Source organism: Algoriphagus winogradskyi, assembly GCF_900182815.1.
In the GTDB taxonomy this organism is placed as follows: domain Bacteria; phylum Bacteroidota; class Bacteroidia; order Cytophagales; family Cyclobacteriaceae; genus Algoriphagus; species Algoriphagus winogradskyi.
This window is the reverse complement of the sequence record NZ_FXUA01000003.1, coordinates 288,358-403,700: the sequence shown is the minus strand read 5'-3', so window position 1 is coordinate 403,700 and position 115,343 is coordinate 288,358. Positions and strand designations below refer to the sequence as shown.

88 protein-coding genes (2 of these 88 only partly in view) are annotated in these 115,343 nt (G+C 40.3%); 43 read left to right on the top strand and 45 right to left on the bottom strand.

Annotated elements, in window-relative coordinates:
• The 3 genes from QOL76_RS10175 to QOL76_RS10165 all read right to left on the bottom strand — a co-directional run.
• A protein-coding gene (locus QOL76_RS10175; RefSeq protein ID WP_283412851.1) for a tetratricopeptide repeat protein crosses the window boundary here: on the bottom strand, window positions 1-707 show its beginning. Its footprint begins 1,021 nt before the window's first position; the window shows 707 of its 1,728 coding nt (coding positions 1-707); it begins with the start codon at window positions 705-707; its stop codon lies off the left edge, out of view.
• Window positions 708-867: 160 nt separating this feature from the next.
• Window positions 868-2,373, bottom strand: coding sequence for a lipopolysaccharide biosynthesis protein (locus tag QOL76_RS10170; RefSeq protein WP_283412850.1), 1,506 nt, complete (start codon window positions 2,371-2,373; stop codon window positions 868-870).
• Window positions 2,374-2,388: 15 nt separating this feature from the next.
• On the bottom strand, window positions 2,389-3,174 hold the full coding sequence (locus tag QOL76_RS10165) for an enoyl-CoA hydratase/isomerase family protein (RefSeq protein WP_283412849.1): 786 nt from the start codon (window positions 3,172-3,174) through the stop codon (window positions 2,389-2,391).
• A 212-nt stretch (window positions 3,175-3,386) separates the two neighbouring features.
• Between QOL76_RS10165 and QOL76_RS10160 the strand changes: the two genes are divergently transcribed.
• The 3 genes from QOL76_RS10160 (at window position 3,387) to QOL76_RS10150 (ending at window position 7,556) form a co-directional block, all read left to right on the top strand.
• Window positions 3,387-4,838, top strand: coding sequence for an NADP-dependent isocitrate dehydrogenase (locus QOL76_RS10160; RefSeq protein ID WP_283412848.1), 1,452 nt, complete (start codon window positions 3,387-3,389; stop codon window positions 4,836-4,838).
• A 353-nt stretch (window positions 4,839-5,191) separates the two neighbouring features.
• Window positions 5,192-6,481: a glycosyltransferase family 4 protein gene (locus tag QOL76_RS10155; protein ID WP_283412847.1), complete on the top strand. Its 1,290-nt coding sequence runs from the start codon at window positions 5,192-5,194 to the stop codon at window positions 6,479-6,481.
• Window positions 6,462-7,556 carry a DegT/DnrJ/EryC1/StrS family aminotransferase gene (locus tag QOL76_RS10150; protein WP_283412846.1) on the top strand — a complete coding sequence of 365 codons (1,095 nt, stop codon included), beginning with the start codon at window positions 6,462-6,464 and terminating at the stop codon, window positions 7,554-7,556. The genes QOL76_RS10155 and QOL76_RS10150 overlap by 20 nt, the downstream gene beginning before the upstream one ends.
• Before the next feature lie 53 nt (window positions 7,557-7,609).
• Here the strand turns inward: QOL76_RS10150 and QOL76_RS10145 are convergent, their stop codons facing one another.
• Complete coding sequence (locus tag QOL76_RS10145; RefSeq protein ID WP_283412845.1) at window positions 7,610-7,900, bottom strand: hypothetical protein; 291 nt, start codon at window positions 7,898-7,900, stop codon at window positions 7,610-7,612.
• 87 nt (window positions 7,901-7,987) lie between these two features.
• Here QOL76_RS10145 and QOL76_RS10140 point away from each other — a divergent pair, with 87 nt between their 5' ends.
• From QOL76_RS10140 to QOL76_RS10095, 10 genes are all read left to right on the top strand, one after another.
• Window positions 7,988-9,127, top strand: a complete 1,140-nt coding sequence (locus QOL76_RS10140; RefSeq protein ID WP_283412844.1) for a DUF819 family protein — start codon at window positions 7,988-7,990, stop codon at window positions 9,125-9,127.
• 119 nt (window positions 9,128-9,246) lie between these two features.
• Entirely contained in the window at window positions 9,247-9,879 is a 633-nt protein-coding gene (locus QOL76_RS10135) for an RNA polymerase sigma factor (RefSeq protein WP_283412843.1), read from the top strand.
• A gap of 87 nt (window positions 9,880-9,966) precedes the next feature.
• Window positions 9,967-10,986, top strand: coding sequence for a FecR family protein (locus tag QOL76_RS10130; protein WP_283412842.1), 1,020 nt, complete (start codon window positions 9,967-9,969; stop codon window positions 10,984-10,986).
• 33 nt (window positions 10,987-11,019) lie between these two features.
• Entirely contained in the window at window positions 11,020-14,559 is a 3,540-nt protein-coding gene (locus QOL76_RS10125) for a SusC/RagA family TonB-linked outer membrane protein (RefSeq protein ID WP_283412841.1), read from the top strand.
• Window positions 14,560-14,570: 11 nt separating this feature from the next.
• The gene (locus QOL76_RS10120; RefSeq protein ID WP_283412840.1) at window positions 14,571-16,088 is read left to right on the top strand and encodes a SusD/RagB family nutrient-binding outer membrane lipoprotein; all 1,518 of its coding nucleotides are present in this window, start codon (window positions 14,571-14,573) and stop codon (window positions 16,086-16,088) included.
• Window positions 16,089-16,149: 61 nt separating this feature from the next.
• A complete protein-coding gene (locus QOL76_RS10115) occupies window positions 16,150-17,082 on the top strand; it encodes an RraA family protein (protein ID WP_283412839.1) in 933 nt (310 codons plus the stop codon).
• 24 nt (window positions 17,083-17,106) lie between these two features.
• Entirely contained in the window at window positions 17,107-18,381 is a 1,275-nt protein-coding gene (locus QOL76_RS10110) for a mandelate racemase/muconate lactonizing enzyme family protein (protein ID WP_283412838.1), read from the top strand.
• A gap of 98 nt (window positions 18,382-18,479) precedes the next feature.
• Window positions 18,480-19,418 carry an RraA family protein gene (locus QOL76_RS10105; RefSeq protein WP_283413127.1) on the top strand — a complete coding sequence of 313 codons (939 nt, stop codon included), beginning with the start codon at window positions 18,480-18,482 and terminating at the stop codon, window positions 19,416-19,418.
• Window positions 19,419-19,471: 53 nt separating this feature from the next.
• Entirely contained in the window at window positions 19,472-20,956 is a 1,485-nt protein-coding gene (locus QOL76_RS10100) for a mandelate racemase/muconate lactonizing enzyme family protein (protein WP_283412837.1), read from the top strand.
• 94 nt (window positions 20,957-21,050) lie between these two features.
• Window positions 21,051-22,148, top strand: a complete 1,098-nt coding sequence (locus tag QOL76_RS10095) for a bile acid:sodium symporter family protein (protein ID WP_377919217.1) — start codon at window positions 21,051-21,053, stop codon at window positions 22,146-22,148.
• Window positions 22,149-22,152: 4 nt separating this feature from the next.
• Here the strand turns inward: QOL76_RS10095 and QOL76_RS10090 are convergent, their stop codons facing one another.
• From QOL76_RS10090 to QOL76_RS10075, 4 genes are all read right to left on the bottom strand, one after another.
• Complete coding sequence (locus QOL76_RS10090) at window positions 22,153-22,572, bottom strand: nuclear transport factor 2 family protein (protein WP_283412835.1); 420 nt, start codon at window positions 22,570-22,572, stop codon at window positions 22,153-22,155.
• A gap of 116 nt (window positions 22,573-22,688) precedes the next feature.
• Window positions 22,689-23,186: a hypothetical protein gene (locus tag QOL76_RS10085; protein WP_283412834.1), complete on the bottom strand. Its 498-nt coding sequence runs from the start codon at window positions 23,184-23,186 to the stop codon at window positions 22,689-22,691.
• Between the two features lie 68 nt (window positions 23,187-23,254).
• Window positions 23,255-23,551 carry a cupin domain-containing protein gene (locus tag QOL76_RS10080; protein WP_283412833.1) on the bottom strand — a complete coding sequence of 99 codons (297 nt, stop codon included), beginning with the start codon at window positions 23,549-23,551 and terminating at the stop codon, window positions 23,255-23,257.
• Between the two features lie 255 nt (window positions 23,552-23,806).
• Window positions 23,807-24,673 carry a cation diffusion facilitator family transporter gene (locus QOL76_RS10075; RefSeq protein WP_283412832.1) on the bottom strand — a complete coding sequence of 289 codons (867 nt, stop codon included), beginning with the start codon at window positions 24,671-24,673 and terminating at the stop codon, window positions 23,807-23,809.
• A 183-nt stretch (window positions 24,674-24,856) separates the two neighbouring features.
• Here QOL76_RS10075 and QOL76_RS10070 point away from each other — a divergent pair, with 183 nt between their 5' ends.
• Window positions 24,857-26,266, top strand: a complete 1,410-nt coding sequence (locus tag QOL76_RS10070) for a cellulase family glycosylhydrolase (protein WP_283412831.1) — start codon at window positions 24,857-24,859, stop codon at window positions 26,264-26,266.
• Between the two features lie 51 nt (window positions 26,267-26,317).
• Here QOL76_RS10070 and QOL76_RS10065 read toward each other — a convergent pair whose 3' ends face one another.
• The 4 genes from QOL76_RS10065 to QOL76_RS10050 all read right to left on the bottom strand — a co-directional run bounded on the left by QOL76_RS10065 (window position 26,318) and on the right by QOL76_RS10050 (window position 31,665).
• A complete protein-coding gene (locus tag QOL76_RS10065; RefSeq protein ID WP_377919205.1) occupies window positions 26,318-27,553 on the bottom strand; it encodes a multidrug effflux MFS transporter in 1,236 nt (411 codons plus the stop codon).
• 360 nt (window positions 27,554-27,913) lie between these two features.
• Window positions 27,914-29,668: an arylsulfatase gene (locus QOL76_RS10060; protein WP_283412830.1), complete on the bottom strand. Its 1,755-nt coding sequence runs from the start codon at window positions 29,666-29,668 to the stop codon at window positions 27,914-27,916.
• Window positions 29,669-30,064: 396 nt separating this feature from the next.
• A complete protein-coding gene (locus QOL76_RS10055; RefSeq protein ID WP_283412829.1) occupies window positions 30,065-31,198 on the bottom strand; it encodes a DEAD/DEAH box helicase in 1,134 nt (377 codons plus the stop codon).
• 38 nt (window positions 31,199-31,236) lie between these two features.
• On the bottom strand, window positions 31,237-31,665 hold the full coding sequence (locus QOL76_RS10050; protein WP_283412828.1) for a cupin domain-containing protein: 429 nt from the start codon (window positions 31,663-31,665) through the stop codon (window positions 31,237-31,239).
• A gap of 215 nt (window positions 31,666-31,880) precedes the next feature.
• Between QOL76_RS10050 and QOL76_RS10045 the strand changes: the two genes are divergently transcribed.
• From QOL76_RS10045 to QOL76_RS10030, 4 genes are all read left to right on the top strand, one after another.
• Window positions 31,881-34,433 carry a DUF7133 domain-containing protein gene (locus tag QOL76_RS10045; RefSeq protein ID WP_283412827.1) on the top strand — a complete coding sequence of 851 codons (2,553 nt, stop codon included), beginning with the start codon at window positions 31,881-31,883 and terminating at the stop codon, window positions 34,431-34,433.
• A 3-nt stretch (window positions 34,434-34,436) separates the two neighbouring features.
• A complete protein-coding gene (locus QOL76_RS10040) occupies window positions 34,437-35,537 on the top strand; it encodes a sugar phosphate isomerase/epimerase family protein (RefSeq protein ID WP_283412826.1) in 1,101 nt (366 codons plus the stop codon).
• A gap of 68 nt (window positions 35,538-35,605) precedes the next feature.
• Entirely contained in the window at window positions 35,606-36,388 is a 783-nt protein-coding gene (locus QOL76_RS10035; protein ID WP_283412825.1) for an SDR family NAD(P)-dependent oxidoreductase, read from the top strand.
• A gap of 257 nt (window positions 36,389-36,645) precedes the next feature.
• Window positions 36,646-37,188: a DUF6705 family protein gene (locus QOL76_RS10030; RefSeq protein ID WP_283412824.1), complete on the top strand. Its 543-nt coding sequence runs from the start codon at window positions 36,646-36,648 to the stop codon at window positions 37,186-37,188.
• Between the two features lie 544 nt (window positions 37,189-37,732).
• On the opposite strand, the gene QOL76_RS10025 is transcribed toward QOL76_RS10030, so the two are convergent.
• The 3 genes from QOL76_RS10025 to QOL76_RS10015 form a co-directional block, all read right to left on the bottom strand.
• Window positions 37,733-38,266, bottom strand: coding sequence for a dihydrofolate reductase family protein (locus tag QOL76_RS10025; RefSeq protein ID WP_283412823.1), 534 nt, complete (start codon window positions 38,264-38,266; stop codon window positions 37,733-37,735).
• 490 nt (window positions 38,267-38,756) lie between these two features.
• Window positions 38,757-40,439, bottom strand: coding sequence for a DUF2207 domain-containing protein (locus tag QOL76_RS10020; RefSeq protein ID WP_283412822.1), 1,683 nt, complete (start codon window positions 40,437-40,439; stop codon window positions 38,757-38,759).
• A gap of 220 nt (window positions 40,440-40,659) precedes the next feature.
• Entirely contained in the window at window positions 40,660-41,220 is a 561-nt protein-coding gene (locus QOL76_RS10015; RefSeq protein WP_283412821.1) for a LemA family protein, read from the bottom strand.
• A gap of 325 nt (window positions 41,221-41,545) precedes the next feature.
• Here QOL76_RS10015 and katG point away from each other — a divergent pair, with 325 nt between their 5' ends.
• Window positions 41,546-43,810 carry a catalase/peroxidase HPI gene (katG, locus tag QOL76_RS10010; RefSeq protein WP_283412820.1) on the top strand — a complete coding sequence of 755 codons (2,265 nt, stop codon included), beginning with the start codon at window positions 41,546-41,548 and terminating at the stop codon, window positions 43,808-43,810.
• Between the two features lie 472 nt (window positions 43,811-44,282).
• Here the strand turns inward: katG and QOL76_RS10005 are convergent, their stop codons facing one another.
• Window positions 44,283-45,071, bottom strand: coding sequence for a polysaccharide deacetylase family protein (locus QOL76_RS10005; protein ID WP_283412819.1), 789 nt, complete (start codon window positions 45,069-45,071; stop codon window positions 44,283-44,285).
• Window positions 45,072-45,084: 13 nt separating this feature from the next.
• Window positions 45,085-46,416: a GntP family permease gene (locus QOL76_RS10000; RefSeq protein ID WP_283412818.1), complete on the bottom strand. Its 1,332-nt coding sequence runs from the start codon at window positions 46,414-46,416 to the stop codon at window positions 45,085-45,087.
• Window positions 46,417-46,615: 199 nt separating this feature from the next.
• On the opposite strand from QOL76_RS10000, the gene QOL76_RS09995 reads away from it, so the two are divergent.
• Window positions 46,616-48,688, top strand: coding sequence for a beta-N-acetylhexosaminidase (locus QOL76_RS09995; protein ID WP_283412817.1), 2,073 nt, complete (start codon window positions 46,616-46,618; stop codon window positions 48,686-48,688).
• A gap of 228 nt (window positions 48,689-48,916) precedes the next feature.
• Here the strand turns inward: QOL76_RS09995 and QOL76_RS09990 are convergent, their stop codons facing one another.
• The 9 genes from QOL76_RS09990 to QOL76_RS09950 all read right to left on the bottom strand — a co-directional run bounded on the left by QOL76_RS09990 (window position 48,917) and on the right by QOL76_RS09950 (window position 59,522).
• Window positions 48,917-49,393 (bottom strand): acyl-CoA thioesterase, encoded by a 477-nt coding sequence (locus QOL76_RS09990; protein WP_283412816.1) that lies wholly within the window; start codon window positions 49,391-49,393, stop codon window positions 48,917-48,919.
• 109 nt (window positions 49,394-49,502) lie between these two features.
• Entirely contained in the window at window positions 49,503-49,805 is a 303-nt protein-coding gene (locus QOL76_RS09985; protein ID WP_283412815.1) for a DUF1330 domain-containing protein, read from the bottom strand.
• A gap of 46 nt (window positions 49,806-49,851) precedes the next feature.
• A complete protein-coding gene (locus QOL76_RS09980) occupies window positions 49,852-50,496 on the bottom strand; it encodes an MOSC domain-containing protein (RefSeq protein WP_283412814.1) in 645 nt (214 codons plus the stop codon).
• A gap of 163 nt (window positions 50,497-50,659) precedes the next feature.
• Window positions 50,660-51,070 (bottom strand): type II toxin-antitoxin system VapC family toxin, encoded by a 411-nt coding sequence (locus tag QOL76_RS09975; RefSeq protein ID WP_283412813.1) that lies wholly within the window; start codon window positions 51,068-51,070, stop codon window positions 50,660-50,662.
• On the bottom strand, window positions 51,071-51,322 hold the full coding sequence (locus QOL76_RS09970) for a DUF6364 family protein (protein WP_283412812.1): 252 nt from the start codon (window positions 51,320-51,322) through the stop codon (window positions 51,071-51,073).
• Window positions 51,323-51,749: 427 nt separating this feature from the next.
• Window positions 51,750-52,583 (bottom strand): hypothetical protein, encoded by an 834-nt coding sequence (locus QOL76_RS09965; RefSeq protein ID WP_283412811.1) that lies wholly within the window; start codon window positions 52,581-52,583, stop codon window positions 51,750-51,752.
• A gap of 3 nt (window positions 52,584-52,586) precedes the next feature.
• The gene (locus tag QOL76_RS09960; RefSeq protein ID WP_283412810.1) at window positions 52,587-53,537 is read right to left on the bottom strand and encodes a Smr/MutS family protein; all 951 of its coding nucleotides are present in this window, start codon (window positions 53,535-53,537) and stop codon (window positions 52,587-52,589) included.
• Entirely contained in the window at window positions 53,534-54,832 is a 1,299-nt protein-coding gene (locus tag QOL76_RS09955; protein ID WP_283412809.1) for a cryptochrome/photolyase family protein, read from the bottom strand. Before QOL76_RS09955 ends, QOL76_RS09960 begins: the two co-directional genes overlap by 4 nt.
• Before the next feature lie 157 nt (window positions 54,833-54,989).
• On the bottom strand, window positions 54,990-59,522 hold the full coding sequence (locus QOL76_RS09950) for a translocation/assembly module TamB domain-containing protein (RefSeq protein ID WP_283412808.1): 4,533 nt from the start codon (window positions 59,520-59,522) through the stop codon (window positions 54,990-54,992).
• 77 nt (window positions 59,523-59,599) lie between these two features.
• Here QOL76_RS09950 and tsaD point away from each other — a divergent pair, with 77 nt between their 5' ends.
• From tsaD to QOL76_RS09915, 7 genes are all read left to right on the top strand, one after another.
• The gene (gene tsaD, locus QOL76_RS09945; RefSeq protein ID WP_283412807.1) at window positions 59,600-60,613 is read left to right on the top strand and encodes a tRNA (adenosine(37)-N6)-threonylcarbamoyltransferase complex transferase subunit TsaD; all 1,014 of its coding nucleotides are present in this window, start codon (window positions 59,600-59,602) and stop codon (window positions 60,611-60,613) included.
• 2 nt (window positions 60,614-60,615) lie between these two features.
• Window positions 60,616-61,083 (top strand): SsrA-binding protein SmpB, encoded by a 468-nt coding sequence (gene smpB / locus QOL76_RS09940; protein WP_111611733.1) that lies wholly within the window; start codon window positions 60,616-60,618, stop codon window positions 61,081-61,083.
• Window positions 61,046-61,843 (top strand): hypothetical protein, encoded by a 798-nt coding sequence (locus QOL76_RS09935; RefSeq protein ID WP_283412806.1) that lies wholly within the window; start codon window positions 61,046-61,048, stop codon window positions 61,841-61,843. The genes smpB and QOL76_RS09935 overlap by 38 nt, the downstream gene beginning before the upstream one ends.
• Window positions 61,844-61,846: 3 nt before the next feature.
• Complete coding sequence (locus QOL76_RS09930) at window positions 61,847-62,356, top strand: HNH endonuclease (protein ID WP_283412805.1); 510 nt, start codon at window positions 61,847-61,849, stop codon at window positions 62,354-62,356.
• Window positions 62,357-62,432: 76 nt separating this feature from the next.
• Window positions 62,433-62,867, top strand: coding sequence for a lipocalin family protein (locus QOL76_RS09925; RefSeq protein WP_283412804.1), 435 nt, complete (start codon window positions 62,433-62,435; stop codon window positions 62,865-62,867).
• Window positions 62,868-63,349: 482 nt separating this feature from the next.
• Window positions 63,350-63,514: a DUF1328 domain-containing protein gene (locus QOL76_RS09920; RefSeq protein WP_283412803.1), complete on the top strand. Its 165-nt coding sequence runs from the start codon at window positions 63,350-63,352 to the stop codon at window positions 63,512-63,514.
• A gap of 96 nt (window positions 63,515-63,610) precedes the next feature.
• Window positions 63,611-64,327: a DUF502 domain-containing protein gene (locus QOL76_RS09915; RefSeq protein ID WP_283412802.1), complete on the top strand. Its 717-nt coding sequence runs from the start codon at window positions 63,611-63,613 to the stop codon at window positions 64,325-64,327.
• A 15-nt stretch (window positions 64,328-64,342) separates the two neighbouring features.
• On the opposite strand, the gene QOL76_RS09910 is transcribed toward QOL76_RS09915, so the two are convergent.
• From QOL76_RS09910 to QOL76_RS09900, 3 genes are all read right to left on the bottom strand, one after another.
• Window positions 64,343-64,672 (bottom strand): DMT family transporter, encoded by a 330-nt coding sequence (locus QOL76_RS09910; RefSeq protein WP_283412801.1) that lies wholly within the window; start codon window positions 64,670-64,672, stop codon window positions 64,343-64,345.
• 257 nt (window positions 64,673-64,929) lie between these two features.
• Window positions 64,930-65,532: a ribonuclease HII gene (gene rnhB / locus QOL76_RS09905; RefSeq protein ID WP_283412800.1), complete on the bottom strand. Its 603-nt coding sequence runs from the start codon at window positions 65,530-65,532 to the stop codon at window positions 64,930-64,932.
• On the bottom strand, window positions 65,504-68,179 hold the full coding sequence (locus QOL76_RS09900; protein WP_283412799.1) for an MGH1-like glycoside hydrolase domain-containing protein: 2,676 nt from the start codon (window positions 68,177-68,179) through the stop codon (window positions 65,504-65,506). Before QOL76_RS09900 ends, rnhB begins: the two co-directional genes overlap by 29 nt.
• 462 nt (window positions 68,180-68,641) lie before the next feature.
• Here QOL76_RS09900 and QOL76_RS09895 point away from each other — a divergent pair, with 462 nt between their 5' ends.
• Window positions 68,642-69,010 carry a BlaI/MecI/CopY family transcriptional regulator gene (locus QOL76_RS09895; RefSeq protein WP_283412798.1) on the top strand — a complete coding sequence of 123 codons (369 nt, stop codon included), beginning with the start codon at window positions 68,642-68,644 and terminating at the stop codon, window positions 69,008-69,010.
• Complete coding sequence (locus tag QOL76_RS09890; RefSeq protein ID WP_283412797.1) at window positions 69,007-71,439, top strand: M56 family metallopeptidase; 2,433 nt, start codon at window positions 69,007-69,009, stop codon at window positions 71,437-71,439. The genes QOL76_RS09895 and QOL76_RS09890 overlap by 4 nt, the downstream gene beginning before the upstream one ends.
• Window positions 71,440-71,611: 172 nt before the next feature.
• Here the strand turns inward: QOL76_RS09890 and QOL76_RS09885 are convergent, their stop codons facing one another.
• Both QOL76_RS09885 and QOL76_RS09880 read right to left on the bottom strand, forming a co-directional pair.
• The gene (locus tag QOL76_RS09885; protein WP_283412796.1) at window positions 71,612-72,727 is read right to left on the bottom strand and encodes a glycosyltransferase family protein; all 1,116 of its coding nucleotides are present in this window, start codon (window positions 72,725-72,727) and stop codon (window positions 71,612-71,614) included.
• A complete protein-coding gene (locus QOL76_RS09880; protein ID WP_283412795.1) occupies window positions 72,724-73,599 on the bottom strand; it encodes a UDP-2,3-diacylglucosamine diphosphatase in 876 nt (291 codons plus the stop codon). Before QOL76_RS09880 ends, QOL76_RS09885 begins: the two co-directional genes overlap by 4 nt.
• 265 nt (window positions 73,600-73,864) lie before the next feature.
• On the opposite strand from QOL76_RS09880, the gene QOL76_RS09875 reads away from it, so the two are divergent.
• Window positions 73,865-76,342, top strand: coding sequence for a S9 family peptidase (locus QOL76_RS09875; protein WP_283412794.1), 2,478 nt, complete (start codon window positions 73,865-73,867; stop codon window positions 76,340-76,342).
• 225 nt (window positions 76,343-76,567) lie between these two features.
• On the top strand, window positions 76,568-77,218 hold the full coding sequence (locus QOL76_RS09870) for a bifunctional 4-hydroxy-2-oxoglutarate aldolase/2-dehydro-3-deoxy-phosphogluconate aldolase (protein ID WP_283412793.1): 651 nt from the start codon (window positions 76,568-76,570) through the stop codon (window positions 77,216-77,218).
• 224 nt (window positions 77,219-77,442) lie between these two features.
• On the opposite strand, the gene QOL76_RS09865 is transcribed toward QOL76_RS09870, so the two are convergent.
• Both QOL76_RS09865 and QOL76_RS09860 read right to left on the bottom strand, forming a co-directional pair.
• Window positions 77,443-78,309, bottom strand: a complete 867-nt coding sequence (locus QOL76_RS09865; protein ID WP_283412792.1) for an ROK family protein — start codon at window positions 78,307-78,309, stop codon at window positions 77,443-77,445.
• 89 nt (window positions 78,310-78,398) lie between these two features.
• A complete protein-coding gene (locus QOL76_RS09860; RefSeq protein ID WP_283412791.1) occupies window positions 78,399-80,726 on the bottom strand; it encodes a glucosamine-6-phosphate isomerase in 2,328 nt (775 codons plus the stop codon).
• Window positions 80,727-81,039: 313 nt separating this feature from the next.
• On the opposite strand from QOL76_RS09860, the gene QOL76_RS09855 reads away from it, so the two are divergent.
• The 5 genes from QOL76_RS09855 to QOL76_RS09835 all read left to right on the top strand — a co-directional run bounded on the left by QOL76_RS09855 (window position 81,040) and on the right by QOL76_RS09835 (window position 85,170).
• On the top strand, window positions 81,040-81,591 hold the full coding sequence (locus tag QOL76_RS09855) for a gluconokinase (protein WP_283412790.1): 552 nt from the start codon (window positions 81,040-81,042) through the stop codon (window positions 81,589-81,591).
• Between the two features lie 79 nt (window positions 81,592-81,670).
• Window positions 81,671-81,985, top strand: a complete 315-nt coding sequence (locus QOL76_RS09850; protein ID WP_283412789.1) for an amidohydrolase family protein — start codon at window positions 81,671-81,673, stop codon at window positions 81,983-81,985.
• Window positions 81,986-82,093: 108 nt separating this feature from the next.
• Window positions 82,094-83,230, top strand: coding sequence for an aldose epimerase family protein (locus tag QOL76_RS09845; protein ID WP_283412788.1), 1,137 nt, complete (start codon window positions 82,094-82,096; stop codon window positions 83,228-83,230).
• 64 nt (window positions 83,231-83,294) lie between these two features.
• Window positions 83,295-84,428: a YncE family protein gene (locus tag QOL76_RS09840; protein ID WP_283412787.1), complete on the top strand. Its 1,134-nt coding sequence runs from the start codon at window positions 83,295-83,297 to the stop codon at window positions 84,426-84,428.
• Between the two features lie 151 nt (window positions 84,429-84,579).
• Window positions 84,580-85,170 (top strand): DUF4142 domain-containing protein, encoded by a 591-nt coding sequence (locus QOL76_RS09835; RefSeq protein WP_283412786.1) that lies wholly within the window; start codon window positions 84,580-84,582, stop codon window positions 85,168-85,170.
• A gap of 247 nt (window positions 85,171-85,417) precedes the next feature.
• Here QOL76_RS09835 and QOL76_RS09830 read toward each other — a convergent pair whose 3' ends face one another.
• The 5 genes from QOL76_RS09830 to QOL76_RS09810 all read right to left on the bottom strand — a co-directional run bounded on the left by QOL76_RS09830 (window position 85,418) and on the right by QOL76_RS09810 (window position 91,247).
• Window positions 85,418-86,926: a glycoside hydrolase family 3 protein gene (locus QOL76_RS09830; protein WP_283412785.1), complete on the bottom strand. Its 1,509-nt coding sequence runs from the start codon at window positions 86,924-86,926 to the stop codon at window positions 85,418-85,420.
• A gap of 150 nt (window positions 86,927-87,076) precedes the next feature.
• A complete protein-coding gene (locus QOL76_RS09825; protein WP_283412784.1) occupies window positions 87,077-88,342 on the bottom strand; it encodes an MFS transporter in 1,266 nt (421 codons plus the stop codon).
• Complete coding sequence (locus QOL76_RS09820) at window positions 88,339-88,818, bottom strand: GNAT family N-acetyltransferase (protein WP_283412783.1); 480 nt, start codon at window positions 88,816-88,818, stop codon at window positions 88,339-88,341. Before QOL76_RS09820 ends, QOL76_RS09825 begins: the two co-directional genes overlap by 4 nt.
• Before the next feature lie 10 nt (window positions 88,819-88,828).
• The gene (locus QOL76_RS09815) at window positions 88,829-90,463 is read right to left on the bottom strand and encodes a glycoside hydrolase family 10-like protein (protein ID WP_283412782.1); all 1,635 of its coding nucleotides are present in this window, start codon (window positions 90,461-90,463) and stop codon (window positions 88,829-88,831) included.
• Window positions 90,464-90,563: 100 nt separating this feature from the next.
• Window positions 90,564-91,247, bottom strand: coding sequence for a peptidoglycan recognition protein family protein (locus tag QOL76_RS09810; protein ID WP_283412781.1), 684 nt, complete (start codon window positions 91,245-91,247; stop codon window positions 90,564-90,566).
• Window positions 91,248-91,434: 187 nt separating this feature from the next.
• Between QOL76_RS09810 and QOL76_RS09805 the strand changes: the two genes are divergently transcribed.
• Window positions 91,435-92,184, top strand: coding sequence for a DeoR/GlpR family DNA-binding transcription regulator (locus tag QOL76_RS09805; RefSeq protein WP_283412780.1), 750 nt, complete (start codon window positions 91,435-91,437; stop codon window positions 92,182-92,184).
• Between the two features lie 203 nt (window positions 92,185-92,387).
• Here the strand turns inward: QOL76_RS09805 and QOL76_RS09800 are convergent, their stop codons facing one another.
• The 7 genes from QOL76_RS09800 to QOL76_RS09770 form a co-directional block, all read right to left on the bottom strand.
• Entirely contained in the window at window positions 92,388-92,744 is a 357-nt protein-coding gene (locus QOL76_RS09800; protein WP_283412779.1) for a heavy-metal-associated domain-containing protein, read from the bottom strand.
• Between the two features lie 21 nt (window positions 92,745-92,765).
• Entirely contained in the window at window positions 92,766-94,979 is a 2,214-nt protein-coding gene (locus tag QOL76_RS09795) for a TonB-dependent receptor plug domain-containing protein (protein WP_283412778.1), read from the bottom strand.
• Window positions 94,980-95,107: 128 nt separating this feature from the next.
• A complete protein-coding gene (locus QOL76_RS09790) occupies window positions 95,108-95,485 on the bottom strand; it encodes an HYC_CC_PP family protein (RefSeq protein ID WP_417281674.1) in 378 nt (125 codons plus the stop codon).
• 96 nt (window positions 95,486-95,581) lie between these two features.
• Window positions 95,582-96,577 (bottom strand): cytochrome c family protein, encoded by a 996-nt coding sequence (locus tag QOL76_RS09785; protein WP_283412776.1) that lies wholly within the window; start codon window positions 96,575-96,577, stop codon window positions 95,582-95,584.
• 411 nt (window positions 96,578-96,988) lie between these two features.
• Window positions 96,989-99,433, bottom strand: a complete 2,445-nt coding sequence (locus QOL76_RS09780; protein WP_283412775.1) for a zinc-dependent metalloprotease — start codon at window positions 99,431-99,433, stop codon at window positions 96,989-96,991.
• Window positions 99,434-99,550: 117 nt separating this feature from the next.
• Window positions 99,551-100,651 carry a glycoside hydrolase family 43 protein gene (locus QOL76_RS09775; protein WP_283412774.1) on the bottom strand — a complete coding sequence of 367 codons (1,101 nt, stop codon included), beginning with the start codon at window positions 100,649-100,651 and terminating at the stop codon, window positions 99,551-99,553.
• A gap of 164 nt (window positions 100,652-100,815) precedes the next feature.
• A complete protein-coding gene (locus QOL76_RS09770) occupies window positions 100,816-101,139 on the bottom strand; it encodes a LysR substrate-binding domain-containing protein (RefSeq protein WP_283412773.1) in 324 nt (107 codons plus the stop codon).
• Between the two features lie 127 nt (window positions 101,140-101,266).
• On the opposite strand from QOL76_RS09770, the gene QOL76_RS09765 reads away from it, so the two are divergent.
• From QOL76_RS09765 to QOL76_RS09740, 6 genes are all read left to right on the top strand, one after another.
• Window positions 101,267-102,691, top strand: a complete 1,425-nt coding sequence (locus QOL76_RS09765) for a cellulase family glycosylhydrolase (protein ID WP_283412772.1) — start codon at window positions 101,267-101,269, stop codon at window positions 102,689-102,691.
• An 89-nt stretch (window positions 102,692-102,780) separates the two neighbouring features.
• The gene (locus QOL76_RS09760; RefSeq protein ID WP_283412771.1) at window positions 102,781-104,247 is read left to right on the top strand and encodes a hypothetical protein; all 1,467 of its coding nucleotides are present in this window, start codon (window positions 102,781-102,783) and stop codon (window positions 104,245-104,247) included.
• Between the two features lie 182 nt (window positions 104,248-104,429).
• The gene (locus QOL76_RS09755; RefSeq protein ID WP_283412770.1) at window positions 104,430-106,598 is read left to right on the top strand and encodes a beta-xylosidase; all 2,169 of its coding nucleotides are present in this window, start codon (window positions 104,430-104,432) and stop codon (window positions 106,596-106,598) included.
• A 323-nt stretch (window positions 106,599-106,921) separates the two neighbouring features.
• Complete coding sequence (locus tag QOL76_RS09750; RefSeq protein ID WP_283412769.1) at window positions 106,922-111,127, top strand: hybrid sensor histidine kinase/response regulator transcription factor; 4,206 nt, start codon at window positions 106,922-106,924, stop codon at window positions 111,125-111,127.
• A gap of 731 nt (window positions 111,128-111,858) precedes the next feature.
• A complete protein-coding gene (locus tag QOL76_RS09745; RefSeq protein ID WP_283412768.1) occupies window positions 111,859-114,942 on the top strand; it encodes a SusC/RagA family TonB-linked outer membrane protein in 3,084 nt (1,027 codons plus the stop codon).
• A 127-nt stretch (window positions 114,943-115,069) separates the two neighbouring features.
• Window positions 115,070-115,343, top strand: the 5' portion of a protein-coding gene (locus tag QOL76_RS09740; RefSeq protein ID WP_283412767.1) for a RagB/SusD family nutrient uptake outer membrane protein. The gene runs 1,217 nt beyond the window's last position; the window shows 274 of its 1,491 coding nt (coding positions 1-274); its start codon is at window positions 115,070-115,072; its stop codon lies beyond the right edge, outside the window.

Sequence of the window (115,343 nt, the reverse complement as noted above, 5' to 3'; positions counted from 1 at the left end):
TCTTCAAAAACTAAGTCTAATGCCTGATCTACCCGATTATTATTGTATAAAATCTCAATCAAATTCATGACATAGGCAGGGTTACCTGGTCGTGCCTCGACTAATTTTTCACCTTCTTCTATTGCTTTGCCAAGGTTGTTTTTGTTCAAATAGATCCGTTGCTTCTGAACCGTAATTGGCTCCATTACACCATAAAACTCTTCTGCTCGATCCAAAACTATAAGCGCTTTATCCAGCTCTTTTTCGTTGAGATAAATTGAAGCTAAGTCCAAATTGTATTGTTGATTGCTTTCTCCGTCAGCAGTTAATCGCTCTAAAATTTCTGCAGCTTTTAAGGGCTGCTTTAAATTGGTGTAGATCTCAGCAACCATTAAGGAGTAGTACTTATTTTCAGGTGCAAGTTCGGCGGCTCTACTTGCATAAGGCATAGCTTTTTCAGGTTGATTTGCCTTCACTAAGATCTCTGCGATTTTATAGTGAATAGCAGGTGCATCTGGTGAAAACTCCATTGCTTTCTGAAAGTAGAAAAAGGCTTTTTCCAGATCATTAAGCACTAGGTTTTTCTCACCTTCGATAAAATAACGTGTGCCTTGGGATTCATTCAATTGTGCCTTACGCTCTTTTTTGGAGAGCTTTTCTTGCGCAAAACTTGCTGAAGAGCCTAGTGCGACAAGTAGAAGTATGAGGATTGTTCTTTTGAAATTCACGGGAAATAGGGACTGCAGCTTAATTTCACAAACATAATGCCTTTTATGCAATTCGACTTTGTTTGTAAATATTAATGAAATGTGAGAAAGGTCTTTGTGACTTATCGGTTGGTTAACGCGCATGAACCCAAAAATGATCCCAGGATTATAAAAATTAATGTTAATGCTTTTTACTTTTTGGTAAATAAGCCATGATTTGTTCCTTCTCCATGAAAAAGATAAGTCCCATGTAGAGTAAGATCAGGCTGTTTTTCATTAAGAAATTCAGTGCTGGATTCCCAAAATCTAAGTAGAATCCAAGATAACTTATCGTAAAGGAGAGAATTAGGTAAAAAATACCTTTTCCCGTTTGATAGGGGATGGGATAATACTTTTGACCATATATGTAGCAAAGCAAACACATCACAAAATAACAGGAGATCGTGCTGAGCGCTCCGCCCATATAACCCCAAATAGGAACGAAAATGAATATTATGGCCATAGTGAGAATCGCTCCAACCAAAGTGATCCAAAAACTATATTTTGTCTGATCAGTGATCTTGAACCAAATCGAAAGATTGAAATAGATTCCAAGAAGTAAATACCCCATCAATAAGGTGGGTACTATAAAGAGTCCTTCAGCATAATCTGCACCTTTCAGGAAAAATGGTCCTATCCATTCGAGATTTACAGAAATAGCAATCATCAATACGGTGCAAAAAAGGATAAAAGCATGCATCACCTTTGAATAAAGCAACGGAGAATTTTTGTCCTGTGATTGCTTGAAAAAGAATGGTTCAGCAGCGTATTTAAATGCCTGAATTACCAAGTTCATTAAGATTGCAAGCTTGAAATTCGCTCCAAAAACTCCGCCTGCTTCTCGAGCTGAAAGTCCCGCGTAGAAATTTGGAGGAAGTACATATTCAAATAAAAATCTTGAAAATAGCTCATTCGTAACTCCTGCTAATCCCATAAATAGGAGTGGGATAGAATACCCCCACATAGGCTTGATGATGGATTGCTCCAGCTCGAATTTGAAGAAGCCAGCCTTCCACCATACAAATGGAATGATCAATCCATTCGCAAAGAGGTTTGAAAGAAGAATATATTCCACTCCCCAATCTGATCTATAGCCAAGAAATCCTTCTGGAATAATACCATTTGAAATCAGATACGGAAATCCTACGATTAGAAGGAGGTTGAAAAAGATATTCAATAGAATATTGAAGATTTTCGATCCGGCAAAAATCAGCGCTTTGTTTTCCAGACGTAGCTTTGCAAAAGGAATTGCGAGAATGGCGTCAAAAGAAAGTATTAATGCTGTCCATCTAAATAAATACTCCTGACCAGGGTAATCTAATAGTTCAGCTAACCAGGGTGCAAGCAAGTATAGACCTGATCCAAGTAATAAAGTACTGGAGATTAATAAGGACTGAGTGGAATTATAAACTTTGGTTGGATCAAGGTTTTTTCCAGTGGCAAATCTGAAAAATGTAGTCTCCATCCCATAGGTGAACACTATATTCATAAAACCTACCAGTGCATAGATGCTCGTGAACGACCCCATTGCCTCTTTTGTGAGGTATTCGGTGTACACGATGATCATTAAAAAATTAATTGATCGGCCGAGAATGCTGCTTAGGCCATAAACTGCGGTTTGTCCAGCTAGTTTTTTAAAATTACTCATCCAGTGTCAAGGAGCTTATTCTCCTTTGAAATGCGGCTGTCTTTTTTCGAGAAATGCGGACGTTCCTTCTTTGTAGTCTCCGGATTTTACACATCTGGCAAAGCTGTTTGCCTCTGTTTGAAAACCATTTTCATCCGGTACATAAGCAGAATTGACGCAATCGATAATCATACCAATGGCAAGAGGTGCTTTGCTAAGTATTTTGGCTATGATTTCTTCAGCTTTTGCCAGTGCTTCTTCTTTGGTAGGAAGTATGTGATTGACTAGTCCTAAAGCTTTGGCTTCTTCGGCTCCAATCATGTCCCCAGTCATCATGAGTTCGTTGGCTTTTCCTCTTCCAATTAAAATGGTGAGACGCTGCGTACCACCATAACCTGGGATAATTCCAAGATTAACTTCCGGTTGACCGAATTTCGCATTTGCCGTGGCAATTCTCATGTGACAAGCCATAGCTAATTCGCATCCTCCACCTAGGGTATACCCATTGGTTACTGCGATTACAGGCTTGTGACAGTTCTCAATCATACTGAATATTTCTTGTCCATTTTCAGCGAATTTTCTGGCATTTACTTCATTTAGCGAAGCGATTTCGCTGATGTCAGCTCCAGCTACAAACGCTTTTTCGCCTGAGCCGGTGATGATCACTGCTTTGATTTCTTTGGTATCAGATACCTCTTCAAAAATCGACCTTAACTCCTCTAAAGTTTCAAAATTCAGCGCGTTCATTTTGTCTTCTCTGTTGATGGTCAAGTGGAGTACTCCGTTCTTTACATCAGTAAGGATATTTTTGAAATCAGCCATAGTTTATCATTGAGTATAAAACAAATATACAAGCAGGGTAGTCATTCCCAAACTGGGGCATGGGAAAATGCTTAACCTAAGGTAAAGGATTATTACCCCTTTTGTAATTAAAGCCGAGATAATGTGGATTTTGTCCTAGGTCAAAAACCTGCTTCCACATTTTTATTTACTTTTGTTCAAAATCAAATTTTAACTAAATCCACTATATTAATATGTCTTCCAAAAGAAAAATTACAGTTGCCTATGGTGATGGGATAGGTCCCGAAATCATGAAGGCTACACTGGCGATCCTCGAAGCTGCTGGAGCTCAACTTGAATACGATGTTATAGAAATTGGAGAACAGGTTTATCTAAAAGGCATCAGTTCCGGAATGGAACCGAATGCATTCGAATCGCTTAGAGAAACGAAAATTTTCTTGAAGGCACCCATTACCACTCCTCAGGGAGGTGGTTTTAAGTCGCTAAATGTAACCACTAGAACTTCTTTTGGTCTCTATGCGAACGTGAGACCATGTAAAGCTTTTTCCCCATTCATCAAGACACATTTCCCAAAGACAGACTTGGTGATTATTCGTGAAAACGAAGAGGATTTGTATGCAGGAATTGAGCACAGACAGACTCAGGAAGTTTTTCAGTCTTTGAAGCTGATCTCCAAGCCTGGTTCGGAGAAAATTATCCGTTATGCTTTTGAATACGCTAAGAAATACGGTCGCAAAAAAGTGACTTGTATGACGAAAGACAACATCATGAAACTGGCTGATGGTCTTTTCCATAAGACTTTCGATGAGATCGCTAAGGAGTATCCTGATATTCAAAATGATCACAAGATCATCGATATCGGAACAGCCTTGATCGCAGATAGACCTGAGACTTTTGATGTAATCGTTACACTTAACCTTTATGGAGATATTATTTCTGACGTAGCTGCACAGGTGACTGGTTCTGTAGGGCTTGGCGGCTCTGCCAATGTGGGCGAAGAAGTAGCAATGTTTGAAGCTATTCACGGTTCTGCTCCTGATATCACAGGAATGGGAATTGCAAACCCATCAGGCTTGCTAAATGGAGCAATTATGATGTTGGTTCACATCGGTCAGCCAGAGATAGCGGAGAAAATCTCTAATGCTTGGATGAAGACATTGGAAGACGGAATCCATACAGGAGATATTTACCAAGAAGGTCTTTCTACTAAGAAAGTTGGTACTGAGGAGTTTGCAAATGCAGTAATTGAGAGATTAGGACAACTACCGTCTTCTATGGTTCCTGCTGAATTCGATAAGGATACTACCCCGATGAATGTATTTGTTTCACCTGTAGTGAAAGCCAAGAAGGAATTGATTGGTGTGGATGTATTCGTGGATTGGGATGAAGCTGGAAGAGATCCTCAAGTGTTAGGAGAGAAGCTACGTGCTGCCAATGCGGATGGCTTGCAACTGACTTTGATTACGAATAGAGGTATCAAAGTATTCCCAGGTGGGATGAAAGAATCCTTTTGCACAGACCATTGGAGATGTAGATTCCAGACTCCTGAGCAGTCCAGCATTTCTCATGCTCAAATCCGCGAATTACTGAAGCAAGTTGAAGAACTTGGGTTTGACTTTATCAAAACTGAGAATTTATATTCTTTTGACGGCGTAAGAGGTTATTCTCTTGCACAGGGAGAGTAGTAGAATTTGAGATTTGGAATTTAAAATTTCAGATGGAAAGGGAGTGGGGTGACCTGCTCCCTTTTTTTAACCACCGAGGTCGCAGCGAGTAACTCAGAGGAACAGCCTATTAAGACTAAGTTTTGTTCAAGTCTCAAAAGGTGGACTCACAAAAATGAAGTCTTTACTCTTCTAAAAGTGGTGTAGTCAGAGGCTATTTAAAGATTAGGATTTACTAGACTCTAGTCGAGAGACTTTATACAATGAATTACTGAAAACTGTGACTGAGACTTAATATTGCGACTTATTCTTTTCATCATTGTTGATTTTATGGCCAGCTACTTGGTACTTTAGACTTAGGACATAGTACAATTATGAAAAAACGAGTTCTAATCATCACCTATTATTGGCCACCAAGTGGAGGTTCTGGCGTGCAGCGTTGGCTGAAATTCGCTAAATACCTGCCTGAAGCAGGCTGGGAACCTGTGATTTTTACACCTGAAAATCCCGACTTTGACCTGAAAGATGTAAGTCTGGAAAAGGAAATCTCCAAAGATCTGGAGGTAATGAAATTCCCGATTTGGGAACCCTATCAACTTTTGGATAAAATTCGCGGCAAAAAAGAATCACATCCAGGAAGAGTGCTGGAGCAAAAAGAACATGGTTTCATAGAAAAAGCCGCCATCTGGCTTCGTGCTAATTTGATGGTCCCTGATCCTCGGGTTTTCTGGGTGAAGCCTTCGGTAAAATTCTTAACTGAATTGATTGAGAAGGGTCAGTTTCAGGCAATAATTACGACAGGTCCACCGCATTCTATGCATTTGATCGGAAGGGATTTGAAGCGAAAAACAGGAGTTTTCTGGTTGGCTGATTTTAGGGACCCCTGGTCTCAATGGGAGTTTTTGGACAAGCTTCCTATGCAGAACCTTGTGAGAGACAAACACAAGAAGCTGGAGCAGGAGGTATTGAGCGAGGCGGATGTGGTGACCACTATTTCTCCGACCTTTCAGGAGGATTTGAAGCAGCTTTCCACTCGAAAAATTGATTTGCTTACCAATGGTTTTGATCCAGCCGATATGCCAGATGGATTTGCTATAGGAGAGAAAAAAGCTGGAAGTTTACATCTTGTTTATACCGGGATTATTGATTCTATCAGGAATCCTATGCCTTTACTCAAAGCAATGAAGGAAGAGTTTTTGAAAGAAATGGGAGCAGTGAAATTTACTTTTGTGGGGAGGGTGAGCGACCAGGTTCGTAGGGAAATTGCAGCGGATTCCTGGCTTTCTGCGCATGTACATTTTGCTGGCTATGTATCTCATCAAGAGGTTTTTGAATTTTATGCTAAAGCTGATGCGTTGGCTTTGATCCTCACGAATACCAAAAATGCAAAAGGAAATATTCCTGGAAAACTCTTTGAATACATGGCTACGACTTTGCCGGTACTCGCTTTAGGTGATCCTGCTGGAGATTCAGCGAAGATCTTGAAAGAATCTGAAGCGGGGGAGGTTTTTTCGCATTCGGATCATGTTGCTATTCAAGTGAGCTTGAGGAAATTGTATGAGCGCAGCGGGAAACCTGAAGCAGCGACAGCGATTGATCAGTATTCTCGACGAAATTTAAGTATTCAATTAGCCAACTTATTGGATGAAGATCCCCTTTCTTGATCTCAAAAAAATGGACGGAGAGCTGAAAAATGCTTTGAAATCCAAATTTGAAGCAATGCTGGAGAAAGGGATTTTCTCCGGAGGAGAGGAAGTACAGGCTTTCGAATCTAACATTACAAATTACCTCCATTCTCCATTTTCTATCTCATGTGCCAATGGCACAGATGCTTTGGAACTTGCTTTGCGAGCATTAGAAATTGGTGCAGGAGATGAGGTGATCATTCCGGCAATAACTTGGGTTTCTACAGCGGAAGTTGTAGTAATGGTTGGGGCAACTCCAATTTTTTGGGATACAGATGAAAATGGACTTTTGGCTGCAGATTGGGAAGAGGCTATTTCGCCTAAAACCAAAGCGGTGATCCCGGTTCACTTGTATGGAAAGATGGTGGATATGGAAAAGTTGATGAAGAAGGCGAGATATCACAAGCTTTTGGTCATTGAAGATGGCGCTCAGTCCTTTGGTTCTTTTCAACATGGTAAAGCAGCGGGGACTTTTGGTGATGTCGGATGCCTGAGTTTTTATCCTACTAAAAACCTTGGGGCTTTGGGAGAGGCGGGGATGTGCTTATGCAAAGATCAACAAGTGAATGAGCGGTTAAAATTATTATTGAATCATGGGCAGGTGGTTCGTGATAATCATGAAATTGTAGGGAAAAACAGTCGTATTGATTCTATTCAAGCTGGGTTTTTAAATGTGTTTTTTGATCAGTTTCCGTCAAATCAAGCAATCAGAAAAAAGTATGCGAAAATGTATATTGACGGTTTGTCAGTAATCGATGAAATGAAACTTCCATTAGATATTTTGGACGAAGATCATAATGCACATCTTTTAGTGATTCAGACAGATCGAAGAGATGAATTGAAAAATTTCCTTTTACAAAGTGGGATTGGTACGGCAATCCATTATCCGCATATTTTACCGGATATGAAGCCTTTTCGAAGCAAAGGAGAATTTAAAAATTCTCGTAATCTTAGTCAAAGAGGACTTTCCCTACCTCTAAATCCTTGGATGAAGGAAGAGGAAATTGAGTTTGTGATAGCTAAAATCAAGAAGTTTTTCCTGACTGGAGATTAATAACCTACAAGGAAAATGGTCAAGGTTGCAATTTCCATGACCCTTGTTTTTGACTATTGATTAGTGAGTTGTTTTACCAACGCATTCCACCGCCATACATTCTTACATTGATACGCGTCGAAACCCATTTTGAGAGTTGAAAGGGATTGGAAGGCATAAAGTTGGTCAATTTTTAAAAATAGTATGTAGATCCGCTTTAGTGCCTGTATGGAGTTAGCTAAAAAGGATATGATAAACTTGAGAATTGAGGCCGCTTCAGCCTGTCCCGCCACTGTGGGAGTCTTCGGTCTTCCTACTAGATAAGCAAAGAATCTAAGGAGACTGGCATCTTTGCGGATAATCATGAAAAATATAATAGCCGAGAGATATTGCAGCTAGTAATTCAAGAAGCTTTGATAAAGCGATAAGTTAATTTTTACCTAATTTCCCCAATGACTTGGATTCATGACCCTATGTATGTCAGTGGCATGCTATGTATAATTGTGTTACTGTCAGTTTGGCTAGCAAAATTCAAAGGATGGAAGACACTGGGAACTCCTATTTTGGTGATCTTATTTGCTGCTTTGGCAGCTAATGTTGGTATCATTCCAACTGCTGCAACTGGAAATCCTGTTTATAATGGTGTTTTTATATACTTGGCCCCCATGGGGATTTTTATCGCATTGTTGGAAGTTGACCTTAAAAGCCTTAGAAAAGCAGGTGCTACGATGTTGCTAATGTTCAGTTTGGGGGGGCTAGGAACCATCATTGGAGTGCTCGTTGCTTGGTTTTTAGTAAGACCGGCTGAGGCAATTGGACCAATGGCGAATGCTGTGGCGGGAATGTTTACAGGTACCTACATCGGTGGAAGTATTAATTTCAATGCCATAGCACTTAGCTATCATGTAAATGAAAATCCGGATTTGTATGCAGCTACCACTGTAGTGGATAGCCTGATTGGAACAGTTTGGATTATTGCTACACTAATTTTACCCAAATATTTGCAATCCTTTTTTCCCAGAAAAAAACTCTCACCTACAACAGGTGAAACTCAAAAGATCAAGCAAGCAGAGTCTATTAGCATTGCGGGCTTAGCGTCAGTGCTGGGGATTGCATTTTTAGCTATGGCAGTATCAAAGCTTGTGAGTCAGTTTTTTCCTGAAATGCCGGAGATCATTACCTTGACTAGTATAGCTTTGATGTTGGCACAAATACCCTTTGTGAAAAGACTATCCGGGACGCATACCCTCGGTTTTTTTCTCATTTTACTTTTTCTAGCTGCTATCGGGACCCTGTGTGACTTGAGTACACTTTATGGGCTAGGCGACTTGGCCGGCACTCTCTTTCTATTTGTCGGTTTACTTGTACTGGTTCACGGGGCAGTGATCTTTGGAATCGGTGCGCTTTTCAAAGTAGATTGGGATGTGATTGCCGTAGCTTCTCAAGCAAATGTTGGAGGTAATACTACCGCACTTGCTTCAGCAGAGAGTCTCAATCGTCCGGACTTATTAATTCCTGGTGTTTTGGTAGGAAGCCTTGGTAATGCTTTAGGTACCTATGCTGGTTTTTTTATAGCTGGGGTACTTATGTGATTGTAAAATGGCTATTAGTTGGTTTTTTAATCATTTTTCAATACAAAAAGTAAGTTTTTGATATATGATAAAAAACTTATTACCTTGATTCGGAGTTTTACAGAAATAAAATTTCGAATATGAGTAGTCCGGTTAACTTATTTATTTCCAGAAGCCCAAAAACCGACCGAAAAACTCAATCTGACGATAGAGCCTTGTGGCAAAGTGTCAGAAAGGGCAATGACCTCGCTTTTTCTAATCTCTATCAGAGGTTTTCCAACTTGCTTTTTAATTACGGCATGCATTTTTGCTATAACCGTGAGCTGGTTAAAGACTGTGTCCAGGAGCTTTTTACAAACATCTGGAATAGGCGCGAAGGCCTTTCTGAGGTTGACTCTGTTAAATATTACCTTTTTAAATCATTTCGAAATTTACTCATACAGCACATTACACGCGATCGAAAACTTTATTCAGACATGAATGAAGATTGCCAATTAAGTGAATGTGAATCATCCGTCGAAGAAGAGTTGATTTCCCAAGATTATTTGAAGGATAATAAAAGCAAGGTTACTACTGCATTAACTAAAATCTCAAAAAGGCAGCGAGAAATCATTGTTCTCAAATATTTCAATGACCTCAGTTATGCTGAAATATCCAGTATAATGTCTATCACGCCTGCTTCTGCCCATAATCTACTTTCAAAGGCCTTGCAATGCTTGAGAGTTGTGCTCAAAGCACTATTATTTGGCTCATACTTAAACTACCTAGCATAGTTTTTTTTTGTTTTTGAATTTTTAAAAAAAATATGATGAGGTTTTATCACTTCTACACTCTTATAGGTATCAACCAAAAGAGACATAGTGAATCATCAGCTTTCAGATTACTCCAATTTTTCAGTAAATGACTTTGTCATAGACCCATTTTTTAAGGAATGGGTGCTTTATTCTGACCCTATACACGATGAGTTTTGGATGGATTGGAAGGATTCCAATCCATCCAAAACAGAGTTGATTGAGGAAGCGAGAAGGTTGGTTTTGAGTTTGGAGCATTCAAAGATTGAGATGAATCCAAGTGAAATGGTATTGGTGTGGGGCGCCATTCAAAGCGAGGTCAAACAGCCCCCAAAGTTTTCTAAGCCAACTCCAGACAGGAGGTTTTTCTGGTCTTTTGCCTATGCTGTTGCATCTTTTGCATTGGTCTTTCTAGCTTGGTATTGGTATGATTTGCCACAAGAAATCGAATACCAAACAGCATTTGGAGAGACGAAAGAATTCATACTTCCAGATAGTTCCAAGGTGATTTTGAATTCAAATTCCAAACTGACATTTAAAGACAATTGGGAAGGTCAGATGTCTAGAGATGTATGGATCGAGGGTGAGGCATTTTTTAACGTAGTCCACAAAAAAAATCATCAGCCTTTTAAAGTTCTTAGTTCCCAAAACGTGGCTATAGAAGTCTTAGGGACAGAATTTAATGTATATAACCGATCTCAAGAGACGGAGGTAGTATTGACCTCAGGAGCTGTAACGCTAAGTTTCCCTGTTAAGGATAAGGAAGGGAAAATCTTGATGAATCCGGGTGATTTGGTAGAGTTTAAACAGAGTAAGTTTCAACGTAAAAAAGTGAATACATCGCTCTATACCTCCTGGAAAGATAAGGTTCTAAACTTGGATGAAACCAGTTTAGGTGAAATCATCACCATGGCAAAAAATAACTATGGAATTGAGATTGAATTTGAAGATGAGGAAATACTGAAGCAAACAGCATCTGGCTCAATGCCACTAGGTAATGCTGCCAATTTCATGGATCAAATTTCCAGAATCTTCAATATTGAAATAGTAAACGAGAAAAATAAGTACCTGATTAAAAACCCAAAATGAAGTATTCCCCAAATAACCTGAAACCTGTTTACAATGAGAAAGTTTGTACTATTATTATGTATGAGCTATTCGATTTCTTGGTTTGCATCAGCGCAAGTCGAGGGTTTGATAGCTTCGGAAAAGAACCTAGATACCTTTTCGTCTAGGAGTGAAAACAGATACCTTAAAGAGGTACTGACACAGTTCGAGAATAAGTTTAAAGTCTCGATAGCGTATAAGGATGAGCTGGTTCAATCAAAAAGAATCAAATCGTCAAAATCTTCATTTAGTTCTGTAGAAGAGGGATTGAAAGTAATCCTGAGAGAAACAGGACTCAGCTATGAGAAAGCTGGTGAGAATTTTTATGTGATATTCCAAAGCAGATCAAGCCCAACCGCTAAAGGAGCGGATTTGAAGAATATCCTCACATCAACCCAGTCACCCTCTTCAGCAGGCAGAGGGTCCGATTTAAATTCAAGAATTTCAAGAAACTCCATTTCAACAATCGAGAGACGGAGGATAGAAATTACCGGTAGAGTGACTGATGAAAATGGTATGGGTTTTCCCGGTGTTAATATTCTTCTTAAAGGAACCTCCACAGGTACCGTTTCTGGGAACAATGGAAACTATACCATTAATGTAGAAAGCGAAACATCTGTTCTAGTTTTTTCTTTTGTAGGATATCTCAATCAAGAAGAAGTGGTTGGCAATCGGTCTGTAGTCAACATCAGCATGCAAGTGGATGCTAGCGACTTGGAAGAAGTAGTAGTAACTGCCTTGGGAATCGAGAAATCAGCAAAAAGTCTTGGGTATGCTACCTCAACAGTTAAATCTGATGAGTTGACTATTAACAGAACTCCTAACGTTATGAACGCGCTACAAGGCAAAGTAGCGGGTGTAAGTATTTCAGCACTAGGCTCTGGTCCTGGAGGTACGTCTAAAATCCGTATTCGTGGTCAGTCCTCAATATCCGGACAAAATAATCCGCTGATTGTAGTAAATGGTGTCCCTATCGACAATACAAATTTCGGTTCAAATCCCGGGAATAATGCTTCGGATAGTAGTATTGGCGTACGTGGAGGAGGTAACACTTCTGATGGAGGTGATGGATTGTCCAGTATTAACCCAGATGATGTGCAATCTATGACCATCCTCAAAGGAGCTGCAGCTGCTGCCTTGTACGGTTCTCGAGCCAAAGACGGGGTAGTGATGATTACCACCAAAACAAAAAATGATAGTCGCGGCATGGGAGTTACTTATAACCTGAACTATACGAACGAAGCCCCGCTAGATTTCACTGACTACCAATATGAATATGGGCAAGGCGAACAAGGTATTCGGCCTACTACCCCAAACCCAACCTCTGGACAATGGTCTTTCGGAGAGAAATTTGCTCCTGGCATGACCCAAATGCTTTTTGACGGAATTACAGTTCCTTATGAACCAGTAAAAGGCATTATCAATGATTTCTTTCGCAATGGTCAGAATGTGACTAATTCTATTACCCTCGCTACTTCTACCGAAAAGGGTGGAATGAGTTTGTCTTTTTCAGATCTGAATAGTAAGGGTATTGTGCCAAACAATGTTTACAATCGAAAGACTATCAATTTGGGCTTTGCTTATGATTTGAGTCCAAAGTTCAGTTTCCGGGGAAACTTTAATTATTCTCATGAAGAGAATGAAAATCCACCAAACATTGGTCAGCAGGATAATACGATTCCAGTAGCGCTTTACAATATGGCTAACTCCATGCCACTGGATGTCCTTCGTGACAACCGGTATGATGCAAATGGAAACGAGGCGGTTTATTCCAGGTTTAGAAATCGTACCAATCCATATTTCACACTTTCTGATCAGTTTCAGAACATCCGCAGAGATAGGATATTCGGGAATTTAGCAGTTAAATATCAATTTACTGACTGGTTATTTGTCCAAGGTAGAGTTGGTCAGGACTTCTGGACTAGAGACCAGGATTACAACAACTTTCCGACGGGACAAGCGTCGAGGGCACCAGCGCCAGCAGGATTCGTAAATGGAGTGTACACGCAAGAGCAAAGAAGATTCCGTGAGATAAATACAGACTTTTTAATCAATGCGAATAAGGAATTTGGCGACTTCGGAATCAATGCAAATATTGGAGGTAATCATATGCAGAGAAGGTCAGACCTAAATAGTGTACAGGTCACTGACTTCGTGGTTAGAGACCTCTATACCGTTCAAAATGGTAGAGCTAAAGATCCAATATATGATTTGAATGAGCGTGCAGTTAATTCATTGTATGGTTCTGCAGAAGTATCCTATAAGGATATGCTGTTCCTTACAGGTACTATTAGAAACGATTGGTTTTCAACTCTTTCTAGAGAAAATAGGAGCATCCTTTATCCTTCTTTGTCAGCTAGCTGGGTATTCACTGAGAATTTTGCACAAAACAGCTGGTTGAATTTTGGAAAATTAAGAGTAGCATACGCTGAAGTGGGTAGTGATGCTGACGTAGGAGCGTATTCCAATGTGCTATTTTATGGCATAAACAACAACTTGTTTGGAGGTCAGCCAGTAGGAGGGCCTAACGGAACCAATCTTCCAAATCCAAATTTGAGACCAATGCGAATTGGTGAAGCAGAAGTTGGATTTGAGCTGAGAATGTTTCAAGGCAAAGTGAGTTTGGATATGGCAGCTTATAGAAAACTCACTACTGATCAGATTGTAAGCGCTCAGATTTCAGACGCTTCTGGTTTTGTCAATACTTCTATTAACAGTGGTCAAAGTGAAAATAAGGGGATTGAAATGCTCTTAACGATTGTCCCTATTGAGAACAAGAATTTCACTTGGGAATTTTCAGCAAACTCTGCCTACAATAAAACAAAAGTTCTAAGCCTACTGACTGATAATCCCGGTGAACGGATTACTGTCGGAACCCACGTATTCAATGGTGAATTGAGACAAATCGTTGGAATGGAAATGGGACAGGTTGCAGGATTTGGCTACAGAAGGGATGATCAGGGGAGAAAAATCTTTGGAGCAAATGGTCTTCCACTCAGAACCACTGATCTAGTTAATTTCGGAAGTGCGCTACCAAATTGGGTTGGAGGATTTAATAACTCACTCAATTATAAAGGAGTAATGCTTTCTTTCTTGATTGACTACAAGTTGGGCAATATTATGCTTTCGGGTACGAATTTTAACGCTACCAGACATGGTTTACATAAGATGACCTTGGAAGGAAGAGAAGGTGGGGTCGTAGGAGTTGGTGTGAACGAAGCTGGTGAGATAAACACCGCAGTAGCTCCAGTGCAGTCCTACTGGGAAGTGGTTAGATCACAAGCTTTAGTAGAGCCTATAATCTACGATGGAGGATATGTCAAACTTCGGCAAATCACTTTAGGGTATGATTTCACCAAACATTTACCTGAAAACCAACCATTCAAATCAGTGAAGCTGAATTTCGTAGCAAACAACGTATTCATGATAAAGAAATGGGTTGATAATATTGATCCAGAATCATTCGGGTATTCTTCTGATAATTTGGTTGGTATGGAGTCCACTGGTCTTCCTTCTACCAGAGGTTTAGGTTTCAATCTTAACGTCAAATTCTAAGTTTTATACACATGAAAAAGATCTTAAATTATATATTCTTAGCGTCCATTCTGATGTATGCATCAGCATGTGACAATAACTTCGACGAGCTCAATACTAATAAAGTCAGTGCCACAGCTATTGACCCTGCGTTTCAACTGAATGCAGCCATAGTAGGCTGTGCCTATCCCAACGGTACCTTGGTTTATGACATAGGGATTGTTCAGCAGATAATTTCGCCAAATTCAGGTGTCCTTACAGGAGCCAATTATAACCAGGATAATAGAAACTCAACACAGGAACTTTGGCAGCGATACTATCGGGATGTGATTAAGAATACCAAGGATGTGATAAGTCAAGTTCAAGATGATCCGAGCAGAGCTAACCTGCTTAATATGACACGGATTCTTCAGGCATTTGCATTTATGGTTTTGACGGATGACTATGGAAGTATCCCGTATTTCGAAGGCGGAGTAGGCTATTCTCAACAGGTGTTTTTTCCAAAATATGATTCCCAAGAAGTCATTTATGAGGACATAATCAAAGAATTGACTGAGGCTACTGCAGCGTTGAATCTATCCGGAAAAATTGAAAGTGCAGATATTCTGTATGGGGGCGATTTGAATAAATGGAAAAGCTTTGGCAACTCGATATTGTTGAGAGCTGGAATGAGGCTGAGTGCAGTGAATGCAACGAAGGCACAACAGGTAGTTCAGGCAGCATTTCAAGGTGGAGTGATTCTTTCAAATGTAAATAATGCAAAAATTGCCCATGATGCTAACTATTTGAATACGATAGGAAACTTACTTAATTCCACAGAGGCGTCTAATTTTTATTTAACTGCTCCATTTGTGGATTATTTGCGAAGTAAAAATGACCCTCGTCTATCTGCAATAGCAATCACCTATGTAGATGCTAAATCAGGTCCTGAGCAAACAGTAGCCTCAGGGACATATGAAGCTAGTGTGCACGTGGGAATGCCAATGGGAAATGACAATGCGGGAGCTGTAAAAGCAGCTGCGGATTTAGGATTGACCAGCTTTTATGAATTTGCGCAAGCAGATAGAAGAAGACTTGCGAAAAATACAGCACCAACTTTCTTAGTTACAGCTTCCCAAAACTACCTCCTGTTAGCTGAGGCTAGACAGAGGGGGTGGATCAGCTCAGGAGACGTTGAAACGTATTATAACGCAGGAGTAAGAGCTCACATGGAGCAGTTGGGCACGGTAGATGCCGCCTCTTCAATACCACTAGCAGCTGTAGATGCCTATTTGTCAGCAAATCCACTTGATGCTTCAAAAGCAATAGAAATGATCAATACTCAATATTGGGTGTCATCCTTTATGAATGGACCAGAGGCATTTGCCAATTTCCGAAGATCTGGATTCCCTATGCTCACCACCAATCCATTCCCTGGAAAAGAAGTTGATTTTATTAATAGAATTACTTATCCGAATTCTGAGATATCAGTAAACTCTGAAAACGTGCAAGCGGCCATTTCAGCTAGTGGAGCTGATAATCTCGCAACGAAAGTTTGGTGGGATAAATAAGAATAGAACCGAGTTTGGAAAATCCAAACTCGGTTTAATTTGATTTTAGTTATATTCCAAAATGTACAAAACCTATATAACCATATTGTTTCTATTCTTTTTTGGAATAGATTCTTTTGCGCAACAGATTTCCAAAGAGGAAATGCTCTTTCTTACCCAAGAATGGAAAGGAGAAAGATTTGAAGATGGTCGCCCTAAAGTGTCCGATGACCTATTGAGGCGTATGAAAATTGTGACCCATGATGAAGCCTGGGCCGTGATGAAAAATGCAGGCTACAAATATCAATATGCTGAAGGCTGGGAAATGATCAACCCGGATAGCATTATGGTCGGAAGAGCACTTACGGCTACTTTTATGCCGGGTAGACCTGATATCCACGGAGCGATAGATGCCCGCGGAAAAGCCGAAGGAAAGAAAGGACAGAATGTTTGGCCGGTGGATTTACTGGTAAAAGGGGATGTCTATGTCGCCGACCAATTCGGAATCCACGATGGGGGACCTACCATTGGCGATAATGTTGGAAATGCGATTTTTGCCAATTCAGGCAATGGAATCGTTTACAATGGTGCGATCAGAGACATCGCCGGTCTGAAGGAAATCGGTGGTTTTACCTCCTATTACCGAAGCTATCACCCATCACACCATAATCAACCTAGAGATTTGAATACCATGCTGATCGGTATCAATAAACCTACAAAAATCGGCCAAGCTACAGTGATGGCAGGTGATGTAGTATTGGGACGTGACGGTGCAGTGTCATTTATTCCTGCCCATTTAGTAGAGCAGGTGGTAGTTACTTCAGAAGTAGTAAGGTTGAGAGATATGTTTGGCCATGAGCGAATCCGGGAGGGGAAATACACAGCTGGTGATATTGACACTAGATGGTCTGATGACATAGAAAAAGACTTTTCCCAGTGGCTCGAATCCCATATCGATGAATTACCAATAGCTCGAGAACAAATCCAAGAAATTCTAAAAAACAGAACTTGGTAATTATACATACAACCCTTAAAACCTATGAAATCTAAGAATTCAAGAAGATCATTTTTACAAAAAAGTGCTGTTGCTGGTTTGACAGGAGCTGGCTTAATGGGCGGCTTTGGCGGCTTAAATGAAGCTGTAGCAAGGCAAAACCCCCACTCAAATCCCTCAGATCTGAAAATAACAGATGTAAAATGCGGCTATGTACGTGGTGCAGTTTATGTAAAAATATATACTAATCAGGATGTTTGGGGCTGTGGAGAAGCAGTTGATGCGATTCAAGGCACGTATTACATGATCCAGAGGATGGGTAATCAGCTAAAAGGGCAAAATCCATTAAATCCCAATCGTCTGGCAGAACAAATACGTAAGGGAGCATTTTTTGGTGGTGCTCAGTCTGGAGTTTTTGTGGCCGTTCTCACAGCCATTGAGACTGCACTTTGGGATATCACTGGAAAAGTTTTTAACGTTCCCGTTTACCAATTATTGGGAGGCAAATTCAGAGATAAAATCCGGGTCTATTGTGATACAGCCCTATATACATCCACAAATCCTACTCCAAATGATTATGCTTTAGCGGCAAGAAATGCAGTGTCCAAAGGTTATAATGCGGTGAAATTTGATGTGGATGATGCAAGAGATCCAAATAAATATGATCGTTTTAACTGGACTGCAAGCCCCGCTGAAATAGAGAGAATGTACAATGCCATCGCCGCAGTGCGGGAAGAAGTGGGCCCCAACATTGATATCTGTGTGGATATGCACGGACGATATGATGCAATCACTGGGATGAAGATGGCCAAAGCTTACGAGCCGTTAAACCTGATGTTTCTGGAAGAACCAATTCCAGCGGATAATCCAGAAATGTATAAGCACATCACCCAAGAAACAAGTACGCCCATCTGTGCCGGTGAAAATATCTACTTAGCCTACGGTTTTACAAAACTACTTTCTGATGGTGCTTTAAATATCATTATGCCTGATCTGCAAAAAGCGGGTGGACTGGGAGAAGCCCAACGAATAGCAAACTTGGCAAATCTTTATTACGTGCCTTTTTCTCCTCACATGGTTGCCTCTTTTCTAGGAGCGATGGCAAGTTGTCATGTCTGCGCTTCCGTACCCAACTTTCAGATTATGGAATGGCAAATCTATATGGATACAGATGACTTATGGAAAGACATAGTTACCTATGACGGTCCTAGAACAGAAAATAGCTTTATCACACTATCCGAAAAACCTGGAATAGGTGTGGAAATCAATGAGGAAGGTATGAGAAAACATGCCGTTCCTGGAATACCATTCTTCGAATAATCAGCAATTAGGTTTTTTCTTCCCGCTTATCAAGTGAAGAAAAAACCCTAACCCCTATACCAATGAACCCAATTTCAACACCCCAAAGAAAGATCAGGATGTCCATCTTGATTGGCGCTTTTTCATGCTTCTTATTATTGCCAAAAATAGAAGCACAAGCCCAAAACGTTGGCGCTTCCCCTGAATATATCAAAGCCCTTACTGTCGATTGGCAGGGAGAACGCTTTGCAGATGGGAGACCGAAAGTTTCTGATTCTATTTTAGAACGCCTGAAAAAAATCTCCATTGAAGAGGCATGGGGCGTTCTGCGCAGTAAGGGCTACCAAAACCAATATGAAGGTGAGTGGCAAATCATGCTGCCAGATGAAACCATGACAGGGCGGGTGGTGACAGCTCAATACATGCCACTACGTCCTGATCTCGAAAAGCAGGTGAAGGACCAAGGCGTAGGTAAAGAAGGAAGATCTGATAAAGGAGGCACAAACTCCTGGCCTATCGATATTCTTACAAACGGAGATGTTTATGTAGCAGATGGCTATGGGAAAATCGTGGATGGAACGCTGATCGGAGATAATCTCGGAAATGCCATCTATGCCAAATCCCAACGTGGAGTGATCTTCAATGGATCTGTGAGGGATCAGGAAGGACTCTCCGAGATCGAAGGCTTCAATGCCTGGATGAAAGGGCAAGATCCATCTTATATTCAGCAAATGATGCTGACCTCTATCAATGCACCAATTCGAGTTGGACGTGCTACTGTACTTCCAGGTGATGTGGTCTTAGCAAAGAAATATGGGGTGATTTTCATTCCAGCATACTTAGTGGAAGAGCTTGTTTTGACTTCTGAGGTCACTGGATTGCGAGATGAATTTGGCCACCAAAGATTACGAGAAGGTAAATATCTAGCTGGACAGATTGATAGCCAGTGGACAGAAGAGATCAAAAAGGATTTCTTGGATTGGCTAAACAATTATCCAGGAAAGCTTCCGATGACCAAGACTGAGCTGGATAATTACCTTAGAGAACGTAATTACTAATTCTGGATCAGGCTAAAGACAAATTACACAATAACCCAAAAACCCTATTTAAGATGAAAAGCACATTACAACACCTTATTCAAAAGAGTAAGGAGCAGGAGCGGACTTATACAGCCCAACGTCAAGCAGAAATCGATAATCCCTTTACAAAAGATAACAGAAGAGATTTCTTGAAAAAAACTGCCTTAGGCGGGTTAAGTTTGACAGCACTCATGGGACTTAGTATAGAAGATACCATGGCTGAAACGACTAAGAATGTACGTCGGGCGTCAGCTCCTTCAGACTTGAAAATCACGGATCTCCGCTATGCTCATACCAATGTAATGGGGGGAACCGCAATCCTTAGAATCGATACAAACCAAGGGATTTATGGTTTGGGTGAGGTAAGGGATGGGGCTGATCCTAGGTATGCATTGATGCTGAAAAGTAGGATTCTAGGCGAAAACCCCTGCAACGTTGAAAAACTGTTTAAAATCATCAAACAATTCGGTGGGCAATCCCGACAGGCTGGTGGTGTTTGTGGGGTTGAAATGGCACTCTGGGACCTATGTGGCAAAGCTTACAATGTACCGGCCTGGCAACTACTTGGCGGAAGGTATCGTGATTCTGTACGTCTGTATGCCGATACTCCGGAGGCCAAATCTCCTGAAGAGCAGCTGAAGCTCATCAAATACCGAACTGAGGAGCAGGGGTATACTTGGCTGAAAATGGATGTTTCTATTGGAGAAATCATGGATATCCCGGGTTGTATTGTGAATCCAGAGATTTTCAAAATGGGTAAAAGTCAGTGGCAGGGCGGATACATGTCTTATGCCAACACAGCCCATCCATTTACGGGAGTACAGATCACTGAGAAGGGACTGGATGAACTCGCCAAAATCGTAGATCATGTGCGTAGTATGGTGGGTTATGATATTCCTATTTCGACGGACCATTATGGCCATTTTGATTTGAATAACTGCATCAGGCTGGGGCAGGCACTCGATAAATATAGATTGGCTTGGTTAGAAGATATGGTGCCGTGGCAGATGTGGCAGCAGCATAAGACAATCACAGATTCTCTGAATACTCCTACCACCACAGGCGAGGATATTTATTTATTGGAATATTTCAAAGACCTGATAGATAATCATGCCGTGGACATTGTGCATCCTGATTTGGCATCCTCGGGTGGACTTTTGGAAACCAAAAGAATTGCAGATTATGCAGAAGAAAAGGGGATAGGGATGGCCATGCATCAGGCTGGCACTCCAGTTTCCTTTATGGCAAATGTACATTGCGCGGCAGCTACGCAAAATTTTCTGGCACTGGAACATCACTCAGTGGATGTGCCTTGGTGGGAGGATTTGGTTACTATGACCGGCGGAGGCAAAATGATAGACAAAGGTTATGCGCCGGTACCTTTGGAGGCACCGGGCTTAGGAATTGAGCTGAATGAAGAAGTAGTAAAGGCACATTTACATCCATCGGACAGCTCATTTTTTGCACCTACGGATATGTGGAATGAAAAGCGTTCGCACGATAGAATCTATAGTTAAGAACACCTTTTTACTTATTGCCAAAAGACCCGAAGACTTGCTTTATAACTGGTTTTCGGGTCATTTTCAAAAAGCTCTCACCTAAAAATATTTTATTTTGAACCCAAAAATCACCAAAGCTCTTTCTATTCTTAGCGGCTTATTATTGTTAGCAGCAATCGCTATCACGCTCTTTACGGGCATTGCAAAGGCAGGCTTTCTATGGATTGGCTTTTTCTTTATCTGTGCGATAGCATTTTTAGGTATTCCCAAACTTCGTGGATACGCCTACTCCATGATGATCTTCGGATCGGTTGCAATTGCCCTGTATTTTCCACAATACTTCATCGAATACAAAGGTTATAAGTTCAGTGCATCGATTGTCCCGCTGATTCAGATAATTATGTTTGGAATGGGGACTTCCATGAGCATCAAAGACTTTTTGGGTGTGGTCAAAATGCCCAAAGGAGTGCTGATTGGCGTTCTATGCCAATTTTCAATTATGCCTTTCATAGGCTATACACTAGCAAAAACAAGTGGTTTTCCTCCTGAAATAGCTGCCGGGATGATTTTAATCGGTTGTTCTCCAAGTGGTATGGCTTCAAATGTGATGGCATTCCTTGCCAGAGCTAATCTCGCATTATCAATTACTGTTACTTCGGTTACGACTTTATTAGCTCCTTTCGTTACCCCGTTTTTGATGGGCTGGTTAGCTGGCGAATTTGTAGCAATCGATGTTGTCGAAATGATGTTCAGCATTGTGAAAATGGTCATTATCCCAATTGGAGCAGGACTACTCTTTAATTATTTCCTTCGTGGAAAAGCCAAGTGGCTGGATGATCTTATGCCAATAATTTCTATGGCTGCCATAGCGTTGATTTTGGTGGTGATCGTAGCTGCGGGAAGAGACAGTTTGCTGGATATTGGACCTCTTCTAATAATCCTTGTTGTGGTTCATAATCTCTTCGGATATGTGCTTGGCTATTGGGCGAGTAGATTGTTTAGACTCAGCGAAAAAGATTGTAGAACCATTGCAATAGAAGTGGGAATGCAAAATGGAGGTCTTGCCTCTGGTATAGCAAAGGAAATGGGAAAGATCGCCACAGTTGGTCTTGCACCCGCGGTATTTGGGCCTTTTATGAATGTGAGTGGTTCTATACTAGCTTCTTATTGGCATAAAAAGCCGATAGAACCTGAGGAAGAAAATTCTTGATGATTTAAGGCAATTTATATGCCTGTCGGGCCAGTAATTTCCACTGGCCCTTTTCTTTTTGCCAAACTAGAATAACGCCGATTTTTATGGAGTTTGATTTTCCTCCGTCTAAGACATCAGCTACTAAATTATGGCGAACTATCGCTACGTCTTTTTCTACGTGTATAGTTTGGTCTTCAAAGGAAACCTTGGCAAAATCAGAAGCTCCACTTACTAAAGCATCTATAAACTGAGCTTGGTTTTCGAGTTTGCCGCTAGAGTGACCGTAGCTTAAATGAATGGAACTTAGCTCGCTCAGATTAGCTACTGTAGGATCAATCAAGGCTAATCGTAGTTTTTCTACTTGAGATGCTACGTCCTTATCAGCTTGCGCAAAAGCTAAAGTTACTGTGAGAAAAAGGGCAAAGGTTAATAGGGTTTTCATGGGTTTTTGAGTTAATCTTATTTTTGATAATTAATGATTAAGTAATCATTAATCGATGGTGTTAAGGTACAAAAAATGGTTTTTGGATTGGTTTTTTGATTAGTAATATATGGACATCAAACCGCAGAAATATAGGCGTAGTACAGCTTGCATGCGTAAGCTGAATAGATGGCCAATTCTTCCATAGGTATATTCTCATCATGGACAAATACATCAAAGTTTAATTTATTAAATGAGTTTGTTGGGCTTAATGTCATTACACTCTCTCCGGCTTCTAAAGCAAGGTCAAATTTTAATTTCCATTTCCCCGAATTTTTTAGGATATAAGTTTCTTCAATCCCATCCTCATTTTCTCTCGATATTTTCAAATGAAGTTTTGAATTATGACTGATTTCGCCAACTTTTCTATGATTCTTTAGAATCTCAATTTTACCTGACCACCAGTTTTTAGGTTTGAGTTGTATTTTCTCACGATCTAGGTAGGTTTCAGCGACTCCGGAATACCAATTTTTGTATTTCAAGTCCACTATTTTTCTCCCGTTAACACTCAGTTTAAAGCAACCTCTCATCGAAGTGGATTCTATTTTGAAGGTAGGTTTCTGTAATGTTTGCATACTCCTAGAGCTAATTTTGAGGTGAAATCTGATCAATTTGAGTGTAGATCCAGGTTTAAATTGGCCTGCTATTTTTCCTGAACTATCGTAAAAATGTTTTTGTCCCTTATACCTTTTACTTCATGCTCTACCAATACAGGAATGTCATACGTGTCAAATTCCTTGAGTTGAATTACTTTTCCGTTAATGAAGAATTCAAGTTCACCCTTCAGTACTGTAAGTAACGATGGACTATTTGCAGTGTGCTTTTTCAGAATTTGGTCGTGGAGCAATCCAATTGCGAAATAATTAGTTTTTTCGGTCCTCTGAATAGGACAGACGGAGGGTCTCTCATGGCCAAAGGCCAGATTTTCATAGATATTCATAGGAAAATGGGTTTATTGAAAAAGTTATAATACTCTATAATTTAGGTATTATTTCCCGGAATGACCCAACTTCCTTGTTCAGTCCCTTTTAGTTGGGAATGAATTTCCATCCTTAGATAAAGCGGCTGTACAGGCTTTGTTCAAGAGAATAGGCTAGCAATAGTGTACCGAAATAAGTTACTTTATGTATTGTGCTTTTGTTGAATTCTACCACATTTTCTAGTCCAATCAATTTGAAACCAAGAGTATGAAGTATTAAAAAGGCTCGATATGGATTAGCACATTACCCAATTCAGGTATCTCAGCACATAGTTTGTCTTTGAGCAGATGAGAAATTTTGTGCCCTTCTGTTACCGTCAAATCACCGATTACTAGGGCATGAAGATCTACATGATATTCCATTCCTGCCTTCCTGATAAAACATTTTTCGGTCCCTTTTACACCCGGAACAGTCAAGGATACAGTGCGGATATGCTCGGTCAATTCTTCGTAGTTGTTTTCATCCATCACCTCACCAAGTGCCGGCCGGAAGATTTTGTAGCAGTTGAAAAGGATAAAAGCCACAGCAAAAAGCGCAGCGTAGTCATCAGCGACTTCATAGCCATCTCCTCCAAAGAGCGCTATTGTAATTCCGATAAATGCCGCAACAGAAGTTATCGCATCGCTTCGATGATGCCAAGCCTCAGCTTTGAGCGAACTACTTTTCAATCTTTTACTCCTTCTCATCACTACATGAAAAGAGGATTCTTTCCAGATAATAATTCCTGCCAACACGAAGAGTGTAAAGGTTTCGGGCGACTGGTGCGGAGTGATGATATGCTGATAGGCCTGCCAGGCGATCGTACCTGCAGAAACAATCAGAAAAACTACAACCAAAAACGTAATCAGGGGTTCAGCTTTTCCATGCCCATAGGGATGATTTTCATCTGCTGGTCTTGAAGAGTACTTTAACCCAAAAAGGACTAGTATAGAAGAAAAAACATCAACTACTGACTCTATTCCATCAGCTATCAGCGCATAGGAGTTTCCAAAGATGCCAGCCAGAAATTTTATTGCAGCCAGAGCAATATTTCCAAGCATACTAAAAATTACTGTTCTTACTGCAAGGTTTGAGTTGCTCATGAGGTGTACTGGTAATAGAATCGCAAAAGTAGGGATTATTCCTTTGCTTAAAGAATAGGAATAAACAAGGTTTTCAATATGCTAGTGCAAGCGTTAATAACAAATGAATCCCTTTTCGCTAACATTTACCCCCCTTCGTAGAGTACAGGATTGAATAGTTTTGGAAGGATGAAACTAAACCCTATGAATAACCCATTTAAGTTTTTGGTACGACTGTTCGTTCTTTCACTTATACTTTTCTCCTGCGGGGAGAAAGAAGACCCCGTCACTTTTCTAGTATCTACCACTGAGCTCCAATTTGGGCCGGCTGAAAAAACTTTGGAGGTTACTTTGACAAGTAATCAACAATGGCAAGTGGAGATGAATGCATCATGGATTACCGTAATCCCAAACCAGGGCAACGGAAATGCTAAAATTTCCATAACAACAGCAGCAAATTATGCGAATGAAATACGAACGACGGTCCTAAATATAAGGTTTGGAGTCATCATCCAGCCAATTAAAATAACACAGGAGGCAGGTGAACCTCAATTTCCTGATTATTACATCCCGGCAGATAATACAGGCATGCGTGAAATTTCCAGTTTGGAATTGGCAGCTGAAATGGGAAAAGGATGGAATTTGGGTAATTCCCTCGAAGCAATAGGAGGGGAAACAGCGTGGGGAAATCCAAAAGTGACTAAAGAATTAATAGATGCTGTAAAAGCAGCTGGCTTTAATTCTGTAAGAATTCCAGTGGCTTGGAGTAAATTTTCAAATGCTACGGAATTTACAATTGATCCGGAATGGATGGCTAGAGTGCAGGAAGTGGTCGATTATGTGATAGATAATGACATGTACGCCTTGATGAATATCCACTGGGACGAAGGCTGGATGCAGCCGACTTTTGCGCAGCAGGAGTATGTGAATAATCGCTTGGAGAAAATGTGGGTTCAGATTGCGCTGAATTTCAGAGATTATAACGATCACTTATTATTTGCAGGCACCAATGAGGTGATGATAGAAGGGGATTATGGTTCTCCAAAACCTGAATATTATCAAGTGCAAAATTCCTTCAATCAGACTTTTGTGGATGCCGTACGATCCACTGGCGGTAGAAATGCTTACAGAAATTTAGTCGTACAGACGTTCAATACGAACATTGACCATGGGGTAAATTTCTTTGAATTGCCACTAGATGAAACTGAGGATCGTTTGATGGTCGAAGCACATTATTACGACCCGTATGAGTTTGCCTTGAGAGAGGATGAAATCATCACCCAATGGGGAGCCAACGCCACTGACCATTCAAAAACCGCACTTTGGGGTGGTGAGGCACATGTCGACGCACAGTTCCTAAAGATGAAAATCAAATTCATCGACCAAGGCATTCCTGTTTTGATAGGAGAATATGGGGCTATCCAGAAGAAAGCTGCGGAGAATTACAGCTTTCTGATTGATTATCATAGCTACGTGACTAAAAGTATGACAGCGCATGGATTGGTGCCCTTCTATTGGGATAATGGATATGCTGGCGATTATGGGTTTGCACTATTTGACCGGAATAGCAGAGAGCAGATTTATCCTGATTTGATAAAAGCTATAACAAACTAGAAGTAAAAAGCCGGAATTCATTACGAACACCGGCTTTAGGTTTTATAGGCTTCAAGATGCAAAAGCTTCTTTATTGCGTTCCCTACTTATTGTTCCTGGAATAGTTTGGTCCATTTTTAAAACTATGAATCCGCCAACTGCACAAATTGCCATGCCCATCACCATGGGGAATGCTGTGCTAGCATGAAATAGGCTTACTATCGCTGTCACAATTCCACCTATTGCCATTCGCATACTTCCCAGCATCGCAGAGGCCGAGCCTGCAGCCTTAGCAAATGGAGCCATAGAAAGTGCGGTAGTATTTGGGCCATTTAATCCGTGAGCTGTTAGGAATACAAACATTAGAGCGATCAGCGTAAAGACGTTAAACCAATTAAAATAGACACCTGTTACCAAAATCAGCCCCACTGTCACTTGATAATGTAAAGAGAAATTAATGATCTGCTGACTCGAGTATTTTCGAAGCAAAATATGGTTTAGCTGAGTAGACCCTATCATTGCAAAAGCCAGAATAGCGAAGATCCAACCGAATTGATGCTCGCTCAAGCCGTATAAATTCATAAATACATCTGCTGAACTAGCGATGTAGGCAAAAGGTGCAGCTCCGGCTATCCCGCCCGCAAGCATGTACACCAAGAACTGGCGGTTTTCAAGAACTTTTATGTAGCCTTTCCAGACCTGCTTAGGTTTTAGAGAGATCTCTTTGTCCGGAAGGGCACCCGCAGGAAGTATTACTACAGTTGCAATCCAAATAATAGCTGTAAGTACTGCAAGGATGATAAATACCCAATGCCAATCGTAGGCTGCGGTCACAAAGCCTCCCAACGTAGGTGCGATCATAGGAGAAACTGCGATCACCAAAACGAGCAAAGACATCGCTTGTGCAATTTTCTTCACTGGGAATATGTCTCGCACAATTGCCTGTGCTGATACCATTCCTGCACAACCGCCGATAGCCTGGAGAAAGCGCATGAAAATCAAGTTTTCTACAGACTGGGACATAGCACATCCGATAGAGGCTAAAATATAAATAGCCAAACCTGCATAAAGAGGTTTTTTGCGTCCGTATTTATCCAATAAAGGGCCATAAAACAACTGACCAATTGCGATACCTACAAGGTATGCGGTTAAGGAAAGCTGAATATTTGAAATAGGGGTATTCAGATCCCTTGCCATTTCAGGAAACCCCGGAAGGTACATGTCAATAGAAAATGGGCTGATTGTACACAAGGCACCTAGTACCAGGACAATTTTAAAGTATTCCGTTTTGCTATATTTCTTTTCCACCCTAAAAATTATTTGATCTTAAAACTCGGAGTATCTGAGGTAAACAGGGGGAGATGTTAATGAGTTCGTAAATATCTGGTTATTTTTTTATGGAATAATCAGGGTAAATTGTAGTGTGTTGAAAAATCATTAATCTGAATAGATTTTGTTAACATGTAACTGGATTCAATTGGATTATTTTGAATGTTTACAAATTCACCAAAGAATGCATGTTGAGTTAATTTGATCCTTTTCTGCAATTTTCATTTTTTCTATGCTAAACTGAGAAATAAATCAAACTCAAGGCTAAGGAGATAAATCAGCTGAGATAACTCATCTTTAATGTTCTTGCAAGTAGGCCTCTTATTGTATTTGGGTTAGTTATTTTTTCTCAAGTTCAACCCAAAAAGGGAAATATCGTTGCCCATCCACTTCATAAAAAGGCAGTAACTGCCCTTCGGTAGCTTGGAGAGAGACTCCTTTCATTTCAAATATGTCCACGTCTTCGCTTGATTTATCAATAGCGATGTTGGCATAGTTGGAAGTTTCAATGGTCATTCTTCCTTGGGGCGGAACTGGTTTGATAAATTTCACGCGTATGTCATATACGCCAGGCTCGACCTTTACATTCCAATAACCAAATACATCCTCCTGCGCCCAAATTCCCCGCTCACCTGCAGCATCATTTCTATTTAGAAAAATTGGGTTTTCGGCTGTACTTCCAACATGTATGAGTGGAGGATTTTTTTGGTTTTTCTCATTGATTAGCTCCAAGTAGAGCGCATCCATTTCGGATTTCAATTCCTTTGCTTTTGATGAATTTTTTGAAGAAAGATTATTTAGCTCATAGGGGTCTTCATACAGGTTGTATAAGTTGAATTTTTCGCTTTCTGAGTTGTATTCCGTATTGCCCACTAACTTCCAGCCCGCTTTTTGGATGGAAATATTTTGGTAAAGCTCAGGATATTTTCTAGTCCAATACGTAAAATAACTTCGGTCGTTGATTGAAGTATTTTCGCCATTAATCAAGGGCACCATACTTTGACCATCTATTTTCCGGTCTTTTGGCAACTCAAATCCACAGAGATCCGCTAGAGTCGGTAACACGTCCAAATGTGCTGAAAGGTTAGTGACTTCTTTGTTGCCACTAAAACCTTCAGGATATCGGATGAAAAAGGGAGCTTTCACACCACCTTGAAAAACACTGCCTTTACGGCCTTTAAGTCCTGCTACATATCGCTGCTGCTGTGGGCCATTATCAGTCATAAAAATGACAATAGTATTTTTCTCAATTCCCAGATCCTCTAGCTTTTGAAAAAGCTTTTTTAGATTATCATCGATATTTTCCACCATAGCATAGACCTTTCGAGCATCCTCTTTGTCTTTTTCAGACATGGGATAGAAGGGCTTTTCGTCAGTTCCAAAGCCAGCTGAAGGATCGACGTCCATATACTTTTGATAATACTCATCAGGGACCTGGAGTGGGGTATGTGGGGCGTTAAAGGCCAAATAGGTGAAAAAGGGAGTGTCCTTATTTTTCTCAATAAACTTGATCGCTTCGGCTGCGAAAATATCTGAGCAGTAACCTACATAACTTTCTTGCTCGTTATTATGCCAAAGCACCGGATCAAAATAGCTTCGATCGCCTTGGTAATAAGTGGTAAAATCTCCGACTTGCCCCATTCCGCCCGAAAGATGAATCAAGGATTCATCAAAGCCCTGGTCGCTCGGTCGCATAGGATAATTATCTCCCAAATGCCATTTTCCAAAGATTCCAGTTTTATAATTATTTGATTTCAACAGCTCCGCAATGGTGATTTCACTGCTTGCCATCATCGCACCACCATTATATGTGTCCCGAACACCGGTTCGCAAGGAATATCTTCCAGTCATCAAGCTCGCCCGGGTAGGAGCACAAACTGGAGAAACATAGAAATTGGTAAACCTTACACTCTCAGCCGCAAAAGCATCAATTGCAGGTGTATTGATATGTGGATTGCCATTTACCGCCAAATCCCCATAGCCCTGATCATCGGTGATAATTAGGATGACATTTGGAGCTTGCGAGTTTTGCTGGGCAAAGCTGAGCTGTGAAGCGAAAAGTAAAAGAATAAAAAAGGTGCGTTGGATATTCATTAGACTTTAGTTAATGCTTGATGATATTCTAAAGTAGGTTATCTAAGTCGAAAAGCTATGCTATGAATCGAATTCGTTTAAAATATGGCTCGTGCCTTTGACACAAATGATCATGGAAAAATTGGGCATCACACCTACTGACAGGTTTGAAGTGATCATTGCCAAAAATAGATGAGGCACTAGTAAATGAGAAACCATTTTTTTGAGTTGGTACTCTCAAATAAGTTGAGCCCCTTGCCATCGGCAAGGTCAATAGAAGCCCAGAATGAAATTCTGGGTTGAAATAGAGTTGGATGATTTTATGAGTGCCAAAGGCACGATCAATAACCATAAAACTCTACGATTCTACGACGATCCTCAAATCTTCCTACGTCATTGCTAGGGTAAATTGTCAGCCTAAAAATCAATCTCATCTATACTTCTCAGCTGCACATGCTTTTTCATCTTCTTTTGGATGATTTTGAAGTGGTGCAAATCTTCTTCAGCTATCAAGGAAATAGCCTCTCCAGTTGCTCCGGCACGACCTGTTCTCCCGATTCTATGCACATAATCCTTCGGTGACCGCGGTAATTCATAATTGATGACCAGGGGCAAAAACTTGATATCAATTCCCCTGGCTGCCAAATCTGTCGCAACAAGAATCCTTGTTTTTCCGGATTTGAAACGATGCAAAGCTTCAGTTCTAGCGCCTTGGCTTTTGTCTCCATGAAAAGCCAATGCATCGATTCCGTTTTTGTTGAGTTTGGTGACGATGTTATTCGCTGCTCTGATGGAGGAAGCAAAAACCAAAATCTGTGACCAATCACCAGAATTGATCAAATATCGGAGAAAAGGGCCTTTTTGCTCCATCGGAACTCGGTAAGCATACTGCTCGATAAGATCAGGAGAAACGGTATCTGGCTCAGCAGCAATCCGAACAGGATCATGAAGCATTTCGTCGATCAGTCCTTCTACAGATTCTTCAGTAGTTGCAGAGAAAAGTATGTTCTGGCGCTTCTTTGGTAGTTTTTCTAAAATCAGATCCACTTCCTCTTTGAATCCCATATTCAATACCTTGTCGGCTTCATCCAATACCAGAATTTCAACTTGATTCAGATTTAGAGAATTTTTAGAAAGCAAATCAAGCAATCGTCCGGGAGTAGCAACCAAGATATCTGTTCCGTAGATTTTCATCATCTGCGGATTGATAGAAACACCTCCGAAAACGGCCAGTGCCTTGACAGGTCGAGATAAAAATCTAGCGAAATTCTCAGTCACTTCTGCCACCTGACTTGCTAGTTCACGGGTTGGGACAAGCACTAAAATCGGGATCATTCTACCCTTGTTAATAGGCTTTTCCTGAAGTCTTTGGAGAATGGGGAGGATGTAAGAAGCTGTCTTTCCAGATCCTGTTGGGGCTATTCCTAGTACATCCTTTTTTTGCAAAATAGCCGGAATAGCTTTTATCTGAATAGGATAGGGGCTATCATAGTTGGCTTTGGTGATTGCTTCAAGTATCTGCTTGGAAAGTCCTAAATCTGAAAAGTTCATGAATTTATATTTTGGTCAAAGTTAAGGCTTGGAAATTACTATTGCACTTTTTCAGTAATCTTCATCCCTGCACTTCCAGCATAAAAGACAATTATCTCTGCATCTTCATCGCCTAGATTTCTACCTAAATGCTTTTTGTTCACTACTTCCACAATTGGGTCGCCTGCTTTCATTGTCAGCTCATTTCCATCTTCATCGATTACAAAAAGCTCTCCTTTCAGAAGTACACCCGCATTGATGACTGGATGATAATGAAGAGGAAGTTCAGAATGTGCTGGAATGGTGATTTTTAGAATAGAAATTTCTGGATTGGAAGTAGGGTAGTTGGGCAAGGAATCTCCATTCCAAGAAAGTTCTGATTTGATGAGTGTTACCGAAGTTGGAGCGCGCTTTTCCCAAACTTCTTTTTTGATAACATAAAATGAAAACAGAAATAGGATTGCAACTAGTAGTATGTTTTTCTTCATTTTGACGTTTTAAAAGTTGAAAATGAATATACCCATTATGTCTGTTAAAATTTTCATTGGGTCAGCAATGAATAATCAAGCCATTGAATTAATTCTTTCTTGCGTAAGTAAGTAATATGTTTAAAATTGTATCTGTCTTAAGTTGACTAGCCAAGATATTAGAGGTTAGCGACTTTAAGCGCTCTCAGCTCAAACCCAAAATACCAATTTGTAGTATGTCGATTATTCGTATTGCTTCGTCTTTTTTGATAGCAATAACCTTGTTTTCTTGTTCCAAATCAGTACAAGAAGACCCTTCAAACCCTTCTCCCGCCCAGTCTGCTGAAGAAGAATTAGAGACTTTCCAATTAGAGGAGGGATTTCAAATCCAGTTAGTTGCCGCCGAACCTATGGTTGAGGATCCGGTTTTTATCACATTTGATGAAGATTCGCGTCTTTGGGTAATTGAGATGCGTGGATTCATGACTGACACGCTTGGATCGGAGGAAGATAAACCTATCGGGAGGATTTCGGTGCTGGAAGATGAGGATGGAGATGGGGTGATGGATAAAAGCACAATTTATCTTGATAGTTTGATCATGCCTCGAGCACTCGGTTTTTTTGCAGATGGGGTTTTGGTGTCTGAAAACACAGCACTTTGGGTTACCAAAGATCTGGATGGCGACCTGAAAGCTGATACAAAAGTTTCACTGGATTCAACTTATGCATCTTCTGGTAATCCTGAGCATTCGGATAATGGCTTGCTTAGAAATGTTGATAATTGGTATTACAACGCTAAATCCAGGCTGAGATATAAATACCAGGATGGCGAATGGATTAGAGATACTACGGAGTTTCGTGGTCAGTGGGGCATCAGTCATGACGATCAAGGCCGCTTATTTTATAATTACAATTGGTCGCCGTTACATGTGGATTTGGTTCCACCAAACTACCTTTCTCGCAATCCCAATCATTCTCCAACTATAGGAATTGATTACGGCGTCAGCATGGAGCGAAGTGTTTTCCCTATTCGTCAGACGCCAGCAGTCAATCGAGGCTATATTCCTGGAGTCCTAAGCGATGACCAGCGCTTGATGGAGTTTACTGCAGCCTGTTCTCCATGGATTTATAGAGCTGGACTTTTTCCTCAGGAGTATTACGGAAATGCCTTCGTCGCTGAACCTGCCGGTAATTTGGTGAAGCGAAACATCATCAGCCAAACCGGCAATGTTTTGGAAGGAAAAGATCCACACTCGGGAGTTGAATTTTTAGCATCAACTGATGAGCGTTTTAGACCTGTTGACTTTGCAACTGGGCCGGATGGTGCACTATACATCGCAGATATGTACCGTGGTTTGATTCAGCACGGTGAATATTTGACGCCTTATTTACGGGAGCAAACAATCGGGAGAGGATTGGAGATGCCAGTTCATCTAGGTCGAATTTGGAAAATAGTGCCCAAGGGTAAAAGTAAAGTAGTACAGCCAAAGCTTTCAAAGAATAGCAATGATGAATTGATCGCATTTCTTTCAAATAGTGATGGCTGGTATAGAGATATGGCTCAGAGACTCTTGGTGGAGCGGAATGATACAAGTGTAAAAGCGAAGTTAATGGAGCTCGTGGCTGATTCAAAGTCCACCGAACTAGGAAGATTTCATGCATTGTGGACCTTGGAAGGACTAAACCTGCTCTCAGCAGATTTCCTTTTATCAATCTTCGAAAATTCTTCAGGATTGATTCAAAGTACAGCTCTTAGATTATTGGAGCCATTTGCATTGCAGTCTAATGCAACCAAAGTTAGACTTACTGAGGCTATGGAAAAGGTAGCTGATTCTTCCACCTCACAGGAAGCACTGCAACTTTCGCTGAGTAGTTATGTATTGGAGTCTTCGGAATATGAACATGTGCTTTCTGTTATTTTCACCAAATACGGTGATGATCCTTTAATTCGCGATGCGATGATGAGTAGTTTGGGCGGAAGGGAATATGATTTCCTACAGAAGCTTTGGCAATCCGAAGACTGGAAAGTTAAAGGTCAGACCAAAGAGATTTTTCTTGAAACACTAGCCAGTGCAATTATCAAAAATGGAGATCAAAAAGAAGTAAAAGGTTTATTGGCTTTGGCAGACGAAAAAGAACTAGGCTGGAAGGAAAATATCCTGATCTCAGGAATGTCCATTCAGGCGGCTAGCCTCAAAGATCGGAAGCCTATTCTGTTATCTTCAGAGCCGTCATTTTTCAATAGAACTGATCTGCCGATTGATCAAAGTCGAGTGGAGATGCTGAAGCGAATGTTTGCTTGGCCTGGCTATACTCCTTCCGAAGTGAAGCTTGTTGCCAATCAGTTGGATGAAAAAGCACTTGAGCAATTTGCTGATGGTCGACAGAAATTCCTGGTGACTTGCGCAGGATGCCATGGTTCAGATGGAGCAGGTGCTCCTAGAATGGGACCTCCTTTAGTTGGATCTGAGTGGGTTTTAGGTAACGAAGCTAGGCTCGCGATGATCTTGTTACATGGGTTGGAAGGTCCAGTGGAAGTAGCTGGCAAAACCTATGATGCTCCGGATATTCTCCCAGTTATGCCTGCACATTCCACCATGGATGATGGAAGCATTGCAGCGATTTTGACTTATATTAGAAATGAGTGGGGCAATAAAGCTTCACCCATTTCGAGTCGTACCATTGGTAAAACCCGGGTGTCTACTCAAGGAAGAGTCTACCCGTGGAAAGCGGACGAACTAGATGAGTACATAGAGTCATTACCTCCTGTGGAAGCCCCAAATCCGTAAGTTATGATCAGTTCTAACCCCAGTCTTTCGAGCTACAATTCAGACCGAAGGAATTTCATAAAGACTGCTGGGCTTGGGGCAATGGCACTGACTTTTTCTCTACCAGCTATGCCAGATGACTTAAAGGTTGTACCAATGGGAGTGGTAGTGCATTCCTATGGAGCTAGGTGGCATTCGAAGGATGGCAGTCAAAAGTATCCGGGTTTTGCCGATGCGATAGAAATGATGGAGCATTGTAAGCAAATCGGTGCTGGTGGCGTACAAGTTATAGTAAGTGGTTGGGCACAGGATTTTGCTAGAAAAGTAAGAGATAGAAGAGAAAAGCTAGACTTATATCTGGAAGGAAGTATTGGGCTTCCTAAGTCAGGTGATGAAATTTCAAAATTTGAGTCTGAGGTATTAGCTGCCAAAGAAGCTGGAGCTACTGTTCTTCGTACGGCATGCCTTAGTGGTAGGAGATATGTGGATTTTAAAACTGCTGAGGGGTTTATAGCCTTCAAAGAAAAGGCGCTGAAGTCTATAGAATTAGCTGAACCCATTGTGCGAAAGCATAAAATGAAGCTAGCTATAGAAAATCATAAGGACTGGCATGCTAAGGAACTCGAAGCGATCATCCAAACTCTTGGCAGCGAATGGGTGGGAGTTACCTTAGATTTTGGAAATAACATATCTTTTCTGGAAGATCCGATGGAAGTCATAAAGACCTTGGCTCCTTATACCTTTTCCACTCATGTGAAAGATATGGGGGTGAAAAACTATAAGGATGGATTTCTACTTTCCGAAGTGCCACTTGGCGAAGGAATTGTTGATTTGAAAGCTGGAGTCGACTGGTGCAGGAAATTCAATCCTTCGCTTACCTTTTCATTGGAGATGATTACCAGAAACCCTTTGGAAATCCCTTATTTGACTGATGAGTATTGGGCTACTTTTGAAGATGTTTCTGCAAAGAATACTGCAAAAGTACTTCGTAAGATAAATGAAAACCTCTATTCTGGAGAGCTTCCAAATGTAAGGGGCCTAAGTGCCGAAGAGAAGTTGGCCTACGAAGAACAAAACGTGGTGTCTTGTCTGAATTATAGCCGAAATATCTTAGGCTTGGTTTAGTGAATTAGAATTTATGAGTGAAAGTATAATCGATAATTGACCGTTAACCTATATACCACATCAACATCATGTCACAGAAATTACCCGGAATTAAGCTTTTTGACCTAAGTGGAAAAGCTGCCATCATCACCGGCGGATCCAAAGGACTCGGCTTAGCCATGGCAGAGGGACTTGCCTCGGCTGGCGCAAATGTGATGTTGGTCAGTAGAACGCTGAAAGAGGGAGAGGAATCAGCTCAGAGGATTGCCGAACTCTATGGCGTGAAGGCTATAGCTTTTGAAGCAGATGTAGTGAATAAAGAGCAGACAGAAGCGATGGCTAAAGCTGCCTTTGATGCTTTTGGGAAAATAGATGTCTTGATTAACTCCGCTGGAATCAATATTCGAGGTGCAATAGATGAATTAACCTTGGAGGATTTTCAGAAAGTGATGGACATCAATGTGACCGGAACTTGGCTTTGCTGTAGGGCTGTAACACCTCACATGAAAAAAGCCGGTAAGGGAAGTATTATCAACCTAGCAAGTACTTTGGGATTGGTCGGTTTATCAAATAGAACTCCCTATACTTCCAGCAAAGGCGCAGTGGTTCAGATGACCCGGGCGCTTGGATTGGAGTTTGCCCCATTCAATATCAATGTGAATGCAATTTGTCCTGGACCATTTTTGACAGAAATGAATTTGCCAATTGCAGATACTGAAGAAGGAAAGAAGTTCGTCGTCGGAGCTACAGCACTAGGTAGATGGGGTAAGTTGGAAGAAATTCAGGGTGCTGCGATTTACTTGGCTTCAGATGCAGCGAGCTACATGGTGGGTTCCATGCTGACTGTGGATGGAGGATGGACGGCGAGGTGATTTTATCTTAACCTGACGTAATGGTTCTGCACGACTTTGTCTAATAAGGTTATTGATTTGATGCATTCAAAAACCAGTTGCTCTGTTAACTCTACAAATTCTACTTTACAGAATGAATTAGGATTAATTAATTTTCTTAATGCACCAGGTTGTGGACTTACCTTATCTAAAGGTGAGTTATCAAATTTTAACTCCTGGAACAAAATTGGAACTAATCGACAAGGAACCAATATCGTAACACTAAATTGCAATTAATTATGAAAGTACTAAATTATATTACAATCTATTTAACAATAGTTTTTACACTAGCTGCTAGCCCAATATTCGCTCAAAATCCCAAAAATGAAGAAAAGCTAACAGATTTAGAAGGGACTTGGTTTTATAAAGATGAGAGAATTGACTTTACAGTTACTCTAGTGTTTAAAGAAGTAAAAGTTTCAGAAACAGAGAAACAATTTGTGCTTGGCTACATCAAATTGATTGTGGACGGCAACCTTGTTCATAATGATCTAGAATTTGTTGAATTCCTACATTCCAAGGATAAGTTTGATTTCAATGAAATATTTCTCACAAAAAACCCTGTTAGAACTCCACCAGTTATTTTCTCTTCCAATGGAAAAGGAATAATTGGAGGTTTTCAAATTTATGAGAAAACAAAAGGTGTTACCATTGAACCAGTCTTTCAAGGGGGAAATCTAATTTGGAATTTCCCAAGTTTTGTGGGTCCAAAACGAATTATTGATCCTGATCACATTCCGGCAGTGCCATCCACTTGGGTATTGAAAAGAGTGGAAGAATAGGAATCTAAAATCTAGCAAGAAGAGGCTGTTTCCAAAGCGGGAACAGCCTCTTCTATGTATAGAGATAGGCGTTCAGCAAGGGATTGTTTGCTACTTGGCTTTCCTAACTAAAAGAATTATTCACTTTAGTCAAGATCGTGTCATCATCAAAGTTCTTGGTTCTACCCTTAAGTTGGTGTAACACATGGTTCTTAATAGGCTCAAATACAAATGGATAAGCAACGATGATAATTTTAAGGCTGAATATCTGTGTCCTATATAGGGGATTCAACTATTAGCTAGGTTATCCTTGAAAGACGTCCATTAAATTCTTGATAGAAGCACTTTTTGGAAGTGTACTCTATTCATATGAACCAGTTTACTTGGAAGGAATCTAATCGCAAAATTTGATCAGGTTAATTTTTGGTTTGTGGTAAATACTTCTTCGTAACTATAGATGGGGGATGGACGACGAGGTGATTTGAGGAGGTTTTATGTCTCGCGTCGGCGCTCCCGACAGCTGTGAAGGATGCGCTACGGTTTATTTGGTATAGTGCACTTTGAATTACTTGACTCTAACGAAATGGTTTTGCACAACTTTGTCCATAAACAGCGTTGATTTGACGCATTTAAAAATCAATTGCTTGGGTAAATCAGCAAACAGAGGAACTCCGGATCCTAGTAAAACTGGAATTGTTGTAATAATCATTTCGTCGATTAAGTCTTCTTTCAGAAAGCTCTGAATGGTCCTTCCTCCATCGATGTAAAGGTTTTGAAAGCCTTTGCCGTGTATTTCTGAAAGTACTTCTGTGATACTTCCCTTGACAAGAAAAGCTTTCCCTTTAAATTTTTCTGGAATCTCGGTCATGGAACTGCTCCACACAAAAACAGGCTTGGTGTAAAACCATTCTCCCTCAAAGTCTGAAACCACCTTAAAAGTATTTCTTCCCATTAAAAGCGCATCCATGCGGGAAGTGAAGTCATTAAAACCTGTGTCGATTTGGTCGATTTCCGGAAAAGTAGAAAGCCAGTCCAACTCATCATTTTTTCCTGCAATCATACCGTCTAAAGTGGTAGCTATAAATACAGAGTTTTTCATGTGATTATAATTTGATTTTTAATGGCCACATGGAATTTCGCATACGATAATAATCTAAGTGTGTGATCCCGTACGTACGGGATCATGCTCGATTTCACGTCTTTATAATTTGGTTTTTTTGAAATTTGAGAGCTTAATTGAATGATTAATTTCTGTTTAACCATCTTTCGTCAAGCTCAATTTCATCTAAGTTTGATTTCCTGAAATTATTACCATCTAGCCAAATTTTCAATTCTGAATATTTTTCTGGTCATTAATTGTCCGAATAGTTTCTACAGGATCTTCAAATATTTCTTAAAGTCTCAGATCAACAATAGATATCCGCTATTAAACTAAGAAAGTCCTAAAAGGATCAAAAGATTCGGGAAACATTAGCATTGAGGTCACTTCGGTCTTCGGTCATCGGTCTTCCATCCGTTATATCAAAGTTGATATAGCAACAGGTATAGAGTATGAAAATAGGATCAATCTTGGGAAACAATGTGTTTAACTACCAGCTTCCGCCACCGCCGCCGCCGAAGCCACCGCCAGATGAGCCACCACCACCAGAACCTCCAGAGCTAGATGGGGAACTGACCATAGAAGATTGAGTGGATTTTATGGAATTGTTGAATGATTTGGAGAAATGATTCATCGTCATCATCCTTCCTGTGGAGGAGTAATACCAAGTTGGTGGTTGCAAATTCAAGCCTTCAAATTTCTTCGCCCATTTATCAAACATCCCAAAAGCTAGGGCGTAGCTCATCGTAGTTTCGAAATAGGTGGGATCTTCCTGGAGTAGCATTTTGAGCTTGTTTTCCTCGGCTACTTTGATGAACTGCTTGAAGCCTTTCAGCTCAGACAAAATCATAGTTCCTTCTTTGTTTTTCTTGATCAAAAACTGGCTCATGATCAATAAAAATAAACCAGACACACCCATTGCTATGGCTGCAAGTATTCCCCAGAAAAATAAGAAAACAGGGACTAGAATGAACATCAATAGTATCAATCCGATAATGGTGTAATTTTTGATTTTACGGGATTTATTGACATAATATAATTGAGCGGCATCTTTCAAACTCCCATTTGCGGTACTCATGGTAGTGTAGAATTTTTCCTTGAGGCTGCTGACGAGAACTTCTGTTTTGCTGGCAAATAGACCATTAAATAATTGGCGCTGATATAATGGCGCATCTGCTTCAATTTCCTTCAACTTGGTGAGCTTGGTGTCATCTTTTGCAAACCAACCCTTTTCATCAATCTCCTCAATAGTCAGGTAGCCATGAGATGCCCAGAATGGAATCAAAGAGATCAAGTCAACAGTATCTCCAGAGTCATCGATCAAGAAACCCACCATAGCTGGATCCATGCCTGGAGGTGGATAATAACTAGTTGTGGTTGTTACATGATCGTCTTTTCCATGTTTTTTCCAGATGGAATAGAACCCAAAATAGACAAAAGGAAGAATCAGAGTCCAGCCGTAGTCTGTCCAGAAAGGCCAGAGTGGCTTGATTTCTTTAATGCTTCGCAGTGGTAATTTCAGCAAAACCGTCACTGCTTCTCCTCCCGAGGAAACTATGCCTTCCTTGCTACTACCCGAGTAAATTCCATTTGCATAGCTGGTCTCAAAGTCATTTGTGGGAACATTCGATCCAATGGTACCTGAATACAAGAAATAATCATCTTTCTGAAGAGAAACTCCATTGGGAAGGTGAACCTGAAAATCTATTTTATTAAAAGGAGCATACCAGTCACTCGGCTTGATATTCCAATAGAATTGGATTGCTTCTGATTCAAAAAGGAAAGCATTCTCCACTCTATACCGGATTTCATATTGCTGAGGACCTTCCAAGGTCACATTTGCATCACCGATTTTAATTCGGGCGTTATCAGAATATTTTTGTCCAAATGCTGAAGGTGCATCAAATTTGTATCCAGGGACCTCGATTTGACTGAGTTTTAGTTGACGTTTTTCCAGCTCGCCTTCTTCAGTTTGCAAGTCATAAGCCAACTGAATATCCCTAAAAATTCCATGCTTTGGCACTTCGAAATTAAGGTTGTATTTCTCTACCACATCGAAGTATCCTTCCTCGTGAATAGTAATATCCACTGAATAGGAAGTGACACTAAAATCTTGTGAAAAGGCTTCTAGCTGCGCAAAAAATAAGAGAAATAGAAAGGCGATTTTTTTCATACTAATGCTCATGAACTTGTAAAAATCTCATGGAAAATGAGAAGGAAAGTTGATCAATAATCAATGATTTGGCGCTCCTTCGAATTTGAAAATCTATTGCCAATAGCATAAAAACAAAGCTACAAACTGGATTTTGGTGTGCATCGGTCACCCTACTTCGGGCATTTAGCCTGAAGAGCAAAGAAAGCAATGCAACTTGAATGATTGAGAAAAATATTGGTTAATTAAAACTCACTTTCACATTTTCCCGGCTTTCTGGCTCAGCTTCGAAGTAATCAAAATGCTGATAATTAAACATGCCTGCTACAAGTACTGCAGGGAAGCTTTCGCCATAGGTATTATTCTCCCGAACTGTTCCATTGTAATATCGTCTGGATCTCTCTAGATTTTCTTCGATTTCATTGAGTTTATCCTGTAGCTGCAGAAAGTTGGTGTTGGCTTTCAGGTCCGGATAAGCTTCACTTAAAGCAAAGATGCTTCTGAGTGTTTTTTGAAGCTGATTTTCAGCTTGAATTTGCTTATTAATATCATCTGAAGGAACAGCCATAGCTGCATTTCTTGCTTGGATCACTGCTTCAAGGGTGTCCTTTTCATGGCTTGCATAGCCTTTTACCGTTTCTACTAAATTTGGAATTAGATCATATCTTCTTTTGAGAGCTACATCTATGTTGCTCCATGCATCCTTCACAGTGTTTTTGTTTTTTACAAAACGGTTGAAAATTCCGACGAGAATAACTCCCAGCAGTAAGACGATTCCTATAATAATGAGCGGTGTTACCATATTAGATTGAATTTAAATTAAATTGAGACAAGAAGACTTAAAAAACTACAAACTGTCAAATCCCAAAGATTTAACATTTTCAAAATACTACCTTTTAGCGAAAACTCAACAAAATCGGCAAATTGAAGCGGGCTTCAATCACGTTAAAAGTAGCTTGTTTCCAGAATATTTGATAATTTGAAAAGGCACTAACTATGTAAATGTTGAAGGCTTTTATAATAGTCTCCATAAGAGTCATAGTTTTTATCAATTGAATTTTTTATTACATAAAGAAACCATTGTCTAAATTAGCTCTCGATAAAAATTAAAAACAAACCCTAATAATATGGATAACAAAGAAAACGGACATAACTATACAGACCCTGTTTGGGATGTCAATGATAGCGAGGCAAAATGTCCTTTTACCAGCGGAGCAATCCACAAAACTGCTGGAGGCGGAACTAAAAATCGCGACTGGTGGCCAAATCAATTGAACCTGAATATACTTCGACAGCATTCTTCGAAGTCTAATCCCATGGATCCTGACTTCAACTATGCAGAAGAGTTTAAGAAGTTGGATTTGGCAGCAGTAAAAAAAGATTTGGCTGATTTGATGACTGATTCTCAGGACTGGTGGCCAGCTGATTTCGGGCATTACGGTCCTTTTTTTATTCGAATGGCGTGGCACAGTGCAGGTACCTATCGAATAGCTGACGGTAGAGGTGGTGCAGGATCTGGATCTCAGCGGTTTGCGCCACTTAATAGCTGGCCAGATAATGCTAATTTGGATAAGGCACGCTACTTACTTTGGCCAATTAAGCAGAAATATGGTAATAAGCTTTCCTGGGCAGATTTGTTGATTCTAGCGGGTAATGTCTCGTTGGAAACGATGGGATTGAAAACTTTTGGTTTTGCAGGTGGACGTGTGGATGTATGGGAGCCAGAAGAGGATATTTACTGGGGTTCTGAGGGAGAATGGCTCGGGGATCAAGACAGGTATGCAGGTAGTACTGATGGAGAAAGAAACCTGGAAAATCCACTTGGAGCTTCTCACATGGGATTGATCTATGTGAATCCAGAAGGGCCGAAAGGACAACCTGATCCTATCGGGGCAGCACACGATATCCGTGAGACTTTTGGCCGTATGGCTATGAATGACGAAGAAACAGTCGCTTTAATTGCAGGTGGACACACTTTTGGCAAGACTCATGGTGCTGCAGATCCAGGTGAGTACGTAGGGCACGAGCCTGAAGGAGCAAGTATTGAAGAGATGGGCTTAGGTTGGAAAAATAGCTTTGGAAAAGGTCATTCAGGCGATACTATTACCTCAGGGATTGAAGTGACGTGGACTACCACTCCTACTCAATGGAGCAACAATTTCTTCGAGAATCTATTTGGTTTTGAATGGGAATTGACCAAAAGCCCGGCTGGCGCACATCAATGGAAGCCAAAGGGTGATGCTGGTGCTGGAACTGTTCCAGATGCGCACGATCCGGCTAAGAAGCATGCACCAAATATGTTGACAACTGATTTGGCTTTGAGGGAAGATCCTGCTTATGAGAAGATATCAAGAAGATTCCTTGAAAATCCTGATGAGTTTGCTGATGCGTTCTCCAGAGCTTGGTTCAAATTGACTCATAGAGATATGGGACCAATTCAGCGTTACTTGGGGCCAGAAGTACCAACTGAAGAGTTGATCTGGCAAGATCCAATCCCAGCCGTAAATCACGAGTTGGTCAATGATGCAGACATAACTTCTTTGAAAGCTAAGGTATTGGCTTCAGGTCTTTCGGTTTCTGAATTAGTTTCTACTGCTTGGGCTTCTGCATCAACATTCCGTGGATCAGATATGCGTGGGGGTGCAAATGGTGCTAGAATAAGACTTTCTCCTCAGAAAGACTGGGCGGTAAATAACCCTTCACAACTCGGTAAAGTAATTGATAAATTGGAAGCTATTCAGAAGGAATTCAACTCTAATCAAGCTGGAGGAAAGCAGATTTCTTTAGCAGATATGATTGTATTGGCTGGATGTGCAGGCGTGGAGCAAGCAGCTAAAAATGCAGGAAAGTCAATTTCTGTTCCTTTCACACCTGGGCGGGGAGATGCTTCTCAGGAGCAAACAGATGTTGCCTCTTTTGCTGCAATGGAGCCTGCCGCTGATGGTTTCAGAAATTATTTCCGACCTACACATAAAGCTTCTGCTGAAGAAATGCTCGTAGATCGTGCACAGTTGCTGAAACTTACTCCTCCTGAAATGACCGTATTACTTGGTGGTATGCGTGTGATAGGGACGAATTTTGATAATTCTAAGCATGGTGTGTTTACATCCACTCCAGGTGCTTTGACCAATGATTTCTTTGTGAATGTCTTGGATATGGGAACTTCTTGGAAAGCTGCGGATTCAGGACAACACGCATTCTTGGGTACTGATCGCAAGACTGGTCAAGTGAAGTGGACAGGAACTCGAGCAGATTTGATATTTGGATCCAACTCTGAGTTACGTGCTTTGTCTGAAGTGTATGCTGCTTCTGATTCTTCTGACAAATTCTTAAAAGACTTTGTCGCTGCATGGGATAAAGTGATGATGCTTGATCGATACGATCTAGCTTAAGATGAAATCCTAGAAAAAAGTTAAAGGTGATCTGGAAACGGATCACCTTTTTAATTTTAAGCGCGTGGTACGCAGAGAATTTCGCAGAGGGCGCAATTAATTTATTTTAGCCGCCCAGTGCACGAAGACTCGCAAGGGTTATATCTTATAAATCGACTACTGTCACGTTTCGGTCCGATACACATATCAGGAACGAAACATTTTTACTATGAGCAATTTAGCCGAAATCAAAGTTTGACCTGTTTAGCATTTTGTCCCAGCGGGACAGTTGGCCGGTATCTAAATGTCATAAGGTTAGGTTTCTTCGTTCCGTAGGAACGTATGGTGTCAATTCTTGACCAGTCGTTCCTACAGAACGAATCTCGTTGAAAATATTTTCTTGCTACCAACCACTGGTTCCTACGGAACGGAATTTACTAGAAATCGCTTATTTCTATTCAAGAGATTAAAGCCATTTCTTATGTAGGCTACTTTAATTACTAAGCTTTTTCGACAAATCAGGCTTGATTAAGCGCTTTGCTTCTTTCACATCAATATATTCCTCCAAATCCTTTAGAGAAATCACTGTGAATCCATTTTCTTTTAGATATTCCAAATACTCCTTGAAAAGTTCAGGTGGAGTGTTCACCCAAGGATGCTCGATGTCCGGAACTCCGTGAATTGTCAGAACAACGATCTTTCCTTCTTTGGCTTGTTCAAAGGCTTTCATGATCTCCACTTTGTTCTTTTCATCAGTTGCCCAACTAGGTATCAAATAGGGATGATCACTCAACGGATCGTAAGCTCTGCTTCCTCCAGCCCGGGCAAAGACATAGTTTTTTGCTTCCAAATATTCGAGCGCATCAGTATTTAATCCATAACCTGGATAGGCAAAATTGGTGGGCGTGGGAACTCCTAGTGAGTCACATTTCTGTTCTATGTACCCAAGTTGCTGATTGAATTCTGCTTGGGATAATTTACTGACATTGGCGTGGGTATGCGTATGATTTGCGATTTCAAAGCCCATTCTATCTATTTCCTGAATTTGACGCCAATTCATATATAAGGTGCTGTCGGCATAATTCGGTTGAAACTCACAGACAAAGAATGTCCCTCCAAATCCAAATTCCTTCAGCAAAGGAGCGACAATGGAATACTGACTTGCCGGCGCATCATCAAAAGTCAAAACAACCAGTTTATCAGGGATTGGCTTTTTGAGAATTTGGGCTTGGGAAAAGCTTGTAATAAGAAATGCGGCTATAAGAAGGATAGTAGATCTCATTAAATTTTGTCTATCAGCCTACTACCAATGTAATCAGGTATATGACGCTTATTGCCGTCACAGACATAATTAATGTACCTAGGCTATGTGTTTGATTCCCTTGCTTGATAGATAGTCCGGAGAGTTGGGTTACAGCCCAGAAGAAACTGTCATTGGCGTGGGAAATCGCCATAGCACCGGCTCCGGTGGCCAAAACTGCAAATACGCGCATGGTTTCAGAGTCTAGCCCAAGAGAACCAAGCAACGGAGCAATAATTGAAGCGGTTGTGATCATTGCCACAGTTGAGGAGCCTTGGGCTGTCTTTAATGCAAAGGCAATCAGGAATGGAAGGAAAATTCCCCAGCTTGCTCCACTCATACTTGAGCTCACCAGATCGCCGATTCCTGAGTTTTGCAGCATTTTCCCGAATACTCCTCCTGCGCCCGTAATCAGAATCACAGGCGCTGCGATCAGAATTGCTTCACCGATCCAGCCAGAAGAGGAAAGTAACTTCGCGTCGAATTTCTTTGGAAGGGTAAAGGCCATAAAAGAACCCAGAAGCAGGGCGATGACTGGACTTCCAGCGAATTGGATAAATGTGTAAAAACCACCTTCCCCCAAAGGTTTGGTTGGATACTTGGCGATGGAAGCGATTATAATAAGAATCAGAGGAACGATGATGGGCAGGAAAGATGCAAATGCTGAAGGTCTTTCTTTTTTATCAATCTCCTCAGTTTTGACAGCCATTTTTGGGATTAAAGGAATTTTGTAGGCTACTTTTTTGATGAAAATATAGCTTGGAATCAGCGTAGATAGACTCACGATCAGCCCATAAAAAATAATCATTCCCAGATCCGCCTCATAGATTCCTGCTGTGGCAATTGGCCCGGGAGTCGGTGGGACCAACGAGTGAGAAGCGGTGGCACCGAGAGCCAAAGCTATGGTAGTCGCGGCATAAGGTACTTTTCCTTTCAGTGAAAGAGATTTACTGATGGGGTTCATCATGATGAAGGTACTATCTCCGAATACTGGTATGGATAAGATATAGCCCGAAATCATCATCGCAAGTGTGATCGATTTTTCTCCAATCCAAGAGAGAATCTTCTCGGCAATAACGATTGCTCCCCCGGTTTTTTCTAAAAATGTTCCCATCATCACACCGAGCAAAATCAGCAATCCTATACTTCCTAAAACTCCTCCAAAACCTTCGGAGATGGATTTTAAAATCAACTCCCCGGACATTCCGGAGAGAAGCCCATATAAGATGGCTCCGCAAAAAAGGGCAAGAAATGGATGGATGTCGAATTTGACGATGGCAAGAAGAATCATTGCCAAGGCAAAAAGGATAATCAATAGTGTAAGCATTATAGGTTAGGTTGGGTTTGAGAAAAGAGCTTGAACAAAATGAGTTACAAACCTTCAACCTAAAAATTAGATAAAAAAAGGGAATAATAAAGCCATTTGCAGATATAGCTTTCAATTTGTTTGTTGAATGGGTTCAGTAGCTTTTATTATTTGGTATTTTAGCCAATTCATAATTCTTTGTATCCAATAACCTCTTTTCATGCGTTTATTTTCAATTTTCAGTCTCCTCTTTACCTTAATGATTTTGGCTTCCTGCCGCTCAACTCCAAAGAAAGAAGGGAGCTATATGATTCTGCCAAGTCCTACTTCTTTAGAAATTACAGGCGTTTCTTCACTTTCTGCTACAGAAATTCAAGAATTTGTCAAACAGGCTAAAGCTGATTTCATAGCAGGGAAATCGTTGGCAGGAACAAGTGAAGTTTCGCTTAGTTTAGAGACAACTTCAGGCTTGAAACCTGAGGCTTACATACTGGAGATTACTGAGGAACAGGTGGAAATCAAAGCGGCGACCAAAGTTGGACTTTGGTATGGGGTGATCACACTCGGCCAGTTGGTGCAGGATGCTTTGGACCAAGATGCGGCTTTGCCTTTGATCTCAATAAATGATGAGCCTGCGCTAAACTATCGAGCGATTCAACTCGATGTAAAGCATCACTTGGAAAAGAAAGACTATTACTACGAGCTTATGGATCGCTTGGCAGAATTGAAAATCAATGGGATAATTCTGGAGATAGAAGATAAGCTGGCTTTCGAAAAACAACCCAAAGTAGGTTCATCAGATGCATGGTCCATCGCAGAATGGAAAAAGCTGAGTGATTATGCTATGGCTAGAAATATTCGGATTTCCCCTTTGGTACAAGGTCTGGGACATGCTTCATTCATTCTCAAGCATGATGAATATAAAGATCTGCGGGATGATCCAGCCAGCGATTGGGCTTTCAACCCACTAGACGACCGAACTTATGAAGTGCAGTTTGACTTGTATTCCGATGCACTCGAAGCTTTTCCACACGCACAATATCTCCATGTAGGGGGTGACGAAGTTCATACTACTGGGAGAGAAAGTGGTAAATCTCCATTAGAGCTGCAGTTGATCTGGCTGAATAGAGTCAGTGAATATGCTGATAAAAGAGGGTTGACTCCGATTTTCTGGGATGATATGCCCTTGAAAAACGCAGGAGTGTATAATTCTATATTTAATAGAAATCTTTCTGAGGCACAGGTAGATAGTATCTGGACTGCTAATGAGCCCAACCTCAATAAATACGTGGATATGTTTCCGAAAAACTGCGTTTACATGCGTTGGAACTATAGTGCGCCGGAAACTCCAGGGAATAACAGGGCAATGCAGTGGTTTACCGATCACGGATTCCAAGTGATGGGGGCTACAGCAGGCCAGACACGCTGGAACTTGATGCCGCTTGAAGAAAGTAACACAGCCAATATTCGGGATTTTGCATTGATATCTATCGATAATAAAGCGGATGGGCTGTTGTTGACGCTTTGGGATGATGATTCCCCGCACTTTGAATTGTATCAAAGAGGAATTGCGATCTTTGCTGAATACACCTGGTCTGGCAAAAAGCGTAGTTCGGAGGAGTTGCATGCAGCCTTTCGCCAACGATCTTTTGGTTCTGGATTGGTGTCTGAAGATTTTTCATTTATCAATGACCTGGAGCCTTCGGTAGCTTTTTGGAAAAATGCTTTGCTGGAAAAAGCTGACAGAAATATATTGAAGGGGATGGGAAACCCTATGCAGGATGCTGTTTTGGCTTTGCCGGAAGCAAATGCTCCGGGACAATGGACTGAACGAAATAAGAGTAAACTGGAGAAAGCGCAAGCCAGTGAGTTAGTTTTAGACTCTGTTCTCTATAAAATTTCAGAATCCAAGAAAGCTGCTTTAAGAAATTCCTATACACTTGAAGTCTATGAGCAAGTTGCCAAAGTCACCCAATTCACCAATAAGTCTCTATTGCTACTGGCGGAATGGGATCTAGCCAAAACGGCTGAGGAAAGAGAAGCCACAAAGGAAAAACTTTTGAATTTAGAAGGGGAGTGGAAGAAGCAATTAGCTGAATTGGAAACAGTATATGGTAAAACTAGAGAGTTGAATAAACCTGACGATTACATTTTGGATCAGGACCATCATGTGCATTTAGCGAATCAGGCGATCAAGTTTTCGGATTGGCAGTTTTACGTGGAGGATCTATTTCTCCAAAAACTCAAGGAAGGAAATAGTTTGGAGATGAAAGGAGATTTGGACAATAAGTAGGTGATTTGAACCGCGAAAGACGCGCAGGTTGGCGCAAAGAGTACAATTACTGGTTGGCGTATCAAGAGAACTTTTCCAAAGTTTTGAACTTTGGAAAAGTTACGCTTATTCAATCGTTACGACGTAATGCATTCTACACAAAGCAATTCCTTTTCCTCAGACCAATTGTCCGATGGGACAAAATGTTACCTTCGAACTAACCACTTTTTACAACTTCTTACTTAAAATCTACTCATTAAAGAAAGGCTTCATCTCGTTATGAATATCTTCTCTGAGTGATTTCAGTCGCGTTGCGTATTCTTCCAACTTCTTTTCTTGATCGGTTTGAGGAACCCAAGGCTTTACTTTTTTCGGATTGCCATTTTCGTCAACAGATACGAAAATGATGATGCAGTGCGTCTTTTTCTCAAATTCTTTGTGTCCAAAATCTCTGGAATAAACTTCCACCATAATGTGTATGCTGGAGCTACCCGTGTAAATCACTGCACATTCCACTTTGATCACATCTCCGATATTGATAGGCTTGTAAAACCGGATACCACCTACATAAACTGTTACGCAATAGCTTTCCGACCATGTTCTGGCGCAGGTATAAGCTGCTTGATCTATCCATTTCATCACTACACCTCCGTGTACTTTTCCTCCAAAATTGATATCTGAGGGTTCGCTGATAAACTGGAATGAGGTTTTGTGTGAGGTATCCATAGGGTTGATAGGTTTTTAAAAGTTGCTAAGCTAAGGGATATTTCGGTTTTGTGCAGGATGAAACGAAATTCATGAGGTGGTTAATTTGGATTTTGATGAGGTAGCTCACTTACAGTTTTGATCCCTTGATCAGCCAAACTGACTTGATGGATTTTTCTTTCAAATGGATATGTTTTTGGCGCTCCTCATCTTTGAAGAAGTCTGCTACATCCTGCTCGTTTTCGAATTCCACCAAATGGATTTCATAAGGCATTTCCATGTTTTGCTCAATGATGTTGTCAGAACTTGGTCTATATCTGAGCAACAGTTTTCCATTATGTTTAGCAATCAGCGGAATGGCTACTGCTTCAAACGCTAGAAAGCTTGCCTCCTGACCGTCGAGAATGTAAATAAGCTGTGTGAAATAGATCATTGCTATTGTTGGTGAATCAATGGTTTACTCAGATTTCGGCTCCGTTCTAGGCTTTAGATTCAATGTAAGAACTTAGTAAAAACCGCTTCTTTGGAGGAATAGCTTTGCTGCTCGCAGCGATTTTCAAAAGCTCCTGATTTTTCTCTTTGGCAAAAACTAGTTGGAATAAATCAGCTACTGAGATACTATTCTCTGGGCGTTTAACCAGAATGAATTCATCATCTACGTCCACATACCCTTCTTCCAAAATGCTGAGATAAGTTCCACCATATCCGTGCTGGATAAACTGCTTGATTACCTGTTGCGTCCCAAACTTATGCCCGAATTTATAGCAAGGTTCACGATACTGAGAAACCTGAACCAGCGTTTCCCCAACTTTATAAATATCACCTAGATATACTTCATTTTCATCAAAACCGGAAACTGTCAAGTTTTCTCCAAACATGCCCCAAGACCAATCCAAATCTGGATATAAGGCTCTCCAGTAAGGATACTGCTCTGCAGAAAAGATATAGCAGGCTTTGTAATAACCGCCATGATTTAGTCTATTGGAGACTTCATCGTTGATGACATCGTTTTTTGTAAGGTAGATGGGCTGTCCGGTAGGTTTTTTATAAATCCCGGTAGTTTCTTCCTTTCCGTTCCAGATAAAAGTGGTCGGCTTTCCAATGTTGGTTGAGATGATTTTCATTCTAAAAATGCGCTTAATGGAATTTCAGACTAATTTATCATGATTTTCGGGAAATTCTCAGCGCATCACAGGTTCATTAGTTTTCCAAAATCCCGGTAGTATTCACCGTTAACCTTGAGATTTTAAACACTGAATTTGACTTTTTGATAAAAAAGTAATCAGGTTACTTCTTCAGATACATTTCAGGAGATAATATAGCCAGATCGCTTTTCTTAAAATCCTTCAAGTTTCTAGTAAGGATAACTGATATTTCACTATTATATAGTGCAGCACAATTTTGCAAAGCATCTTCGAAATCCTTGAATTCAGAGTTTAAAGCAGCAAGTACAACTTCCTTGTTCATTGTAGTGATCTCAATAATGCTTAAAAGCTGTTTCAGTTTTTCTATAATTACCTCGTGTTTTGCGATTTTGCTTAGTAGGTAATAGACGTTAGAAATGATGACAGGCGTGGTATAGCCAAATAATTGCCTCAACTCACAGCGAAGAAAAATCTCTGTTGCAAATTGAGCAAATGGTTCTCGGTCAAAGAAAAAATCAAGAATCACATCCGAGTCAATGAGTACCTTATCCATTTACAAATGCTTTTCTTCAAGGGCTTTTTTCAATTCTTTTTTGTAATCAAAATTCTCAGGCATTTTAAATGAGCCCTTTAGCGATTTGACTATAGGAGTAAGCTTAGGTTTGTTCTCTTCTTTATTTTCCTGGGTAAGGCTTTTTAGATAGTTTTCAATGATGTCAGAAAGGCTTCGGTTTTTGTCTTTCGCATATTCCTTTGCTTTTTGAATCACATCCTGCTCTATAGTTAAGGTGAGTTTAGTATTCATAAGCTGTTTTTATCAAATATAGTAAGAAAAAATTACACGTGTCCACTTTCTTTTTCTTACACGTGCTATTAAGTTTATGGTTTTGTCTTTTGATTTTCGATATGGCAAAAGCTTTTTTTAATTAGTATTGAAATATTTCAAAAATTGACCCTACTGTTAAGATTAGACCCATAAATGAACCAATAAGTAATATAGCGGATGGGATTTCGTAATAAAGGTTTTCATTAGACTTCACAAATTGGAAGATTAATCCACCAATAATTAGAGGGATGGTTATGAAGATAAAATAAGTCCAAAATATTGGGATTAAATTGAATACAATTACCAGTATTCCTACAATTTTCGGTTTGTAGATTAGTTTATCCATTAAAATCGGAATGTCAATAAGCTTATCAATACCAAACTTACTGTATGATTTACCATCGCCTTACCCCAAAATCTTATCGAACAACTGATGTGCCTGAGCCTCAGCTTGGGCCGAGAGAATTTTCTTTTCTGCTTTGAGCTCCTTCGCCCAATCCAGATACTTTTTGGAAACATCTTCTTTTGCACCCAAAAAATGCATCAATGACTGAAGTGACAGGTGGTTAGAGTACCAAGGTTTCAAATTGTTTTTCAGCACTTCTATTTCCTCATGGATTCCTGTAATAAAAATAGGGTTGAAGCCCATCTCAATTAATGTGTTTTCCAACATGATGATGGTTCGCAGCCCTTCAAAAGTGTCTTTCAATGCCTTACTATCCATTGCGCCTTTGTGGTCTAAATTAAAAAACTCCAGTTCATCTTGTATGATCTGGTTGACGGCGGTGTGGATAGCCAACGGCTTTATGCCTCTGCTTGCCGCTTGGGCTTTATGGTGAAACTCGTCCCAGCTTTTCAGTGTGCTTCCTACGATCAAATCAAAAGCATCCGTATAAAGCTTCTTCTTGTATTTATCCAGGTGGATTCTATATCCATTGTACTTGATTCCCAGCGCTTGCTCCCGGTTATTCAAACTTTTCTCTGCCAATTTGAAATGATGGATTTTCCTCAGACTTCTCTTCATCTGTTTGAAGTCCGAGAAAATATTGAAATTCAATCCTTCAATATCAAAGTGAACCTTAGCCATTAAGTCAGCATAGAGCTCCAAAAAATCCATTTTGCCAAGAAGTTCTATGGCTTTTTTAGATTTGATTTGCTTTCCCAAAACCAAGAAAAGCGCTTTGGCTTCCTGGTGTTGGGTTTCAAAAAGCTGAAAGACAGGGGATATCTTAGCCTGCATAGTTTAGGAGATTCTGACAAGTGTTGCTCCATAGCCCCACTGGTCTTTTTGAGTATCCTGAAAATACTTAATATTTTGATGCTGACTCAATCGCTTGTGAATTTCTTTGCGGAGCACGCCATTTCCGATGCCATGAATGAACGTGATCTCGTCCATTCCTGAAGCGATCGCCTGGTCTAAGTTTCTATCAAAAGCTTCCAATTGAACCCGAAGCATCTCCGAATTACTCATTCCTTTTGGATCAGTGGCTAGCTTTTCTATATGTAAATCAATTGATCTGGATGGTTTTACTGCCTTTGGAGTTTCAGTCTTTGGCCTGATTTCGTCTAGTTCCTGATTCAGCGCACGGATATCCAATTCTTTGGTTGTCTGCTCCAAGCCAAAAATGTATGCTGTTTTATCCAACCTTGGCGCTTTGCTCAGGTGTTTGAAAAACTGAGTAGGCTTCATCTTCAGCTGACGCTCGAAAGCTGGGATTGCCTTTTCCAAGGTGTTATGAATCGGAATAAAGCGAAGCAAGAATGCTGGCCATTCGTCCATTTCCTTAAGCATTCTATCGTCAAATTTCTTTGCTTCGCCTGGATTTAGGGTAGCAGCAAGTAATGTTCGTTGATTGGTTCCGAAAACTTCTGATGCATGCGCCAAGTAAGGCTGACGACTGTCATTGATCAGATAAAGGCTCAGACTTTGGTCATTGATTGGAAGAAAAGCGAGGTAGAGCCCTTGATCTTTTGGACCAGAAATAGGAATTGGAGTTTCGATTTCTTTCTCTTCTACAGCCTTTTCTCCAAAATGCTGTTTTTCAGTTTCGTGAATTAGTACCAGTTCTGATTTGAGGGCAGGAATGATGAATCCATCCTCGATTTCGATTTGCATTCTACCACTAGCCGAAATTTTCCGGATGATTCCTTCTTCATTTCCATGTAGTAATCTTACTCGGTCTCCGATATTCATTGATTCAGGGCTGATTTGTAGGTGTCGATTGCACGTTGCCTTGCAAATTTATGATCTACTATCGGTTTTGGGTACTTATCTGAGTTTATTTCAGGAATCCATTTTTTGATGTACTTCCAGTTCTTGTCAAATTTCTCCTGCTGAGAACTCGGATTGAATACCCGGAAGTAAGGCTGCGCATCTGTTCCGGTCCCCGCTGCCCACTGCCAACCGCCATTGTTAGAGGCCAATTCAAAGTCCAGTAATTTCTCCGCGAAGTATGCTTCCCCCCAGCGCCAGTCAATTAGGAGATGTTTGGTGAGAAAAGATGCAACGACCATTCGCACGCGATTGTGCATGTAGCCAGTAGCATTGAGTTCACGCATACCGGCATCTACGATGGGATAGCCAGTTTTCCCTTCGCACCAAGCAGCAAATTCTTCTTCATTATTTCTCCATGGAATTTGATCGTAAGCGGGTTTGAAAGCTTTATCAACCACTTCAGGGTTAAATGCCAAAATCATCATGTAAAACTCCCGCCAGATCAATTCATTCAGATAAGTGGCGTTAAGTTCTTTAGCTTTCGATGCAAGTTGTCGAATAGAAATTGTGCCAAAGCGTAAATGAATACCAAGTCTTGATGTGCCGTTTTTGGCAGGGAAATCTCGTGTTTCATTGTAATGTGCGATGATTTCTTCATCTGCAGTTTTGGAAGGAATAGAGATGTCACTTTTTTCAAAGCCGATTTCCTTCAAAGTTGGGAGTGGGAATTCCTCCATTTGAAGCAGATTTTTCCAATGCATAGGTTTGAATGCCTCGAGCATGGAAGGATTTAGCTTACTCAGCCAAACTTTGCTGAAGGGAGTGAAGACCTTATAAAATTCCCCAGACCCGTTCAGAATTTCTCCAGGCTCAAAGATTAATTGGTCTTTGTATTGATGTAATTCAATATCCTGCTTGTTCAGCAACCTAGCTACTTTCTCATCCCTACTTTTGGCATAGGGCTCATAGTCCCGATTGGTGTATACAGCTTGGATGTCGTATTCTTGAAGGAGCTCTTTGTAAATGCTCTCAGGGTCACCGTATTTGATTAGCAGAGAAGATCCTTTTTTGCCTAGTTCTCCATGGATTTTACTAATCTGATCGTAAATGAATTCCACTCGCGCATCAGTCTTATCTTCTAATTTATCAAGTATGTTCTTGTCAAAAATGAATAGTGGTAAGACATGCTCACCTTCACCTAGGGCTTTAAATAATCCATGGTTATCTTCTAATCTAAGGTCTCTTCTAAACCAGAAAATGCTGACTTTTTTCATTGGGATTTTATTAAAGTAATAGTGTGAATGGGGTGATTGTTTAGAGTTTTTACATTTTGGTATTTCCTGCAGATTTACGTGGATCAAAAACGTGGGTAGCTGCAGATTTCAAATAGTTCTATTTTTAGTGAAAATCAGCGACAATCAGCGGGAAATTTTACTCAAAACTCCCTTCTTTCAATAGCTTAAACCTTCTTTCGCGATTCAGCGAGTCAAGCCTTTCTTCTATATTATCAAGTTCAATTTTTTCCCATTCCGTTTTATTTTCAAACTGGTAGCGCAAGAAATCATCCTGATCATTTATCATCAATTTTTCTTTTTTCTTACGGGTGATTTTATTGAACAACTCCGAAAAGGAATTAAATGAAACACTTTGAGATACAGCAACGCCATAGGTAGAGACGTTTTTCGACAGAGAAAGCGAGGTAAATGTATTGAAGTTATTTCTGTTGAAAATTCTGATTCGGTACACCCCATCCTCGGTAAGCATGTATTCAGCTTGCCAATCACCAATGATGGATGATGCACTGGCATTTCCCTGATTATTGGTAAAACCACCATCTCTAGATACGCGGAGGCGTCCATCTAGGAAAGTGTAGGCAACACTAAGTTGGAAGGTTTCTAATGCATTTTGATCCAGACTCGCTACATCCAAATCAACCTCGAGATTTTTATCTACCTGGCCAAGAAAACTATTGAGCTGTGAGGATAGCAATTGTCCCAAACTGGATGAAATATTGGAAACACCGGAAAATTGTCCCTCTGGGGAGAAAGATCGTGTCATAATTACAGAGAAGACCTGACGGTTCATTTCCTGCTCATCATTAGCAATCTTATTCTGGAAAGAGGAGATGGTCGTTTGGGTTTCACCGCTGGACGGGAATTCTGAAAAATCAAATCCAAAACTAATGTCAGGAGATAGTAATTGTCCATCCAGATTCAGCAACACTTTGACAGGGTATCGGCGAGTGGCTGTAGTACTTTGATTAGTCTGAGTGACCGAGCTTAGAAGTAGAGGCTGCAAAGATACACTTTCAGTATATTCTGCTGAAATGTCCATTATTCCACTATAGGGGTCTCCATACCATGTAATTCTACCGCCAGGTTTGATGCTGAATTGCTTTTTCACCACATTATAAAGGGAGAAATTATACATCCCCTCCGTGATTTCGTAGGTGCCATTTAGCGTGAAATTCCCTTGTGTGTCCACATTCATTGTCAAAACTCCACGCCCTCGCCCGGATATACCTTCCTCTGTTCGGGGATCGATTATTATTTCAGCATAGGCATCAGGGGTTATGTCAAGCACGAAATTCATCCGTACATTTTCTATTTCCAATCGATTAATCTCCTCGGCGATTTGCTGAATCCGAACAGTGTCTTGGATATTGATCATATGGATAAAATCCTCCTGAGCCTGTGTGTTACTGCTGGTTAATGGGATATAAATCCTCGTATTTGGCTGGCTGGTAGCTCGTGCATTGATATCCAGGTTTTTAATGGTGCCTACAGCTTCAAGGGTGCCTGAGACGAATGCTGTGCCGTAAAAGGTTTCATTGTCCTCATCTGTAGTATTCATCACCTGGAGATTGTTTAGGTTGGCTCTAATGTCCAAACGGATGTTAGAGAAGCCTTGGTGATTTATGCCTCCGGAGAGCGTGGCTTGATTGCCAAAAAGATCTCGCATAGAAACTTGCTGAAGGCTGATTTGATTAGGTCTGAAAAGTATATCTCCGTTAAGTAAATAGGTGGTTTTAAGATAGTTGACAGTCATTCTTCCATTGTTCAATCTTCCCGTGCCCTCCACTCTAGGTGTAGCCATCGTCCCTCCCAAGTTTAATTTACCAGAAATACTGCCTCCCATTCCTGATAAGTAGTTGGATAAAAATGGTTCAAGAATTACTAAGCTTGCTTCATTCAAAGACGCCTGCATATTCAGTTCTTGATTTTCTGTGAGAATGTATCCACCGATGTTGATCGTTTCTTTTCCTTGATTAACATTAGTAAGGGAAACTTGCAATCGCTCTAAATCCAAATTAGCCTTTGCACTCATGTCACCTATTGGAAACTGGTTAATAGCGAATTCATTTAGACGGAATTCTCCTTGCATCAAAGGTCTATCGAATAGTTGTTCAAAAGATATAAGACCATTGGCAATACCGTCGAAGTCCTGCGGGAAAAGTGTGTTGAGTAGATCAATATTTACATTGTCTACCAATAGATTCAATCTATCCTCAGCCTTGTTGCTCGCAGTGCCTTGGATGGAAATAGACTGGTTTTCATTGAATATCTTTAGGCTATCAACTTGTATTAATCCAGGAGTAATTGTGATTAGATTCAAAGAGTCAAATTTCCATTCCCGATCAAGTACTTTCAGTGAAGAAGGTTCAAATGACAGTTGGGTATTCTGGCTGGAGAATTTGGCTACCGCATTGACTCTGGCAGCACTCTGAGTAGAATCTTGATCCAATGTAAGATCTATATCCATTTGGTTTTGGTCCCAAATGGCTTCAAACCCAAAATTGGTAAATTGTAGGGATTTGCCTAATTCCTGTGATTTTGAATAGACATAAAAGGAGGCTAGAATGTCTGGGCTATTAATGATTTTTGAAGTGTTAAAATCTATATTAATGTTTTGAGCAGAGTTGGTTTTATACCTCAACGTATCAATGCTTGTAAAAAAATTAAAGACTGTATTCTCAGCTGTTTGATAAAATGCCCCCTCGAGAACCATGTTTTTAGACAGACTTAAATCAGGCTCAAAAAGCTGAACAATTGGGTTGATATTGATAAGTCGGAGATTCAAATCCAGGTTATAAATCTCAGAGAAATTGCGCTCCAGATCAGCTATTGGCTGCTCCTCGTTCAGCATAATTGCGATGTACTGATTAAGGAGAATGTCTAGATCACTACTCATTTGCTCCAGATTGAATTGTCCCGAAGCTGCAGCAACTAAGTAATCAGAATTTATTGACATGGTTCGAGTGCCTCCTGCAAAAAGAGATTGGAAATTGAAGCTTCCTAGCTCCAAAAGTCTATCCTCGTAACCGACGACAATATTTCGGAATCTAGCAATTCCCTGAATGTCATCTAGCTCTATTCCTTTTACATCTATATCTAGATTTCCACTGATGAAGGCTGCCTTTTCGGTAAGATTCAATCGATCCAGAAATGCCGTATCAATTTCCAAGCTCATCCTGACAGAGTCTGTTGATTCCCGAAGATTCACCTCACCATTTGCATTGATTTTGAAATTCGGGTCTTTAACTGCTAGGTTACCTTTGAATAGATCCCTACCATAGGTTGCATCAGTTTTGATGTTGGTGTATTGGTAGTTTTTGAACCCAAATTTGCTCACATCTGCATCCACATCCAGCAGCAAGTTTGCTATGGAATTACCGGTGGTGGTGATGCGCCCATTGAGGCTTACTTTTTGAAATAGATCCCGATCTTCGGCAATTATTCCAAGATCTAGATTTTGGGTTGTGATATTGGAAACAGTTTTTGGCAGTCCATCTACCATTTCAAAACTCACCCTGCCAGTAATGTCACCAATTGAAGTTTTGAAATCACCATTGGTATCAAAGCGATGCAAATAACCCGCAAAATCAGCTGTGAGCCGTACAGTATTGAATTTGTTGATTTCTTTGGAAATATTGATCGGCAAATATGGAGCTAAATCTTTAGCTAAAATTGTAGAGTTTTTGAGTGATAAATTAATATAGGTATCATCAATATCTGGTAAACCATCTAGTCTAAATGCTCCGAAAATTGCTGTTTTTTCACCTAGCCTAATTAGGAATTCTTCTGATCTTAGATCTGATACTGGGCCAGCAATTTTTCCGGATAGATAGATTTCATCATCAATATCAGGAAGAGATGGAGCGAAAAGTTTTAAATCACCCAAGTCTAACTTGGTTTCATCAAAATTAGTGATGACGACAACTTCCTCTTCAAAATTGGAAAATGCTGAAGGTGTGGCGTATTCAAAACGGAGGAAGTTTTTGACATGACTATTGACTGATTTTAGGCTTAGCCTGTCAAACTCCATGAATTCAGGCCCATATTTCATATTGGTTTTGAGTTCCATAATCTCAAAACCCGATGTGAGTTCAGTGCCTGTAAGCATTTTAATATCAGCACCGATCTCCGGACCTTCCAAGTAAAAGTTAGAAGCATTTAAAGTGATGTCTGAAAAACGCAGTCTATTGTAATCCAGGCCTTTCGTGATCGCATCGGTGATCTCATTTACAATAAATATTTCAGAGTTTCTGAGCTCTACGCTATTGATTTTAAACTGTGTGGGTCCTGTACTCGTACTACTCGAACTAAACATGTTTGATAGTTCTTCCACCCATAGATTGATATTCATTGCAGAATCACCATCATGGGTTAGTAGATGCAGCTTTGCATCTTCCATTCGGACTTCATTAATAGTGGTGATTCCTGGTGGAATTAGCGAAAGCAACTCGAAGTCTGCATTGATCTTTTTGGCACCAATCATCAAACTATCCCGATGATCTCTAATAATAACATCGTCTAACTCAAGTGCATCCCACCAAGTGAGTCTGATCTTACCGATCTCTGTGTGGAAATTTGAATTATTATTGAGAATGCCTGTTACAGAATTAATTGCCACATTTTGAACCCAAGTGATCTGTAAACTCAGAGCCACCACAATAAAAAACATGACTAATGAAAAGACGATCCAAAGTATTACCCGAAACGCTTTGTGCAAAAAATCCTTAACTTTCGCGTTCTTTTCCAATGGGTACCAACGATATCTTTATTCTAGCAATTGAATCCTCGTGTGACGAGACCTCTGCGGCTGTTATAGCTGACGGCAAAGTACTTAATAATATTGTCGCTACACAATCTGTTCACGAAAAATATGGGGGGGTAGTTCCGGAGCTTGCGTCACGCGCGCACCAGGAAAACCTGATCCCTGTAGTTCAGGAGGCCATTTTGTCATCTGGGATTTCCAAAGATCAACTTTCAGCCGTAGCATTCACTCGGGGTCCCGGATTAATGGGTTCCTTACTTGTGGGAGTGAGTTTTGCAAAGGCATTCGCTTTTGCAAAAAAGATCCCACTCATTGAAGTCAACCACATGAATGCGCATATTTTGGCGCATTTTATAGAAGATCCCAAGCCGAATTTTCCCTTTATCTGTTTGACTGTGAGTGGTGGCCATACACAATTGGTCCTGGTGAAAGATCCACTGGATATGAAAGTGATAGGAGAGACACAGGATGATGCAGTCGGTGAGGCATTTGATAAAACAGCCAAGCTGCTGGGATTGCCTTATCCGGGAGGTCCACTTATTGACAAATATGCTACTGAAGGCAACCCGAAAGCTTTTCAGTTTCCGATCACCAGAATGCCTGAATTGAATTACTCATTCAGTGGAATTAAGACGGCTGTGCTTTATTTTCTTCGCGATCAACTGAAAGAAAATCCGAAGTTTATCGAAGAGAATTTAGCAGATCTGTGCGCTAGCATTCAGTATTCATTGGTAGAGATGCTCTTGATAAAGTTGAAAGCGGCGGTCAAGCAGTATGGGGTGAAGGAAGTAGCAATCGCTGGTGGAGTTTCTGCCAACTCAGGATTGAGGGATACGTTGACTAAGTTGGCAGCACAAAAAGGCTGGAACCTGTACATTCCAAAATTTGAATATTGTACAGACAACGCGGCCATGATTGCCATGGCAGCACATTACAAATATCTGAAAGGAGAATTTTCATCAATGGATGTAGCTCCTCTCGCAAAAATGAAAATTTAAGCATGGCTAAGGATAATAAGTTTGACAAAGTCATCAACATAAAAAACAGAAAAGCAAGTTTTCAGTTTGAATTTGTAGATACCTACGTGGCTGGTATGGTGCTGAAGGGGACCGAAATTAAGTCTATAAGAGAAGGGAAAGTGTCCCTGACAGAGGCTTTCTGCATTTTCCTGGATGGAGAGCTTTATGTACGTCAGATGCATATTGCACCTTATTCCATGGCAGCTAGCTATAATCATGTGGCTATTCGTGATAGAAAGTTGCTTTTGAGCAAAAAAGAACTGGAAAAACTCGAAACTAAGTCACAGGAAAAAGGGCTGACTATCATTCCTGTTCGTATATTTATCAACGACCGAGGGATGGCAAAAATGGAGATTGCGCTTGGCCGAGGTAAAAAATCACACGACAAACGACAGGACTTGAAGGAAAAAGATGCAAAAAGAGAAATCCAGCGAATGGCCTTTGATTGATGCTTTTGGGATCTGCAGGCAAACAATATTACCTCTTTACCGCAGACCTACTTTTGATTCAGCACTGGTGACCCAGTTACTTTTTGGAGAATGCTATCAGACGATAGCGATGACTTCTGACCAGCAATGGTTCAAAATTTTGCATGAGGATACCGGGTTAGAAGGCTGGATCACCACTCATACAATCAAAGAAATTCCGGCAGCTGACTATTACAAGTTTCTAAACACGGACTTTCAGGTGGTCACCAGTCCCATCGCTGCAATAGAATACCTTGGTACAAACCTTTATTTACTTCCTGGCAGTAGGCTCCACTTTTCTGACTTGGAGCTTTTTAATTGGCAGGATCATATTGGCTTTACCGGTTCTGTTCGCAGTCATGCGATAAAAGCAGATAGATCTCAGCTAATCGACGTGGCGGTGAAGTACGTCAATGCTCCCTATCAGGCAGGAGGAAGAAGTATTTTTGGATTGGATGAGCGACAGGGATTTGAATTAATTTTCAGCATTGCCGGCTATTCGTGGAAGTCGGGAAAAATTCCGGGTAGAAAAATAGATCCTGAGCTCGTATTGCCGGGTGATTTATTTATTTTCAAGGAGTTAGAGAAGAAGCAAGTCAAATATGCCTTGTATCTTGGAGCTGAAGAAGTATTTTGGATGGACAATCGAATAAAAGTATCAGACCTGAGTGAATGGGAAGCCCACTTAAGGAGCAGTAAGGATAAATCGGTGGAGCTAGAAACTCGGTCAATTATAAGTTAAACTATGGAAAAGCGGGTATTGGTATTGAATTTAGATCATTCTCCCGTTGCGGTAGTATCTCCGCAAAAAGCCATTGTCCTGTTACTCTTGGAAAAGGCGAATTGCCTATCTGTTTATGATTTGCTTCAAATCCGGACTGTAAGCCGCAGTTTCGCATACCCTGCAGTGATCTGCCTCAATCATTATAAAAATATCCCTTACCGAGGCGTGCTTCTGAATCGTGTAAATCTATTTCGACGAGATAGGGGAGAGTGCCAATATTGTGGAAGTAAAAGGCAATTGACCATAGATCATGTGATTCCTAGATCTAAAGGGGGTAAATCCAGCTGGACTAATTTGACTACAGCTTGCCATAGATGCAATGTGCTCAAAGGAGATAAAAGTCCAGAGCAAGTGGGACTCACCATGCTAAAAAAGCCCTTTAAGCCGTCCTTAGCTTATTTTTTATCAGAATATGCGGAAAGGCAAGCTGAAGAGTGGTTGCCGTTTTTGAATGGTAACTTAGTACAGTAATCCTTCTACTAAAGACAAGAAATGGATAATTAAGAAAGCTTACCCTTTCTGGCAAAATAATTGCCTTATTCCTTTTATGTATTTATCGATTATCCCCACTCTTTTATTGGCATTTGTTCTTCAAACCAGTCAGGTCAAATTCGAACAGCTTTTAGGTACTTGGCAATTGGTGCATTTCGATGCAATGGATCAATTGAGAAACTCAAAGGAGTACCAAAATGCAACAGCAGCTATGAGAGCTGGAATGGAATACAAAATCAATAATAGGCTTGAAAATACTGTTTATGAATTTATTCCCGGTGACAGTTTAAAATACACAGACTATGTGCGCCAAGAAGTAGTGCAAAAACAGGCAAAAGTAGAAATAAGTAAGGAGGATGTACTTACCATTCAATCTGGAAAAGAAATCAGAAAAGCCAAAATTGTAGAACTTAGCAATGAAAGAATGGTGCTGGAGCCTATCAGCTCTAATCCAGGTTCAGGAAAACTGATTTTTGAAAAAATTAAATAGATAATAGGTATATCCACATTTTTGCCTGTAAGATGCCAAAAGCAATGTAGGATAGGTAATACTTGAGAATTGAAGCCACTTCGGTCTTCGGTCACCTGCACTGAGTATAGTCGAATTACCGGTATTCCAATCTGATAAGCAATAATCTAAGGCGACTGTCATCATTGCTGATAATCATATTTGAAAAAGTTGATATCGATCACCATTTCCAAATAAGCTGTTAGACTTTCTGACAGCTTATTTTTTTGCCTAGTTTATATTACCACCTAGATGATTTTTAGAAAGGGCAATAAATCCAGTTTTTTTGATCCAATTGTCAAAGACTATTTATTACTCGCTAAGTTGCTGGTTTTGGGGTTTTTATTCCCCGATGTAACTATGATAAAATGAGAGGATGTCTCTTTACTGGCTATTTGAGCCCTTTTTTATCAGTTGGTATGATTATGAATCTTTACAGATCGAACCACTAAACACAAAAAACTATGTTACGTTGGATATTAATTTTCTTAGTAATCGCTTTGATTGCTGCCGTTTTAGGATTTGGAGGAATTGCTGCTGGCGCAGCTTCTATTGCTCAAATCATTTTCTACATTTTCTTGGTATTGCTTGTCATTTCTTTAATCATGCATTTAGTCAGAAAGGCCTGATTAATAGTAAATGAATCACAATTCCAAAATCAATTATCAGTTTCACGATCCCACTGAAGGGATTGTGAAACTTTTGAAAACTTTCATTCAAACCCAATGAATCCTGATCCTAAAAGTCCAATAGTAGTAGAAGAAAAAACTGGAAGAGGAATAATCCTTGATAGTTTGTTGCAGGGATTTTTGATCCTACTTCCACTCACTATTATTTTGATCATAATATCGATTGTTTTCAATTTTATTTTCGGGATAGTGGCGCCCCTAAGTGCTGCTCTCGATCCTGGGTCTGAAGAACCTCATTGGTTGATCAATGTGCTTTCTCTGGCCATTCTTTGTGTTTTCATCTTCTTAATTGGCCTACTGGTCCGTAATAAGGTAGGTCGTGTGTATTTCAAAAGATTTGAGAGAAAATACCTAACTAAAATTCCACTTTATAATTTGATTCACCAGACGGTTTATCAATTTGTGGGACTAAAAAAACTTCCATTTTCTGAGGTAGTATTACTTGATCCTTTCCGCTCAGGAACCATGATGACAGGATTTATTACCGATCAGATTGGTGAGGATTTGTACACCATTTTTGTACCCACAGCTCCAAACCCGACGAATGGTAATATTTATCATGTACCTAAGGAGCTTTTAACCTTCCTAAGTACATCCACACAAGACGCTATGCGGACTGTGATGGGGATGGGTACAGGAACAGGGGATATGCTTTCAGGGATGAATTTGTCGGAAATACTGCCTAAAGGTTCTGAACGCGAAATTATCAAAGGGAAAATCGTAGACGATAGCTTGGATCCCTTGCCGTCCTGATCTGAAGAGTTAGAGTTAATGCGGTGACACAACTTTTAGCCCAATGATAGACATAATCAAAGTGGCCAGAAAAAATACACGCCAAAATTCTGCGGATTCTTTAAATACAAAAATCCCTACCAAAACAGTTCCTACAGCTCCTATTCCAGTCCAAACTGCATATGCTGTGCCAATGGGTAACGTTTGGGTTGCTTTGATGAGAAGTAGCATGCTTATGGTAAGACAGACAGCAAAGCCCGCGTACCAACCATAAACAGCTATACCAGTTGCATGTTTTGCTTTGCCTAAGCATGAAGCAAAACCCACTTCAAACAAGCCCCCTATTATTAATAAAATCCAATTCATATTGCTGATATTTTAAGTGAAAAGCTTTGAGCTATCGTGGTATTAAAAGAAGTGTGTAAATCTCAGTTATGTATATCCGCTTTTCTACCACTAAAGAGGGAAAAGCAATCTAGAATTTGTTCAAAACTATAATTGAGGTCACTTCAGCCTGTCCCGTTATTACGGGAGTCTTCGGTCATCGGTCTTTCCGACCAGATAAGCAAAGAATCTAAGGCAATTGGCATCATTGCGGATAATTACAATCTCAGTTATCATTTCTAAAAATCTAAAACAATTTGTTTCTTCAGTAGCTTAAAACTCTTTCTATGCCAAATGCAGTCTCCGAACTCTTCGATACCGGATCTATGTGCTTTGGTAGGATAGCCGGCATTTCTCTCCCAAGAATAATGGGGGAACTCCTCAGCTAGTTTTTCCATGAATTTATCTCGATAAACTTTCGCAAGAATGGAAGCTGCTGCTATACTAGCAAATTTCCCGTCACCCTTGATTACACAGGTGTGAGGGATTTCCAAGGTTGATTTCCAGCGATTTCCGTCAATCAGTAAATGTTCCGGCTGTACCTTCAAGCCTTGGACCGCGCGACTCATAGCTAGAAAGGAGGCATTTAATATGTTGATTTTGTCTATTTCAGCAACACTTGCTTCCGAAATCTTCCAAGCTAGAGCTTTGACTTTGATTTCTTCAATCAGTTCTTCCCGCTGTCTTTTTCCGAGCTTCTTGGAATCATTTATCCATCGATTCGAATAATCGCCTGGCAAAATCACCGCCGCAGCTACGACTGGTCCAGCTAAGCAACCCCGCCCAACTTCATCACAACCCGCTTCTATTCGATTAGCTTCTAAAAAGGGTTTTAGAATCATGATCCTTGTCTTCTCTGATTTTGTAATACTTGTGAATCATCTCTGCTACCAAACCCGTCCAACCTGTCTGGTGAGATGCCCCTAAACCTGCACCGCTATCTCCATGGAAATACTCATAGAAGAGTATATAATCCTTGAAATGGGGATCTTCCTGATATTTCCTGTTGCTAGCTCCAAATACCGGTCTATTTCCATTTTCGTCTCTCATAAAGATTTTCATACAACGAAGCGAAAGCTCCTTTGCTATGATGTCCATCGTCATGTATTTGCCCGAGCCAGTCGGATACTCTATAGAGAAATCCCCTCCGTAATAGAAGTCAAATTTCTTAAGAGATTCTATGAGCAGGAAGTTGATTGGAAACCAAATTGGACCTCGCCAGTTGGAATTGCCACCAAACATCACGGTGTCTGATTCTCCAGGAGTGTATTTTACAGACAGCGTTTCACCACCTATTTTCATGCTATATGGATTCTTCTCATGGTATTTGGAAAGTGATCTTATTCCATACTCACTTAGGAATTCGTCAGAATCCAACATTTTTTGAAGAACACTTTTCATTCTATGTCCTCTCAAAAGAGAGAATAACCTTCGCTTATCGTAGCCAGGTTGAATCCAACTAGAGACCAATGCAGCCAGTTTTGGTTTTTCCCTCAGGAAAAAATCTAAGCGTTTTTTAAATTCTGGGAGTTTTGCAAAAAGATCCTCGCGGATTGGTTCGACAGCGAAAAGCGGGATCAGGCCTACAATCGAACGAACTTTCATTTTTCGAGGCTCTTTTCCTGGAAGGTGAAAGACGTCATAGAAGAAATTGTCCTCATCATCCCAAAGAGAAATGTGCTCCTCGGAAATATTGCTCATAGCACCTGCGATATAGAGGAAATGCTCCAGAAATTTGGTGGCAGTGAATTGATATACTGTGTTGAATTCACAGAGATCAAGGGAAATACGTAGCAAGTTCAATGAGAACATCGCCATCCAGGAAGTAGCATCGGCTTGTTCTAGTTTGCCATGATATTTCTGAGCATGACTTCTATCAAATACGGAAATGTTATCAAGACCGAGGAATCCTCCTTCAAAGATGTTTTTACCGTCACTATCTTTTTGATTAACCCACCAGGTGAAGTTGAGCATCAATTTATGTAGTGCTCTTTCCAGAAACTCATGATCACCTACACCATTATTTGCTTTTTTGTCAATCTGGTAAACCCGCTGCACTGCATAGGCATGCACGGGTGGGTTGACATCGGAGAAGTTCCACTCATAGGCTGGAATCTGCCCATTTGGATGCATGTACCACTCATTGAGTAGCAGAAGAAGCTGATCTTTCGCAAATTCCGGATCTATCCGTGCGATAGGAATACAGTGAAAGGCTAAATCCCAAGCAGCATACCAAGGGTATTCCCACTTATCAGGCATGGAGATTATATCGTAATTCTGTAAGTGTCTCCAATTGCTATTCCTTCCTTTTTTACGAACTACAGGAGGCACATATCTACCGGGATCCCCTTCCAGCCATCGTTCTACATCGTAGTAATAAAACTGCTTTGACCACATCATACCTGCGTAAGCCTGTCGCTGGATGTTGGTTAGATCCTCGTCAGTTACCCGCTCCTGAAGTGCTCCGTAGAATTCATCTGCTTCTTTTTTGCGCTGCTCAAGACAAGTGTCACAGATTTCCAATGGATTTTCTTCCACTTGATGCTGAAGTCTGAGTTTTACCTGTCTGCTTTCTCCTGCAGGAATGGTTATTTCATAGATTGCAGCAGCTTTTGTTCCTTTATTAGCTGGGTTTAGGTGTTTGGAATCTCCTAGAACCACATAATCGTTGATTGCATCTTTTAGGAATTTCTTCTCATTTCCGATGTCGTAGATCCGTTCTCGATTGGTCTCGTTATCACAAAATTTGAGTTCTGGATTTCCGTCAAAAGTTACAGAATAGTTTCCCGCTTTTGGGTTATACGCTTTAATCGTGTTTTCACTGGTCTTGGAAAGTTTGGGCATAAATGGCTCATGACCTGTAAACCATGTTTTTCTGAACCAAAGAGTAGGCATCACCCAGATTTTAGCTTCCTCAGGTCCACGATTGTGAATAGTGGCCACCGCAATGATGTCTTCTACATCCTGTTTGGCATATTCGATAAAGATGTCAAAGTATTTATCTTCATCAAAAATACCTGTGTCAATAAGTTCATATTCAGGATCTAGCTTGCTTCTCTTGCTATTTTCTTCCAAAAGATGGTGATAGGGGTACTCCGACTGAGGATACTTGTAGAGCATCTTCATGTAGCTATGAGTAGGGGTGGAGTCGAGGTAATAGTAGATTTCCTTCACATCCTCACCGTGGTTGCCCTGATTGCCTGTTAGGCCAAATAAACGTTCCTTAATAAAAGGATCCTTTCCGTTCCAAAAGGCCCAGGCCAAGCAAAATTTCTGCTTGTTATCAGAGATTCCCCCAATACCCTCTTCTCCCCAACGGTAAGCCTTACTTCTTGCTTCATCGTGTGTAACATTTTCCCAAGCAGACCCATCCGGGCTATAATCTTCCCGCACAGTTCCCCATTGGCGTTCAGTGAGGTAAGGTCCCCATTTTTTCCAATGCTTGATGAAATTCCTATCTTCTTGTAATCTTATATTTTCAGCTGACATGTAATTCTATCTAAGGGGCAATCTTCGAAATTATCAAATTCTATTAATTATAGCTTGATAAACCGAGATCCGTTAATGAATAGCCCTGTTATTTTTTCGAATTTTTAATTAAACATCTTTTTCTTTCAAATGTTGAATATTCTTTTTATGATTTCCGCTTTTGTGCCAGTATGGAGGCAAAAGCAAAAAAGGATAGGTTAAACTTAGGAATTGAAGGCTGCTTCGGTCTTCAGTATTCCGACCAGATAAGCAACGAATCTAAGGTGACTCCCATCGTTGCGGATAATCACATTCTATTTAATGAGAAAATTCAAGTTAGAGATATGATTTTTTTAGATGTTCTCCTGTGGGATTATTATGGTAAAGCTGTCATTCACAGAAATTAACTTTAAATATTTTACTCTACACTTGTAGATGTAAATTATTGTTCTACATTTGTAGATGTAATTTAATCCAAAGGTAATGAAACTATCCCGAGCTGAAGAAGAACTGATGAACCATTTGTGGAAGCTGAGGCGGGCTTTTATGAAGGATTTGTTGGAAGCATACGATGAGCCAAAACCAGCAACGACAACCATTTCTACGCTATTGAAACGGATGCAGGAAAAGGAATTTGTGGGTTATGAAGCTTCTGGGAAGCTTCGTGAATACTATCCGTTGGTCTCAAAGGAAAATTACTTTTCCAAGCATCTGAAGGGTTTGATCAAAAACTTTTTCAATGATTCACCTGCACAGTTTGCGTCTTTTTTCACAAAGAAGACAGAGCTCTCCGAAGAGGAGTTATTAGGGCTTAAGCGTATTATCGAAGACCAGCTAAATCAGAAAAAATGATCATTTACTTACTCAAATCCATCGCCTGCTTGCTTCTGTTACTGCTGGTTCACAGAGTACTTTTGCAGCGAGAAGTGTTACATAGATTCAACCGATTCTTTCTTTTGTTTTCGGTAGTTGCTTCCTTTTTAATTCCACTTTATACGATTGAAGTTCCTGAGGAAATAGTAGCTGCTCCAATCGAAGTGAATTCTGAGCCAATTTACTTTGAAGCTGTTCCGTCCGACGTGATTTCTGAGCCTGTTTACTTTGGAGCGGCAAGTCAGGATTCTAATCAGGAGCAGGTATTTGCAGCAGTTCCTGAATCTCAATTTAATTGGGAATACCTTCTATTTGGGATTTATGGCCTGATTTCCCTTGTTTTCTTGTATCGATTTGGGCGAAACATTAAGGTTCTAGTCAATAAAATTCAGGGAAATATTAAGATCAATTACCGTGGTCAAACCCTGGTTTTACTCAAAGAAGATTCCCTTCCTTTTTCCTTCCTCAAATACATTTTCGTAGCAGAATCAGATCTGGAAAACGGAAAATTTACCGATGCTATTTTTACACATGAGTGCACACATATAGAAGAGAAGCACAGCTGGGATAACCTTTTTATTGAGGCATTACTTGTGCCGCTTTGGTTTCATCCGGGATTACATTGGGCGAAAGCAAGTATCAAGCTCAATCATGAATTTATAGCTGACGAAATAGCGTTACGTAGCACTCCAATAGAGAAGTACGAAAGTCAACTACTCGCTATGATGCTTTCTGAGCAGAAATACGGCTTGGCCAGCAGTTTGAATTTTTCATTAACCAAAAAACGATTTGAAATGATGAAGAGAAAATCAAAGAATTCTAGTACCTGGATCAAGGTTTTTGCACTGGTACCTGTTTTGGGAGCGTTAGTTTACTTTTTTAGCGAGAGAGTCGCTGCAAAGCAGGATCTTGAAAACCCTGAAAGTGAAGTGTATGTAAACACTGCTAATACTGCCTATAACGAAGTGATAGATTTTACTTTTGAGCTAAAAGCCAACGGAGATATATTTTCAGATGATATTTTATATAACCTGGAATCGGCCCAGGCCTTAATTCGAGCGAAAAAAGCTGTGAAGCAGGATTTGAAAATCAATCTGGTCATCACTCCAGATGTTTCGATGGGAATATTGAGTGATTTCCATGCAATCTTGAGAGATGTAGATGTTCGTAGAATTTATTATATATCTAATAATCAAGATGGAGATGATACTTCAAACGGAAAGTTTGGAAAATCCGATAGTGATCGAATTCAAGGTGCAGCACAAGTGAATGGAAGCATAGTTGCTCAGTCCGATGAAAAAGATAAGTATTACAAGAATGCTTCATTTTTTGTGGAGAATGAAGCTGGAGATTTAATAGCCAAATCTTATGATGAGCTATCTGAATCTGAAAAAATACATTTGTTGCCTCCTACAAAAGCACCTGCCAAAAAACAACCAAGCAGTAGTGAATTTGAAGCTTGGAAAAATCCGAAAGATTTTGCGCTATGGCTGGATGGGAAGGTTATTTCAAATTCTCAACTAGAGAATATGAGTATTTCAGATGTCGTTTTTTTCTTTAACAGTTTTGTCCATCTAAATGCCCGTTCTGAGCGTTTCCCACAGGAACATCAGGTTCATATGTATAGTGAGGAAGCTTATGAAAATGCTTTTGGAGCAAAATCCGGGAAAGGAAACCCGCTGGATAAGGATGATAAATTTTACATTTATCCAAAAGACAAAAGAATAAACTTTGGCAAGCCTTGGGTAAAAAAAGAAAAGGATCCTGTGGCAGATAAGAAAGAAGAAACTGCAGACAAATGGCCTCCAGCAGTAAAAGCAGCTCAGATAAAGAATGATCTTGAATCATACATAGATGCCTATGCAGCCTACGAAAAGCTTCGAAAGCAAGCTCCGCACTTTGTAAACAGAAGCAAAGCTGAGCAAGAGAAGTTAACCGAAATGTATACTGAACTCAGAAGTATGTACTTCCAGGTTGCATTCCATGACAAGCCAAAGGTCAGGCGCGCAGTGTTACCTTATGTTCCATACTATAAATTGACATCCAAAGGCGAAGTTTATTACAAAAAGGGGAAGGATCTAACTGCTGAAGAGCTTAGTATAGTGGGGCCACCACCTCCTCCACCTACTCCTGCAGAACTCTTAGAGTCTTACAAAAAGGTCTCTTACCAATATGAATTGATGCGTAATAAAGGTAGAAACGATGCTTCCTTATCCATGGAGGAGCGAAATAATTTGTTTCTTATGTACAATGAGCTCCAAGTTATATTCCTGAATATGGGTGCTCCTGAGCGTAGACAAGTCAAAATGGTCAATTTCCCATACTACCGCGTAGAGGAAAATGGAAAGAATGTATTCAAAGCAGTATCTGAGCTCACCCCAGAGCAAAGAGCTTTGAACAACTGCTAGTTTGAAATAACAACTATGTATATCCGCTTTTTTACCAGTAACGAAGCAAAAGCATTACAAGCTTTGACTAACACTTAAATTTAGGCCGCTTCGGTCATCTCATCGGTCTTCCGTCCCGGTGAGCAAAGAAATATTGGTTATTGGCATCATTCCCTATAACCATGTTAATAAATTATGAAAATGACTGAGTCAGGATAAAATCCGGTTCAGTCATTTTTGTTTCTGGGAGAATTCGTCGGAAGGTATTTGGCCAAGTTTTTTCCCAATTTTGGAAATAATTCTCGGCTACAACACGTGCTTGAATGACATGCTCAAGTTTAGAGAAGTCAAAGTTGTCTGAGGCTATTCCAGCACCTGACTTTATTGTATCAAGCGCATTGCAAGCCTGCTCATATTGCCCTTTTACGGGAATCACCATCACTGGCTTTCCAAGATACATGGCTTCGCAAATCGATTCGAATCCTGCGGTGCTCACAAGTCCTTTGCAAGCGGCCATATCTCTCAGGAAATTTTGGTCATGAACACGGTGAAAGCTGAGATTAGGTAAAGGGTGCTCAGTTTCAGCTGCCTCTTTCTTATCCCAATAGGCGCGGATAGTTAGGTGTGGATTTGCTTTCGCAAAAGCTATAACTTCCTCTCCATAGCCAGAATTGACCATGTAAGTAAGGTAGAAGTCACCTGAAGTTGGAGTCAGCTTTTTCACTTCTTCCCTGAGCAGTGGCGGAACTACAGTAATTTCATTTGTAGATTCCAACTCGTAGAAGGAAAGCGCTAATTTCTCGGAAGCTCCTAAAGCTGTCAGGCGAGTATTGAACTTGAAAAGGAATTTGTTCAAACCAGCAGCCGGTGCAAATTGGAATTCGGGGTGATAAATCAAATACTGGTGTCCAATTACCCAATATTGTGCTTCCGGTCTAAAAAACCCATTATAAAGACCTCCCAGTAAATCATAAAAATTCAGGATGATATCAGGTTGCTCGCTTTGAACTACCTCGTGAATTTCCTTTAGGCTTCGCCAAAAAGTAGAAGCTTTAGCAAGATTTTGACGAATTGTCTTCCCAATCAAAATCTTCTTTTCAGCTTTGTCGCAAGCGAAATTCGGACTTTCTACCAAATGAATCGGAGCAGAAATTTCTCTTAGGAAAAACTCTGGAATAGCTCTGCGCTTGCTTTTTCCTACAATCACTCCTGTTAATTCATGCCCTTGTTTTTTGAGCATTTTGGAAAAAGCAATGGCCTGAGTCATATGGCCTCTGCCTTCACCTTGGACTATAAAGACAAACTTCATTGAATAGATGAATATGCTGGAGGGTCTAGGTCATCTTTTGGCGCTTCGAATGAAACTTCCCGGAGAGGCATTATTGAAGGCTCAGGTCTACCAATGAAGAATTGGTTTAGGCTGTCATCTGTAGCTTCCTTGAAGTTGATTTCATTGTAGTAGATCAACTGCCAGTTTCCCTCATGGTCTTCTGCCAATGCACTCATGGTCTCCACCCAATCGCCGGAATTCATGTATTCTATCCCGTCGATTATTCGATTTTCTGCTTTGTGGATATGTCCACAGATGATTCCATCACAGCCTTTTGCTTTGGCCATTTTGGAAAGCTCCTCTTCGTACTGATCGACATAAGAAACTGCTGATTTTACTTTTCCTTTCACATATTGAGATAGAGAAAAATAGGGGAGTCCACGCTTGATTCGGTAGTGATTGACCACGCTATTTAGCCAAAGCAAAAATGTATATCCTATATCTCCCAAATAGGCAATCCAACGAAGGTTGGTCGTGATGCTGTCAAATACATCGCCGTGGGTAATGAAGTACTTTTTGCCCTGACTTTCGTAGATCATGTCTTTCTGGATGGATAGATTTCCCATTTGAAAAGGAAGAATCTGATCCAAGAAATCATCATGATTTCCACGTAAATAATAGACTTTGGTATTATGGTTCTCGATCATTTTCAGAATCCGGTTAAAAAAGCGGGTATGCTTTCTCTTCCAGGAACCTGACTTTTTGAGTTGCCAGCCGTCGATAATGTCCCCATTGAGAATGAGGTTTTCGCAGTTATACTGCTTTAGGAATCGGGCGATTTCCTTGGCTTTCGAACCTTTAGTGCCCAGATGTACGTCAGAGACGACGATTGTTTTGAATTGGGTTTTCACTCTATTGGTTTTGGTTGAAAGGTATAACCTCCAATTGAACTCAGTGTCAGTGGATTATTAAAAAAATAGTAAGATTATAGTGACTTTGGCTTCCAATATCATCCCAGTGTTAAAAACATATGAAAAAGCCTGTTCTGACAGTGATAATTTGGGATGAAGGGTCTAATAATCCAGAAGTTGATTGAAAGTGCCAATGAATTTTATATTAATGGTTCTAGTACTCGGGAAACTTTGATTTAGATTCGTTTTCCCAAATAGAACAACTATGAAGCACACGTTACTCGCATTTGCATTCATTTTACTTTTTCAGAATAGCTACTCTCAGGAGCAGGTTTATTCAGGTAATTATGAATTGGCAGCAAGATTCTCTCCGGAGAAAATGAAAAGATTGGTTTTCTCCACCCGAGTTGACCCGCATTGGTTGAAGAAGTCAGACCGGTTTTGGTATGAATTCGAGACCAGCAATGGCAAAAACTGGTACATCGTAGATCCGGTGAGAAAAACTAAGAGTCAACTTTTTGATACCGATAAACTGGCGATGGAGATTATGAAAATCACTAAAGATCCGGTAGATGGTCAGCATTTGAAATTGGATGATTTGAAGTTTCTCGAAGATGAGAATACCATCAAATTCAAAGTGAAAGGCACAGAAGAAGTGCTGAAAAAGGACTGGGCGGAGATCAAAGAAAAGAACAAAAGCGCCAAAGACTCCATGGAGAAAAAGACTTTTGTCTTTCATTACAACATAGGTAATCAGCAGTTGACTGAAATTACGGATTCTCCAAAAGATCCAGAGCGCATGTCCTGGGCTAACATCGCTCCTGATTCTTCCAAGGTTCTTTTTGCGAAGCAAAATAATCTCTACTGGATGGATAAAGAGAACTTCCTGAAAGCTGTGAAAGATGAGAAAGACAGCACAATTGTTGAGCATCAATTGACTGAAGACGGAGAGGAGAACTTCGAATATGGCTCAAGCGGAAGAGGAGAGGACAACGAAGAGACAGAAAAGAATAAAGATAAGAGAAAGCGGGCAGGTGCCTATTGGAGTGCTGATTCCAAGCAATTTGTGATGACTAGAACTGATCAGCGAAAGGTGAAAGACCTTTGGGTGATTCACAGCACTAAGAATCCACGACCAACGCTTGAGACTTACAAGTATGCTATGCCTGGCGAAAAGGAACAGCCGATTACCTATTTGCTGCATTATTCTTTTGACACTGAAGAGCTGTCATCTCTTCCTGTTGGCACATTTAAAGATCAATCATTGAACATCTATAATTCCAATTCCCTAGAAAGCTCCAGAGACGATGATTTCCGTCCAGTTACCTGGCTTGGTGATTTGGATGAGTTTTATTATTCGGTGACTTCCAGAGATCTGAAAAAAGTGGATATCTGCAGATGGAATCTTGCGACCAATCAAAAGGAAGTGGTGATCGAAGAGCGGAGCAATTCGTACATCGACTTTTTGAAACCTGAGATTGTAGGAAATGAAATCATCTGGTGGTCTGAGCGTAATGGCTGGGGACACTTTTACCTTTATGGAAAGGATGGGACCTTTAAGCGTCAATTGACTTCGGGAGCATTTCACACAGACAGGGTAGCGAGAGTGGATGAGAAAGGTAGAAAGTTGTACTTTGTGGCGAATGGTCGTGAGAAAGGCGAGGATCCATACTACGAGCATTTGTATAGTGTGAGCCTGGATGGAGGTGCAATTACATTGCTGAACTCAGGTGATTTCAACCATTCCAGTGAAATCAATGATGCAGCTACTTTTTTTGTAGATAATTATTCCAGAGTGAACACTACTCCGGTTGCAGTTTTGAAAGATAAGGCTGGTAATAATGTGATGAATTTGGAGACAGTTGATTTATCCAATCTTTTTGCCGCAGGCTATCAATTCCCTGAGCCTTTCACTTTCAAAGCAGATGATGGAATCACAGATCTATATGGAGTGATGTACAAGCCATTTGATTTTGACTCTACCCGTAAGTATCCAATTATAGAATATGTTTACCCTGGTCCTCAAACCGAGGCTGTGGACAAAGCATTTTCTGCAAGACTAGATAGAACAGATCGATTGGCTCAGTTTGGTTTTGTAGTGATTACGCTAGGAAATAGAGGAGGTCACCCAGGTCGCTCTAAGTGGTACCATAATTATGGTTATGGAGATTTGAGAGATTATGGTTTGGCGGATAAAAAAGCTGCGGTAGAGCAATTAGCAGATCGATACGATTTCATCGATAGATCTAAGGTTGGAATTCACGGGCATTCAGGTGGAGGATTTATGTCCACAGCTGCGATGTTGGTTTATCCAGATTTCTTCAAAGTAGCGGTTTCCTCAGCAGGAAATCATGACAATAGCGTTTACAACCGCTGGTGGTCTGAGAAGCATCACGGGGTAAAAGAGCAGATCAATGCCAAGGGTGACACCACATTCATTTATCAGATTGACAAAAATCCTGACTTGGCTAAGAACCTAAAAGGTCATCTGATGCTTTCTCATGGAAGTACTGATAATAACGTGCATCCTACGAATACCACTAGAATGGCAAATGCCTTGATCAAAGCTGGGAAGCGGTTTGAGTTGGTTGTTTTGCCGGATCAGAGACATGGCTACGGAGATATGACGGAGTATTTCTTCTGGAAAATGGGAGACTACTTTGTGCAGCACCTGCTAGGCGATAATACTCCACCTCCTGTGGATATGGTGGAAATGCAGCGGGAAAAGCCACTTTCGAAATAGAGAAATCTGTGGTTTGTGAGGACACAAACCACGGTTGATAAGGAAAATCAAGTAAACCCCGATTCTTATAAAGGATCGGGGTTTTTCGTGTAGTAAAGTCGAAGTTGTTGCTGGGGAGTTTTTTTTTCTCCGGGCTGATCTGCTTCGATATTACTTGAAGTTTAGAAAGCAGGCATTACCTTGTGTTTTTAATATGCTATCGATAAATAACCCAATCAAATTAAAATGGAAACTTCAACTTCACTCTTTTGGAAACGGTTTAAAGCCGCGCCAATTGTAGGGATCATAAGAGGACAGTCTCTTGAAGTGGTTCTGAAAATTGCTAAAGCATATGAAGATGCGGGGCTGACTACCCTTGAAGTCACGATGAACACAGCTGGCGCAGCTTCCATTATTTCTACCTTGAGAAATGACTTTCCATCATTAAATATCGGCGCAGGTACGGTTTGTAATCTAGCAGATCTAAGAGAAGCTATTGATGCAGGAGCACAGTTTATTGTCACGCCTATCCTAGATGAAACTGTCATTCAACATGCTGCAGATGAGAATATACCGATTTTCCCAGGGGCATTTTCCCCAACAGAAATTTACAAAGCATGGTCGTTGGGAGCTTCTGCAGTTAAGGTTTTTCCTGCGACTAAGCTTGGAGTGGAGTTTATAAAAGATGTTCTTGGGCCGCTTGATCAGGTCAAACTTTTACCTACAGGGGGAGTCTCTAAGTCAAATATCAAATCATGGTTTGCGGCGGGAGCTTTCGGAGTAGGAATGGGGGGAGCATTGATGGATAAAAAGTTGGTGGAAGCAGGCGACTTTGAAAGTTTGAAAAAACACTTTGAAAGCCTTAAATCTGAAATCCAAGAATTTAAAATAGGCTAAAGAAACGTTCAATGTAATGAACAAGTTCAATGGTCAAGGCAGTTGAAAAGCTAGTTTTTGGTATGTTCTTAACCTCAGGGTAGCAAAGTTTATAAAGGTTTAAAATCGATAAGTTGTGCTCTTGGTGTTACCCCTGTGACCAGTGCGGTTAAGAGGCAACAATGCACAAAAAAAGTGGCTTTTGTTAAAAAGCCACCTTTCTACAACTATAAACCAATTTATATCTAATTATTTACTACCTCGTTTTCATTTTCTAATTCGACCAAAGCTACTGCACCGTGAATAGCAGTCTCATCCATTTCAGATAGTAAAATCTCAAATCTTTCGATCACTGTAGGGTAGTTGAAGGTTGAAATGGATTTAAAGAGGGATTTCTTAAACAGTGGATAGGTTTTTCTAATAGAACCCCCCAATATGACCGCTTCTGGAGCTAATGCATATAAGATATGCTTGATGAGTTCTCCTAAATGGTGACCATATTCATCAAAAGCTTTTAAAGCGACTGGATCACCAGCTAGAGCCAATTTTGCTAAGGCCTTTGGCTTTTTATTGTAAAATCTTTCAAAGAATTTTCCACTGCAATAATGCTCGAAATCTTTATCTAAATAAGTCGAGCTACACCATTCACCAGCAGCAGAATTTACTCCGCTATACAAATGTCCGTTAATGACAATGCCACCGCCAATACCCGTACCTAGGGTAAGTCCTACTAAATGGTTAAACCTTTGGCCTACGCCAAATTTATGTACTCCCGAAGCAAAGCAATTTGCATCATTGTTAATAAAAACGGGCTTTCCAAAACGATTTGTTAGAAACTTCTTTAATTCTACATGCTGAAATGCAGGGATATTTGAGAGCCCTAAAACGATACCTTCACGCACATCTACTAATCCAGGAATTCCAATACCGATACCTATTAAGTCATATTCCAAATAGGTTTCAATGAATTCTGCGATGGTTTCAAGAATGAATTCTTTATTTTCTCTAGCAGGTGTAGCAATGGAACGGATGTCTTCTAGATGTCCGTTAATTAGCACACCACCTTTGATTCCGGTGCCTCCAATATCTAATCCTAAAATGGCTTTTTCCATTCGCTACAAATAATAAGGTTGATAGGTTTAATACAAAAGCTGTGAATGTAATACTTACAAAACAACCACAGCTTTTGCTGTATTCACAATTAAAGCATTCCTTCAATTGATTTTTCTAATTCTCTCGCAGTAGCCAAGAATTCTTCCACATTCATATCTCGGAAGAAAATTAATCCATGGCTAGCTCTTACTTGTGCACGTTCGTGCTGATAGAAGTAATTCTTACCTAAAAGGAGTTGAATTGCGTCTAATTGATCTACCCAGATACGCTTAGCAACGGTACTGAATTTACCATTATGTGAGTAGCTAGGGAAAGAAGCATTTACTTGGCTAAGGTAGCAATTGGCAAATGAATCCTCCATTACAGACATATCACCAAGTGAAACAGGGACAATCACGTTAGCTTCGTGTGGTTCAAATTTGAACCATACGTTTCTATAGCCAATGATTCTTAAGTCGCTGATGTCCTTCTCTTCACCCCACTTTTTCACAGCAGCCGCAGTTGCCTGAAGTACTTTATAGTGAGTGTCAGGACCTGATCCTTCTGGATCAAGCGTTAAACTAATCTTTGTAGGATTAACTTTTCTAAACATTTCCACGATCGGTTCTACGTCGCGATCTTTATCTGGCTGTTCAGTGAAAATATCTCCTGTATAAAAACCAAGTCTCAAGTGGTGTACATTTTTCACCTGTACTCCAAAGTGCGCCCAGACAAGCTCCTCTTCAAACTCTCGTATCATCCCTTTTAGCTTTTGCACTTTAGCGGAGTTTTTCTCCCCGTCATAGCTATTTTTCAGAATGCTGATTACATCGTTGATTGTCTCGCGTAGCTGTGTCTTATTCTTAATTTCATAAACTATCACCAACGCTCTTACTACTCTGTGACAAAGTCCTCTCAAACGTTGATCTGCTTTTTCTGAAGCTACATTTGTTAAGTAGTGGTAGACATCCTTGTCAGTTTTTAGGCTATATCCGACTTCAAAGAAATCTTCAAAATTAACCATCTGAATCTGGCCATTATCAAGAAGTTTTTTGGTGGATTGTAGCGTTTCGATTACAAATGTATTGGTAACTGCAGTAAAGCCTGATGTCAATACGGAGAAGTGTGCTTCGTTACTTGGCTCATGGAGCTGATTGGTAATGTGCGGTAAAATCCCTAGTGAAATATCATCATGGTGCGGGCCAGTATGGAGAAGCACTTCGTTACTTTCTTGTTCCAGTCCTTTAGAAAGCTTGTTCTCGATACTCTTCATTACCTGACTTACAGTTTCCTCAGATAGATCAGGGATTAGTTTGGTGTATTTGTCAGCCTTTAGATCTGTTAATTTTATTCTATGGCCATACTTGCCAAGCTTCTTACAAAGGTCAATTACGGATCTTTCTGTCTTTTCCCATGTCCACTCACCTTTCTGGTAATAAGCATCTATTGAGTCAGTGAGTTTTACGCCCGCTCCCTTGGTAACATAGAATCGGCCATTTTTAAGCTTCTGAAGAACAGTTCCAGGGAAAACATTATTCATTGGAGTTTCAAGAGAATCTTTAACGATTCCTGCCTTTGCCTCACCAGCAGCTATGATAATTGCTACAGCATCTGGATTGTATACAATTGTATCTAATCCAATGGTAATCACAAGTCTATTAGAAGAAATTTCAATTCCGCCAAGGTCGCCTGCAGCTACAGCTTGTGTTTCAAAATTAGTTTCTGTTAAACGAGTAACCGAGAATAAATGTGATCCTCTCGTATTAAATGCAATGTGCCCATCAGGGCCGATGCCTCCTAGGAAGAAACCTATTCCGCCTGCATCTCTAATTTTTTGTTCGTACTCACCACACCATTGATCAATCATGTAGATTGATTCCTGCTGCAATTTCTCAAGATCATTCTTTGGATCTCTGAATCTCAGCGAAAGGTCAACTTTCAGATCTGGGAAAACAGCGCTGAAGTGAAGGCCATTAGCCAAAGGAATCTCATCAGAGTTGATTAGAATGGCTTTTTCCTTAGAAAGTCCGAATCCTTGGATATAAAACTTGTTGACGTAATCGAAAAAGCTATTGTTTTGCTTGGCAGAGATAGGGTAAAACTCATCAATCTGAACAAAGGTAAGATCTTTCAATACGGGCTTTTTGGTGTTCCCTAATCCGTACTTTTCTCTTATATCTTTTCCTTTTTTATTGTCCCAGTTTTCCAGTAGAAACTGTGTCCATTTAATAAAAAATTCCGGTGTCTTCCCAGTTGGTAAACTGATAACTCCTTCTGGATTTGCTGCTGCCCATTCCAAAAATCGACAAGCAGTTAGCAAGCCAAGTTTAGGGAAATTATCAACTTGAAGGTAGGGAATAAGGGTGCTGATTTTCTCTACACCAGATTCCTGAAGAAAACTTTTTTCTACATCTGAAAGTGGATACTTACTAAGCATACTGTTTGAACAGGTTTATTTATAAAGACTATTTTTATATTCAAGTAGTAAAGTGCCGAGTGGATCGTGTCTTTCAGATAGTTCGGTAAATTCAGTTCTTAAGAATCTCTAAATTTAAACTTGTCACCTGAATGTTTTTTCCTCGGCTCCCTTATCTAAACAAATCTAAAAAATGTTTTTTAATAAAACGATCTTTTACAAAAATTTTATAAAAGTTTTATTTTTGGAGACATGACCTTGAACTTTCTTTTACTTACAGTTTTCTTTACAGTGAATATCTAAATATCTCAAATGCTTGATTTTATCCTCCATCATGAGCTCGGAGGCAGCGAAACTTAAAATTATTTCATTATTTCCTTATCTTTCATTTATGCTAATTATCGTCACTGGAGTCTCAGGAACAGGGAAAACGACTATAGGGTCAGGGATCGCCGATAAGTTTGAATTACCATTTTTTGATGCTGATAATTTTCACCCAAAAGAAAATATCGAGAAAATGAGTCTGGGCTTTCCATTAAACGATGAGGATAGAATGCCTTGGCTACAAGCTCTCGCTGACATTTTGGTCGCCCATGAGAAGACTGGCGGTGCAGTTTTAGCTTGTTCGGCATTAAAAGAAAGTTACCGACAGATGCTGAAAGTTCAGGATGATGTGCGTTGGATCCACCTCAAAGGTGAGCGTGATTTGATCTGGGAGCGTATGCTTGCCCGCAAAAATCATTACATGAAAGCCACTATGTTGGATTCACAAGTTGCCACATGGGAGGAGCCTGATTATGGATTGAAACTGAATATTGCTCAAAGTGTAGAAGAAATGCTTTCGGAGGCTTTTAAGTATTTGGAAGTTCTACCTAAGGATGAATAGTACGTGCGAGGGAATTGACCCAACCCGATAAGTTTACTATTTTCCTAATGGATTGTTTTGGGGCTGGATAAAAGCGAAATTGAGATATCTATTTGATTCACAGTTTTATGAAAAAAATACTTTTCTTAATGTTCCTGGCTTTTCCATACATTATGAGATAGAGTTAATTTCCAAAGCAGGTATGTCCAATACTGAAATACTAAAATCGGGTTCAGTGAATCCTGCAAGATATTTTGGAGAAGAAGAAGAGTGGGGTGTGATTAAAGCTGGAGCATCAGCTGATTTTGTATTGGTACAGGGAAATCGATTGGAAGACCTAGCCACCTTGAAAAACCCCATTATGGTCGTAATGAAGGGAAGGTTTATGATAGAGATGAGATTAAAGAGCAACTGAATAAAATTGAGGAAAATCACAAAAGGTGATGAGCATTTTTGGATTACGAACTACGAGATCTAATAGTACCTCAATCCGAAATTTTCCAATTTTCCAATCCAAACACCTATGAACCTCAAATTCAAATTAGTATTTATACTTTTTATTATTTCAAGCTCAGCCGGCATAGCTCAAACCAAGATGACTGTGATACAAGAAGAAGTTAGCCTAACTATCAAAGGCGAAAAAGTGGATACATGGGAAGGACAAGATGTTTTTCGCTACCTACTTGAAAATGGTACCATTCAGGTCGAATTGACCAATTTCGGTGGGATAATTACTAGAATACTTACTCCTGATAAAGAAGGAAAGCTTGAGAATATTGTCCTGGCTCTTGAGGATGTTCCAGATTATTTCACCAAGAATGGTCCCTATTTAGGTGCGGCAGTTGGTAGATACGCAAATAGAATTGGGGGTGCTTCTTTCACATTGGATGGTGAGACTTTCCAAATCACCAAAAATAATGGAGAGAACTCACTTCATGGTGGAGCAAAAGGCTTTGGAGTTAAAGTATGGAAGCCGGAGATCTACAAAAAGCAAGGTGCTGTAGGAGTGAAAATGGTCTACACTAGTGTGGATGGGGAAGAAGGCTTTCCTGGGAATTTAACAACCACACTTTGGATGGAACTCACGAGCAATAATGAATTGAGGCTCCTTTTTGAATCAACTACCGATAAGAAAACTGTCGTGAATTTGACCAATCATTCCTATTTCAATCTCAACGGAATCAATGGAGATGTTCGCGACCATGAGTTGCAGATTTTTGCTGATGCAATTACACCAACAGGTCCAGGACAAATTCCTACCGGGGAAATAAAACCAGTTGCCGGAACTCCTTTTGATTTTCAAACTCCGAAAAATCTAGGAACTCAGTTGGATGCTTTGGGTGAAGGTTTCGATCATAATTATGTGACGAAGAGAGAAAATTCTTCTGAACTCAAGAAGATAGCGATTGTCAAGCATCCCGAAAGCGGGCGGGTGATGTCCGTCTATTCAACTGCTCCAGGAGTACAACTTTACACCGCTAATCATGTAAGGAACTTTGCTGGAGCTGACGGCAAGACATACCAGCCACATTGGGCACTTTGTCTGGAGCCAGAATCATGGCCAGATAGTCCTAATAAGCCAAGCTTTCCGTCGGCCAACTTAGCTCCAGGCAAGAAGTACGTGCATGAGATCGTGTATAGATTTGGAGTTGAGAAATAAGTTTGAGTTTACGCCCTGTTTTTTAGAACTATTTTATTAGATTGATTTTCAATCACATAAACCCATGAAAATCTTTCTTATTAAAACTTCGCTTTTCTTTTGTGCCACTTTTTTATCATCCACTCTTTCTGCTCAGGAATACACGTTCAAAAAAGTTAAAGAAATCCGTGTAGAGAGCCTTGCTGAAGTTGGAATAAGGGATTATGATCCCAAGCGAGATATTTATTTAGGCTTTATTGATAAAAGATCTGAGGGTGTAGAGTTGGCTGTTTTTGATGGTAATGGGAAAATACTAAATAGTCAAAAAAGGGATGGAGAGGGGCCGGAAGATTATCTATCATCTGCATTGGCCATGGGATTTTCTCCTGATGGAAATGTCTTTGTTCAGACTTCACTCGAACTTGTGAAATATGATACCCAATTCATTAGGTTAAGTAAAGTGAGATTTGAGCCTAAAACAACTATAGTTGTTTATTCTGGGCCAAGGTCTAAGTTTGTTCCTTTGACAAGAGGGAATGATGTTTCATTTATAGTAAATGGGACTAACTTAAATAATAGGGGGTTTAATGATGTCCCGAAGAAGATGGACATGATTGAATACTATAATGCTGGTAGTCAAACAATCCAATCCGTAATCCCACTATCTAGCAGAAAAGTATTTGAAGGGATCGAAGACGAGGTGTTTCCTGTGAGTATTAATCCAATATTTATAATTGATTCGAAGAATAGCAATTTGTATTTCACTACTTCCATAGATAATGAAATCACTGTTTACAATCCCATTAATTGGAATGTGATTCAAAGAATCCCGGTCAAACATGAGTTTTTTAAGGCTTTGGAGGATATTCCGCTTAAAGAGGCAAATTTGGGTCTTTCAAATAAATCACCGCTTTTTTCTAGAAACCAAAAAATTCTAAAATTTGACTCCGAATTATTAGGACTGATCTATGTAAAGGAGATTTCAGAAGCAGCGAATGAACTGAGGAAAAGTGAGGGGAAGACATTTTGGATGAACGATCCGGAGTTTCAAAGAGTAATACTTTTTAAAAATGGAGTACAGCTACCTGGAGAGTTGACTATACCTTCAGGACTTATTGAAATGACTTTGCCAAATAACAGGGTTCTAGTGAAGGTGGTCAATCAAAAAGAGGAGCTGGATTATTATCCTTATGAAATATGGGAACTCGTAGAACAATAATAGATTTTTAGACCTAAAAGCGTAAAACTTTCAACAGACTGAGTAAGCATTACACAGCGTAAATACTGCAAATGGCTCTTAAATGGCTGTTAAGCCATAGGAATGGTACTTGTAAGAATACTGGGAGAACACTAAACCAACTAATTTTCTTATGAGAACAACTAATGTAAACCAACCCGCAACGAACACCTTTAGCCGAAAAGCAAGAATTACCGGTGCTGTTATGCTTTCCGCATTTTGTCTAGTCGGAATGACATCATGCGAAGATGATGAGGATGATCCGATTCTGAATACCTATAATCAGCAGGACAGAAACTTCGCTATGTCTTCTTCTCAGTACCTAAATGCCCAAATCGATTTTGGTCAATTGGCTCTCGATAATGGAGAAGACGATTCTGTGCTAGAATATGGTACTATGCTAACTACTGAAAATACAGAAAGTATAACAGAGCTAGAAGGACTTCTTGCGGATACGGATGTAGAAATTTCATCAGAAATTTCCAGTGCTATGCAGGCTAAATTTGATGAATTGGAAATGTTGTCAGGAGAAGAGTTTGATGAAGCTTTTATTGATTTTCAATTAGAACTGCTAAATGATTCCATGTCAATGTTTGAAAATCAGAATGACAATGGAGAGAACAACTCTTTGAAGGATTTTGCTGATAAAACCTTAGGCAAGACGAAAGATCAACGAGAAGATGCCGTTTTGGTGAAGACTGAAATAGATATCGAAAATATTTAAGTATAAGAAGTCAGAATGTAGATGGAGCTGATTAACCCAGCGACAAATGCGTGATGATTTCTTTAGAGCCGGTTTTCCGAAAGGGAGCCGGCTTTTTTTTGTTTTTACCACAGAGGCATTATAGTTGTCCTGCTTCCCCTGAAGCAGGATACCAGTTTGAAAGCAAAGAGTCTTGAATAATCTTGGATATAAGTATCCCTGCGAATCTCCGCAATAGCTCAGTGCACTTTGCGGTTTAAAAAACCTTTCAGAAAATTTTACTAGCAACCTCCTGAGCTTCCTCAAAACTTTGATAGCCACAAATCACAGCTTCAAAATCAGTAAGATTTCCAAGATGTTTTAGCGCCAAAGGATTTCCAAAATGAACCAAAATGCATGACTTGGTTTGAGCTAGGTTTTTGATTTCAGCCAAAATGTCTTCCTCCACTCCAAACTGATTCAGTGGTTTGTGGGAGGGGACAAAAAGAGAAATGATTACTTTTTCAGCTTTTTCAAGCGAAATTTTAATTAAATCTGTAGCAAATTTTTGATTAAGCTTTTTTGAGAAAACTGATTCCTCTTTTTCGTAGAAACTCTGAAGAGCAAGTTTACCTTCACTTGCCAATTTCCTCAGTTCTTCAGAATCAATTTTCCCAGATACAAGAGAAACGTATTCTATTGCAAGCTGGGATTGTAATGCTGAATGACTTTCCCAATCGAACTTAGGAAGATCTAAAGACTTAAAATCAAACACTCCCAACTGCTTTTTAAGCGTCCATATTTTCTTAAATACCTCTTCAATTTCTTCCTCAGAGGCATTTTTAGAAATCTGCTCAATTCCTTCTTTCACGTGATCCGAAAAACATAAAATATCATTGCCTGCATGGAAGGCTTCCCATTCGAGTTGGCCAGGCTCTGGAAACAAGTCAGCAACTGCTTTCATATTAAGTGCATCAGAGATGACGATTCCATCAAATCCCATCTCGACTTTTAGTAAATCAGTAATGACCTCACGAGAGATACTTGCGGCGATTTCCTTTCCTCCAGACAATGCCGGCGCCGCCAGATGCCCAACCATGATCATTTCTACACCTTGATCTATTCCATGTTGAAAAGGTATTAGTTCTTCTTTTTCCAGTTCTTCCTTTGTCTTCAAAATGACTGGAAGGCCTAAATGAGAATCCGTTTGCGTATCTCCATGTCCTGGGAAATGTTTCAGACAAGCTCCAATTCCAGCCTTTTTCATTCCTTGATACATTGCTAGTGATAGCTCAGCTACTTTTTGGGGATCTGTGCCAAAGGATCTGTAGCCAATCACCGGATTGTTTGGATTGGTATTTACATCGGAGCAAGGAGCTAAGTTTAGGTGAATTCCAGCCTTTTTCATGTCCAGACCAATTCTAAAGCCAACCTCCTCTAGTAGTTCTGATGCATTTTCGGTGATAGCTCCAAGAGTAATCGCAAAAGGATATTGAGGAGTTTTCTCTATTCGCATTGCCAGACCATATTCTCCGTCAATGCTGATTAGTAAAGGTGTTTTTGATATGGCTTGATAGCGGTTGATCAGCCCAATCATTTTCTCCAAAGTGCCACTGACATCCAATACTTCCGCCCGCTTTTCGAAATTTGCAGCAGCCGAATGTCTGCTATGGAAAAATGTCAATCCGCCGATTTCCTGATCAAGAATCAGTTTTTCAATTGCTTGGTAATTTTCCTCTGTGTCATGAATAAATGCAGCAGGAGAGAAGCATTGGGCGATTTTTTGGTGGAAATTCATTGAAAGATTTGAAAATTGAAAGATTGCAAAATTATTCTTAGTAGCCAGTTATCTTCTTGAAGTCACTCTGAGCTAAGTCGAAGAGTTAGAAATAGAGGTTTTGACTGAAGTGCCTATGAGTCTCGTAAATCGTAAATCCGAATTCCGAAATCACTCTAGTTTCTTCCCAAACTCCTTTGGATACTTCACACTTGCAGCGATGGCTAGCGCTGGGATCATCGCAATTCCCACCCAGACAAAGAATCCAGTGTAGCCCAGCCATTCTTGAATGTAGCCGGAAAGCATTCCTGGAAACATCATTCCCATTGCCATAAAGCCGGTCGCTAATGCATAATGGGAAGTTTTGAAGAGGCCTTCGGCTAAATAAATCAGAAATATCATATAGGCAGCGAACCCAAAACCATAACCAAATTGCTCAACGACCACGACCGTTCCAGCAAAGAATATATTCTCAGGTTGAAAATATGCCAAGGCTATGTAGAGTAGATTTGGAAGGTTAAGTGAAAGGGCCATCGGGATCATCCACTTGCCCAACCCATCTCTGGAAATGGCTATTCCGCCAAGAATTCCCCCAAGTAGCAAAGCGATCACTCCGATAGTTCCGTACATAAATCCCACTGCAGAAGTGCTTAAGGCCAATCCTCCTTTTTCTTTGACATCTAGTAAAAACGGAGAAGCCATTTTCACCAACTGAGACTCTCCGAGTCTATAGAGAAGGACAAAAGCCAGCGAGAGTCCTATGTTTTTCTTGGTGAAAAAGGTGGTAAATACTTTTCCAAAGCTAGCTTCCTGAGTAGTTTTCTCTTTGGATTCTTCTTCTACTTTTGGAGTAGAGAAATAATTGATCGCGGTTAGAATAATCATCAAAACTGCCACGATGATCATAGTAAAGGACCATGCCTTAGTATTATCTCCCAATGAAGTTTCCAAATATCCGGCGACCATGACTATCAGACCTTGCCCTGTAATCATTCCAATGCGATAGAATGTTCCTCGTAAACCCACAAAGAAAGACTGCTGCTCAGGTTTTAGAGCGATGAGATACATTCCGTCTGAGGCAATGTCATTCGTGGCAGAAGCAAAAGCTCCCATCCAGAAAAATGCCAGTGTCATAAAAAAGAAATTGCTGCCAGCAGTAGTCAGTCCAACTCCCAAAAATACTAGGGCAAGAACTAGTTGCATGCTTAGAAACCATTTCCTTTTGGTGCCAATAAGATCTACAATCGGGCTCCAGATAGGTTTGATCACCCATGGCAAGTAAAGTAAACTGGTGTACAATCCGATATCAGAATTGGAGACACCGAGCTTTTTGTACATAATTACCGATACGACGATGATGACGATATACGGAATTCCTTCAGTCATGTAAAGTGAAGGAATCCAGACCCATGGAGTTCTTTGAGTGGATTTGCTCATGATTTGCGGATCAGATTTTCGTAAATACTTACTTCAGATCCATCTATTATTTTCGCGTTAACTGTCTTTTCGTAAAATTCTGCCGGTCCGACACCCCCAATGATAGCATATGCATAGCCTATTTCTCTCATGGATTCCAGTGATTTTATGAGGAGAATTTTACCAATTCCTTTTCCTCGCTCAGATTCCAGAGTGCCAGTTGGTCCAAAAAAGTTTTTTGCTGTGCTCTCATAGCAGGCAAATCCCAGGATTTCATTTCCTCTTTGCGCAAGCCAGCATGAGATAGGCTGTCTGCTAAAAGCTACTTCTACTTCTGACTGCCAATATTCTCCGAAATGCTCCAATACCCAATCGCTCACTAAGTGTTTCTCGGGCGCTATTGCTCTGCGAAAGACAACTTTCTCCTTTTTCAACAGGCGTGCTTCTTCAAGAGAAACATCCGGCAAACCGATCAATCGGACAAGCATGTCTTTCATAAGGAGTGATTTAGGGGATTTGGTAAACTTGTGTTTGGACGATTCTACCGTAATGGTCTATCCATCGAATGGCTAGGTATTCCGTGTTCAAACTTTTCACTTCCAAAGTTCTAGCTCGCATTCCACCTACCCAGACAGGGTGAATTTCTGAATCAGCTAGCTTATTTAGATCGTTTGCACCTTGGATCAATGCATAGCGAATTGCAGGGTCAAGTGGGTTTGCCATGCGAATAGTTGTCATTTCTGAATTGGCCTCTACACTAAACACAACCGGTGTATCTATGATTGATGGACTTTTAGGTTGGAATGACGGAGGCAAAGTAGGCTCGTTATACAACTCACTTTTCAGCAATTGAGCAACATCCTGATTTTTGATTTTCATGGACTTTGCCGAGAAAAAAGCATTTCCCTGAATAGTTGGAAGCGTACGAGTGTATGAAATTTGATTGTTTATCTCACGAGGGTTGTCCCACGCAGCGTCGGAGTCATCCCGGATTTTGTATGGGCCATTTCCTATGTAAATATTGGTGTTATAATGGTTTTTCGCCCACCAGTCATTTAGGATTCTGTGTGAAGCCAGCTTATGATCCATGCTCCAATAGAGTTGAGGAATCATGTAATCTACCCAGCCATTTTTCATCCAAAGTAAGACATCTGCATAGAGATCATCATAATTGGTTTGTCCAGCACGGGTTGGTGAACCTTTGGGATCTTTGTCTTGATTTCTCCAAACACCAAATGGGGAAATGCCAAACTGCACCCAAGGTTTACTTTGCTTGATGGTTTGGTTCAGTGCCAAAATCAATTGGTTGACGTTGTCTCGTCTCCAATTATCCTGTGATTGGCCAGGCTTTTTGTATTTGTCATAGGTGACTTTATCCGGGAAATCCAACTTAGCAACTTTATAGGGATAGAAATAGTCATCAAAGTGAATGGCATCGATGTCATAGTTATCTACAATTTCCTTAATCACTGCTAATAAATGAGCCTTCACCTCAGGCAAACCAGGATTGTAATAATACTTAGTGTCGTATTTCAGCATCCAGTCACGGTGCAAATTATAATCGTGGTCTGGGCTAAGGTCTGCCGTGTTTAGATTCATTGTGGCCCGGTAAGGATTGAGCCATGCATGGAATTCCAGTCCTCTTGCGTGAGCTTCCTGAATCATCCAAGTCAATGGGTTTTCCGAAGTGTTAGGGGCTTTCCCTTGTTTTCCTGTCAGGTATTTAGACCAAGGAGCTAGATTACTTGGGTAAAAAGCATCGCCTGCAGTTCTAACTTGAACGATTACTGCGTTAAAATTAAGGTTTTTGTAATAATCCAATAAGTTGATGAAATCCTGCTTTTGCTTGGTGTAGGCATCATCCGGAGAAATAGGCCAATCGATATTTGCCACGGTCGCGATCCACACTCCACGAAATTCCCGCGGCATTTCCTGCATTTGATAAGTAAGTGGCTGCAAAGCAACTGGGGCCATAGTTAGGGGCTTTTCAGGGAGACTCGCCCCACTTGTTGGAGTGTTCGGTGAATTGCCTATGGTGCCTGTGGGTCTTGTTCCAGACGAAGCAGGTTTTTGTGTTTTACAGGCAGAAAATAGGAGGCCAAATGCCAAAATGAGAAAGAGATGCCTAGAAAGGAATTTCATGTGATAATAATTTTTTTCGGTGGGCACATGGAATCTCACAGGATTTAGATGCATTCCACATTGTGACGCTTGAGCTTTGCTCGATTTCATAAATGGGTAATCAGAGCGTTGGTACAGGTTTCAAATTTAAATCTTCCAGATTTTTTCGGAGTTTCTTCATAAAGCTTTCTCCTGGATCGGTTTTTACCGTGCGATAGTCTGGATCTGCTTCTTTCCAAAGATCTGTAGACTGGAAGTTTTGGTATTCATGATGTCCAATGACGTATTCAATGGCATATTTTCTTTCCAGATATCTGATCAAGTCTTCGTTGGCTTTCAGCTGCTTTTTAGTCAGTGGCATATCATCACCTCCAATATTTTCTACACCAATCGCAAGGTAATTCAGACCAATTGTGTGTCTGGCAAATGTAGTGTCCGGCAATAGCCTAAAAATCGTGCCGTCGCGATCAATGAGAAACTGACTGGAAACATTTAAGTTACTCGCGCCAGTCAGATCTGCTCTTCCGGCTAATGTTGGGGCATCAAATACATCAAATGTCACTTCGATATTATCAATAGCAGTCCAGTGAAATACCACCATTTTGGGGTCAATGGAAGCAGTTTCTTGATCTAGCCCATGACGATCTTTGAGGTATTTCAATGAAAGTTCTTCCCGATCTTGATTCCATGTGATTGGTTTTTCTATAATTCGGAAGGTGGGTTTTGGGCTGCAGGAAATCTGAAAAAGTGAAAGAATACAGATTGCGGTTAGAATGAAAATCGTATTTAATGAATTGATATTCATGGTTTTGTATAGGATTTTGTGCGCGAATTCAAGGTGGGGTAATATTGCTTTTCACAGCTAAACTACCCAGAAATTTGGAGGATAGGCAAGGAATGAGCGCAATTTTTTGCTGGATTTTTCAACTCATGAATAATTTTGCAAGTTTTTGCTGTTTTTCTTACTTTCCCAAACTAAACACTATTATTCCATGCTCAAAGAAGAACGACAGAAGTATATTTTGGATCAAGTCCATCTTCATCATAGAGTTTTACTCAATGACTTATCAGAATCTTTGAATGTATCAATAGATACCGTAAGGCGGGATGTGAAGGAGTTAGACAATGAGAAAAAGCTAAAGAAAGTCCATGGTGGGGCGACTTCCTTTGGGTTTATGACGTTCACCAAAGACGATGGAAATATCTATTTGAAGTCTAAGAAAATATCCATTGCAGAAAAGACTATCTCATTACTCTCTGATGGGCAAGTGATCCTCATGAGTGGAGGAACGACTAATATGGAAGTTGCTAAGCTTATTCCTAAAAAGCTGGACTTAACTGTATTTACGCCAAGTTTGCACGTAGCAATGGCTTTGCTCGATCATGAAAATGTAGAGGTGATATTTCTTGGTGGCAAACTTTTGCACGATGCCAAATTCGCAGTGGGAGGGACCGTCGTAAATGCGCTTTCTCAACTTCGCGTTGATCTGTGTATCCTGGGTACAGGCTATTTGGATGCTAAGTTTGGGTTGACAGAATTTGACTGGGAAGTGATTCAAGTGAAGCAAGCGATGATCCGAGCGGCAAAAAAGACAGTGATTTTGACGGTTTCCGATAAGCTACATTCCGTGCAAAAATACAAGACATGTGATATGAGTGCAGTACATACTTTAGTTACAGAGCTTGATCCTTCTGATCCACTTTTGGATGCGTTTAGGCCGTTTGAGTTGGTGCTGGTTTGAGTATTTAGTTTGTCTAAGAATAAATTGTTGTTTTATAAACAACCTCGAAGAGTTGAATTGATTTTAGATAGTTAACCCTTACAGATTTTTTCAAAAACCCTGAAAGGGTGATATCTTATTGAGTCTTCCAAGGATCCTCCGTGAACTTGAGAGGTTAAAAACCACAAAAAAAAGCTTCCCATTTCTGAGAAGCTTTCTATTATTTAATGATCTTTTTTATGAGGTATGTCGTCATCATGTGCGCCGTCTTTACAGCATTCGTCAAGCTTAGCGTATGCTTTTGGGTCACGCTTCAGTGAGTCTGCATTGTACCCGACCATGGTTATGCGTTTTCTAAGCTTGTCTGGGTCTGTCTTCGAATCCAGGTAGGCAATGTTCAGCACCTTGGTTTCCAAGTCTAAGTTCACAGACTTAACTCCTTTTTCGAAGGTTAAATCCTTTTCCAACGTTTCCTTACACATCTCGCATATAGCTGATGTTTTGATGCCGATAGTTTTTACTTGCGCTTGTGCCGCAAATGAAAAAGCAGCGATAAAGAAGGTTAAGATTAATTTTTTCATCTGTTTAATATTTAAGATTTCTTAGTTGATTTTATACCTGATTCCTGTGTAAATCACTCTTCCTGCAATTGGCCCCCAAGTCATGGATGCATCGAAATTTGAGCCAAAAGGATTTTCAGAATCTATGATTGGATTTGATTGTTTGAAGTTAAATATATTTTCTCCGCCTAGGTAGATGCTACCCCAGCGAAACCCTCGGCTAATTTGAGCATTTACCATAAAGAAATCAGGAGATTCATTTGGCTGCTGAAATTCCACAGGGCTTTCACTTGTGTTAGGAATACGCATCGGACCATTCCAGTTCACGGTCATGTCAGCTTTCCATTTGTCATACAAAGTAGCATAAGATAAGTTAGCAAATACTCGGTCACGACTAGTAAGTGGCATTTGCTGCAATACTCCATTTGTGGTCATCATCATCTCATAATGCTTGTAGGCAGCTTTTGCTTCGAGCCTTTCGGTGATTGGATAGCTAGCTTCTATCTGGAAACTATTGGCATAAGAACCTCTATGCAGGTTATTAATGACAAGTAGTTCTGAACTGACATCTCGATCATAGACCAGTTGATTGATAAAGTCTGTGTAAAAATAATCTGCAACAATTCCCAGTGGCCGATCATCGATCATAAAACTACCTGCTACACTTACGCCTGTATTCCAGGATTCTTCGGGTTTCAATTCAGCATTGAACACCAATTCTCTTGCCGATATCCATACCGAGCTGTTTTCCATTAAAGCATTCGGCGTACGGTATCCTTTTCCTACAGACCCTCTCAGAGTCCAGTTTGGAATAAATTCCCATCTCGCGTGAACTCTAGGAGTGAAATAAGTACCAAAAAGATTATGAAAATCCGTTCTTAATCCTGCTACAATGGTTACTTGATCATTTGGGATGTAATTATATTCGAAGAAAAGCCCAGGAACTTTTTCTGTTCTGTACATGGCCGTATCCAGCCCAGTTGGAGAGTTGGAATCAAAGGTTTCTTCAAAGTCATCGTATAGAAAACTTGCCCCAGTTTTATACTGGTGGAAGCTTGAACCAAGGACATTTTGATAAATGAAATTTGCGTAGGCCGTTTTTTCTATCCCTTCATAAATTCTTCTTCCTGCTCCTCCGTTGAAGTCCTGATAAGAAAGAGAGTATTGTAAACCCCAACTTTGAGTAGGTTTTTCAGGATAAATCATACCTAGTTTTCCAAAAATCTCAGCTTTTCTAGTGTCCATCTCATAGCCATACATACTACTGGTAGCAAGGTCACTATTGAAATCAAAACCTTTTTGTCCACCGGCATTGTCAGACATAAATAGGTTCACGCCCACCTGGGCCATCAGTCTATCTCCTTCATACTTGTACCGATTTAGGAAATTGAGTTGCCTGGCTTTTGGGATATCCATAAATTCATCATCATTTCCGTCGATTTCTGAGCTCAAATTACTTGCATGAAACATGACACCTGAGCTCCATTTCTCTGAAATGGGAATCTGATGATTTGCATTGATTTCCATTCTGCCAAAGGAATTCAGGTAGCCATTGAGGTACCAAGTATCCATGGATTCTGGCTTGAAAAGATCCACATTAATCTGGCCAGTCATCGACTCGTAGCCATTGATCACTGAGCCTGCTCCTTTTCCCACATCGATAGATTGAATCCAGGTACCAGGTACGAAATTCATTCCGAGTCTGGAGTTTAAACCACGGATATTCGGAATTCCTTCTCTGCTGATAAGGACGTAGCGGCCATCCAAGCCCATCATCTGGATCATTTTGGTACCGGTCACCGCATCTGCGTAGGATACATCTACTGAAGCATTGGTCTCAAAACTCTCAGAGAGATTGCAGCAAGCTGCTTTCTGAAGCTCATTTTCTGTAATCAGAATATTGAGAAAAGGTGCTTCGTCTACCACCGATTCGGATCTTGCACGAACAGTCACTCCTTCCAGTGATTCACCGCTTTCTTGAAGAGTGATGAGCATTATTTGGTTGAAAACTGGAGCTAATGTATCTGGTTCGTAGCCAATATAGGTGACAACCAAACGGTCAGCTGGTACTATATTTTCTAATTTGAAGTTGCCTTCCAAATCAGTTATAGAACCTTGTTCTTTGTCAAGAAGCTTGATGCTAGCCCCAATGAGAGGCTCGTTAGCTGCTGATTGTACTTTTCCTTCTATTTTACTTTGAGCAAATAAAAGAGCTGGTGCAACCAGGCAGGTTATAAATAGAATTGTTGATTTCACGAATTTGAAGTTATCTCGTGATCCTACAGAATTGGCAAAACCTATAGAGGTTATGCTGACTTCATGAAGAATTACTTGTGTGTAAATAGATTACAGTTCGCCAAAGGCGAATAAAAGTCAAGCAGATCTTAAATCAGGAAAGATTGATGAAGGAGATTCAGATCAGGAACTGGTAGATCTGGAAAAAGATATTTGGGGTTGAAAACTTGAGTGTCTTCCGCCTGAATGCCGGGTATTGTAAGCACATAGGCCAAAATAAAAGCAGGAGAAAGATGAACTTGGAATTGGGCTTTGCCAAAATAATCATCTGAATCTGATGATGCATATTCATCTGTGCAGCAATCAGGATCCTGGGCTAGGTTGGCTCCGCAACAATCTGTCTTTTCGGGTGCAATAGAAACCTCTGTACTTTTCAGCTCATCGCCACAATAATGCGCTGCCAAAGTCAGATTGATCTGACCAGTCAGGAAAAATAGGAGCATTAATGATGAGATGAGTAATTTCATACTGTGTGCAAAGATCGGAAATTCAATCTAAAAAGAAAAACCTACCTCATTTACGGTAAGAAAGGAGGTAGGTTTCAATAATTTTGAAATAGGTAATTATTCGGAAGACCCGCTTGGAGGTGAGAACTTTACGACTTGATTCGAAATAGGGTCTAATGTTTTTAGGTAGGCATAGATAGCTTTCAAATCTGCTTCTTTCATTCCGGCATACATCACCCAAGGCATGATCGTATTGAATTCTCCCGGCTGAACTTTAGGCAAATGATATCCAGAATCCAGGTACTGCTTGAATTTACCAACAAACATATCCTCAGACCAGCTTCCAATACCGCTTTGTTGATCCTGTGTTAGATTAGCAGATCTGACTTTTGAGCCATCGGGAAAAACAAATTCCCTTCCTCCAGAGAATTCTTTTCCAGCAAGAATAGTCCCTTGATCGTCCACAGGACTATGACACTCCATGCAAGCCGCAACATTTGTTAGATATTTGCCATAGGCTAATTGGTCAGTCGTTGCCGGCTTAGGTTGAGGATCAGCGTCTTTTGGGATTGTTTTTAGAATGATATTTACTGGGAAGTCAGCCTTTGAGTCTGGGATTTCATTTTCGATTGGCTCCAAACTTCTGATATAAGCGATAATGTCATAAATGTCTTCAGGGTCCATTTTGCCATAAAAAGGATATGGCATTAAGGGAAACATCGCCCTGCCTTCATTAGTCACTCCTGTGGTGATGAGGCGGTATAACTCTCCATCTGTGTAATCAGAAATTCCGAAGGGAGTAATATTTTTTGCATAGAATACTCCTGGAAATCCCATACTTTGATCGAACCTGTCTCCACCTGATCCAATTGTTCCAGGCTGGATTGGACCAGAAAGTAAGGAAAAGTCCCTTGTAGAATGGCAGTCTACACAGACCGTCACATGATTAGCAAGATAAGCTCCTCTAGCTACTCGGTCGGGACTGTGATTAATGGCTAGCTCTGGTGCAGGCTTGACTTTTGGGAAAGTGAAATTGATAAAAGCAATTCCACAAACAATCAAAACAACAACCACTCCAAGCAAATAAGCTACTACTTTAAAAATCTTTTTCATATAAAAATGTATTTGGTATATGAAAATTTACTGTTTATTATAATACACTGATTATAAAGGAGTTAAAAACTTTCTACTAAAATGGAATTATTCAAAAAAATCTTGATATACTTTTATATAAATCCGATTTTCAACCAGTAAAGAGGCAAAAAAATGCTGGTTAAAGTTTAAATTCATAACTGAGGCCACTTCGGTCTTCAGTCTCCCAATAGCTATCAGGCGGTCTTTCAACCTAATAAGCAAAAGTGTAAGATGACCGGAATCCTAGCGGATAATCGTATATAATTTTATGGTAAATGCCAATGAGGTCAGTGTCCTTGACTTTTTTACCAAACTGGCAGCAATCTTACTAGATAGAGATAACAAAAAATATGTAATTGCCCTTACTGAGAAGGGCAATTACATGTAAACTTATTCAGTATCAAGTATTGAGTCCACCAGGGCATCAATATCACGAAGGTGATTTTGAACTATGCCGGCACTGTATCTAGTGCTTGCAGATCTAGCAGATGTTTGGATAGTCTTTAATTCTGCACGAACTGCAGCACTGACATCCGATCTGCTTCGCTCATCCTGAGTCATCAAAGAAGCTAATCGCTCCACATGTGCTCTTTGAAGATTTCTGCGGAAAGTATCAATATTCTGAGATCCAGAAAGCTCAGACCATATGCCTTTCCTCAAGTCAACCAGCATTTGAGTCATTGTGTAGACAGAAGGACCATTCAATGCTTCATTCTCAATTAAACGCTCCAATCTATCCATTCTCAGTACGCTACTAAGCAACCTTGATTGCATGCTTCCTATTCCTGCTACAGCACCACTGGCTCCTATGTTATTGAGTATTTCTTTTTGAAGCAACCAGTCAGGGGTCGTAAATACATGCTCATTCAAAAACTTCATTGCCTTTACTTGCTCAGATTTAGCTATAGGTGTGTACACATACCCACTTTGATCTGTGGTTTTTAATTCCTGATAAACCCCGCCAATGTTGGTTATTACATGGTTTGCAAACCGGTTCCAAACACCGATTAACTCTCCGTATAATTCTTCTAGATCATCATAGCCTTCACCGGAAGTGGCTGTCCATTTTGCCAAGTTAGGAGCGACAATTTTCAAATTTGCCAATCCATAGGTACTTGCTTTCACAGGATCATCGCCTACAGATTCTGTTTGGTCACTTGGGTCGAAAGAATTTCCGCGTCCAAATAAGTACATAGGGTCACCAGCTTTTTCACTTATCCAGCTATTCAGGATAGGTTTTTCAGCTTCCGGAGAATCCGCATTAGGTATGTATCTATAACCCCAGTTGATCGCATAGTTATCGTATGGTCCGAGCATTCGTACCCATCGAACTCCTTCGTCGCCCGGTTGTGCTACATAGTTATAGCGTGTGTAATCCATTATGGTAGTCGCTAGACCCCATTTTTGTGTAAATGAAGCCGAACGTAAAGAATCAGTTGGGTAAGCAGCGGAGGCTTTCATATTATGAGGTAACCCGAGAGCGTGACCAATTTCATGAGAAATTACTCTTCTCATCATTTCACCAATTTCTTCATCTTGGGTATTCAAAGTTCTCGCAGATGGATTTGCTGCACCAGTTTCTAGCATGTAGCGATTTCTGTAAGAACGGAGGTGGTTGTGAAACCATACGATATCACTTTCTATGATTTCACCAGAGCGAGGATCAGATACACTTGGACCCATTGCATTTCGCGTGGTTGTCGCAACATAGCGCACGGTAGAATACCTAGCATCTTCAGCACTCCAATCCGGATCTTCTTCTTTAGTGGGAGCATCCTTGGCGATGATCGCATTTTTAAACCCAGCAGCTTCGAAGGCTACCTGCCAATCTTCAATTCCTTGACGGAAATATTTCCTCCATTTCGTGGGAGTGGCAGGATCTAGGTAGTAGACAATTGGTTTCACAGGCTCTACCAATTCGCCTCTTGCATATGCCTCAGGATCTTTTGGTTCCAATCTCCATCTCCTGATGTAAGTTTTTTGATCGGACTTCAATGCTTCGGAGCCATAATCAATTTGACGAACTGTAAACCATCCTACACGCTGATCATAAAGTCTAGCTTGCATAGGTTTTTCTGGAAGTAAATACATGGACTGGCTCATTTCCATGGAAATTGTACCAGAACTTGAGTTTGAAGGAGGAGAAGTAGCGTTGTAAGTCATATCATGTCTTACTTCAATATTCTCCGGATAGCTAGCCATTCGAGTTATGAAACTTCTTTCTTTATCAAGATTCCTTACTTGATACTCTCTTCTCATGGAGGAAGATAATCCACTTAATGCAGGGATATCTGAAAGGAATAGGTCAGTTACTTCTATTAAAGCTGCTGTAGAATCAGAATTAAAACCTTCAATTTTGAATGAGGCTAAAATCGGATTGTAATTATTTGCATCTACAGACAGCTTGATGGGAAGTGAATCAGCAGCTACATTATCAAAAGAAATGGATCGAAGTAGGATGCTATTCTGAATTCTAGACCAATGAATTACTTGCTCATTTGACTTTGAGCCCGCAGTAGTATAACCACCGCCTAAACCGTCAGCGATTTTTGAAATACGACTTACTAAAAGCATGTCCTTTTCGAAAAGATCAAATGGGACTTCGTAATAGCTTTTTTCTCCCACTTTGTGAATTATAAACAAGCCGTCATCTGAAATAGCTTCATCCGTTACGATTTCACTATACTTTTTAAATGGACTTTTTTTAGTGGGTTTGGCGGGCTGACTTTGAGCTACTTGCTCATCTTTTGTGTTTTTTTTGCTCTTTTTCTGCGCAAAACCTGCCACACTTAGTGTCAAGAGAAATGCGGTTAATAAAGTAGTAGTTTTTCTCATCAATATTCCAATTGGTTTGTGAGAACAAAGTAATGGGACCTACCAAAAAATAAAAGGAGTCATTTTTGGTGACTCCTTTTTCATAGGATGAAGGGTTTGATAGTTGTTTTAGGCTATTCAATTCAAGGGACTGATCGTCTGAATACTACCATCTTCCATGTGCTTCAATGGGGCAACTTTGATATTTCGTAGATGTGTTTTACCAGAAAGTTGGGTGTCATGGTAATAGATAAACCAGTTGCCGTCTACTTCTACAATAGAATGGTGATTTGTCCAGCCTTCTACTGGATTTAGGACTACTCCTTGGTAAGTAAATGGTCCGTAGGGATTATCAGCAGTAGCATAAGCAATAAAGTGAGTGTCACCGGTAGAATACGATAAATAGTACTTATCCATGTACTTATGAATCCATGCAGCTTCGAAGAATCTTCTGTCGTTGTCTCCATTCAAAAGAGGATTGCCATTTTCATCTAAAATCTTGATTTCCTTAGGTGTTTCTGCAAACTCTAACATATCATTGCTCATTTTCGCAATGATAGGGCCTAATGCAGGTTCATCGTCAGCTGGAAGCCCATCGGTGGGAGCAGTTCCTTTGTCCTCAAAATTGTTATTTCTATACTTTTGCAATTGGCCTCCCCAAATTCCACCGAAATACATGTAATAGGATCCATCTGAATCCTCGAATACTGAAGGGTCAATGCTGTAACTTCCTTTGATCGGTTCAGGTTGAGCAGTGAAAGGTCCAATTGGAGAGTCTCCAACAGCTACGCCGATTTTGAAAATATCCTTTTCATCTTTTGCTGGAAAATAAAGGTAGTATTTACCATTTTTCTCTGCTGCATCTGGGGCCCAAAGTTGTCTTTTAGCCCAAGGAATGTCGTCAGCCCCCAATACTTTTCCATGGTCGGTGATTGCTCCATTTGGAGAATCCATGGAATACACATGGTAATCCATCATATTGAAATGTGCCCCCAGATCATCCTCAGGCACATCTGACTCTACATCATGGGACGGATAAATGTAAATTTTACCATCAAAAACATGGGCAGAAGGATCTGCTGTGTAGTGATCCGAAATTAAGGGTTGGGAAAGATACTTTGAAGTAGTATCACGTACTTCAATTTCTGAAGTGCTTTCAGTTGTTTGACTGGGGTTGCTGCATGATACTATTGCAAATAGCGCGCAATAAGCAGGAGCCAATTTTAATAGGTTGTTCATAAATAGGTTTGATTGTTTAATTGTGGTCAATATAATTTGAAAAAGTGACTTTTCAGAACAAGGGGGTATGAGACTAAAGCAAAGCGCATTCTCTATACGTAAGTCACAAGTGATTCTGATTTGATGAAAATCCTATATGTATTTCCGCTTTTCTGCCGGATCAATTATTCCTCTTCCATATTTAGCTTATCTGGAATTACCGAGACTAGTGCGAAATCAATCTCATTGTTTTTAAGGCTTTCATCCACCCGGCTTTTATTGGTAACATCCAACACCAAGTCAATACCTGTGTTTTTTTCCATAAATCCTGATAAAAAATAGGGTATAACATACTTGCCTGTAGAGGCAGCTGAAATCCGAAGTTTGCCGCTTGGAATTCCTCGGAAAGCGTGTGTTTTATAGTTGATTTTTTCGAATTTTTGGATTACCCGCTCGGCAAGGATTGCAATTTCATTTCCAAAATCGGTAACGAACAATTGGCGGCTCACAACCTCTGTATCCCTACGATCTGATTAGAACTTTTTGCAGACAATTTTACCCTTTTTTTGGATTTTGAATGAGAAGTTACTGCCTAGTTTCATGGTTTATAATTAACCCAGAAAAACCTTCAGAACTATGCAGTACAGGAAATCTAAAATGTTTTTAAGTTTCATGAATTTTTGGAAAGTTACAGCCCTACTGATTTTTATTGCTTTCCAATCAAATGCTCAGTCAACTCATGTTGTAAGAGATGAAGATGGGAGGCATGTCATCCCCAGAGGTTTTGTGGTCAATACAAATGACGGCGCAGGTGAGCTTTTTTATACTCCAGATGACTATTTGAGAATGGTGCGAATGGGAGCCAATTACCAAGTGATCCGATTGGAGCTGGGCAAACTCAGCAATTTCCCTGACAGTGAATTGAAACCTGAATATTTGCTTAAGTTGGATAGCTTGGTTGAATTGGGGAAAAACCACGGGATCAAAACCGTTTTCAAAATGACCGTTTACAGTGTAAAAGGCTTCAGTTGGGAAGATTTTTATTTGAATAAAGGTGGTGAACAGGAAACCTATGTGGAGGCTTGGAAAACTATTTGGCATCGATACAAAAACAATGTTGCTGTAAAGGGTTATGACCTAGTCAATGAACCCAGAAAGCATGATATGGATATTTCCTATGTAGATTTAACCAATAACCATCTTGTTCCTATTTATCAAAAGATTATTGATGAGTATCTGAAAATCGATGAGGGAAAATTGATGTATTGTCAGGCGATCTTTATGAATAAAGGTGATGCAATAAATCACAATCAATACGCAGAGATTACTCGGTCAATTGATCGACCAAATGTGGTATTCACTCCTCATATTTATCAAAATAAGAAACAATGGATTAGGCCTTCCATGCTGCGGTTTGTAAAGGAAGCTGAACTTCAGAATGGGCCTATGCTAGTGGGAGAGTGGGGTTATCCTACGCTGAAAACTACAGATACATCTATCTCCGACCAACTCGATTACATGGACTATTACATGCATACTGTTCATCTATTTGATAGTCTTGGAGTCGGTACAATCAAAGCATGGTTTTCAGGCAATCGGGTAATGCAGGATTTTCTTCCTGGCGGACCATCCACGTGGGCTATTTTCAGTGATTCTACTGGGGTAGGTACTGTAGAAAGAAAATACATTACCGATATCATAGCAAGACCTTATCCACAGGCTATTGCGGGAGATATTCATACATTTAACTATGATTTTTCTACTCGGATATTAAAAGTATCTCTGGCAACAGCGAGTAATAAAGGCGCATCGAAAATATTTGTGGGAGCAAATAGGCATTACCCGGATGGGTTTACGATACGTATAGGGGGTGAATTACTTTTGATTCACAATCCCATAAAAAATGCAGGGCTGGAAATGTTGAAGAATACAGGTGGATGGGAAATGGGAAATTTTATTTGGGACGAAAAGAGTCAGCAATTGGTCATTTTAAAATGGCCAAGTGATAAGCAAGAATTAACTCTTTCTATTGAGCCAGGAATTACTCGCAAGAGTCTCTAAATTTAAAATGCGTATTTTCTAATCCTATTTTTACTAGAGCCTTATAAAGTATTGGGTAGGGTAATAAATTAACAAAGAATCCAAATAATATGTACAGCAGAATAGCGAGGAGAATAGTAAGTATCAGTATTCCAGTTTTATTTTTTGGTACTGCCTCAGGCCAACCAACTCCTGGGATTGATCAAAAAGATAAAGGCTTTATTGTAGTAGAAGCTGAGGATTTTTTTATGCAAAGTAAAACTGATAAACGGAAATGGGAGGTATTGAAAAAGCAGACAACTTCAGAAGGTTTATCACATCAATTAGAAACTGCCAGTAATAACTCATACATAGAAGTTTTACCAGACACAAGAATTACACATGAAGATGAGTTGATTCAAGGAGAAAATTTCTCCAATGAAGCGGGGGAGATGGCAATTGTCAGCTATGAGGTAAATTTTACAAATCCAGGGAGGTATTATGTCTGGGTTAGGGCTTATTCCACAGGAAGTGAAGACAATGGAATACATGTAGGTATTGATGGTTCCTGGCCTGAAAGTGGTCAGCGAATGCAATGGTGTGAGGGGAAAAATGCGTGGACATGGGGGAATAGGCAGAGAACAAAAGAAGAACACTGTGGCGTACCTCATCAAATTTACCTGGATGTTGAAGCTGCTGGCGATCATATTATTCAGTTTAGTATGCGTGAGGATGGATTTGAATTTGATCAATTCCTTTTGACTCAGGATATCAATTACGTGCCTGACAGTAATTCCAATGAAGCTACTATTGCTCCGCCAGTAGGAAGAATTGCGATTGTTGCTGATGGCAATTCTCCTGATCCGGATGACCTAGGAGGTACAGGGATTTCTTTAGCCTTGCTTAGAGCAGCTGGATTAACAGATCGATTGGTGCATTATTCACACAGTTGTGATTTGGTAAGGGGAGAAAGAATATCTCAAAAAGCTGAAAAAGAGCGGCACCATATGATGCAGATAGCTTGTGATGTGACTGCACGGCGTTGGGGTGGATATGATTCCTTGATTTTCTTCGATGCACTTTGGCAGCAAGAAGAAACAGTCAGTGATTTGGCTAAAGCTATAAACGAATCTACATCTGAGGATCCACTGTGGATAGTGGAAGCAGGGGAGCCGGATATTATTGGTATGGCTTTGAAAGAATCCAATCCAGAAAAGCATCAGTTTGTAAAAGTGATTACCCATCACCCCGCCAATGACGATGCAGGAGATTTTTATACTTGGGCTCAAATTCTTGATTTTGGTGTTGAGGAGGTTCGAATTCCGGACCAAAATGAATTCCTCAAGGTTGATTTGGAGCATTGGGATTGGGCAAAGAACCATCCTGATTCAAGGGTTCAATGGATCTGGCTTTTGGGCAAAATGGCTGAGGTGGATGATGTGGTGAAATTCCAAAAGGGCAAATGGGATTGTTCGGATGCAGGCATGGTTCTGTACTGGATCACTGGAGCAACTTCAGGAGGATTGGAGCAAGGAAAAGTGGAAGATGTCCAGAAACTACTTCTAGATTATATTTCTGATAATCCGGATACTGTTTGATTAAAAACAACCAGGTTAAAGTTTAATAGTCAGGTATTTACCTTGTTTTTTTATTGGACCTTCTAATGAAAGCTTTTCTTCATTCTGGACGGAATCACCCTATTTTTAGACTATAAGAAGCTGCTTTTGACCTTTATTTGGTTCATTCAAAACAATAAACCTAACAGTAAATTTTACCAAATATGCAGGTAAGACATCGTATTAATGTCCTGTTTGGCGCGCTTATCATCGGAGCAGCCATTTCAGGTTGTCAATCCAATGCCATGGTCAATAAGGATGAGAATCCTGATTCTGACATTGATAAAAAAGTCTCTAAATTATTGAGTCAGATGACCTTGGAAGAAAAGGTGGCGGAGTTGACTCAGGATGCTCCTCCAAACGAACGACTAGGGATTCCCATGATGCAATACAGTGAGTGTTTGCACGGACTTTGGCTACCAGGCGCTACAGTGTATCCGCAAGCCATCGCTTTGGGATCTACTTGGGATCCAGAAGCCATCAGAACGATGACAACTGCAATTGCCAAGGAAGCTCGTGCAGCTAATCTGACACATTGCTATTCTCCAAATTTAGATGTCATCACAGGTGATCCCCGGTATGGAAGGGTAGAGGAATCCTATGGAGAAGATCCATACTTGGTATCCAAAATGGGAGTTGCTTTTATTGAGGGATTGCAGGGAACAGGTGAAGAGCAGTTTGATGAGAATCATATCATGGCCACGGCTAAGCACTTTGTAGCCTATCCAGAAAATCGTAGAGGTATCAATGGAGGCTTTAGTGATATTTCCGAACGCAGATTATTTGAAATTCATCTTCCGCCCTTTGAAGCTGCGGTGAAGGAAGCTGGGGTAGGGGCGATTATGCCCGGACATCAAGACCTGAATGGGATTCCTTGCCATATGAATAGCTGGTTGATTCAGGATTTGTTGAGAGATGAATGGGGTTTTGATGGATTTGTGGTGTCGGACAACAACGATGTTTCTCGATTGCATCACATGCATTACATCGCAAAGTCCAGAGAGGAAGCAGCCGTAATGGGTTTGCAGACAGGAGTGGATATGGATTTGGTGATAGGGAAAAACCCAGCAGATGCAGCCTACATCATGAATGTCTTGAAAGATACACTTACTAGTAATCCTGATTTGGTAAAACATGTGGATGCCAGCGTCTCCCGCATTCTGAAAATGAAATACAAATTAGGCTTGTTTGATCAGGAGAATACCGATGAGGTAAAGCAAGTAGTCAGTACTCCAGAGAGTCAGGAATTGGCACTTGACATTGCAAAAAAGGCAGTAGTGCTTCTTAAAAATGAGAATAATTTACTGCCCTTAAACAAGGATAAAATCAAGTCAATTGCAGTGATTGGGCCTAATGCGCATGAAGAAGTGCCTGAAGGAAAGAAATATACCTTGATGGGAGGGTACTCAGGAATTCCCCCTTATTACACCTCCATTTTGGAAGGAATTAGACAAAAGGTAGGTGATAAAGTACAGGTTAATTATGCCGAGGGAGCGAAACTTACCAGCGATTCAAAGGCCGGGTTTCAGGAAGCAATAGCAGCTGCAAATAAATCAGACGTGGTGGTTTTAGCAGTCGGTGGATCCACCCTCACCTGCGGAGAGGGGATAGATCGGGATGACCTGGATCTATTTGGAGTTCAAAATGAATTGGTTGAAGCATTGCATAAAACGGGTAAACCTATCGTAGTTATCCTAGTAAATGGTCGGCCACTGACTATTAATTATATAGCGGAAAATGTTCCTTCTATAATCGAAAGCTGGTATTTGGGCATGAGATCAGGTGACGCTTTGGCAGATGTGTTGTTTGGAGATTACAATCCTGGAGGCAAATTGACGGTTTCATTTCCACGCTCCGTGGGACAGATTCCAGTTACTTATTTGGAAAGACCAGACTTTGTGGGTTCTGGAAAAGGGGAATATAGATTCAGTGAAAAAACTCCGCTTTTTCCCTTCGGTTTTGGGCTGAGCTATACCCAGTTTGATTATTCTAATCTAAGACTCGCTAAATCGGAAATTAAAGCTAATGAAGCTACTACCGTCTCCGTGGATGTGACCAACAAAGGGAAAGTTCAGGGAGATGAAGTGGTGCAGATGTATATCAGAGATGATTTTGCCTCTGTAGGTCGCTATGATAAATTACTCAAGGGATTTGAGCGGGTATCTATAGCTCCAGGAGAGACTAAAACAGTGGTTTTTGAATTAAATCCTGATAATCTTTCCCTATATAATCAGAAAATGGAAAAGGTAGTGGAGCCTGGTGATTTCACTATTTCTGTGGGAGCCTCCAGTCAGGAAAAGGATTTGAAGACTATAAAATTGAGCGTATTATAAAACAACTTTTCAGAGTGGGTTTAAGTTGTGTAGCTCAATTGGGAGAGGATAGGCATATCTTCTCCCTTTTTTATGTCCGAAATTCAATTCCTCAGCCAAGCAGTATAGGGCAGTATAGCTTCACTTGGTTTTTTTAGTTACTTGACCAAGTCCTATTAAGTGCAAATCTTCTCCCTTACAGGAATGAGAATTAGACAAGCGTACTATTCCAACATTTAGCCAATTTGGTGCAATAGGAATATGAAAATTCTCTATTATTAAGTACGTATTCCATTCCTGACTTTGGAAAAGTCTATTAACAACCCAAACATGACTCAGACTATATGCTATTTGAAAATGCAAGGAAAATAGGATTTTCAAGTACTTCCGTTTTACATCCTGGCTCTACAGTCAAGTGGTGGAGAACGTTAGCATTCTTCCTGTTTTCCTTTTTTATTTCCAGCAGTTGCCTGTATTCTCAGGGTCAAGATTCATTCAATTTTTTCACTCATTTACCTACCTCTGATGGTTTTTCTTTAAATCCAGTCAATAGTATAGCTCAGGATGAACTAGGAATGATATGGCTGGGAACCCGCAATGGTCTGATGAGATACGATGGCCATAATTTGGAGGTAGTTCGGCGCGAGTCGGGAGATGTGAGTGAGTTAAGAATTAATGATATTTTTTCTATTAGTCTAGACAGTGGCGGCGTGTGGATGGCTACTAAACGAGGACTGAGTTTTTTTGACCCTAGACAAGAGAAATCTACTGATTTCCCATTTGAAACAAATCAGAGGCTATCTGTATCTTCTTCATTTGTTTATGATGTAATGAGCCCTGGTTCTTCGGAAGTTTGGGTAGCTACTCGTGAAGGTCTCAATGTTTTAAATATAGAACAGGGCGAAATAGAAATTTACAAGCATGAGATAAACGATGAGAAATCGCTAAGCTCAGATATTACCACCAATATTTTCCAAAGCAGAAAGGGAGAAATCTGGGTAGGTACAGAAAATGGCCTTAATAAATCCAACAGGGAAAAAAGCGATCAGTTATCTTTTAAATCGTATTTCCCTGAAAATTCCAACGAACAGACTCAAGGCAAGTTTGAAGTCACCTGCATCAAGGAAGATCTAATAGGTAATCTCTGGATAGGTACCAAGGATGGGCTGTTTTATTTTAGGACAAATGAAGAAAAGTTTGAGAGATATGGTAGCCAGCCAGGGGAAGAAAAACTGACTAATCAACTTATTAGCGCGATCACATTAGATCATCAAAACAGGCTCTGGGTAGGCACTTATGATGGGGTAAATGTTCTGGATAATAACCATAAGCTTTTAGCGAAGATTAGACATGATTCCCGAAACCCAAATAGCTTGAATGGGAAAGATGTAAAAGCTTTGTTTACAGACCGGGATGGAGGAGTTTGGATCTCCACCTACTTTGGCGGGATTAATTACTGGAGTGACAAGCAGTTAAATTTTGAGAAAATCCAAGAGCATTTTGGAACGCAGCTTGGCTACAATGTGGTGAGTTCTTTTATGGAGGACAAGTATTCCAATATCTATATAGGTACTGAAGGGGCTGGTATCAATGTGATCCAATCAGGCGATGGACAGTTTAAGAATATAGACAAGCTTTCTGAAGGTAATTACATTGGTTCTGTTAAGGATTTGCTTTACGAAAACACTCACCAAGTGTGGATTGCGACCTTTAATAGGGGACTGATACGCTATAATCTTAAGAATGGAAACTTTGAAGAATACCGATATGATCCTTCATTGGAAACTAGTAAGAGCATTCCAACCAACCAATTGCTAGAGTTGGAAAAAGCCAGCGACGGCAAAATCTGGATAGGTACTTTGAACAGAGGACTGATGCTCTTTGATCCTCAGACTAGGGATTTTAGACTCTTTACAGCTAGCCTAAACAAGCCTGAAATCTCCAATAATAATGTCAGAGCAATAACCGAAACCACCTCGGGTGACTTATATGTGGGTACTGGCAGAGGAGTTACTTTCCTATCCGCAGATTCATACCAGCAAGGAGTTTTTGATTTTCAGATTTTAAAAATGGAAGACGGTCAGCAGAGTAACTTGTATGTCCACGATATTTTGGAAAGCAGCTCTGAACATAAAATATGGGTAGCAGCGAATGATTTTGGGTTGTTTTATATAAAAGATGATCTACTTTTCCCTGTCTCTATTCCAAAGATTACCAGTGTTTTTGCGATAAGCGAGGATAGGGAAGGAAAGCTTTGGCTAAGTTCAGAAGAAGGGGTAGTGCTTTATGATCCTACCACCGGAAATCACAGGTTGTTTGATAGAAAAGATGGCGTGCAGCCGAATGAATTTAATAGGCGCGCTAAGTTGTTTTCCAGTTCAGGTAGGATGTTATTTGGAGGGGCCTCAGGGGTTACCTCATTCTACCCAAGCAAGCTGCAAGTGGAGAGTGCTTCAGCTCCCAAAGTGGTTCTTACCCAGTTTTATATCTCTGACCGACAGATTAAAGTAGGGGATGATACTAACATACTCGATAATTCTATAGAATATTCAAAAGAGATCACATTGGACTATGATCAGAATATTTTTACCATTCATTTTTCCATGCCTAATTATGTCAACTCTGATAAAAATACTTACCTCTATCGGCTAAAAGGCTTGGAAGATGAGTGGGTTAGAACTACTAATTCATTTGTGTCATATACCATCCAAAGAGGTGGGGATTATGTCTTTGAAGTGAAGGGGGTAAATAAGGATGGGATAGAAAGTAAGGAGATTGCCAGCCTAGACATTACTATGAAAAGTGCTCCTTGGTTCACTTGGTGGGCTTATCTGCTTTACTCTGTGATTGTATTGTCAGGCTTGATGGTCTTTATATTTTTCTTCAGATCAAGATTGAGATTGCAGCATCAGCTTGAAATGGAGACCAGAGAGTATGAATATCAAAAGGAGTTGAATCAACAAAAATTGCAGTTTTTCACCAATATTTCCCATGAATTCAGAACTCCTCTAACGTTGATCTCTGCTCCTTTGGATAAATTGATAGCTGAATACAAAGGTCCTAGTGCCGTTTTTAGACAGCTTCAGGTAATCAAGAAAAATACGGATCATCTATTTAAGCTGATTAATGAGCTGATGGATTTCCGAAAGTTGGAAAACAAGCAGATGAAGCTTCAGGCCGCTGAAGGAAATATTGTCAAGTTTGCAAAGGAGATTTTTTTATCATTTTCCCAACAGGCTAAACTATACGAACTCGATTATCAATTCGTCACTTCGGATGAGGAGATCAATGTCTATTTTGATCGGGATAAACTGGAAAAGGTCCTGTATAATCTCATTTCAAATGCGTTTAAATATACTCCCGTAGGAGGCAAGATTGAGGTAAGGGTCCAACATGCTGGGAATAAAGTAAAGGTTCATGTGCAGGATTCGGGTATGGGTATACCTGCCGAACATTTGGATAAAATATTTGATAGATTTTATGAAGTTCCTACCAAAGGGAATAAGAGTAAGTTCAAGAAAGGTTCTGGGATTGGTTTGGCCATAGCCAAAAATGTGATGGAGCTTCACAAGGGCCAACTGATGGTCAGCAGTGAAGAGGGAAAAGGAAGTGACTTTGTGATGGAATTGCATGTCGGTAGAGAAAATTTATCCGATGATGAAGTGATAGAATCATTCTTTAGCAGCGAGGAAATTTCCAATTATATCATGCCTGAGTCGGAAGACGAAGCTGGAGTATTGATGGAAAATGAAGAAAGAAATACTGAACTTGAAGATGCTCCCAAAATCCTTATCGTCGAGGATAATCAGGAGATTGGAGCATTTATTCAAAGTGTGTTATCCAAAACTTATCGAACTGTGCTGATAGAAAATGGTGCGCTAGGGTATCAGGAGGCTATTTCTTCTCAGCCCGATTTGATTATCAGTGATGTGATGATGCCAGTGATGGATGGGATAGAATTCTGCGGAAAGGTAAAATCCGACCTTCGTACCAGTCATATACCCTTTATTCTGTTGACTGCCAGAACTTCCTTGGTGTATAAATATGATGGGCTGGAATCGGGAGCTGACGAATTTCTCAGCAAACCTTTTGATTTTAGGGAACTCTTGTTGAAATGTAGAAATATTCTCAATACACATGAGAAGCTCAGAAAGAAAATCGGGGAGACCGGAGAGTTTATTTCATCAGAAGTCAGTGTCAATTCCAGAGATGAGGAAATGATGAAAAATGCTATACAGCTTATTAAAGATAATATCGCAAATGAGTTTTTTGATATACAATATTTGACAGAGGAGCTAGGGATAAGTAGGTCATTACTTTTTACAAAATTCAAGGCTTGGACCAATCAGACACCAAAGGATTTTATATTAACCGTCAAAATGAAAAAGGCCGCTTCACTTATTGAGCAACATAAAACTAATATATCCGAAGTGGGTTATATTGTAGGCTTTAAAGATCCTAATTATTTTTCCAAAGCATTTAAGAAGCACTTTGGGTTAAGTCCAAAATCCTACTCGGAGCGATTTAAAGAAGAGCTGGGGTTAGATTGATTTTTTATTTAGCCTAATAGATTATGGTTACTATATAGTGTTTTGCTTTTTGAGGCATTATACTACTTGTTTCTAAGTCTTATAGTTTAGGATTTTTTTAGTAGATATTTCTAATTAGAGCTTTTCTAATTTTTTGGGGAATAGTCAATCTACTCTCGCGCTTTCCGCAAGTCGTATTGCTTATTTGACTTTTGGGTATTCACTCCTCCAAGACATAAAATAGTAGCATCACCATAGCTTTCTTCCTTTTATGATGTGCCCTGTATTTGGTTCTGAGGGCATATTTGGAAGGGTATGTACAAAATCACCCTTTTTTTGGATTTTACTTTTTATAAAAAAATGAAGTTTAGAGTGTTCTAATCGGGCAATTGTGCGGAGTATTTTACCTGATTCCTGAACGCAAAATTTGCAACTGTATAAAAGCTAGTAGTGACAAATCAACCGGAAAGCGAAAAGAAGTAGAATTCATGCTTGAGGTTTCAATATAATAAGGATAGAGTTGCTAAAGTGATACCTTTTAAAGATCTGATCAGGAATAATTGCAAGTCAATAGTTGATCTTTAATTTATGGTTTAACCTGATTAATGCTATGTGACAAATTGAACATTTAATTATTATATGAATGAATAAAATAAACCTTAAATAACCTTTACCCAATATTTTATCCCTTAAAAGGATAGCTACACCAGATGTAGTAAACTAATCATGAATGATAATTAAATGGAATTAAAATGATTCATAAAATTTTACAAAAAATACTATTATTGTCCTGCGCTATGTTCTTTTGCGTCACACTTGTAGTGGCTCAAGGGACTGTTATTACTGGAACAGTAATTTCTGAAGAAGACAACCTGGGATTACCCGGAGTGACTGTACTTGTCAAAGGTAGTACAACTGGTACCGCCACAGATATAGATGGGAAGTATCAAATTAAAGCTTCTCCGGATGATGTACTGATTTTCTCTTTTATAGGGTATGATCAGCAAGAGATTAATGTGGGGAATCAAACCCAGATCAATGTGACCTTAGGAGTTGACATGACTCAGTTGAGCGAGGTTGTGGTAATGGGCTATGGAGAGCAAAACAGAAGAGATTTGACTGGTTCGGTGGTTTCTGTAAAATCAGAAGAACTGGCACAAACCACTCCAGTTGGCGTTCTTGACGGCATGAAGGGCCGAATGGCTGGTGTGTCCATTACTTCGAATGGCGGACCCGGTGAGCCATCCGATATCAAAATTAGAGGAACGTCCACGTTGAATGGTGGTACAGGACCATTGTATGTTGTCGATGGGCAGCAGCTTGATAATATCGAAAACCTGAACCCAAATGACATTGCCTCTATTGAGGTACTTAAAGATGGAGCTTCAGCAGCGATCTACGGTTCCAAGTCAGCCAATGGTGTCATCCTAGTCACCACAAAAAAGGGAGCTAGTGGTGAGACAAAGATTGATGCGAGTCATGTGCGTAGCTATAGCTCTTTGGCAACCAAAATACCCGTTTCAAATACACGTCAGGCACGAATCTATGAACTGGCAAGAGTAGGGAACAACGCCATAAACCCAGGTCCTCCTGCAGATTCGCTTTCAGCGATGTTCAATCAGGATTTTGATTATCAGGAATTGATTACTAGAGTGGGAGTTCGTGACCAGGTAGGCCTTGCTCTGAGTGGTGGTAAAGATGATGCTAATTTTTATTGGAATACAGGCTTTTTGAATCAAGACGGGATTGTTGATAACTCAGGATTTCAGCGGGTTAATACCACCTTAAATGTTAATTTCAATGTAGCGAAAAGGCTAAAAATAGGGACGCGGGTCAATGCATCTTATTTGGAGAGAAACGGACTGAATGAAGGATCTATTTTTGGTCAGCTTTCTACCCACTTCCCATATCTGCCTACTCAAGATTCTGATGGGACATATGTGCCTCAAACGTCAAGTCAACAAAACGTCGTTGCAGAAACTATTTTCACGGTAAGGAGAAGTAGAGATTACGTAGGGCAAATCTTTTCCTATGGAGAAATTGATATCATTCCTTCTCTAAAATTTAAGTCCACACTAGGAGTGAATTTGGAGTTGAGCAGGAATAATGATTTTGATCCTACCGTAGTTCAACCATTAGGTAGCCCACCTGCCGGTTCAGAGATCACTAATCTAAATTATAGCCTTCAACAAGAAAATTACCTGAGCTACAAAAAGAGCTTTGGAGATCATAATTTAACTGCTGTTGCTGGGGTTCAATTTCAGCAGTGGCAGTATGAGTACTCACGGTTCCGCTCAGTTAATTTCAACAATGATATTGTAAGGACTTTCAACAACGTGGCAGAATTAGATGCTTCAAATACCCGAACTACGGCTACTAGTCATGCTTTGGTTTCTCAGTTTGGAAGGGTGACTTACGATTATAAAGGCAAATACCTATTTGGCGGAACGATCCGGAGGGATGGTTCTTCCCGATTTGGTTCTGCGAATCAATATGGCGTATTTCCCGGAGTATCTGTAGGTTGGAGAATGAGTGATGAGTCCTTTTGGGATCCAATTTCCTCAGTAGTTTCTGAATTTAAGCTGAGAGCAGGTATTTCTCAAAATGGGAATGAGAGAATCGGGAATTTTGATAGCCGCACACTTTATTCTCCAGGCTTCCTTTATAATGGATTGAATGGGATAGCTATCACCCAACTAGGTAATGAAAATCTCTCATGGGAAACCACACAGCAGTCCTATGTAGGAGCAGACTTCGGTTTCCTGGATGGTAGAATCAATGCGAGTTTTGATTATTATGAAAAACTGACTTCAGATCTACTTTATCCTACACCGCTTCCTGAGGAAACTGGCTTTAATAGCATCAGCAATAACATCGGTCAGATCAAGAATAGCGGGATAGAATTTACCATTAGTGGCGATGTATTGAAAACATCCTCCTTACAATGGTTCTCCAGTTTCAACATTGCAACTAATGTGAATGAAGTAGTAGAGCTGGCTGAAGAGAACGGTCAAATCATCAGAGGTGACTTTATTATCAGAGAAGGAGGATCCATCGGAGACATGTGGGGCTACACCGCATTGGGTGTTTTTCCTTACAACGAGTCAAATGCATTTGACGACAATGGCAATCAGTTGACCCCGATTTTCGATGAGCAGGGAGGTTTTTTAAACTATCAGCAAAACGGTCAGACTTATACTGGTAATGTCAATCAGTTGAAAGTTCAAAACAGAGTACTCTTAGGAGGAGATGTGATGTGGAAAGATTGGAACGGTGATTTCAATATTGATCCAAATGCGGATAGAACGGTTATCGGGAATGGTTTGCCGAAGTTGTTTGGTGGGTTTTATAATGAATTCATTTTCAAGGGAATTAAGCTATCAATGATGATTGATTACAATTTCGGTAATGACATTTATAGAAGTTATGATGAATCCAGAAATCAGCGTCTGGTTCGTACAGTTGTACCAGGTCCAGACAGAGTAGAGGAAGCGTGGTATCAGCCTGGGGATATAGCTAAATATCCAAGTTTGAATGCAAGTGGAAGTTCAAGAAACAGCTTAGGACCAAATACTTTTTGGGTGAGCCAAGCGGATTTTATAAAGCTGAGATCCTTGAGATTGGATTACTCACTTCCAGCCTCTGTCTTGGACAATGTAAGCTTTTTGTCAAATGTCTCCTTCTATGCGTCGGGAAACAACCTACTTACTTGGACGAATTATGAGGGATACAACGCCGAATTGGGGTCAAGAGGTAATGCACTTCAGCCTGGTTTGGATAATCTAAGATACCCTCTTTACCGAGAGTATATCCTGGGTGTAAACATCAAATTTTAAGCGTCTTAGTTTTAAAAATAAGGAACAGTTTTATTATGAAATCGAGCATTACTGAAAAGCCACTGACTGGCATAATTATCAAGACTGCGAGATTCCATATGGCCTTTACAAGAAAAATAATAATCATATGAATAGTATAAATAAAACAAACTTAGGACTGCTTTTGGCAATTTCTATGGTGGTCTTACCCGGTTGCGATAGTATGCTGGAGGAGAATCCTCAAAGTGAAATTTCTGATGCCCAGTTTTGGCAGACGGAAGCTGATGCTCAGTCTGGTGTCGCGGGTATTTATGATGCTATGCAAGAAGCGTATTCTCGTAAGTATTTTGTTTGGGGTGAATTAAGATCAGATAATTTCTCCGCATCTCCGGCTGGAGAAAATCCTGAAGCACTTCAGCTTA

Coding starts and splice junctions, on each gene's coding strand:
- QOL76_RS10170 (WP_283412850.1), bottom strand. CDS start 2,373: ATGAGTAATTTTAAAAAACTAGCTGGACAAACCGCAGTTTATGGCCTA.
- QOL76_RS10165 (WP_283412849.1), bottom strand. CDS start 3,174: ATGGCTGATTTCAAAAATATCCTTACTGATGTAAAGAACGGAGTACTC.
- QOL76_RS10160 (WP_283412848.1), top strand. CDS start 3,387: ATGTCTTCCAAAAGAAAAATTACAGTTGCCTATGGTGATGGGATAGGT.
- QOL76_RS10155 (WP_283412847.1), top strand. CDS start 5,192: ATGAAAAAACGAGTTCTAATCATCACCTATTATTGGCCACCAAGTGGA.
- QOL76_RS10150 (WP_283412846.1), top strand. CDS start 6,462: ATGAAGATCCCCTTTCTTGATCTCAAAAAAATGGACGGAGAGCTGAAA.
- QOL76_RS10145 (WP_283412845.1), bottom strand. CDS start 7,900: ATGATTATCCGCAAAGATGCCAGTCTCCTTAGATTCTTTGCTTATCTA.
- QOL76_RS10140 (WP_283412844.1), top strand. CDS start 7,988: ATGACTTGGATTCATGACCCTATGTATGTCAGTGGCATGCTATGTATA.
- QOL76_RS10135 (WP_283412843.1), top strand. CDS start 9,247: ATGAGTAGTCCGGTTAACTTATTTATTTCCAGAAGCCCAAAAACCGAC.
- QOL76_RS10125 (WP_283412841.1), top strand. CDS start 11,020: ATGAGAAAGTTTGTACTATTATTATGTATGAGCTATTCGATTTCTTGG.
- QOL76_RS10120 (WP_283412840.1), top strand. CDS start 14,571: ATGAAAAAGATCTTAAATTATATATTCTTAGCGTCCATTCTGATGTAT.
- QOL76_RS10115 (WP_283412839.1), top strand. CDS start 16,150: ATGTACAAAACCTATATAACCATATTGTTTCTATTCTTTTTTGGAATA.
- QOL76_RS10110 (WP_283412838.1), top strand. CDS start 17,107: ATGAAATCTAAGAATTCAAGAAGATCATTTTTACAAAAAAGTGCTGTT.
- QOL76_RS10105 (WP_283413127.1), top strand. CDS start 18,480: ATGTCCATCTTGATTGGCGCTTTTTCATGCTTCTTATTATTGCCAAAA.
- QOL76_RS10100 (WP_283412837.1), top strand. CDS start 19,472: ATGAAAAGCACATTACAACACCTTATTCAAAAGAGTAAGGAGCAGGAG.
- QOL76_RS10090 (WP_283412835.1), bottom strand. CDS start 22,572: ATGAAAACCCTATTAACCTTTGCCCTTTTTCTCACAGTAACTTTAGCT.
- QOL76_RS10085 (WP_283412834.1), bottom strand. CDS start 23,186: ATGCAAACATTACAGAAACCTACCTTCAAAATAGAATCCACTTCGATG.
- QOL76_RS10080 (WP_283412833.1), bottom strand. CDS start 23,551: ATGAATATCTATGAAAATCTGGCCTTTGGCCATGAGAGACCCTCCGTC.
- QOL76_RS10075 (WP_283412832.1), bottom strand. CDS start 24,673: ATGAGCAACTCAAACCTTGCAGTAAGAACAGTAATTTTTAGTATGCTT.
- QOL76_RS10070 (WP_283412831.1), top strand. CDS start 24,857: ATGAATAACCCATTTAAGTTTTTGGTACGACTGTTCGTTCTTTCACTT.
- QOL76_RS10060 (WP_283412830.1), bottom strand. CDS start 29,668: ATGAATATCCAACGCACCTTTTTTATTCTTTTACTTTTCGCTTCACAG.
- QOL76_RS10055 (WP_283412829.1), bottom strand. CDS start 31,198: ATGAACTTTTCAGATTTAGGACTTTCCAAGCAGATACTTGAAGCAATC.
- QOL76_RS10050 (WP_283412828.1), bottom strand. CDS start 31,665: ATGAAGAAAAACATACTACTAGTTGCAATCCTATTTCTGTTTTCATTT.
- QOL76_RS10045 (WP_283412827.1), top strand. CDS start 31,881: ATGTCGATTATTCGTATTGCTTCGTCTTTTTTGATAGCAATAACCTTG.
- QOL76_RS10040 (WP_283412826.1), top strand. CDS start 34,437: ATGATCAGTTCTAACCCCAGTCTTTCGAGCTACAATTCAGACCGAAGG.
- QOL76_RS10035 (WP_283412825.1), top strand. CDS start 35,606: ATGTCACAGAAATTACCCGGAATTAAGCTTTTTGACCTAAGTGGAAAA.
- QOL76_RS10030 (WP_283412824.1), top strand. CDS start 36,646: ATGAAAGTACTAAATTATATTACAATCTATTTAACAATAGTTTTTACA.
- QOL76_RS10025 (WP_283412823.1), bottom strand. CDS start 38,266: ATGAAAAACTCTGTATTTATAGCTACCACTTTAGACGGTATGATTGCA.
- QOL76_RS10020 (WP_283412822.1), bottom strand. CDS start 40,439: ATGAAAAAAATCGCCTTTCTATTTCTCTTATTTTTTGCGCAGCTAGAA.
- QOL76_RS10015 (WP_283412821.1), bottom strand. CDS start 41,220: ATGGTAACACCGCTCATTATTATAGGAATCGTCTTACTGCTGGGAGTT.
- katG (WP_283412820.1), top strand. CDS start 41,546: ATGGATAACAAAGAAAACGGACATAACTATACAGACCCTGTTTGGGAT.
- QOL76_RS10005 (WP_283412819.1), bottom strand. CDS start 45,071: ATGAGATCTACTATCCTTCTTATAGCCGCATTTCTTATTACAAGCTTT.
- QOL76_RS10000 (WP_283412818.1), bottom strand. CDS start 46,416: ATGCTTACACTATTGATTATCCTTTTTGCCTTGGCAATGATTCTTCTT.
- QOL76_RS09995 (WP_283412817.1), top strand. CDS start 46,616: ATGCGTTTATTTTCAATTTTCAGTCTCCTCTTTACCTTAATGATTTTG.
- QOL76_RS09990 (WP_283412816.1), bottom strand. CDS start 49,393: ATGGATACCTCACACAAAACCTCATTCCAGTTTATCAGCGAACCCTCA.
- QOL76_RS09985 (WP_283412815.1), bottom strand. CDS start 49,805: ATGATCTATTTCACACAGCTTATTTACATTCTCGACGGTCAGGAGGCA.
- QOL76_RS09980 (WP_283412814.1), bottom strand. CDS start 50,496: ATGAAAATCATCTCAACCAACATTGGAAAGCCGACCACTTTTATCTGG.
- QOL76_RS09975 (WP_283412813.1), bottom strand. CDS start 51,070: ATGGATAAGGTACTCATTGACTCGGATGTGATTCTTGATTTTTTCTTT.
- QOL76_RS09970 (WP_283412812.1), bottom strand. CDS start 51,322: ATGAATACTAAACTCACCTTAACTATAGAGCAGGATGTGATTCAAAAA.
- QOL76_RS09965 (WP_283412811.1), bottom strand. CDS start 52,583: ATGCAGGCTAAGATATCCCCTGTCTTTCAGCTTTTTGAAACCCAACAC.
- QOL76_RS09960 (WP_283412810.1), bottom strand. CDS start 53,537: ATGAATATCGGAGACCGAGTAAGATTACTACATGGAAATGAAGAAGGA.
- QOL76_RS09955 (WP_283412809.1), bottom strand. CDS start 54,832: ATGAAAAAAGTCAGCATTTTCTGGTTTAGAAGAGACCTTAGATTAGAA.
- QOL76_RS09950 (WP_283412808.1), bottom strand. CDS start 59,522: ATGTTTTTTATTGTGGTGGCTCTGAGTTTACAGATCACTTGGGTTCAA.
- tsaD (WP_283412807.1), top strand. CDS start 59,600: ATGGGTACCAACGATATCTTTATTCTAGCAATTGAATCCTCGTGTGAC.
- smpB (WP_111611733.1), top strand. CDS start 60,616: ATGGCTAAGGATAATAAGTTTGACAAAGTCATCAACATAAAAAACAGA.
- QOL76_RS09935 (WP_283412806.1), top strand. CDS start 61,046: ATGCAAAAAGAGAAATCCAGCGAATGGCCTTTGATTGATGCTTTTGGG.
- QOL76_RS09930 (WP_283412805.1), top strand. CDS start 61,847: ATGGAAAAGCGGGTATTGGTATTGAATTTAGATCATTCTCCCGTTGCG.
- QOL76_RS09925 (WP_283412804.1), top strand. CDS start 62,433: ATGTATTTATCGATTATCCCCACTCTTTTATTGGCATTTGTTCTTCAA.
- QOL76_RS09920 (WP_283412803.1), top strand. CDS start 63,350: ATGTTACGTTGGATATTAATTTTCTTAGTAATCGCTTTGATTGCTGCC.
- QOL76_RS09915 (WP_283412802.1), top strand. CDS start 63,611: ATGAATCCTGATCCTAAAAGTCCAATAGTAGTAGAAGAAAAAACTGGA.
- QOL76_RS09910 (WP_283412801.1), bottom strand. CDS start 64,672: ATGAATTGGATTTTATTAATAATAGGGGGCTTGTTTGAAGTGGGTTTT.
- rnhB (WP_283412800.1), bottom strand. CDS start 65,532: ATGATTCTAAAACCCTTTTTAGAAGCTAATCGAATAGAAGCGGGTTGT.
- QOL76_RS09900 (WP_283412799.1), bottom strand. CDS start 68,179: ATGTCAGCTGAAAATATAAGATTACAAGAAGATAGGAATTTCATCAAG.
- QOL76_RS09895 (WP_283412798.1), top strand. CDS start 68,642: ATGAAACTATCCCGAGCTGAAGAAGAACTGATGAACCATTTGTGGAAG.
- QOL76_RS09890 (WP_283412797.1), top strand. CDS start 69,007: ATGATCATTTACTTACTCAAATCCATCGCCTGCTTGCTTCTGTTACTG.
- QOL76_RS09885 (WP_283412796.1), bottom strand. CDS start 72,727: ATGAAGTTTGTCTTTATAGTCCAAGGTGAAGGCAGAGGCCATATGACT.
- QOL76_RS09875 (WP_283412794.1), top strand. CDS start 73,865: ATGAAGCACACGTTACTCGCATTTGCATTCATTTTACTTTTTCAGAAT.
- QOL76_RS09870 (WP_283412793.1), top strand. CDS start 76,568: ATGGAAACTTCAACTTCACTCTTTTGGAAACGGTTTAAAGCCGCGCCA.
- QOL76_RS09865 (WP_283412792.1), bottom strand. CDS start 78,309: ATGGAAAAAGCCATTTTAGGATTAGATATTGGAGGCACCGGAATCAAA.
- QOL76_RS09860 (WP_283412791.1), bottom strand. CDS start 80,726: ATGCTTAGTAAGTATCCACTTTCAGATGTAGAAAAAAGTTTTCTTCAG.
- QOL76_RS09855 (WP_283412790.1), top strand. CDS start 81,040: ATGAGCTCGGAGGCAGCGAAACTTAAAATTATTTCATTATTTCCTTAT.
- QOL76_RS09845 (WP_283412788.1), top strand. CDS start 82,094: ATGAACCTCAAATTCAAATTAGTATTTATACTTTTTATTATTTCAAGC.
- QOL76_RS09840 (WP_283412787.1), top strand. CDS start 83,295: ATGAAAATCTTTCTTATTAAAACTTCGCTTTTCTTTTGTGCCACTTTT.
- QOL76_RS09835 (WP_283412786.1), top strand. CDS start 84,580: ATGAGAACAACTAATGTAAACCAACCCGCAACGAACACCTTTAGCCGA.
- QOL76_RS09830 (WP_283412785.1), bottom strand. CDS start 86,926: ATGAATTTCCACCAAAAAATCGCCCAATGCTTCTCTCCTGCTGCATTT.
- QOL76_RS09825 (WP_283412784.1), bottom strand. CDS start 88,342: ATGAGCAAATCCACTCAAAGAACTCCATGGGTCTGGATTCCTTCACTT.
- QOL76_RS09820 (WP_283412783.1), bottom strand. CDS start 88,818: ATGAAAGACATGCTTGTCCGATTGATCGGTTTGCCGGATGTTTCTCTT.
- QOL76_RS09815 (WP_283412782.1), bottom strand. CDS start 90,463: ATGAAATTCCTTTCTAGGCATCTCTTTCTCATTTTGGCATTTGGCCTC.
- QOL76_RS09810 (WP_283412781.1), bottom strand. CDS start 91,247: ATGAATATCAATTCATTAAATACGATTTTCATTCTAACCGCAATCTGT.
- QOL76_RS09805 (WP_283412780.1), top strand. CDS start 91,435: ATGCTCAAAGAAGAACGACAGAAGTATATTTTGGATCAAGTCCATCTT.
- QOL76_RS09800 (WP_283412779.1), bottom strand. CDS start 92,744: ATGAAAAAATTAATCTTAACCTTCTTTATCGCTGCTTTTTCATTTGCG.
- QOL76_RS09790 (WP_417281674.1), bottom strand. CDS start 95,485: ATGAAATTACTCATCTCATCATTAATGCTCCTATTTTTCCTGACTGGT.
- QOL76_RS09785 (WP_283412776.1), bottom strand. CDS start 96,577: ATGAAAAAGATTTTTAAAGTAGTAGCTTATTTGCTTGGAGTGGTTGTT.
- QOL76_RS09780 (WP_283412775.1), bottom strand. CDS start 99,433: ATGAGAAAAACTACTACTTTATTAACCGCATTTCTCTTGACACTAAGT.
- QOL76_RS09775 (WP_283412774.1), bottom strand. CDS start 100,651: ATGAACAACCTATTAAAATTGGCTCCTGCTTATTGCGCGCTATTTGCA.
- QOL76_RS09765 (WP_283412772.1), top strand. CDS start 101,267: ATGCAGTACAGGAAATCTAAAATGTTTTTAAGTTTCATGAATTTTTGG.
- QOL76_RS09760 (WP_283412771.1), top strand. CDS start 102,781: ATGTACAGCAGAATAGCGAGGAGAATAGTAAGTATCAGTATTCCAGTT.
- QOL76_RS09755 (WP_283412770.1), top strand. CDS start 104,430: ATGCAGGTAAGACATCGTATTAATGTCCTGTTTGGCGCGCTTATCATC.
- QOL76_RS09750 (WP_283412769.1), top strand. CDS start 106,922: ATGCTATTTGAAAATGCAAGGAAAATAGGATTTTCAAGTACTTCCGTT.
- QOL76_RS09745 (WP_283412768.1), top strand. CDS start 111,859: ATGATTCATAAAATTTTACAAAAAATACTATTATTGTCCTGCGCTATG.